General features: G+C 72.4%; 100 protein-coding genes and 4 pseudogenes (1 of these 104 cut by a window edge). 49 read left to right on the forward strand and 55 right to left on the reverse strand.

Annotation, left to right across the window (positions count from 1 at the left end):
* Positions 1–419: 419 nt before the first annotated feature.
* From ABD901_RS17015 to ABD901_RS17030, 4 genes are all read right to left on the reverse strand, one after another.
* Positions 420–2789, reverse strand: coding sequence for an ABC transporter permease (locus ABD901_RS17015; protein WP_345127856.1), 2370 nt, complete (start codon positions 2787–2789; stop codon positions 420–422).
* Positions 2786–3463: an ABC transporter ATP-binding protein gene (locus ABD901_RS17020; protein WP_345127857.1), complete on the reverse strand. Its 678-nt coding sequence runs from the start codon at positions 3461–3463 to the stop codon at positions 2786–2788. The genes ABD901_RS17015 and ABD901_RS17020 overlap by 4 nt, the downstream gene beginning before the upstream one ends.
* Positions 3460–3984, reverse strand: coding sequence for a PadR family transcriptional regulator (locus ABD901_RS17025; protein WP_345127858.1), 525 nt, complete (start codon positions 3982–3984; stop codon positions 3460–3462). The genes ABD901_RS17020 and ABD901_RS17025 overlap by 4 nt, the downstream gene beginning before the upstream one ends.
* A gap of 65 nt (positions 3985–4049) precedes the next feature.
* On the reverse strand, positions 4050–4568 hold the full coding sequence (locus ABD901_RS17030) for an SRPBCC family protein (RefSeq protein ID WP_345127860.1): 519 nt from the start codon (positions 4566–4568) through the stop codon (positions 4050–4052).
* Positions 4569–4900: 332 nt separating this feature from the next.
* On the opposite strand from ABD901_RS17030, the gene ABD901_RS17035 reads away from it, so the two are divergent.
* Complete coding sequence (locus tag ABD901_RS17035; protein WP_345127861.1) at positions 4901–6691, forward strand: glycoside hydrolase family 9 protein; 1791 nt, start codon at positions 4901–4903, stop codon at positions 6689–6691.
* 7 nt (positions 6692–6698) lie between these two features.
* Here the strand turns inward: ABD901_RS17035 and ABD901_RS17040 are convergent, their stop codons facing one another.
* The 4 genes and pseudogenes from ABD901_RS17040 to ABD901_RS59025 form a co-directional block, all read right to left on the reverse strand.
* The gene (locus ABD901_RS17040) at positions 6699–7634 is read right to left on the reverse strand and encodes a small ribosomal subunit Rsm22 family protein (protein WP_345127862.1); all 936 of its coding nucleotides are present in this window, start codon (positions 7632–7634) and stop codon (positions 6699–6701) included.
* Positions 7627–8544, reverse strand: coding sequence for a DUF389 domain-containing protein (locus ABD901_RS17045; RefSeq protein WP_345127863.1), 918 nt, complete (start codon positions 8542–8544; stop codon positions 7627–7629). Before ABD901_RS17045 ends, ABD901_RS17040 begins: the two co-directional genes overlap by 8 nt.
* Positions 8545–8551: 7 nt before the next feature.
* On the reverse strand, positions 8552–9409 hold the full coding sequence (locus tag ABD901_RS59020; protein ID WP_425556700.1) for a hypothetical protein: 858 nt from the start codon (positions 9407–9409) through the stop codon (positions 8552–8554).
* A 243-nt stretch (positions 9410–9652) separates the two neighbouring features.
* Positions 9653–10297: pseudogene (locus ABD901_RS59025) on the reverse strand (GTP-binding protein); the annotation flags it as partial.
* A gap of 171 nt (positions 10298–10468) precedes the next feature.
* Between ABD901_RS59025 and ABD901_RS17055 the strand changes: the two are divergent.
* Together ABD901_RS17055 and ABD901_RS17060 are read left to right on the forward strand one after the other, a co-directional pair.
* The gene (locus ABD901_RS17055; RefSeq protein ID WP_345127866.1) at positions 10469–11890 is read left to right on the forward strand and encodes a WGR domain-containing protein; all 1422 of its coding nucleotides are present in this window, start codon (positions 10469–10471) and stop codon (positions 11888–11890) included.
* Between the two features lie 616 nt (positions 11891–12506).
* Positions 12507–12770, forward strand: coding sequence for a hypothetical protein (locus tag ABD901_RS17060; RefSeq protein ID WP_345127867.1), 264 nt, complete (start codon positions 12507–12509; stop codon positions 12768–12770).
* On the opposite strand, the gene ABD901_RS17065 is transcribed toward ABD901_RS17060, so the two are convergent.
* Together ABD901_RS17065 and ABD901_RS17070 are read right to left on the reverse strand one after the other, a co-directional pair.
* Positions 12759–13925: an aromatic ring-hydroxylating oxygenase subunit alpha gene (locus ABD901_RS17065; RefSeq protein ID WP_345127868.1), complete on the reverse strand. Its 1167-nt coding sequence runs from the start codon at positions 13923–13925 to the stop codon at positions 12759–12761. The two genes, ABD901_RS17060 and ABD901_RS17065, sit on opposite strands and share 12 nt — an antisense overlap.
* Positions 13926–13988: 63 nt before the next feature.
* Positions 13989–16142, reverse strand: a complete 2154-nt coding sequence (locus ABD901_RS17070; RefSeq protein ID WP_345127870.1) for an MMPL family transporter — start codon at positions 16140–16142, stop codon at positions 13989–13991.
* A 98-nt stretch (positions 16143–16240) separates the two neighbouring features.
* Between ABD901_RS17070 and ABD901_RS17075 the strand changes: the two genes are divergently transcribed.
* Positions 16241–16876: a TetR/AcrR family transcriptional regulator gene (locus tag ABD901_RS17075; RefSeq protein WP_345127871.1), complete on the forward strand. Its 636-nt coding sequence runs from the start codon at positions 16241–16243 to the stop codon at positions 16874–16876.
* A gap of 139 nt (positions 16877–17015) precedes the next feature.
* Positions 17016–17348: a hypothetical protein gene (locus ABD901_RS17080; RefSeq protein ID WP_345127872.1), complete on the forward strand. Its 333-nt coding sequence runs from the start codon at positions 17016–17018 to the stop codon at positions 17346–17348.
* On the opposite strand, the gene ABD901_RS17085 is transcribed toward ABD901_RS17080, so the two are convergent.
* Positions 17345–17710: a DUF2203 domain-containing protein gene (locus ABD901_RS17085; protein WP_345127873.1), complete on the reverse strand. Its 366-nt coding sequence runs from the start codon at positions 17708–17710 to the stop codon at positions 17345–17347. The genes ABD901_RS17080 and ABD901_RS17085 overlap by 4 nt on opposite strands.
* A 194-nt stretch (positions 17711–17904) precedes the next feature.
* On the opposite strand from ABD901_RS17085, the gene ABD901_RS17090 reads away from it, so the two are divergent.
* Together ABD901_RS17090 and ABD901_RS17095 are read left to right on the forward strand one after the other, a co-directional pair.
* Positions 17905–18231, forward strand: a complete 327-nt coding sequence (locus ABD901_RS17090) for an STAS domain-containing protein (RefSeq protein ID WP_345127874.1) — start codon at positions 17905–17907, stop codon at positions 18229–18231.
* The gene (locus tag ABD901_RS17095; protein ID WP_345127875.1) at positions 18224–18616 is read left to right on the forward strand and encodes an ATP-binding protein; all 393 of its coding nucleotides are present in this window, start codon (positions 18224–18226) and stop codon (positions 18614–18616) included. Before ABD901_RS17090 ends, ABD901_RS17095 begins: the two co-directional genes overlap by 8 nt.
* Before the next feature lie 7 nt (positions 18617–18623).
* Here the strand turns inward: ABD901_RS17095 and ABD901_RS17100 are convergent, their stop codons facing one another.
* The 6 genes from ABD901_RS17100 to ABD901_RS17125 form a co-directional block, all read right to left on the reverse strand.
* The gene (locus ABD901_RS17100) at positions 18624–20132 is read right to left on the reverse strand and encodes a PP2C family protein-serine/threonine phosphatase (protein ID WP_345127876.1); all 1509 of its coding nucleotides are present in this window, start codon (positions 20130–20132) and stop codon (positions 18624–18626) included.
* 49 nt (positions 20133–20181) lie between these two features.
* Positions 20182–21462 (reverse strand): extracellular catalytic domain type 1 short-chain-length polyhydroxyalkanoate depolymerase, encoded by a 1281-nt coding sequence (locus ABD901_RS17105; protein ID WP_345127877.1) that lies wholly within the window; start codon positions 21460–21462, stop codon positions 20182–20184.
* Between the two features lies 1 nt (position 21463).
* Complete coding sequence (locus tag ABD901_RS17110; RefSeq protein ID WP_345127878.1) at positions 21464–22825, reverse strand: glycoside hydrolase family 10 protein; 1362 nt, start codon at positions 22823–22825, stop codon at positions 21464–21466.
* 164 nt (positions 22826–22989) lie between these two features.
* Positions 22990–23826, reverse strand: coding sequence for a carbohydrate ABC transporter permease (locus tag ABD901_RS17115; protein ID WP_345127879.1), 837 nt, complete (start codon positions 23824–23826; stop codon positions 22990–22992).
* A 5-nt stretch (positions 23827–23831) separates the two neighbouring features.
* Positions 23832–24812, reverse strand: a complete 981-nt coding sequence (locus ABD901_RS17120) for a carbohydrate ABC transporter permease (RefSeq protein ID WP_345127881.1) — start codon at positions 24810–24812, stop codon at positions 23832–23834.
* 19 nt (positions 24813–24831) lie between these two features.
* Positions 24832–26148: an ABC transporter substrate-binding protein gene (locus ABD901_RS17125; protein ID WP_345127883.1), complete on the reverse strand. Its 1317-nt coding sequence runs from the start codon at positions 26146–26148 to the stop codon at positions 24832–24834.
* A 120-nt stretch (positions 26149–26268) separates the two neighbouring features.
* Here ABD901_RS17125 and ABD901_RS17130 point away from each other — a divergent pair, with 120 nt between their 5' ends.
* On the forward strand, positions 26269–27285 hold the full coding sequence (locus ABD901_RS17130) for a LacI family DNA-binding transcriptional regulator (protein ID WP_345127884.1): 1017 nt from the start codon (positions 26269–26271) through the stop codon (positions 27283–27285).
* Between the two features lie 595 nt (positions 27286–27880).
* Positions 27881–30205, forward strand: coding sequence for a beta-glucosidase (locus ABD901_RS17135; RefSeq protein ID WP_345127885.1), 2325 nt, complete (start codon positions 27881–27883; stop codon positions 30203–30205).
* A gap of 560 nt (positions 30206–30765) precedes the next feature.
* Here ABD901_RS17135 and ABD901_RS17140 read toward each other — a convergent pair.
* Complete coding sequence (locus tag ABD901_RS17140; RefSeq protein ID WP_345127886.1) at positions 30766–31884, reverse strand: carboxylate-amine ligase; 1119 nt, start codon at positions 31882–31884, stop codon at positions 30766–30768.
* Between the two features lie 984 nt (positions 31885–32868).
* On the opposite strand from ABD901_RS17140, the gene ABD901_RS17145 reads away from it, so the two are divergent.
* Positions 32869–33630 carry a class II glutamine amidotransferase gene (locus ABD901_RS17145; RefSeq protein WP_345127887.1) on the forward strand — a complete coding sequence of 254 codons (762 nt, stop codon included), beginning with the start codon at positions 32869–32871 and terminating at the stop codon, positions 33628–33630.
* Between the two features lie 399 nt (positions 33631–34029).
* Here ABD901_RS17145 and ABD901_RS17150 read toward each other — a convergent pair whose 3' ends face one another.
* Together ABD901_RS17150 and ABD901_RS59030 are read right to left on the reverse strand one after the other, a co-directional pair.
* Positions 34030–34635, reverse strand: coding sequence for a hypothetical protein (locus ABD901_RS17150; protein WP_345127888.1), 606 nt, complete (start codon positions 34633–34635; stop codon positions 34030–34032).
* Between the two features lie 317 nt (positions 34636–34952).
* Positions 34953–35003 (reverse strand): annotated as a pseudogene (locus ABD901_RS59030) (twin-arginine translocation signal domain-containing protein); the annotation flags it as partial.
* Positions 35004–35370: 367 nt separating this feature from the next.
* Here ABD901_RS59030 and ABD901_RS17155 point away from each other — a divergent pair.
* The 6 genes from ABD901_RS17155 (at position 35371) to ABD901_RS17180 (ending at position 42677) form a co-directional block, all read left to right on the forward strand.
* Complete coding sequence (locus tag ABD901_RS17155; RefSeq protein ID WP_345127889.1) at positions 35371–36375, forward strand: LacI family DNA-binding transcriptional regulator; 1005 nt, start codon at positions 35371–35373, stop codon at positions 36373–36375.
* 419 nt (positions 36376–36794) lie between these two features.
* Positions 36795–38378, forward strand: coding sequence for an FAD-dependent oxidoreductase (locus ABD901_RS17160; RefSeq protein ID WP_345127890.1), 1584 nt, complete (start codon positions 36795–36797; stop codon positions 38376–38378).
* 272 nt (positions 38379–38650) lie between these two features.
* Positions 38651–39934 (forward strand): ABC transporter substrate-binding protein, encoded by a 1284-nt coding sequence (locus tag ABD901_RS17165; RefSeq protein ID WP_345127891.1) that lies wholly within the window; start codon positions 38651–38653, stop codon positions 39932–39934.
* 60 nt (positions 39935–39994) lie between these two features.
* Positions 39995–40882 (forward strand): carbohydrate ABC transporter permease, encoded by an 888-nt coding sequence (locus ABD901_RS17170; RefSeq protein WP_345127892.1) that lies wholly within the window; start codon positions 39995–39997, stop codon positions 40880–40882.
* Positions 40872–41702 (forward strand): carbohydrate ABC transporter permease, encoded by an 831-nt coding sequence (locus tag ABD901_RS17175; RefSeq protein ID WP_345127893.1) that lies wholly within the window; start codon positions 40872–40874, stop codon positions 41700–41702. Before ABD901_RS17170 ends, ABD901_RS17175 begins: the two co-directional genes overlap by 11 nt.
* Before the next feature lie 6 nt (positions 41703–41708).
* The gene (locus tag ABD901_RS17180) at positions 41709–42677 is read left to right on the forward strand and encodes an acetylxylan esterase (RefSeq protein ID WP_345127894.1); all 969 of its coding nucleotides are present in this window, start codon (positions 41709–41711) and stop codon (positions 42675–42677) included.
* Between the two features lie 146 nt (positions 42678–42823).
* Here ABD901_RS17180 and ABD901_RS17185 read toward each other — a convergent pair whose 3' ends face one another.
* The 4 genes from ABD901_RS17185 to ABD901_RS17200 form a co-directional block, all read right to left on the reverse strand.
* Positions 42824–43270: a hypothetical protein gene (locus tag ABD901_RS17185; protein WP_345127895.1), complete on the reverse strand. Its 447-nt coding sequence runs from the start codon at positions 43268–43270 to the stop codon at positions 42824–42826.
* On the reverse strand, positions 43267–44694 hold the full coding sequence (locus ABD901_RS17190; RefSeq protein WP_345127897.1) for an O-antigen ligase family protein: 1428 nt from the start codon (positions 44692–44694) through the stop codon (positions 43267–43269). The genes ABD901_RS17185 and ABD901_RS17190 overlap by 4 nt, the downstream gene beginning before the upstream one ends.
* 91 nt (positions 44695–44785) lie before the next feature.
* Positions 44786–45682: a hypothetical protein gene (locus ABD901_RS17195; protein ID WP_345127898.1), complete on the reverse strand. Its 897-nt coding sequence runs from the start codon at positions 45680–45682 to the stop codon at positions 44786–44788.
* Positions 45683–45713: 31 nt separating this feature from the next.
* Positions 45714–46601, reverse strand: coding sequence for a hypothetical protein (locus tag ABD901_RS17200; RefSeq protein ID WP_345127899.1), 888 nt, complete (start codon positions 46599–46601; stop codon positions 45714–45716).
* A gap of 166 nt (positions 46602–46767) precedes the next feature.
* Here ABD901_RS17200 and ABD901_RS17205 point away from each other — a divergent pair.
* A pseudogene (locus tag ABD901_RS17205) lies at positions 46768–48396 on the forward strand (beta-1,3-glucanase family protein).
* Between the two features lie 1067 nt (positions 48397–49463).
* Here the strand turns inward: ABD901_RS17205 and ABD901_RS17210 are convergent.
* From ABD901_RS17210 to ABD901_RS17225, 4 genes are read right to left on the reverse strand one after another with little or no spacing between them, the layout of a single operon-like run.
* Entirely contained in the window at positions 49464–50489 is a 1026-nt protein-coding gene (locus ABD901_RS17210) for a LacI family DNA-binding transcriptional regulator (protein ID WP_345127900.1), read from the reverse strand.
* 20 nt (positions 50490–50509) lie between these two features.
* Positions 50510–51349, reverse strand: a complete 840-nt coding sequence (locus ABD901_RS17215) for a carbohydrate ABC transporter permease (RefSeq protein ID WP_345127901.1) — start codon at positions 51347–51349, stop codon at positions 50510–50512.
* A complete protein-coding gene (locus ABD901_RS17220; protein ID WP_345127902.1) occupies positions 51346–52263 on the reverse strand; it encodes a carbohydrate ABC transporter permease in 918 nt (305 codons plus the stop codon). The genes ABD901_RS17215 and ABD901_RS17220 overlap by 4 nt, the downstream gene beginning before the upstream one ends.
* Positions 52260–53564 carry an ABC transporter substrate-binding protein gene (locus ABD901_RS17225; RefSeq protein ID WP_345127903.1) on the reverse strand — a complete coding sequence of 435 codons (1305 nt, stop codon included), beginning with the start codon at positions 53562–53564 and terminating at the stop codon, positions 52260–52262. The genes ABD901_RS17220 and ABD901_RS17225 overlap by 4 nt, the downstream gene beginning before the upstream one ends.
* Before the next feature lie 166 nt (positions 53565–53730).
* Here ABD901_RS17225 and ABD901_RS17230 point away from each other — a divergent pair, with 166 nt between their 5' ends.
* On the forward strand, positions 53731–55671 hold the full coding sequence (locus tag ABD901_RS17230) for a beta-galactosidase (protein WP_345127904.1): 1941 nt from the start codon (positions 53731–53733) through the stop codon (positions 55669–55671).
* On the forward strand, positions 55672–56238 hold the full coding sequence (locus ABD901_RS17235) for a DeoR family transcriptional regulator (RefSeq protein WP_345127905.1): 567 nt from the start codon (positions 55672–55674) through the stop codon (positions 56236–56238). It begins immediately after the preceding gene.
* Between the two features lie 170 nt (positions 56239–56408).
* Here the strand turns inward: ABD901_RS17235 and ABD901_RS17240 are convergent, their stop codons facing one another.
* The gene (locus tag ABD901_RS17240; RefSeq protein ID WP_345128198.1) at positions 56409–57497 is read right to left on the reverse strand and encodes a glycoside hydrolase family 53 protein; all 1089 of its coding nucleotides are present in this window, start codon (positions 57495–57497) and stop codon (positions 56409–56411) included.
* Between the two features lie 284 nt (positions 57498–57781).
* On the reverse strand, positions 57782–58696 hold the full coding sequence (locus ABD901_RS17245) for a tetratricopeptide repeat protein (protein ID WP_345127906.1): 915 nt from the start codon (positions 58694–58696) through the stop codon (positions 57782–57784).
* A gap of 47 nt (positions 58697–58743) precedes the next feature.
* On the opposite strand from ABD901_RS17245, the gene ligA reads away from it, so the two are divergent.
* On the forward strand, positions 58744–60801 hold the full coding sequence (ligA, locus tag ABD901_RS17250; protein ID WP_345127907.1) for an NAD-dependent DNA ligase LigA: 2058 nt from the start codon (positions 58744–58746) through the stop codon (positions 60799–60801).
* Between the two features lie 333 nt (positions 60802–61134).
* Positions 61135–61524: a VOC family protein gene (locus tag ABD901_RS17255; protein WP_345127908.1), complete on the forward strand. Its 390-nt coding sequence runs from the start codon at positions 61135–61137 to the stop codon at positions 61522–61524.
* Positions 61525–61811: 287 nt separating this feature from the next.
* Here ABD901_RS17255 and ABD901_RS17260 read toward each other — a convergent pair whose 3' ends face one another.
* Positions 61812–63734 (reverse strand): DUF6311 domain-containing protein, encoded by a 1923-nt coding sequence (locus ABD901_RS17260; RefSeq protein ID WP_345127909.1) that lies wholly within the window; start codon positions 63732–63734, stop codon positions 61812–61814.
* Between the two features lie 182 nt (positions 63735–63916).
* Here ABD901_RS17260 and ABD901_RS17265 point away from each other — a divergent pair, with 182 nt between their 5' ends.
* The gene (locus ABD901_RS17265) at positions 63917–64576 is read left to right on the forward strand and encodes a class I SAM-dependent methyltransferase (RefSeq protein WP_345128199.1); all 660 of its coding nucleotides are present in this window, start codon (positions 63917–63919) and stop codon (positions 64574–64576) included.
* 365 nt (positions 64577–64941) lie between these two features.
* On the opposite strand, the gene ABD901_RS17270 is transcribed toward ABD901_RS17265, so the two are convergent.
* Entirely contained in the window at positions 64942–66123 is a 1182-nt protein-coding gene (locus ABD901_RS17270) for an SDR family NAD(P)-dependent oxidoreductase (RefSeq protein ID WP_345127910.1), read from the reverse strand.
* Positions 66120–67472 (reverse strand): SDR family NAD(P)-dependent oxidoreductase, encoded by a 1353-nt coding sequence (locus tag ABD901_RS17275; protein ID WP_345127911.1) that lies wholly within the window; start codon positions 67470–67472, stop codon positions 66120–66122. The genes ABD901_RS17270 and ABD901_RS17275 overlap by 4 nt, the downstream gene beginning before the upstream one ends.
* Here ABD901_RS17275 and ABD901_RS17280 point away from each other — a divergent pair.
* Positions 67362–67898: a PadR family transcriptional regulator gene (locus tag ABD901_RS17280; protein ID WP_345127912.1), complete on the forward strand. Its 537-nt coding sequence runs from the start codon at positions 67362–67364 to the stop codon at positions 67896–67898. The genes ABD901_RS17275 and ABD901_RS17280 overlap by 111 nt on opposite strands.
* A gap of 114 nt (positions 67899–68012) precedes the next feature.
* Here ABD901_RS17280 and ABD901_RS17285 read toward each other — a convergent pair whose 3' ends face one another.
* Both ABD901_RS17285 and ABD901_RS17290 read right to left on the reverse strand, forming a co-directional pair.
* Positions 68013–68912 (reverse strand): GNAT family N-acetyltransferase, encoded by a 900-nt coding sequence (locus ABD901_RS17285; protein WP_345127913.1) that lies wholly within the window; start codon positions 68910–68912, stop codon positions 68013–68015.
* Between the two features lie 34 nt (positions 68913–68946).
* Positions 68947–69441 (reverse strand): SRPBCC family protein, encoded by a 495-nt coding sequence (locus ABD901_RS17290; RefSeq protein ID WP_345127914.1) that lies wholly within the window; start codon positions 69439–69441, stop codon positions 68947–68949.
* A 61-nt stretch (positions 69442–69502) separates the two neighbouring features.
* On the opposite strand from ABD901_RS17290, the gene ABD901_RS17295 reads away from it, so the two are divergent.
* Complete coding sequence (locus tag ABD901_RS17295; protein WP_345127915.1) at positions 69503–70036, forward strand: TetR/AcrR family transcriptional regulator; 534 nt, start codon at positions 69503–69505, stop codon at positions 70034–70036.
* On the opposite strand, the gene ABD901_RS17300 is transcribed toward ABD901_RS17295, so the two are convergent.
* A complete protein-coding gene (locus tag ABD901_RS17300) occupies positions 70026–70907 on the reverse strand; it encodes a diacylglycerol/lipid kinase family protein (protein ID WP_345127916.1) in 882 nt (293 codons plus the stop codon). The genes ABD901_RS17295 and ABD901_RS17300 overlap by 11 nt on opposite strands.
* Before the next feature lie 24 nt (positions 70908–70931).
* The gene (locus ABD901_RS17305) at positions 70932–71957 is read right to left on the reverse strand and encodes an LLM class flavin-dependent oxidoreductase (RefSeq protein WP_345127917.1); all 1026 of its coding nucleotides are present in this window, start codon (positions 71955–71957) and stop codon (positions 70932–70934) included.
* Positions 71958–72047: 90 nt separating this feature from the next.
* Here ABD901_RS17305 and ABD901_RS17310 point away from each other — a divergent pair, with 90 nt between their 5' ends.
* On the forward strand, positions 72048–72194 hold the full coding sequence (locus ABD901_RS17310) for a hypothetical protein (protein ID WP_345127918.1): 147 nt from the start codon (positions 72048–72050) through the stop codon (positions 72192–72194).
* A gap of 13 nt (positions 72195–72207) precedes the next feature.
* Here ABD901_RS17310 and ABD901_RS17315 read toward each other — a convergent pair whose 3' ends face one another.
* A complete protein-coding gene (locus ABD901_RS17315; protein ID WP_345127919.1) occupies positions 72208–72582 on the reverse strand; it encodes a winged helix-turn-helix transcriptional regulator in 375 nt (124 codons plus the stop codon).
* An 81-nt stretch (positions 72583–72663) separates the two neighbouring features.
* Between ABD901_RS17315 and ABD901_RS17320 the strand changes: the two genes are divergently transcribed.
* The gene (locus ABD901_RS17320; RefSeq protein WP_345127920.1) at positions 72664–73503 is read left to right on the forward strand and encodes an SDR family oxidoreductase; all 840 of its coding nucleotides are present in this window, start codon (positions 72664–72666) and stop codon (positions 73501–73503) included.
* A gap of 21 nt (positions 73504–73524) precedes the next feature.
* On the opposite strand, the gene ABD901_RS17325 is transcribed toward ABD901_RS17320, so the two are convergent.
* From ABD901_RS17325 to ABD901_RS17335, 3 genes are all read right to left on the reverse strand, one after another.
* Entirely contained in the window at positions 73525–75126 is a 1602-nt protein-coding gene (locus tag ABD901_RS17325; protein WP_345127921.1) for a glycoside hydrolase family 10-like protein, read from the reverse strand.
* A 166-nt stretch (positions 75127–75292) separates the two neighbouring features.
* The gene (locus tag ABD901_RS17330) at positions 75293–76687 is read right to left on the reverse strand and encodes a hypothetical protein (RefSeq protein ID WP_345127922.1); all 1395 of its coding nucleotides are present in this window, start codon (positions 76685–76687) and stop codon (positions 75293–75295) included.
* Position 76688: 1 nt separating this feature from the next.
* Positions 76689–77351, reverse strand: coding sequence for a zinc ribbon domain-containing protein (locus ABD901_RS17335; RefSeq protein WP_345127923.1), 663 nt, complete (start codon positions 77349–77351; stop codon positions 76689–76691).
* A gap of 192 nt (positions 77352–77543) precedes the next feature.
* Between ABD901_RS17335 and ABD901_RS17340 the strand changes: the two genes are divergently transcribed.
* Genes ABD901_RS17340 through ABD901_RS17350 form a run of 3 tightly spaced genes read left to right on the forward strand, consistent with a single transcriptional unit; the run spans position 77544 to position 80036 of the window.
* A complete protein-coding gene (locus ABD901_RS17340; protein ID WP_345127924.1) occupies positions 77544–77891 on the forward strand; it encodes a PadR family transcriptional regulator in 348 nt (115 codons plus the stop codon).
* A complete protein-coding gene (locus tag ABD901_RS17345; RefSeq protein ID WP_345127925.1) occupies positions 77888–78910 on the forward strand; it encodes a hypothetical protein in 1023 nt (340 codons plus the stop codon). Before ABD901_RS17340 ends, ABD901_RS17345 begins: the two co-directional genes overlap by 4 nt.
* 25 nt (positions 78911–78935) lie before the next feature.
* The gene (locus tag ABD901_RS17350; protein WP_345127926.1) at positions 78936–80036 is read left to right on the forward strand and encodes a hypothetical protein; all 1101 of its coding nucleotides are present in this window, start codon (positions 78936–78938) and stop codon (positions 80034–80036) included.
* On the opposite strand, the gene ABD901_RS17355 is transcribed toward ABD901_RS17350, so the two are convergent.
* Positions 80033–81415, reverse strand: a complete 1383-nt coding sequence (locus tag ABD901_RS17355; protein WP_345127927.1) for an MFS transporter — start codon at positions 81413–81415, stop codon at positions 80033–80035. The genes ABD901_RS17350 and ABD901_RS17355 overlap by 4 nt on opposite strands.
* 103 nt (positions 81416–81518) lie before the next feature.
* Between ABD901_RS17355 and ABD901_RS17360 the strand changes: the two genes are divergently transcribed.
* Complete coding sequence (locus ABD901_RS17360; RefSeq protein WP_345127928.1) at positions 81519–82403, forward strand: helix-turn-helix domain-containing protein; 885 nt, start codon at positions 81519–81521, stop codon at positions 82401–82403.
* Positions 82404–82449: 46 nt separating this feature from the next.
* Here ABD901_RS17360 and ABD901_RS17365 read toward each other — a convergent pair whose 3' ends face one another.
* Positions 82450–82908, reverse strand: coding sequence for a hypothetical protein (locus tag ABD901_RS17365; RefSeq protein ID WP_345127930.1), 459 nt, complete (start codon positions 82906–82908; stop codon positions 82450–82452).
* A gap of 38 nt (positions 82909–82946) precedes the next feature.
* Between ABD901_RS17365 and ABD901_RS17370 the strand changes: the two genes are divergently transcribed.
* Positions 82947–84227, forward strand: a complete 1281-nt coding sequence (locus tag ABD901_RS17370) for an alpha-hydroxy-acid oxidizing protein (RefSeq protein ID WP_345127931.1) — start codon at positions 82947–82949, stop codon at positions 84225–84227.
* Between the two features lie 121 nt (positions 84228–84348).
* Here the strand turns inward: ABD901_RS17370 and ABD901_RS17375 are convergent, their stop codons facing one another.
* The gene (locus ABD901_RS17375) at positions 84349–85185 is read right to left on the reverse strand and encodes an SDR family oxidoreductase (RefSeq protein WP_345127933.1); all 837 of its coding nucleotides are present in this window, start codon (positions 85183–85185) and stop codon (positions 84349–84351) included.
* Positions 85186–85269: 84 nt separating this feature from the next.
* Between ABD901_RS17375 and ABD901_RS17380 the strand changes: the two genes are divergently transcribed.
* From ABD901_RS17380 to ABD901_RS17390, 3 genes are read left to right on the forward strand one after another with little or no spacing between them, the layout of a single operon-like run.
* A complete protein-coding gene (locus ABD901_RS17380) occupies positions 85270–85863 on the forward strand; it encodes a DUF4232 domain-containing protein (RefSeq protein WP_345128200.1) in 594 nt (197 codons plus the stop codon).
* Positions 85864–85874: 11 nt separating this feature from the next.
* Complete coding sequence (locus ABD901_RS17385) at positions 85875–86063, forward strand: hypothetical protein (protein ID WP_345127934.1); 189 nt, start codon at positions 85875–85877, stop codon at positions 86061–86063.
* Positions 86012–86221 (forward strand): hypothetical protein, encoded by a 210-nt coding sequence (locus ABD901_RS17390; protein WP_345127935.1) that lies wholly within the window; start codon positions 86012–86014, stop codon positions 86219–86221. The genes ABD901_RS17385 and ABD901_RS17390 overlap by 52 nt, the downstream gene beginning before the upstream one ends.
* 60 nt (positions 86222–86281) lie before the next feature.
* Here the strand turns inward: ABD901_RS17390 and ABD901_RS17395 are convergent, their stop codons facing one another.
* On the reverse strand, positions 86282–86869 hold the full coding sequence (locus ABD901_RS17395) for a TetR/AcrR family transcriptional regulator (RefSeq protein WP_345127937.1): 588 nt from the start codon (positions 86867–86869) through the stop codon (positions 86282–86284).
* A 107-nt stretch (positions 86870–86976) separates the two neighbouring features.
* Here ABD901_RS17395 and ABD901_RS17400 point away from each other — a divergent pair, with 107 nt between their 5' ends.
* Both ABD901_RS17400 and ABD901_RS17405 read left to right on the forward strand, forming a co-directional pair.
* Complete coding sequence (locus ABD901_RS17400; protein WP_345127938.1) at positions 86977–87966, forward strand: alpha/beta fold hydrolase; 990 nt, start codon at positions 86977–86979, stop codon at positions 87964–87966.
* Positions 87967–87978: 12 nt separating this feature from the next.
* Positions 87979–89292, forward strand: coding sequence for a YbfB/YjiJ family MFS transporter (locus ABD901_RS17405; RefSeq protein ID WP_345127939.1), 1314 nt, complete (start codon positions 87979–87981; stop codon positions 89290–89292).
* A gap of 185 nt (positions 89293–89477) precedes the next feature.
* On the opposite strand, the gene ABD901_RS17410 is transcribed toward ABD901_RS17405, so the two are convergent.
* The gene (locus ABD901_RS17410; protein ID WP_345127940.1) at positions 89478–91394 is read right to left on the reverse strand and encodes a discoidin domain-containing protein; all 1917 of its coding nucleotides are present in this window, start codon (positions 91392–91394) and stop codon (positions 89478–89480) included.
* Between the two features lie 221 nt (positions 91395–91615).
* On the opposite strand from ABD901_RS17410, the gene ABD901_RS17415 reads away from it, so the two are divergent.
* Entirely contained in the window at positions 91616–92392 is a 777-nt protein-coding gene (locus ABD901_RS17415) for an FHA domain-containing protein (RefSeq protein WP_345127942.1), read from the forward strand.
* Here ABD901_RS17415 and ABD901_RS17420 read toward each other — a convergent pair.
* From ABD901_RS17420 to ABD901_RS17430, 3 genes and pseudogenes are all read right to left on the reverse strand, one after another.
* Positions 92356–92775 (reverse strand): hypothetical protein, encoded by a 420-nt coding sequence (locus tag ABD901_RS17420; protein WP_345127943.1) that lies wholly within the window; start codon positions 92773–92775, stop codon positions 92356–92358. The two genes, ABD901_RS17415 and ABD901_RS17420, sit on opposite strands and share 37 nt — an antisense overlap.
* A gap of 124 nt (positions 92776–92899) precedes the next feature.
* Positions 92900–93070 (reverse strand): annotated as a pseudogene (locus tag ABD901_RS17425) (protein kinase domain-containing protein); the annotation flags it as partial.
* 150 nt (positions 93071–93220) lie between these two features.
* Positions 93221–93343 carry a hypothetical protein gene (locus ABD901_RS17430; RefSeq protein WP_345127944.1) on the reverse strand — a complete coding sequence of 41 codons (123 nt, stop codon included), beginning with the start codon at positions 93341–93343 and terminating at the stop codon, positions 93221–93223.
* Here ABD901_RS17430 and ABD901_RS17435 point away from each other — a divergent pair.
* From ABD901_RS17435 to ABD901_RS17465, 7 genes are all read left to right on the forward strand, one after another.
* Positions 93342–94010: a maleylpyruvate isomerase N-terminal domain-containing protein gene (locus tag ABD901_RS17435; protein WP_345127945.1), complete on the forward strand. Its 669-nt coding sequence runs from the start codon at positions 93342–93344 to the stop codon at positions 94008–94010. The two genes, ABD901_RS17430 and ABD901_RS17435, sit on opposite strands and share 2 nt — an antisense overlap.
* 20 nt (positions 94011–94030) lie before the next feature.
* The gene (locus ABD901_RS17440) at positions 94031–94276 is read left to right on the forward strand and encodes an SCO4848 family membrane protein (protein WP_345128201.1); all 246 of its coding nucleotides are present in this window, start codon (positions 94031–94033) and stop codon (positions 94274–94276) included.
* Positions 94276–95007 carry a class I SAM-dependent methyltransferase gene (locus ABD901_RS17445; RefSeq protein ID WP_345127946.1) on the forward strand — a complete coding sequence of 244 codons (732 nt, stop codon included), beginning with the start codon at positions 94276–94278 and terminating at the stop codon, positions 95005–95007. The genes ABD901_RS17440 and ABD901_RS17445 overlap by 1 nt, the downstream gene beginning before the upstream one ends.
* 151 nt (positions 95008–95158) lie before the next feature.
* Positions 95159–96562: a hypothetical protein gene (locus ABD901_RS17450; protein WP_345127947.1), complete on the forward strand. Its 1404-nt coding sequence runs from the start codon at positions 95159–95161 to the stop codon at positions 96560–96562.
* Positions 96559–97656: an ARPP-2 domain-containing protein gene (locus tag ABD901_RS17455; RefSeq protein WP_345127948.1), complete on the forward strand. Its 1098-nt coding sequence runs from the start codon at positions 96559–96561 to the stop codon at positions 97654–97656. The genes ABD901_RS17450 and ABD901_RS17455 overlap by 4 nt, the downstream gene beginning before the upstream one ends.
* 74 nt (positions 97657–97730) lie before the next feature.
* Complete coding sequence (locus ABD901_RS17460; RefSeq protein WP_345127949.1) at positions 97731–98009, forward strand: GlsB/YeaQ/YmgE family stress response membrane protein; 279 nt, start codon at positions 97731–97733, stop codon at positions 98007–98009.
* Positions 98010–98068: 59 nt separating this feature from the next.
* A complete protein-coding gene (locus ABD901_RS17465) occupies positions 98069–98623 on the forward strand; it encodes a GNAT family N-acetyltransferase (protein WP_345127951.1) in 555 nt (184 codons plus the stop codon).
* A gap of 71 nt (positions 98624–98694) precedes the next feature.
* Here the strand turns inward: ABD901_RS17465 and ABD901_RS17470 are convergent, their stop codons facing one another.
* From ABD901_RS17470 to ABD901_RS17485, 4 genes are all read right to left on the reverse strand, one after another.
* On the reverse strand, positions 98695–100845 hold the full coding sequence (locus ABD901_RS17470) for a DNA polymerase domain-containing protein (protein ID WP_345127953.1): 2151 nt from the start codon (positions 100843–100845) through the stop codon (positions 98695–98697).
* 72 nt (positions 100846–100917) lie between these two features.
* Positions 100918–101724, reverse strand: a complete 807-nt coding sequence (locus ABD901_RS17475; RefSeq protein WP_345127956.1) for a YunG family protein — start codon at positions 101722–101724, stop codon at positions 100918–100920.
* Between the two features lie 36 nt (positions 101725–101760).
* The gene (locus ABD901_RS17480; protein WP_345127957.1) at positions 101761–102063 is read right to left on the reverse strand and encodes a nucleoside triphosphate pyrophosphohydrolase family protein; all 303 of its coding nucleotides are present in this window, start codon (positions 102061–102063) and stop codon (positions 101761–101763) included.
* Between the two features lie 14 nt (positions 102064–102077).
* A complete protein-coding gene (locus tag ABD901_RS17485) occupies positions 102078–102290 on the reverse strand; it encodes a PspC domain-containing protein (RefSeq protein ID WP_345127959.1) in 213 nt (70 codons plus the stop codon).
* Positions 102291–102402: 112 nt separating this feature from the next.
* Between ABD901_RS17485 and ABD901_RS17490 the strand changes: the two genes are divergently transcribed.
* Together ABD901_RS17490 and ABD901_RS17495 are read left to right on the forward strand one after the other, a co-directional pair.
* Positions 102403–106722 carry an Hsp70 family protein gene (locus ABD901_RS17490; RefSeq protein ID WP_345127961.1) on the forward strand — a complete coding sequence of 1440 codons (4320 nt, stop codon included), beginning with the start codon at positions 102403–102405 and terminating at the stop codon, positions 106720–106722.
* Between the two features lie 121 nt (positions 106723–106843).
* Complete coding sequence (locus ABD901_RS17495; protein ID WP_345127962.1) at positions 106844–108178, forward strand: glutamate-cysteine ligase family protein; 1335 nt, start codon at positions 106844–106846, stop codon at positions 108176–108178.
* 12 nt (positions 108179–108190) lie between these two features.
* On the opposite strand, the gene ABD901_RS17500 is transcribed toward ABD901_RS17495, so the two are convergent.
* On the reverse strand, positions 108191–108316 hold the full coding sequence (locus ABD901_RS17500; protein ID WP_345127963.1) for a hypothetical protein: 126 nt from the start codon (positions 108314–108316) through the stop codon (positions 108191–108193).
* A gap of 17 nt (positions 108317–108333) precedes the next feature.
* Here ABD901_RS17500 and ABD901_RS17505 point away from each other — a divergent pair, with 17 nt between their 5' ends.
* Both ABD901_RS17505 and ABD901_RS17510 read left to right on the forward strand, forming a co-directional pair.
* Positions 108334–110235, forward strand: coding sequence for a SpoIIE family protein phosphatase (locus ABD901_RS17505; RefSeq protein WP_345127965.1), 1902 nt, complete (start codon positions 108334–108336; stop codon positions 110233–110235).
* Between the two features lie 15 nt (positions 110236–110250).
* A complete protein-coding gene (locus tag ABD901_RS17510; RefSeq protein ID WP_345127966.1) occupies positions 110251–111165 on the forward strand; it encodes an aminoglycoside phosphotransferase family protein in 915 nt (304 codons plus the stop codon).
* A 105-nt stretch (positions 111166–111270) separates the two neighbouring features.
* Here ABD901_RS17510 and ABD901_RS17515 read toward each other — a convergent pair whose 3' ends face one another.
* Entirely contained in the window at positions 111271–112302 is a 1032-nt protein-coding gene (locus ABD901_RS17515) for an NADP-dependent oxidoreductase (RefSeq protein WP_345127967.1), read from the reverse strand.
* A 445-nt stretch (positions 112303–112747) separates the two neighbouring features.
* On the opposite strand from ABD901_RS17515, the gene ABD901_RS17520 reads away from it, so the two are divergent.
* A protein-coding gene (locus tag ABD901_RS17520; protein ID WP_345127968.1) for an AraC family transcriptional regulator crosses the window boundary here: on the forward strand, positions 112748–112792 show its beginning. 852 nt of this gene lie beyond the right edge of the window; the window shows 45 of its 897 coding nt (coding positions 1–45); it begins with the start codon at positions 112748–112750; its stop codon lies off the right edge, out of view.

Raw genomic sequence — 112792 nt, forward strand, 5'->3', positions numbered from 1 at the left:
GCATGGCGCCCCGCCTCGCATGGCGCCCCGCCTCGCATGGCGCCCCGCCTCGCATGGCGCCCCGCCTCGCATGGCGCCCCGCCTCGCATGGCGCCCCGCCTCGCATGGCGCCCCGCCTCGCATGGCGCCCCGCCTCGCATGGCGGCCCGCCTCGCATGGCGCCCCGGCCCGCTCGGCGGCCCGGCCAGCCGGGCTGCCTGGCCGGGACGAAACGGGGCGGCGCCCGACGCGATGACCAAGTGGGCTACTCGAAGCGGCGGCCCGCCCCGCACGGCGGCCCGCCCCGCACGGCGGCCCGCCCTGCGGTGTGGCCCGCACGGCGGCATGGCCCGCACGGCGGCATGGCCCCGCCCCGCCCCGTGGCCCGGCTGGCCGGGACGAACGGGGCGGGGCGGGGCGCGCCGCGATGACCGAGCGGGCTACTCGAAGCGGAGGCCCTCCGGCCGCATCAAGCGGAACAACGGCGGCAGGCTTGCCAGCGTCACCAGCAGGACGACGCCGGCCGCGATGGCGCTGACCATGCCGACCCCGGGCCAGTCCAGCCGGACCCCGACGGCGACGATGCGCAGCAGGGAGACGCCCAGGATCAGGCCGAGAGCGGCCGCGATGAGCAGGCCCAGCGCGACGGGGAGGGCGGTCTGCCACAGGATCGACAGGGCCATCGTGCTGCGGCGGGTGCCGAACGCGACCAGGGCGGCCAGAGTGCGGCGGCGCTCGCGGAGTTGTTCCATGGTGCCGACCAGCAGGCTCAGGCCGACCAGGACCAGGACGACCGTGGCGCCGGCGTAGAGGCCTCGGCGGATGCTGGCGAAGGTCTGGTCGACGTCGTGCCTGCGCAGGATGCTCACGTCCGCCGTCAGGCCCATGCGCATCGCGGCGTTGCGGAGTTGCTCGTCGGCGTCCGGCGTTGTGGCGTCCAGGCCTACGAAGGCGTAGATGCGCTGCTGGTCGCGGATCTCGGGCGCCGCGGCGCCGGGGGTCAGCAGCAGGCCGTCATGGTCCATGCCGTAGGGGTCGCGGCGCTCGCGGGCGGTCTTCAGCTGCTTCGGGACCGTCCAGCGGACCGCCGCGTCGTCGCCGAGGCCGACGGTTTGGCCGGCCATGTTCGTGGCGTTCTCGTTGGACATCTGCGGGTTGGCGAACGAGGACGGGTCGACCGCGAAGGCGTCGCCGTCGGCGCAGCTGGGGAGGTCGGCCATGAGGCGCAGGGTGTCGCAGTCGGCGATCGCGACCTCGAACACCCGGTCGTCCTGGTCGGTGGCCGCGACGTGGGCGTAGTCCTGGCGATAGGAGTGCACGCTCGTCACGCCGGGTGTGGCGCGCAGCGTGGCCTCGACGTCGGCGGGGGTGCGCGTCCTGATCATCGGCGAGAGTTCCACGTCCGTGACCGCCTGCGCCCGGCTGACGTCCTGCCGGGTGGCCACCGTGTTCTCCGCCTCGGCGGCGGCGAACACCATCTGCAGCGCGATCGTGCCGGCCGCGGCGACGGCGATCGCGCTGACGGCCCGAAGCGCGGCATCGCTGTTGAGCTGCAGGCGGCGCACGGCGATCTGCCAGGACACCCCGCCGGTCGAGCCGAGGCGCGCGACGAGCCGGTCGAACATCCACGGCAGCAGCGCCGCGGCGCCGAGCAGCAGCAGCACCATGCCGGCGGCCGCCTGCCACACGTTGAAGCGCTCGGCCTTGTCGGCGAAGAGCGGCACGAGCAGGCCGAGGCCCGCCGCGGGTAGCAAGGCACGCCACCAGATGCGGCGCCGGGTGCGCGCGGTGGCCTTGCGCACGACGCCGAGCGGCTCGACGACGACCCGGCGCAGGGCCAGCAGCGTCATGGCGAGGGCGGCCAGCGGCACCGCGACCACGATCAGCGCGGCGAGGGCCGGCGCCGGGCGGATGTCGGAGGCGAACACGCTGAGGCTCGCCAGCTCGAAGCGCTCGGCGAACTGCCGCCCGGCCAGGAAGAACGCGCCGCCGATGAGCACGCCGAGCGCGGCGCTCACGACCGCCTCGCCGGCGGCGACCCGGCGGGTCATCCAGGTGTCGGCGCCGACGAGGCGCACCGCGGCCAGCCTTCGGTCGCGCTGCTCGCTGCCGAAGCGGGTGGCCGCGGCCACGAACATGGCGACCGGCATCAGCAGCGCCACGAAGATGATGATGACGAGCAGCAGCAGCACCGGCGAGAGCGGGTCGTTGGTGCTGGTCGAGCCGTAGGCGGCCAGGCGCATCACGCCGGGCTGCTCGATCTTGAGGTCGCCGCGGGTGCCGTAGAAATACAGCTCGTTGGGGCCCGACAGGCCCTCCTTGGCGATGATGCCGGCAATCGGCTGCGGGAAGCGCTCGCGCAGCAGCGCGCCCTCTGGCTTGCCGAACAGGTCGCGCAGCGCAGGTGAGACCACGATCGAGCCGTCCGGCGGCAGCGCGGACACGCCCGGCGGCAGCACGGGGTGTGCGCCCTCGGCGCGGATGAACCGGCCGGTGACCGAGCGGCTGTGATACGCGCTCATGATCGGCAGCGACAGCACGGTGCTGTCGCTGCTCGGCGGCGGTTTGCCGAAGCGCAGGTCGTCGCGGGCGTCGATGCGCGCGTGCCGGCCGTCGAGGATGCCCGGCACGGACACGGAGAGCAGGAGCACGGCGACGCCGAGGCCGACGCCGAGCGTGGTCAGGGCGGTGCGCACCACGCCCTCGCGGCCGCCGCTGAGGGCCAGCCGGGCCCCTAGGCCGATCTCGCCGAGCCACCGGCGCAGCCGGCCGGCCCGCCCGTGCGACCGGTGGGCTGTGGTTGCGCTCATCGGGCCCGCTCCAGGTCGAGGGCCTTGCCGTCGCGCACGACGATCTCTCGGTCGGAATACGCGGCGACGCGCGCCTCGTGCGTCACCAGCACGACTGCGGCGCCACTCTCGCGGGCGGCCGCGGTGAACAGGCGCATGACCCGCTCGCCGTTGAGCGAGTCGAGCGCGCCGGTGGGCTCGTCGGCGAAGACCACCCGGGCGCCGGTGACGAGCGCGCGGGCGACCGCGACGCGCTGGCCCTGGCCGCCGGAAACCTCGCCGGGGCGTTTGCCGGCCACGTCGTCGATCTCGAGACGGTCGAGCCACTCGGCCGCGCGCCGCGCGGCGTCCTTGCGGCGCACGCCGTCCAGGCGCAGCGGCAGGGCGACGTTCTCCAGGCAGGTCAGCTCGGGCACCAGCTGCCCGAACTGGAAGACGAACCCGAACTCGCCGCGGCGCAGCGCACTGCGGCGCGAGTCGGACATCGCGGAGAGCTCCTGGTCGCGATATGACACCTTGCCCGCGTCCGGCCGGATGATCCCGGCCAGGCAGTGCAGCATCGTGGACTTGCCGGAGCCCGAGGGCCCCATGATGGCCACGATCTCGCCGGCGGCGACGGACATCGAGGCACCGTCGAGCGCGGCGGTGGGCCCGAACGACTTGTGCAGGTCTTCGGCAACGAGCAGCCCGCTCATGAGCGCACCAGCCCGGCGAGGTCGTCGAGGCGCGCGGCGGTGAGCTCCAGCCAGCGCAGGTCGGCCTCGAGGTGGAACAGCGCGTGGTCGCAGATGAGCTGGTCGGACAGGTCGCCGGCGCCCTTGCGCCGGGTCAGCTCGCGCATCATGCGCAGGTGCTCGGCGCGCTGGGTGTCCAGCACGTCGGTGGCCGGGCGGCCGGTGGACAGGGCGAGCACGACCTTCATGTAGAGGGTGCTCTGCAGGTAGGGCTCGGGCTTCTCGGGCTGGTTGAGCCAGCGCTCGACGTCGGCGACGCCCGCGTCGGTGATCGCGTAGCGCTTGCGGTCGGGTCCCTCGGCCGACTCCTCGTTGTCGACGCTGACGAAGCCGTGCTTGAGCAGGCGGGACAGGGTCGCGTAGACCTGCCCGTAGGCGAGCGGGCGATCGGCGCCGAACCGCTCGTCGTAGGCCCGCTTCAGGTCGTAACCGTGGCGGGGCCGGGCCTCAAGCAGCCCGAGAAACGCTTGACCGATGGACATGCGGAGGACTCTACACGACAGGTATACCTGGTGTGTATACCTGTCGTGTAGAGCACATTGAGCAGCTAGATCTCGAGCGTCTTGCGGTACATCGCCTCGAGGTCGGCCCAGCCGTAGTGCATCGCGTCCTGCCCGCGCACCGGCGGGTGCGGTGTGCCGTCGAGGTCGAGCTCCATGACCCGCACGCACTGGTGCCAGCCCGCCGCGATCTTCGGGACGAAGTCGCGGTCCGCGGTGGTGTGCCACAGCGTCAGGCGCGTCGCCGCGCCGTCGGGCTCGAGCTCCCACCGCAGCCGATCTTCTCCCCAGGTGTACTCCAGGCAGCGCGGCCTCTCGGCCAGCAGCACCTCGGCCTCCATCGGCATCCCGGTCGAGCCGTCGATCATCGTGAGCGTCGCCGGCCCGGTCCGGTCCAGCCCGCGATCGGTGGTGAAGGGCGCCCAGCGCGCCAGGGCATCGGGCTCGGTGAGCATCCGCCAGACGCGCTCCGGCGGGTGGCGCAGGTCGCGCACGAAACGCAGGGTCCAGCCCCCGCCCTCGGCGGCCGCGTACTCGACATCCGCGGCCGGTCCGGGATCGAACATGTCTCCTCCAAAGCCTGATCGGCGGTCCTGACCCCACTGTATGCCTCTACAGGTATATACGCTCATCCGCCGTACCAAACGAACTCCTGCACTTGTAGGAGCGTTTGTGCCAAACGGCGCCCTCGCGTGTGGCCCAGGTCACAGTCGGCCCCCTTTGTCCCGTTTGTGCGTTTGGCGGCCCGGTAGGTTCGCCGGGACGCGCCGTAATCACCCGGTAATCACCCGATTTGGCGCGTACACCCCACCCCTATCCCCGACCGACGAGGAGTGCTGTGCGCCTGCCTGCTTTTTCGCTTTCACGCAAAGCCCGCCTTGCCGCTGTCGCCGCGATCGTGGCGGTCCCCGCGGTAGCCCTGCCGATCGTCTTCTCCGGACACGAGGGCGGCCTGCCCGCCGTCGCCGGCGGAGCTGACAGCGCCTACGCGTTCCCGGCCACCCCGGATCACATCCCGGACACCCCAGTCCGCGTGAACCAGGTCGGCTACCTGCCCGACGGCCCGAAGCGCGCCACCGTGATCTCGGACTCGGCGCAGCCGCTGCCCTGGCAGCTCAAGGATGACGCGGGCAAGGTCGTGGCCTCGGGCGAGTCGGAGCCGAAGGGCATGGACGCCAGCTCCGGGCAGAACACGCACGTCGTGGACTTCAGCTCGTACAAGGGCACCGGGCACACGTACACGCTCGAGGTGGACGGCAAGGCCAGCCTCCCGTTCGACCTCGACCCGAAGGCGTACAAGCAGCTCGGCATCGACGCGCTGTCCTTCTACTACCCGCAGCGCAGCGGCATCGCCATCGACGACAAGATCGCGCCGGGCTACGGCCGCGCGGCCGGTCACACCGCCGACACCAAGGGCGGCGGCGACACCAAGGTCCCGTGCCAGCCGGGCGCGTGCAACTACACCCTGGACGTCACCGGCGGTTGGTACGACGCCGGCGACCAGGGCAAGTACGTCGTCAACGGCGGCATCTCCGTCGCGCAGCTCATGAGCTCCTACGAGCGCTCGCCGAAGGCTGCCGAGGCGCGGGCGCTGCGCCTGCCCGAGAGCGGCAACAAGACCCCCGACGTGCTCGACGAGGCGCGCTGGGAGCTGGACTTCCTGACCAAGATGCAGGTCCCGGCCGGCCAGGAGCTGGCCGGCATGGCGCACCACAAGATCCACGACGCCGCCTGGACCGGTCTGCCGATGGACCCGGCGGCCGACGACCAGCAGCGCCAGCTGCACGCCCCGTCGACCGCGGCCACGCTGAACCTGGCCGCCGCGGCCGCGCAGGGCGCCCGGGTCTTCGAGCCGTACGACAAGAAGTACTCCGAGCACCTGCTGGAGGTCGCCAGGACCGCGTACAAGGCTGCGCAGGCCCACCCGAAGATGTACGCGCCGGACTCCGACTCCTTTGGCGGCGGCGCCTACGGCGACAGCGACGTGTCCGACGAGTTCTACTGGGCCGCGGCCGAGCTGTACATCACCACGGGCGACAAGCAGTACTCGGCCGACGTGCTCGCCTCGCCCCAGCACAAGGCCGACGTGTTCTCCCGCGCCTTCGACTGGCAGAACACCGCGGCGCTCGGCCGCCTGGACCTCGCCACCGTGAAGAACAAGCTGTCCGACCGTGACCGGGTCCGCCAGACCGTGATCGACGGCGCCGACCGCTTCCTCAAGACGATGGACGGCCAGGCCTACGGCCAGGCGTACGCCCCCAACGGCGGCTACGACTGGGCCTCCAACAGCCAGATGCTGAACAACCTCGCCGTCGTCGGCACCGCGTTCGACATCAGCGGCAAGGCGAAGTACCGCGACGGCGTGCTGTCCGGCATGGACTACATCCTGGGCCGCAACGCGCTGAACCAGTCCTACGTCACCGGCTACGGCGAGAAGGCCTCGAAGAACCAGCACAGCCGCTGGTACGCCCACGAGCTCGACCCGAAGCTGCCGAACCCGCCGCGCGGCACCCTCGCCGGTGGCCCGAACTCGCAGCTGCAGGACGAGGTCGCGGGCGCGGCCCTGCGCGGTTGCAAGCCGCAGCTGTGCTACATGGACGACATCAAGTCGTGGTCGACGAACGAGCTGACCATCAACTGGAACGCGTCCCTGTCGTGGGTCTCGACCTTCGTGGCGGACAACGCGTAACGAACACCTAGTCGGAGTGGGGCGGCCATCGGTCGCCCCATTCCGCGTCTCTGGCCGCCTTGTACAGCGGCCCCTCCCGCTTGGACACCAGTGCCGGGCCGACCGTGCCGTCGGCCCGGCACAGCTGCAGCGTGACGAGTCCCTTGCGAAACGCTGGGTGCCGCACGACGCGCCCCGGCACGTCGACGGGCTCGCGGGTGGCGGCGACGAACGAGTACTTCTCGTCCTCGTAGCCCAGGCTCGCGTCCTTGAGCCGCCGGTGCAGGGCGGAGCGGTTCACGCGCGCGGCGAAGTGGCACCAGTCGCGCCCCTGCATCCCGCACGTGAGCTGGTGCGGGCAGGGCGCGGCGACGTGCCAGCCGTCGGCCATGAGCCGGTCGCGGGCGGCGAGGATCCTGCGGTACCCCGGCGGCGTCCCGGGCTCGACGAGCACCACCGCCTTGGCGGCCGCCGCGCTCGCCTGCGCGACGAGGTCCGCCTGCGCGTCCTCGTCGAGCTCGGTGAGCACGTACGACACGGTCACCAGGTCGGCGCCCGGCACCGGCTCGCCGAGGCGCCACTCCTGCCAGGCGAAGCCCTCGCCCTTCGCGATGCGCTCGCCGAGCTTGAGCGCCTCCGGCACCTGGTCGAGCACGGTGACCGGGATGCGGCCGAAGACGTCGCGGGCCGCCCACGCCGCCGCGCCGGTGCCGCCGCCGAGGTCGGTCAGGCTCGCGGGCGCCAGGCCCTCGGGCAGCTGCTCGAGGGCCGCCGTGACCGCCGCGTGGGTGGCGGGCATCCGGTAGGCGGCGTATGCGGTGGCGTCGACCATGTTGCGCAGCAACGGCTCGGTGGCCGGCGCGCCGCTGCGGTAGTCGCCGATGAGCCTGTGCACCGAGTCGGCCAGGCGGGCCGGTGCCACGTCCTGCAGTACCACATCCAGGGCTTGTCGAAGATCAGGCACGGCGCCACAACCGTCGCAGGACGAGCAGGGTCACCACGCCGGCGGTGACGATCGCGGCCAGGTTCACCAGCAGCTGCAGCGCGGAGCCGCCGGCCTCGTGCGGCACGCCGTAGGCGAGGGCGACCGCGATGTTCGCCGCGGCCGGGACCGTCGTCACCGAGATGAGCACGCCGATGAGCGGGCCCGCCTTCGACGACGTCAGCGACAGCATGCCGGCGACGCCGGCGAAGAAGCCGACCACCCACGACAGCGCGTCGGGCCGCCAGATGAAGTCGGTCAGCGGCCGCGGCCGCAGCAGCATGCCCTTGTCCACCAGGCCGAGCAGGTCCAGACCCCACGTGGTCAGGATCGTCACCAGGATGCCGAGCGGGAAGCCGACGCCGAGCGCGATCAGGGCCCGGCCGATCGCTCGCCGCCGGCCGCGCACGATGCCCACGCACAGCGACGCCAGCGGGCCGAACTCGGGACCGACGACCATCGCGCCGACGATCAGGATCGGCTGGTCGAGCAGCACGCCGATGCCCGCGATGATCGTGGCGATCGCCATCATGGCCAGGAACGTGCCCGACAGCTCGGTCTCCGCCCCGGTCTTCTGCTCGATCTCGTCCCACACGACGGCGTCGCCGGCCAGCCCGGGCGCGGCCTGTGCGGCGCGTTCCGCGGTGCGCGACAGCGCCACGTCGACGTTCTCGACGGCGATCGAGCCGTGCTCGGGGATGCCCAGCTTGCGCAGCGCGGACAGCACCGGGCTGCCGGCCTCGCGCACGACGTCGCACAGGATCAGGTCGCCGGCGGGCTCGCGGGCCGCGCCGGCGAGCACGACGAGGTTGGTGGCCCCGGCCTCGCGCGTGAGCAGCCCGGCGACGCGCTCGGTGTCGGCGGGCGGGCTGATGACCCTCAGATGCAGCACCGCCCTATCATCGCTGGTGGGTGCGCGCGGCCACCGGGCGGTAGCCGTCGTACCCCGTCTCCACCGTGCCTTCGCCGTGCGTGAGGCCGGGCAGCGCCCGCTCCAGCGCCGTGATCCGCGCGGCCGGGATCAGGCCGCCGACGGTGAACCGCGCGCCGTCGAGCACCGGCGGCTCCGGGACGGCGGCGAAGCGCGGCAGGGCGCCGAGCGTGGCCGTCAGCGCGCCGGCCGGGCCCTCGATCGCGAAGCGGTGCACCGGCTCGCACACCACCGTGCCGGCCTCGGCCAGCGCGCGGGTGAGCAGCTCGGGCACGAGCCGCCTGAAGTCCCCGGCCGAGCTTTCGGGGGAGGTGTACCCGCACTTCGTGACCGTCACGCGCGCGCCGACGACGTCCCAGCCGTGCGGCCCGCCGCGGGCGAAGGCGTCGCGCACGTAGCGGCGCATGGCCTCCTGGAACGCGGCCGCGGTCTTGTAGACGTACATCGGGATGTGCTCCACCGGCACGGCGACGCGCACCTCGTCCTCGCCGGGTTCGACCAGGAGCTCCAGGGTGGCCATGTGCGGGTTGCCGTCGCGGCCGATGATCGCGCCCGCGCGGGCGGGGCCGGCCGGGCGTTCCCGGTGGATCGTGACGGTTTCACCGAAGCTGACTTCGATGTGGTACTCCCCGAGCAGCGTGTCGCGGATGACCTCCTTCTGGACCTCGCCGTACAGCGACACCGACAGCTCGCCGCTCTCCTCGTCCAGGCGCAGGTTGATGAGCGGGTCCTGCGCGGCGAGCTCGCTCAGCGCGGCGTGCAGGTCGTGTCGCCGGCTCGCGTCCTTCGGCTCGACGGTGGTCTCCATGGTGGGCGGCGCGAACACTGCTGGTGTTCTTGCGGCCTCGCCGATGGTGTCTCCGATCCGCAGCGTTCGCGGCCCGCGGATCCGCCCGATCTCGCCGGCCTCGATCTGTGTGCGCTTGCCGTCGTCGATGGCGGTGATCTTTTCGTCGTTGATGCGCTCGTGCGCGCGCAGCGTGCCGGTGAAGATTCGGACGAATGCCGATCTATCGCTGATTTTGAATATGGTACCGCTGAGTCGGGCTTTGGGATCGCCCGACGCTCTCGGCAGGTTCGCCGCGATGGCCGCGGTCAGTTCGGCGATGCCCTCGCCGGTGATGGCGGATCCCTTGTACGCCGGGCGGATCCGCGCCTGCGCCGTGAGCCGCGGCAGCACGTCCGGCGGGATCGGCGTCCCGGCGACGTAGGCGGCCAGGGCGTCGTCGTCGCGCTCGGCGAGCGCCTCGGCGGCGTCGCGCCACATCGGCACGGCGTGCGCGATTTGCCGGATCACGCGGTCGGGATCGGCGCCCATCCGGTCGGTCTTGTTGACGAAGACGAGCGCCGGCACGCGCAGGCGGTCGAGGGTGCGCAGCAGCACGCGCGTCTGCGCCTGCACGCCCTCGACGGCCGAGACGACCAGGACCGCGCCGTCGAGCACGCGAAGGGCGCGCTCGACCTCGGCGATGAAGTCCGGGTGGCCCGGCGTGTCGATGAGGTTGACGGTGAGCGCGCCGATGCCGAACGTGGCGACGGCGGTCTTGATGGTGATGCCGCGGCGGCGCTCCAGCTCGAGCGTGTCGGTCTGGGTGCTGCCGGCGTCGACGCTGCCGAGGCGGTCGATGACGCCGGCGTCGAACAGGAGGCGCTCGGTGAGGCTGGTCTTACCGGCGTCGACGTGCGCGACGATGCCGAGGTTGAGGATGTTCAAGGCGTGTCGGGTCCTTCGCGGGCGAGGTGAACAGCGGCCGGGACGTGACACGACGGCGCATGACTGCTCCTCTTCTCGCGATGGACAGGGGTGGATCGTACCCCGGGATTTTTTGTCGTACCCCCTTATTACGCTGTCCGCGACCCCCTCAACGGAGAAAGGTTCGGGCCGATGCCGCAGACGACGTATCTGGAGCTGTCCGAGGACACCGGGAGCGCGCACAAGTTCTACGAGGTCACCGTCGACGGCAACCAGATGACGGTCCGCTACGGGCGCATCGGCGACTCCGGGCAGTCGAAGACGACGACCTACGCCGATGCGGCGAAGGCGCAGGCGGACGCCGCGAAGAAGATCGGCGAGAAGGTCCGCAAGGGCTATGCGCCCGCGGTCATCGGCCAGCGCGCGCCGCGCTCGGTGACCCGCCGCCAGATCGTCAGCCAGCGCTCGACGGCGAAGACGGCGCCGGTGCTGTGGAAGTACCGCTCGGGCGCCCCCGCCTTCGGCATCTTCATCGACAAAGACGTGTGCATGGTCGGCAACGAGTCGGGCACCATCTCGGTGCTGCGCCACGACGCCACCGTCGAGCGGCAGTTCCAGCTCCCCGACGGCGTCAAGTGCATCGTCGCCGACGACGCCTGGATCTACGCCGGCTGCGACGACGGCAACGTCTACGACCTATCGGGCAAGGTGCCGCGGCTGGCCTATGCCATCGCGCCCGACATCGACATCTACTGGCTGGACATCCACGACGGCATCCTCGGCGTCTCCGACGCCAAGGGCGGCGTGTGCAGCATCGACCACGAGGACGAGTTCCTGTGGCGCCAGCAGGGCCGCGGCGCCTCCGGCTGGATGGTGCGCTGCGACTCCACCGCCGTGCACCACGGCCACAGCCGCGGCGTGACCAGCTACGACTGGCGCACCGGCGACGAGCTGTGGCACCAGCAGACCACCGGAGCCGTGCTCTTCGGCTGGCAGGAGTCCGACGCGCTCTACGCCGGCATGTCGTCCAACTCCGTCCTGCAGTTCAGCAAGGCGGGCCGCCCCGGCGTGACGTACCGCTGCGACGACACCGTCTTCTCCTGTGCCACCGCCCCCGACGGCCGCTACGTCTTCGCCGGCGACCACCGCTCGTCGGTGTACTGCTTCGCCGCCGACGGCCAGCGCCTGTGGAAGCTCGGCACCGGCTGCGGCAGCGCCTACTCGATGCAGTATCACGACGAGAAGCTCTACATCGTCACCACCGACGGCTCCCTCGCCTGCATCGACGCGAGCGAGACCGCCGTGCGCGCGGCCGAGCAGGGCGTCGTGCCGGACTTCGTCGACGTGAAGGCCCCGTCGCAGATGGCCCGCGTGGCGCCGTCGACGACGGTCGAGGTCGCGACCGACCCGTCCGAGGGGGTCGTGGTCGAGTGTGTGGCCGACGGGGCGCGCCTGCGGATCCGGGTGGTCAGCCCGGGGTATCACAGCGACTGGCAGGTTCAGTTCCCGAAGGGGATTCGGGAGGCTGGGGCTCGGTATCTCGTGTCGGAGGTTCGGGAGGCGGCGCGTGGGGGGTTCTATCGGGCGCTGGGGGATGTGAAGCGGCTGGTGTAGTTCGCGGGTGATGCTGCGCGGGCGTTGAGGGGCTGGGGGCCGGGGGGCCGCGTGTGCTCCCCAGCCCCTTGTTTTGGCAGTGGCTTGGGTGCGTCGGCTGGCTTGCGCAATTCTCGGGGTAGTGGTCGGTGGCCGTGCCGTTGGTTTTGGCGCGGTGTTTGGGCAGTGGTTGCTCTGTTGTCGTGCCGCTCGCCCTTGTCCTTCGCTTACTGCTGGCTGCGGTGTTTGGGCAGTGGTTGCGGTTGTCGGGGCGCTCGTCCTCGTCGTTCGCGAACTGCTGGTTGTCGTGGTGCTGTTTGGCTGGGCGGGTGTTCTCGGCTTGGGCTGGTTTTTACGACAAGTCGGGCGCTTCGCGCCGCGACTTGTCGGATTTATACCCTGACGGGCGGCGAAACGGACAAAAATGCCGCGTGGCGACGAGGTGAGGTTGCGTGGACTCGTCGTGCTCGGCCGCCAACCGAACGAACAAGTTTCCCGCCGGCTCGTTCATGGCGACGACCATGCGGGCGGCGATCGCGTCGTGTAACCGCCCGCGCTAGTCCGGCGCCGGCGGTCGGCCCAGTGCGGGAGAGGGCTAGCGGGGGAGTGGGGCGGCGCCGAGGGCCTGGATCGCCGCGTGCAGGGTGTTGTCGTCACGCCCGTCGGCGACCGCGCCCGCGTTGAGCTGCCCCCTTACGCTGGCGGCATGACATGGGTCCGGCCGGTCGCGATCTTCTTCCTTGTGCTTGCGGTGCTTGCCGGCATCGCCGTGCGGGTCGAAATCGGGCGAGAGCACAGCTCGTGGCTGCTCGCGGCCGTCTACGTCGTGCTGGGCGTCGTCGCGGCGCTGGTCAGTGCGGGGCTGTACGTGATTGTCCGGCGCGTCGAGTCACGACGCTAGGACGGAGCGCGTCAGCGCGCCGACCGGGTCGAGGTAGGCGCCCGCGACGAGTGAGATCCACTGGTACACCGCGTCCTCGTTGTCCGCGAGGGGGCCCGGCACGTAGTGGGGCGACGACAGGCCGCGCTGGACCGACTCGCAGGCCGCCCAGTCCTGCCGGTTGGTGAGGTCCCAGAAGTCGACCGCGTACGCGGTGTCGATGTCGGCGTGCGGGAAGTACCAGCTGCATTCGATGTCGGTGCGATCGGGTGCCACGGGGGTCAGCCGGTGCGTCATCACGTAGTCCGGGTGCGCCGAGACGAGCAGGTTGGGAAACAGCGCGACGTAGAGGATGGTCCGCCGCGGAGCCCCGTCGATGAACGTGCCCGGGCCGGTGCCGTCGAACGACATCGTCTCGGCGTGCTCGCGCAGGTCCATGGTGCCGCCGACCCATGCGCCCGGCAGCACCCAGTTGTCGCCCGAGGTCGGCGGGGAGACGCGGCACAGCTCGGGGTGGATGAGCGGGCAGTGGTAGCACTCCTGGTAGTTCTCGACGATCACCTTCCAGTTCGCCCGCACCTGATAGTCGTGGCGCGCACCGAGCCGCAGTGTTTCGATGTGGTACGGCCTGAGCAGCCCGTCCAGCGCCCCCGTATACGCCGCGATGTGCGGGGCCGCGTGCCCGGCGTTGACCAGCAGCCAGCCGTGCCACGTCGCCAGGGGCAGCTCGACGAGGCCCAGCGCGCCCGGGTCGAAGGCCTCGGTGCCGGCCATGTGCGGGGCGGTGGCGAGGGAGCCGTCGAGGCGGTAGGCCCAGCCGTGGTACGGGCAGACGGCCGAGGGCCGGTCCACCGCCTCGCCGTCGGCGAGCAGCTCGTGGCCGCGGTGCCGGCAGACGTTGGCGAACGCCCGCACGCCGCCGCCCTGCTCGGTGCCCTGGAACGTCAGTAGCACGCCCACGTCGCCGGCGGTGACCGCACGATGGGTGCAGCCCTCGGCGAGCTCGTCGAGGCGCCCGAGGCACGTCCACGCGCCGGCGAACAGGTGGCGGCGCTCCCAGGCGAGCACGGCGGGGTCGAGGTACGCGGCCGCGGGGAGCGTGTGCGACGCCCCGAACGGCCGCAGCGCCGGCTCGACCCCGGCCGGGTCGAGCGGCGCCGCGGGAATGTCCGTCATGCCTTACGAGGATGCCCGCCCGTCCGGCACAACGCCACCGTTGTATTGCGCCTGCTACGCCTCTTACGCCTCGCGTAGCCCCACGGTGGCGTACAGGCGGCGCAGCGGGCCGGGTGAGTACCAGTTGGCGCGGCCCAGCGCCCGCAGGATCGCCGGGACGAGCACGCCGCGGATGAGGGTGGCGTCGAGGATGATGGCCAGGCCGCTGCCGATGCCGAACATCTGCAGGAAGCTCACCGTGCTGGTGCCGAAGGCGAAGAAGCTCACCGCCAGCAGTGCGGCGGCCGCGGAGACGGTGCGGCCGGTGCGGGCGAGGCCCGCGACGACCGCCTCGTGCGTCGGCATGCCGCGCTGGTGCAGCTCGGCGATGCGGCCGATGAGGAACACCTCGTAGTCCATCGACAGGCCGAAGACGATGCAGAACATGAGCACCGTCATCGCGGTGTCCATCGGGCGCGGGCTGATGTGCAGCCACGAGGCCAGGTGGCCGTCCTGGAAGATCCAGGTGAGCACGCCCATCGTGGCGGACAGGCCGATGATGTTGAGCACCAGGGCCCGCAGCGGCTGCACGATGCTGCCGGTGAACAGGAACAGCAGCAGGAACGTGGCCAGGGCGACGATCGCGATGCCCAGCGGCAGCCGGGCGGCGATCGCGTCGGTGGTGTCGATGAACTGCGCGTCGGTGCCGCCCGCGTAGGCGTTCGCCGGGGCCGGCGTCGCGCGCACCGACCTGACCAGGCGCTGCGCCTCGTCGGACTTCGCGGCGAGCCGGCTGGTGAGCGTGAGGCGCTCGCCGTCGGCGCGGCCCAGGGCCGGGTTGCCCTCGCCCGTGCGGTCGCCGTGGCTGTACGTCCCGGCGCTGCTCGTCACCGCCGCCGCGTCGTCCAGTGTGGACAGCCGGCGGGCGTAGTCGGCCAGTTGTGCCTTGTCGACGTGGCCGGCGAGCACGACGTCGACGGCGGCCTGCTGGTTGCTCGGGAAGCCGGTCGCGACGCGGTCGGCGACCTGCCGGCCGGCGCTGCCGGGGCGCAGCACGCCCTCGTCCATCGTGCCGAACGAGACGCCCGCGAGGGGGCTGGCCGCGACGAGCAGGCCGAGCACGACCGGCAGCGCGGCGAGCGCCGGGCGGCGCATGACGGCGCCGGCGACGCGGCCCCAGAACGGCGACTCGGCGGCGGGACCGCCCCGGCGGGCCCAGGGCAGGCGCCCGGCCTCCACGCGCGGGCCGAGCACCGCGAGCAGCGCGGGCGCCACGACGAGCGCGCCGACCGCGGCGATGACGACGACGCCGATGCCCGCGTAGGCGAAGGAGCGCAGGAAGTACAACGGGAACACCAGCAAGGCGGTGAGTGCGGTGGCGACCGTCGCCGCCGCGAACAGGATGGTCCGCCCGGCCGTGGCGACCGTGGTGGCCACGGCCTCGTCGGGCGCCATGCCGGCGCCGAGCTGTTCGCGGAAGCGGCTCACCATGAGCAGCGCGTAGTCGATGCCCAGGCCGAGCCCGAGCGCGGTGGTGAGGTTGATGGCGAACACGGACACGTCGGTGACCGAGCCCAGCAGCGACAGCTCGGCGAACGTGCCCATGATCGCGACGCCGCCGACGGCCAGTGGCAGCAGGGCGGACACGACGCTGCCGAAGACGAGGATCAGCAGCAGGAGCGTCAGCGGTACCGCAATGGCTTCCGCAATCGCGAGGCTCCGGGCGACCTGGGCGTTCACGTCGACGTTGACCGCGGCGAGGCCCCCGGCCCGCACGCTGAGCGCCGCCCCGTCGGTGGCGTAGCGGTCGATGAGCGCCCCGGCCCGCTCGCGCCGCTGCGTGTCGTCGCCGTCGATGTGCGCGATGACCAGCGCGTCGGCGCCGTCGCCGGAGCGCAGCTCGGGCGCCTTGGTCGCCCAGTAGGACACGACGTCGCGCACGCCGGCCTCGCGGGCGAGCGCGTCGGCGAGCTCGCGCCCCGCGGTCGCGGCCTCGGGCGCGTCGACCGACCCGCCGGCGGCGTGCGCGAGCAGGACCAGGTTGGGCGTGCCGCCGAAGCGCTCGTCGATGAGGCGCTGCGCGGTCGAGGACTCCGACGCCGGGTCGTCGAACCCGCCGCTCTGCAGCCGCCCGAACACGCCGGCCCCGGCCACCCCGGCGCCGATGAGCAGCACGAACGCGACGACGAGCACGAGCCGGGCGTTGCGATGGATGAATGAGCCGTACCGGTACAACATCGGGACCTGTCCCCCCTGCGGGATGTTGACGGTGTGAACTTAACGGTGTCAACATTGCATGAGATGTCAACGCTGTCAACATCCGGAAAGATGGGGTAGTGCCTTCCAGCAAGATCAGCCGCCACTCGTACCACCACGGCGACCTCGCGAACGCCCTGACCGGCGCCGCGCTCGAGCTCGCCCGCGCCGGCGGCCCCGACGCTGTGGTGCTGCGCGAGGCGGCCCGCCAGATCGGCGTCTCGGCGACCGCGGCGTACCGCCACTTCAGCTCCCGCGAGGACCTCATGCACGCGGTCAAGGACTGCGCGCTGAGCGAGCTGGCCGAGCGCATGCAGGAGGAGATCGAGCGCGTACCGGCGGACGCCGACCGCGCCGCCCAGCTCCGCCTGCGCCTGCGCGCCCTGGGTGCGGGCTACATCGGCTTCGCGCTGGAGAAGCCGGGCCTGTTCCGCACCGCGTTCGCGCACATGGAGCCCATGACGGGCCGCCAGGGCATCGACCCGATGGAGACCCCGCCGTTCCGCATGCTCATCGCAACGCTGGACGGCCTGGTCGAGTCCGGCGTGATCGACGTGTCCCGGCGCCCGTTCCTCGAGGTCGCCGCGTGGGCGACGGTGCACGGCATGGCCGAGCTCCTGCTGGACGGCCCGATGCGCCACCTACCGCCGGAACTGCAACAGGCCGCGGTGGACCGCGCCCTGGACATGGTCACCGACGGCATCATGGCCCGCTGAGCGCCGGGCCGGCGATCCCGACAAGTCGGGCGCTCCGCGCCGCGACTTGTCGGATTTATACCCCGACAGGCGATACATGAGGCAGGACCGTGGTACAACCGGAGGAGGACCACCAAGCACGCAAAGGTGGTGAACCGCCATGGCCGGTTCGCATACGGGACTCTTCCTGTCCGCCTGGTGCTCGCCGCCCGACGAAGACGCGTTCGCCGAGGTCGCGAGCCATGACGAGGACATCGACCGCGCCGAGTTCGAGCACCTGACCGGTGCGGACCGGCCCGGCTCCTACCTCCTCGCCCCCGCTGCGGCCCCGCACGAAGCGCCCGCCGCGACGCCGCACGAAGCACACGCCGCGGCCCCGCGCGAAGCGTCCGCTGCGGCCCCGCGCGAAGTGCCCGGTGCGGCGTCGCACGAAGCACCCGCCGCGGCGCGGAGTGCGCAGACGAGGCCGGGCGGGGTGCGCAACGAGGGCTAGGACGGCAGGGGGCGGCGCCCGGCGAAGCCGAGGTCGAGCCGGTGGTACCAGCCGATGCCCTCGTCACCCTCCAGCCAGCACAGCAGCACGTCCTGGCCCTCCAGCGACGCCGGGAAGTCCAGCAGCAGCGGGGCGAGGCCCTTCAGCTGGGCGCCGGTGTCCTGCACGGACGAGATGAGCTCGTCCAGCAGGGCCTCGGCGGCCTTCAGCTCCGGCATGCCGCCCAGCGGCGTCGGGGTGCCGCCCGGGCCCAGGGACGCGGCCAGCTCGGCGGCGTCGGCGCGCACGGCGACGAGGCGGTCGAGCGTCGGGCGGAGCCGGGCCAGCTCCGCGCGGGCCTCGGCGACGGTGAACAGCGGCATGCCGAAAGCGTGCCACCGGCCGTCGGCGGGCCGGTCAGCGGGTACCACCGCGCTCATCGGATTTTATCGACACAATTCGGGCTCGGTAGCGCTCCGTAAGGGCGGTTGCGTCGTACGATGGCGGCCAACGACGCCCACGGATGCCATGATGTGTGGGGTGGGCGGCAACCGGGCGAGAGAGGGGCCGCGGTCGGATGGCGCGGTTCGAGGCGGCGACGTCGGTCGAAGGGCAGCGGGCGGACGTCGCGTTGTCCGGCGAGTGTGACCTTGCGGCCCGCGAGCACTGCACGGAGGCGCTCATGACCGCGGTCGGGTCCGCGCGGACCGTCGTGGTCGACCTCGCCGAGCTGCGGTTCATCGACTCGAGCGGCGTGCACGCCCTGGTCACCGCGCACCGCGCCGCCGTCGAGCGCGGCGGGCGGCTCAACGTCGTCAACGCGTACGGCATGGTCGCGCACGTCCTGGACATCACCGGGGTCGGCGGGCTGCTGTCCCCGCGGGACGGTGCGCGCGATGGGTGAGCACGCGGGCGGGCGCGCCGAGTCGATGGTGTACACGCTGGTTTCCGATCTGGCGGCGGTACGCGCCTTCGTCACCGACCGCGCCATCGCGCTCGGCCTGTCGCCGGCCCGGGCCGACCTGCTGACCCTGGCGGTCAACGAGCTGGCGACCAACACGCTGCAGTACACCCGCCAGGGCGGCCAGGTCAGGCTGTGGGCCGAGTCCGGCCAGATCGTCTGCGACGTCGAGGACCAGGGGCCGATGCGCACGTTCGGGGCGGGCATGCCGCCGGCCGAGGCGATGCGCGGGCGCGGGCTGGCGATCGTCGAGATGGTGTGCGACCACGTCGCCGCGTTCGCCAGCGGCCGCAACACGGTGGTGCGCATGCGGCTCGGGATGGCGTAGCCGAAACCTACGCCGCGACCTGGACCGCGAGGGTGCAGGTGTCGTCGTCCGGGCTCGGGCGGTGCAGCCGGGCGCGCAGGTGCTCGAGCGAGTCCGCCGCGGCCAGCGCTTCCTTGACCGAGTGCAGCAGCTTCATCGCGTCGTCGGTGTTGCGGCGCTCCACCAGGCCGTCGGTGTAGAAGAGCACGACGTCGCCGAGCGACAGCGCCGCCGTCGCCACCGGGTAGGCCGCGTCGCCGTCGGCGCCGAGCAGCAGGCCCGGCGGGGCCGGCAGCTCGGCGACCGAGCGATCCCGCGCCACGGTGAGCAACGGCGCCGGGTGCCCGGCCCGGGCCCAGGACAGCGTGCGCGCCGACGGGTCGTAGACGCCGACGACGGCGGTGCCGGTCAGGCCGAGCTGGACGCAGAGGCGGTTCATGTGGCCGAGCAGCACGCCCGGATCGCGCAGGCCGATCGACAGCCAGGCGACGAGGGCGAAGCGCAGGTGCGCCATGCCGTTCGCGGCGTCCAGGCCGTGCCCGGCCACGTCACCGACGGCGAGCGCGACGAGCCCCTCGGGCAGGTCGCGCGCGTGGTACCAGTCGCCGCCGACCCGCAGGGCGCTCTCCGCCGGCAGGTAGCCGACCGCGGCGCGCAGTCCGGCGAGCGGGAACGGCTCCCGCGGTACCGGCTGGATCATCTGCTGCAGCTGAGCGGCCAGGCGATGCTCGGCCAGCGCGGTCAGCTCGCGCGTGTGCAGCCGGTCGCTGAGCCGCTCGATGAGCCCGCGGGTGTCCTCGCGGGCGGTGACGTCCTGCACGACGGCGTAGATCTTCAGCGGCGCGCCGGCCGCGTCGCGCGCGATGTCGGACAGGATGCGCAGGTGCTTGACGCCGCCGGCGATGCGGAAGCGGACCGTGACGTCCGAGGTGGCGCCGGTGTCGAGGACCTGCCAGGACATCTCGGCCACCGCCCGGTCCTCGGCCAGGACCGCCGCCGCCTGCTCCGCGCGGCTCAGCGGGCCCAGAGCCGGGTCCCGCTCGAATATCCGGTACATCCCGGGCGACCACTCGCTGCGCCCGCTCACGAGGTCGTGCTCGACCCAGCCGAGGCTGCCCAGCAGCTCGGTGCGGTCCAGCCGGCGGCGGGCCTCGTCGACCCGCGCCCACCAGACCAGCAGCCCGCCGAGGACGCGGTGCACGGCGACCTCGAAGCGGGAGTCGGCGACGACACCGGCCCGGTGCTGCGAGTAGCGGAAGTCCTCCAGGGTGGCGGGCGCGCCGGTGTCGAGGACCCGCCGGTAGAGCTCCCACAGCGGATCGTCGACGAGGGTGGGGTACAACTGCGACAACAGGGCGCCGACGCGCTGGACGCCGCGGCCGTAGATGTCGGCGCCGTAGCCGCTGGTGGCCTCGACCCGGAAGTCGGCGACCCGCCCTTCGGCGTCGCGGACCGGGCGCAGCCAGGTGCAGCCGGCGGGCACCGCCGCAAGGATCTCCCGCACGACCGCCGCGGTCGCGTCGGCGCCGTCTGCCATGCCCGCAGCCTATCGGCACCGGGCGATCGCGACGGTCGTGCGGTTGGGTTCAGCTCGCCGAGCAGGAGGGCGTCAGGCTACCGGCGGTGCCGGTGCCCTGGAACCCGAACTCGGTGTACTGCCCGGCGTTCACGTGCCCGTTGTAGGACACGTTGCTCCAGGTGTTGCCGGAGCGGGACACGTTCCAGGAGTTGGTGACGCTGACCCCGGCGGGCAGGGCGAGCGACACGCTCCAGGCGTTGATGGCGGCGGAGCCGGCCGTGACGCGCACGGTCGTGACGAAGCCGCCCTGCCACTGGTTCACCGACACCGTGGCGGTGCACCCGCCGCCGCCCGGGTTGCCCGGGTTGGACGGCGAGGTCGACGCCGACGGCGACGTGGAGACCGGCGGCGTGGACGACTGGGTCGGGCCGCTGCCGTTGAGGCCGAAGAACGCGATCGCCATCGCGGCCTGGCCGGACAGCGGCAGCGAGTGCCCGACGCCGCTGATGCTGATCGCCTCGACGGGCGCCTGGGTGGAGGCGTTGCCGTAGCGGGTGCGGGTCCAGCCCGACTGCGGGGTGTCCGTGAGCACCGGCGTCTGGCTGACGCCGAGCACGTTCGTCCACTGCTTGATCTCCTCGCCGAAGTTCGGGTAGGCGAGGGTCGTGTCGGTGGTGCCGTGCCAGACCTGCATCCGCGGCCGCGCGCCGGTGTAGCCCGGGTAGGCGGCCCGGACCATGTCACCCCACTGTTGCGGGGTGTAGATGCGCTGGCCCGAGGAGCACTGGCTGTTCCACGACGAGCCGTCCGTGGTCGCGAAGCAACCGAACGGCACGCCCATGAACGCGGCGCCGGCCTTGAACACGTCCGGGTAGTCGCCGAGCAGGACGTTCGTCATCATGCCGCCCGAGGAGGCGCCGGTGACGTACACCCGGTTCGGGTCGCCGTTGTAGTGCTGCTCGGCGTACGTGACCATCGACATGATGCCGACCGGGTCGCTGCCCCCGTTGTGCTTGAGCGCCTGCGGCGACGACACGTCGAAGCAGGAGCCGCTGCGGGTCGCCGACGGGTACACCACGATGAACCCGTACCGGTCGGCGAGCGAGGCGAACTCGGTGCCCGAGTAGAACGCCGGCCCGGAACCGGTGCAGTAGTGCACGGCGACGAGGATCGCCGGGCGCGCCTGCACGGTGTTGGGCACGTACACGTACATGCGCAGGTTGCTGGGGTTGTTGCCGAAGCCGGTGACCTCGGCCAGCGTCGCGGCCGAGGCCGGCTGGGCGAGGACGAGGACACCGGTGAGCGCCGCGGCCAGGGCGGCCGCTACTGCGAGCAGGCGGCGGCGCATGTCAACTCCCCGAGCAGCTGGGCGTGAGGGTGCCGGCGGTGCCGTTGGCCTGGAACCCGAACTCCGTGTACTGCCCGGCGTTCACGTGGCCGTTGTACGACACGTTGCTCCAGGTGTTGCCGGAGCGCGCGACGTTCCACGAGTTGGTGACGGTGGCGCCCGACGGCAGCGCCAGCGTCACGCTCCAGGCGTTGAGCGCGGACGAGCCGGCCGTGACGCGCACGGTGGCCACGAAGCCGCCCTGCCACTGGTTGACCGACACGGTCGCGGTGCAGCCGCTGCCGCCCGGGTTGCCGGGGTTGGACGGCGAGGCCGACGCCGACGGCGACGTGTTCGGCGTGGTCGGCGGAGGCGAGGACGGGCTGCCGTTGATCGCGTCCAGCGCGGCGGTGTACGCCGGCTTCTTGTTGCCGTTGTTGTCGAACAGCAGCGGGGTGTCACCGCTGCGCCACGAGTCGCTGTCGCGGATGCCCCACACCGTGATGCCGGTGCAGCGCGACACGGCCAGGCACGCCTTGACCACGCTCGCGTACGAGTTGGCCTGCGCGGTGCCGGAGCCGGCGATGTCGAGCTCGGTGATCTGCACGTCGACGCCGAGGTTGGCGAAGCGCTGCAGGTTGGCCTGGTAGTCCGACGGCAGCGGGGAGCCGGAGTTGATGTGCGACTGGAAGCCGACGCAGTCGATCGGCACGCCGCGGGACTTGAAGTCCTGCACCATCGCGTACACCGCGTTGCTCTTCGCGTTGACGCCGTCGGTGTTGTAGTCGTTGTAGCAGAGCTTCGCGCCCGGGTCGGCGGCCCGCGCGGTGCGGAACGCGACCTCGATCCAGTCGTTGCCGGTGCGCTGCAGGTTCGAGTCGCGCCGGCCGCCGCCACCGCCGTCGGCGAAGGCCTCGTTCACCACGTCCCAGGCGTAGATCTTGCCCTTGTAGTGCGTGGCGACGTTGGTGATGTGGTTGACCATCGCGTTGCGCAGCGCCGTGCCCGACATGTTCTGCGCCCACGACGGCTGCTGCGAGTGCCACGCCAGGGCGTGCCCACGCATCCGCTGCCCGTGCGCGGTGGCGTGGGACACGATCTGGTCCGCACTGGAGTAGCTGAACTGCCCCTGCGTGGGCTCGGTGGCGTCCCACTTCATCTCGTTCTCGGGCGTGATCATGTTGAACTCGCGGTCGAGAATGCCGCTGTAGGTGGCGTCGCTGAGCTTGTAGGCGGCGACGGCGGTACCGAAGTACCGCCCCTTCTCCGCCGCCGACGCCCCCAGTGTGGTGGCGGCGTCGGCGCTGCTCGCGAGGCCCACGATGGTGGCGATCGCGGCCGCACCGGCCAGTGCGATCGCCCCTCGGGTCCTTGCTCTGTTCATGGCGCAAGACCTCCGAACGTTTCGAAATCCGCTGATTAGCGGACCGCCTCCAGCATTCCGGAAAATGCACGGAGTAGAAACGTCACGGCGGGTCTCACCAGGTCGAAGGCGTTATCGATATTACAATTCGCGAAACTTACAGTCTTTCGAAAGACGACAATGTTTCAGCCCTTTACTGAACCGGTTAGGCCGCCCACGATGCGCCGCTCCGCGAAGACGAAGAAGCCGATCGCCGGGATCATCGACGCCGCGGTGTACGCCAGGATGCGGGCGGTGTCCTGGGAGTACTGCGTCTGGAACGCCGCGACCCCCAGCGGCAGGGTGAAGTCCGTCGGGTCGGACAGCACCAGCAGCGGCAGCAGGTACGCGTTCCAGCTCGTCACGAACGCCAGGATGGCGACCGTGGTGAGCGCCGGGCGGCTCAGCGGCAGCAGGATCCGCCAGAAGAAGCCCAGCTTGCCGGCCCCGTCCATCGCCGCCGCATCCTCGAGTTCGCCGGGGATCGCGTGCATGAACGGTCGCAGGATCACGATCGTGATCGGCAGCGAGAACGCCGCCTCCGGTAGGGCCACGCCGAGCGCGTGCTCGAGCAGCCCGAGCTGGCGCAGCAGCAGGTACAGCGGCAGCGCCGCCGCCGTCACCGGGAACAGCAGGCCGATCGTGAAGAGCGTGTAGAGCCCCTCGCGGCCCTTGAAGGTGTACCGCGACAGGGCGAACGCCGCCATCGCCCCGACCGCGACCGCGAGTGCGGTGGCGACCACGGCGATGAAGGCGCTGTTGCCCATCGCGCGCCAGAACACCGACGACGTAAGCACCTCGGCGTAGTTGGCGAACACCCACGGCTTCGGCCAGCCGGCCGGTGCGTTGTTGATCTGTGCGTTGGTGCGGAACCCCCCGAGCACGGTGAACAGCAGCGGCACCACCGTGACCCCGACGACGAGCAGGGCCGCCAGGTAGGTGAACGGAGTGCCCACCGTCATGGCGGACCGGCGCTTGGTCATGGGTGTCACTCCACGATCCGGGTCAGTGCGCCCTCGGTGTCGCGGCGCAGGGCGAAGCGCTGGTAGATCAGCGCGAAGATGAAGCACACGACGAACAGCACGACGGCGACGGCGCTGCCGTAGCCGAACTCGTAGCGGCTGAAGCCGTGATCGAGCAGGTAGGTTGCCATGGTGCTGGAGGCGCTCGCGGGGCCGCCCAGCGTCATGATCCAGACCAGGTCGAACAGCTGCAGCGAGCCGATGATGGACAGGAAGATCCAGATCCGGATCGTCGGGCCCAGCAGCGGCAGGATGATGCTGCGCGTGGTCTGCCACGCCGTCGCGCCGTCGGTCGACGCGGCCTCGCGCAGCTCGGCGGGGATGCTCTGCAGCCCGGCCAGCAGCAGGATGACGCCGAAGCCCAGGTACTTCCACGTGATCACGACGAAGAGCGTGTACAGCACCAGGTCGCCGTTGGCGAGCCACTCCTGGATCGCGCCGCCGAGTCCGACGCTCTTGAGCGCCTGGTCGACGAACCCGTCGGGCTGCAGCATCAGCAGCCACACCACGGCGGTGATCGCTTCGGACAGCACGTACGGCGCGAACACCACCAGCCGCAGCGCCGCCCGGCCCCGGATCTTCCGGTTGAGCAGCAGCGCGATCGCGATCGACAGTGGCAGCTGGATGGCCACCGACAGCACCGCGATAATGATGTTGTGCAGCAGTGAGTGCAGGAAGACCTCGTCCTCGAACACCCGCGAGTAGTTGCCCAGCCCGAACCACGTGCGCGGGCTGAATCCGGTCCACTTGTAGAAGCTGTAGTAGATCGCCGCCCCGATCGGCAGCAGGACGAAGCCGATGAACAGCACCAGCGCGGGGGTCAGCAGCAGCGTCAGCTCCAGCCGTTTGGCCCGGCGCCCGCCCGGCCGACGGGCCGGTCGCGACGCCGCGCGACCGGCCCGGGCCGATGGTGCCGCCGCCACGGCGATACCATCCGTTTGCGTCATGCCGTATTACCTTCTCGGATCACTTGTTCGCTACGGCCTTGGTGAACGCGTCCACGATGCCCTGCGGGGAGCCTTTACCGGCGAAGAAGTCCGCGATGGCGTCGTTGAGCGCCGACCCGATGCTGGTCGGCAGCGCCTGGTCGAAGTACACCTGGATGTACGGCGCGCTGTTCAGCGCCTCCTGAACCGTCTTGAGGGACGCGTCCTGGATCGCCGAGATCGCCTGCGGGTTGGCCGGCAGCGTCGCGGTGTTGCTCTGCACCAGCTTCGTCTGCACGTCGGTGCTGGCCACGTACTTCAGGAAGTCGGCGCAGGCCGGGCCCGCCTTGACGCTGCAGGAGAAGCCGTCGCCGCCGCCCAGCGCGGTGCCTGGCGTGCCCTTCCCGCCCTCGACGCTCGGGAACGCGAACCAGCTGAGCTTCGACGCGAACTGCTTGTCCTCGGTCAGCGGGATCATCGTCGGCAGCTCCCAGTCGCCCTGCAGCTCCATCGCGGCCTTGCCGTTGGCGACGAGGCCGGCCGAGCTGCCGGCGCCCTGCTGGGCCGGGGTGCCCAGGAAGGCGTTCTGGAACGGGTTGGTGGCCAGGAACGCCTTGAGGTCCTCGCCGGCCTTCACCCAGCACGGGTCGTCCATCTTGAGGTTCTTCACCGTGCTCTGCACGGTGTCGAGGGAGCACTCGCGGATCGCGAAGTACGACCACCAGAACGCGTCCGGCCACTTGTCCTTGCTACCGACCGAGATCGGCGTGATGCCCTTCGCCTTGAGCTTCGACACGGCATCGTTGAGCTCGGCCATCGTCTTCGGCGGCGCCGAGATGCCGGCCTGCTCGAAGAGGTCCTTGCGGTACCAGAACCCGACGACGTGCAGGTCGTAGGGGATGCCGTACTGCTTGCCTTCGACCTGCCAGCCCTTGGCCGCCGCACCGAGCTGGCTGATCCAGCTCGACGTCTGCGGCGTGATGTCCAGGATCTTGCCCGACTCAACCTGGGTGGCCAGGGATCCGCCGCCCCACTGCTGGAAGATGCTGGGCGGGTTGGGGGACTGCAGCGCCACCGAGATCTTGGTCTTCAGTGCTTCGTTCTGCGCGGGCTCGACCTTGAACGTGACGTTCGGGTGGTCCTTGTGGTACTGGTCGGCGATCGACTGCCAGACCCCCAGCGCTGGGTCCTGGTTGCCGTTGTGCCACCAGGTCAGCGTGACCGGCGCGTTGGCATCGGTTGGTGCGTTACTGCTGTCGTTTCCGCAAGCGGTCAGGGAGGGGACTGCCATCGACAGTGCGATGGCGATCGCGGCCAGCCTCCGTGGGGTGCTCAGGCGGACGTTCAAAGTGATCATCTCCTGACGGGGGCGTGGGCGAGCTCAGGGGCTCGGCCCTCGATGACCGCAGAGTCTCGTCCTTAGTTACGAGGATTGTCAATCGTTGTCGATAACGTTATCGGACGTTATTGTGCCCTCGTGAAGCCCACCTCCCGAATCACGATCCGTGACGTGGCCGCAACGGCCGGCGTGTCGGTCGCGACGGTGTCCAAGGTCCTCAACGCCCGCTACGGCGTGTCCGCGGCCACGAGCGCGCACGTCCAGGCCGTGATCCGCGAGTTGGGCTACGAGGCGAGCCTGGTCGCGCAGAGCCTGCGCAACCACAAGACCAACGTGATCGGCATCCTGGTCGCCGACCTGGAGCCGTTCTCGACGGAGCTGCTCAAGGGCGCGGCCAAGGCGATCAAGGGCACCGGGTACGAGCTGGTCGTGTACTCGGCCGGCGGGCGCACGTCCGACCACGCGGGCTGGGAGCAGCGCTACCTCTCGCGGCTGTCCGGCACGCTCGTGGACGGCGCGGTGCTGGTCACCCCGACGGTCGTGGAGGTCGACTTCGGCCAGGCCGTGGTCGCGGTCGACCCGCACACCGGCCCGACCGGCCTGCCGACGGTCGACTCGGACAACCTGGCGGGCGCCCGCACCGGCGTGCGGCACCTGCTGGACCTGGGCCATCGGCGTATCGCCCTGATCGGCGGCCGTCCCGACCTCGAGTCGGCCAAGCTGCGCGAGCAGGGCTACTGCGAGGAGCTGCGCGCGGCCGGGATCCCGGTCGATCCGCTGCTCATCCAGCCCGGTAACTACGACGCCGACGACTCGACCGCGGCGGCCCGCCGCCTGCTCGAGTCGCCGGACCGCCCGACCGCGCTGTTCGCCGCGAACGACATCTCGGCGATCGCGGCCATCGAGGTCGCGGTCGCCATGGGCCTGCGGGTGCCGGAGGACCTGTCGGTCGTGGGCTTCGACAACGTGCCCGAGGCGGCGCTGGCCCGGCCGCCGCTGACCACGGTCGAGCAGCCCATCCATGAGATGGGTCATCGGGCGATCGACCTGCTCATCCAGCTGATGCACGGCGAGCAGACGCACGATACGCACATCCGGTTGTCGACCCGTCTCGTCGTGCGCCAGTCCACGGCGCCCGTTGGGCGGGGGACATGATCCGCGCATCGGGCCGCTTCTGCGGCCGGTCGCGCGGCGGTTTCCGGCGGCTGGTTCGCCGGGCCGGGGCCGAGGTCCGGCTCCGGACATGACCTGCACTTCAGGGCTGCGATGCGGTGATCCTGCGGCGCTCGGTCATCGCAGTCGGTCGCCGGGCGTGATCCTCACCCGGCGCCTCGGCGGGTGGGCGCGGTTCGTTACCTGCTCGTCTCGGCGGGTGGGCGCGGCTCGTTACCTGCTCGTTTCGGCGGGTGGGCGTGGCTCGCTATCTGCTCGTTTCGGCGGGTGGGCGCGGTTCGTTACCTGCTCGTCTCGGCGAGTGGGCGCGGCTCACTACCTGCCCGTCTCGGCGGGTAGGCGCGGCTCGCGAACCGCCCGCCCCGGCGGGTCGGCGCGGCTCGCGACCCGCGGTTCCTGATTTACATGATTTATCGGGCATTTCGATATTTGGTACAAGCCGGCTTCTGTGAAGATCGCCAGCCTTCGTTACACCGCCAGTTTTGTGGCACAGCCAGTTTTTGCGGGCACGGCCAGTTTTGTGACATGCCAGTTCTTGTGAATATTGCTCGTTTTGTTGTGAACGGAGCGAACCAGCGTGACAGACAGCGGCGCCGCCGTACCGTGGCGGGACTCCAACCTGCCCGTCGGCGAACGGGTGGCGGACCTCATGGCCCGCATGTCGCTGCGCGAGAAGGTGGCGCAGATGTACGGCGCGTGGCTCAACGTCGACGATACCGCCGGCGAGGTCGCCCCGCACCAGAACGACCAGGCCCCCGACCCGATCGACTGGCCTGAACTCATCCGCCACGGACTGGGCCAGGTGACCCGGGTCTACGGCTCGGCCCCCATCGAACCGTCCGCCGGCGCGCGCCGCGTGGCCGACCTGCAACGGCAGGTGGTCAACGCCGGCCGCTTCGGCATCCCGGCGATCGTGCACGAGGAGTGCCTGACCGGCCTCGCGGCGTGGAAGATGCCCATCTTCCCGGCGCCGCTGTCGTGGGGCGCGAGCTTCGACCCGCGCCTGGTGGAGCGCATGGCTGCGCACATCGGCGACACGATGCGCCGCCTCGGCATCCACCAGGGCCTCGCGCCGGTGCTCGACGTGACCCGCGACCTGCGCTGGGGCCGCGTCGAGGAGACCATCGGCGAGGACCCGTACCTGGTCGGCACGATCGGCGAGGCGTACGTGCGCGGCCTGCAGTCCGCGGGCGTCGTCGCCACCCTCAAGCATTTCGTGGGGTACTCCGCCTCGCGCGCCGGCCGCAACCTCGCCCCGGTGTCCATCGGCCCGCGCGAGATCGCCGACGTATTGCTGCCCCCGTTCGAGATGGCGCTGCGGGCCGGCGCACGCTCGGTGATGAACAACTACACCGACATCGACGGCGTCCCGGTGGCCGCGGACGCCTCCCTGCTCACGGAGCTCCTCCGCGATCGTCTGGGCTTCGACGGCACCGTCGTGTCGGACTACTTCGCGATCGCGTTCCTCGAGTCGCTGCATGGCGTAGCCGCCGACCGCGCCGAGGCCGCCGCCACCGCGTTGCGCGCCGGCGTCGACATCGAGCTACCAGGCGTAAACTGCTTCGGCGGCCCCCTGCTCAAGGCCCTCGAGGCCGGCGACGTCGACGAGTCGCTGATCGACCGCGCCGTCGAGCGCATCCTGCGCCAGAAGTGCGAGCTCGGCCTGCTCGACCCGTCGTGGCGCCCGGACCCGGAGTACCTGCGCGCCGCCGGCCCGTTCGCCGCACTCGACGACGCCGAGGCCCGCTCCCTCGCCCGCGCACTGGCCGAGCGCTCGGTGGTCCTGCTGCGCAACGACGCCGGCGCTCTCCCGCTGGCGCCCGGCACCCGCCTGGCGGTCGTCGGCCCCGGCGCCGGCACCCCCGACTCGCTCTTCGGCTGCTACTCCTTCCCGCGCCACGTCGGCATCCACCACCCCGGCCTGGAGCTGGGCGTGGTGGCACCGTCCATCGTGGACGCTCTCGGCGCCGGCTTCGAGGTCGTGTACGAGCAGGGCGTCCCCGTTCTCGGCGGCGACGACGAGGGCATCGCCGCCGCCGCGCGCGCCGCCGCGGACGCCGACGTCTGCGTGGCGGTCCTCGGCGACCTGGCCGGCCTCTTCGGCGCCGGCACGTCGGGCGAGGGCTGCGACGCCGTCGACCTGCGCCTGCCCGGCCGCCAGGAGGAGTTGCTGGAGGCTTTGCTGGCCACCGGCACCCCGGTCGTCCTGGTCGTGCTGGCCGGCCGCCCGTACGAGCTGTCCCGCCAGATCGACCGCCTGTCCGCCGCCGTCTGCGCCTTCTTCCCCGGCGAGGAGGGCGCAGCGGCAATCGCCGGCGTGCTGTCGGGCCAGGTCAACCCGTCGGGCCGCCTCCCGGTCGGCTTCCCGGCCGCCGGCACGTCACAGCCGTCGACGTACCTGTCTGCATCCCTGGGCCGCAAGAGCGAGGTGTCCACAGTGGACCCGACGCAGCTCTTCCCCTTCGGCCACGGCCTTTCCTACGCCGCCGCCACCTGGGGCGAGGTCGCGCTGCACTCCACGGACGGCTGGGCCACGGACGGCGAGCTCGAATTGTCGGTACCACTCACCAACAATTCGGAGCGCGACGTCAGCACGGTGGTCCAGGTGTACGCCCACGACCCCGTCGCCTCGGTAGCCCGCCCGGTACGCCAGCTCATCGCCGCCCCGCGCGTCGACCTGTCCCCGGGCGAGTCCCGGACGTTGGTCATCACGTTGCACGCGGACCTGCTGTCATACACCGGCCGCGACGGCCGCCGCGTCGTCGAACCCGGCGACGTGGAGCTGTTCGTCGGCCACTCCAGCGGCGACACGCACACCGCACTGCACGTCCCGATGGTAGGCGCGGCCCGGGTCGTCGGCCCGTCCCGCCGCCTGCACCCAACGTTCGCGCTGCTCCCGTAACACGAGCCGATGTCGCCGCCGCGGCGACATCGGCCGCATCCTCGACGACACAACCCGACCAGCATTCCTCTCGCCCAGCCCAGCCCGGTTCGGCTCGTCGCTCGGTCCGGTCCGGCTGCCGCCCGGTCCTGCTCTTCGCTCGGTCCGATCCAAGCTCGGTTCGGTTTGGTTGTCGCCCGGTTCGGCTCGTCGCTCGGTCGGGTTCAGCTCTTCGCTCGGTCCGATCCAAGCTCGGTCCGGGTCAGGTCTTCGGCGTCCTGACCCGGACCGTCTTTGTATCCAGTCGGAGGACGGCAACGTGGCGGCGGCGAGACCGACGGCGTCGCGGGCGTCGTTTTGCTCGCCGCGGAGTTTGAGTCGGGTCGCCCGGACCCCGCGCCGTGTAACTTCCACCGCGAGCTCGGTAGCTGCTACCGCAGAGCTCCGCTGCGCCGGTGCGATGATCTTGCTGGCTGCGGCCCCGGTCGGGCCTCGAATTACCGATTACTGAATTGCCGATATTCGGTAATCGGTAATCCAGCAATTTGACGATCTTGGTCGCTAGTGCGGGTTGTGCCTGCTCAGGCGGCCCATGCTAGCTTGCGAGCGGTGGTCGGGCGGGGCGCAGTGTGATCGGCGAGCGCCGACACGAACGCCTCGGGCCGCGGGTCGTGCAGCAGCAGCGAGCGCTGCCGCTCCGCGCCGGTACCGTGCCGGCACAGCCAGCCGAGCCGGCTGTGCACCGCGACCGCGTCGCCGGTCTCGCCCAGGGCCGGCGTGATCTTGCGCAGCAGCACACGCAGCTGGTCGGCGATCGTGACCGGCGGTTTCCCGGGCGGCTGCGGCCCCCGCACCACGAGCCCGTGCCGCGCCGCCGCGGAGAGGCCCTCCTCGATCTCGGCCGCTGTGTGCCGCTCGACGGGATGCTCGCGCCGTACGTCCTCGATCAGCGTAGCCACCAGCGCCCGCACGATCCCGGCGAACACCACGGTGTCCGTCACGCTCAGGCACGTGTCCGCGATGCGGATCTCGATCGTCGGGTACCGCCCGGACAGCCGCGCCAGCAGGTGCACCCCGCCGATGTCGAGGGCGGTGCCGTCGGAGATGAGCGCCTCGATCGCCCGGTCGTAGTCTTCCGCGTCGGCCCAGACCTCCGGCGCGCGAAACGTCGGCCATTGCCGGCGCGCTTCGTAACGAACGCTGCCGTACCCGCTGTCGGCCCCGTCCGCGCACGGCGAGTTGGCGGTCAGCGCGAGCAGCGGAGCGAGCCACGGTCGCAGCCGCCCGAGCACGCCGACGGCCAGGTCGCGGTCGGCCACCCCGACGTGGACGTGGCACCCACAGGTCCCCGCGGCCGCCATGGTGGCATTGGGAAAGCGGTCGGCCAGCTGCCGGTACCGCGGATCGTCCGTCAGCGCATCCAACGGCCCGCGCCGAAACGGCGGCGCCCCGGCCGCGACGAGCCGGGCACCCGCGAGCCCTGCCGCATGCGACGCGATCCAGCGCAGCTCGGCGAGCTCATCGTGCAGCTGGTCAAGCCGCGTATGCACGCCGCTGACGGTCTCGAGCTGATACGCCGTGTACTCGTGGTGCACTCGCTCGTCCCCGTCGGTCACCCCGAGCACTCCGGCCGACACCGGCGCCACGGCGCCATCGGGCTCGAGCAACAGGAACTCCTCTTCCACCCCTACGGTGAGCATCGCCGCCTCCCCTCCACACAACTTCGTCGACGGGTGAAGCGTCACCCCACGCCACGTCACCGCACGTCATCCAGCCCGGGTGACCGGAACCACCGCGGGTAGGCCCACCACTGCATCCGGTTACCGTCCGCCACCCGAAAGGGATGACGCCCCGCGCCACCTCACCCACACCCGACGCGTCACGGTGTGTGCCCACAAGGGGTTTCGCCTTTCCCGCGTGCAGCCAGCGTCAGCGGCACCACGGACGGTGTGGAGACATCCGGCATCGGGCGAAGGCAGTCAGACGCCTGCTGTCGTCCACGATGTAGCCGTCCGGGCGCAGGCCGTCGCCGGTGGCTTCCAGCGCGGCACGGCACAGGTCCCCGCGCGACCGTTTCGCGAGGCGGTGCGCTCCGGGTGTTGCGATCGGATTCCGTTCTGGCGCGGCGCTGGGTCATTGCCCGGTCGTGCCTGCCCTGGCTCGCGCGAAGCAGTGCCGCGACCTCGCGCCGCAAAGCAGTGCCGCGACCTCGCGCGAAGCAGTGCCGCGACCTCGCGCCGCAAAGCAGTGCCGCGACCTCGCGCGGAGCAGTGCCGCGACCTCGCGCGGAGCAGTGCCGCGACCTCGCGCGGAGCAGTGCCGCGACCTCGCGCGAAGCACTGCCGCGACCTCGCGCGGAGCAGTGCCGCGACCTCGCGCGGAGCAGTGCCGCGACCTCGCGCGAAGCACTGCCGCGACCTCGCGCGAAGCACTGCCGCGACGGATCTGGCCCCGGTCGGGCGGGGTGTCGAGCACTTGCTGGACGAACCAATTCTCGATTGCTGGGAGACCGCCGGAGCGAAGCTGGCGGACGTCATCCCGACCGGGTGAGTGGCGGTGGGCGACGGGTGTTGACCATCGGGTGAGGGAGGTGCGTGATGTGCCGATGGCTCGCTTATTCGGGGTCGCCGATTCTGCTCGAGGAGCTTCTGTACAAGCCCGAGCACTCACTGATCGATCAAAGCATGCACGCGCGGCTCGGGGTGGGGACTACCAACGGTGACGGGTTCGGCGTCGGGTGGTACACGCCGGGTGGGTCGCCGGAGCCGACGCTCTTCCGGGGGACCGGGCCGGCCTGGGGGGACGAGAACCTCCGGGAGCTGGCGCACTCGGTGCGGTCGGGCATGTTCCTGGCGCACATCAGGGCCAGCACCGGTACGCCGGTGCAGCAGACGAACTGCCATCCGTTCCGCCACGGACGGTGGCTGTGGCTGCACAACGGGCGAATCCGCGGCTACCCGAAGCTCAAGCGCACGCTCACGTTGTCTGTCGACCCCGAGCTGTTTCCGTGCATCGGCGGATCCACCGACTCCGAGATCATGTTCTACCTGGCGCTCACGTTCGGACTCGAGACCGACCCCATCGGGTCCGTCGAGCGCATGGTCGGCTGCGTCGAGGAGGCCGGGCGGCAGCACGACATCGACAATCCGGTGCAGATGACGATCGCGCTCACGGAGGGTGAGCGGCTGTGGGCGTTCCGGTACTCGAGCGAACGCAACAGCCGGTCGCTGTACTGCAGCACGGCGGTCGACACGCTGCGCACCATGTACCCGGACAATCCCGCGCTGCAGGGCGTGTCCGACGAGACGCGGATCGTGGTCTCCGAGCCGCTCGGCGGGCTGGTCGGAGCCTGGCAGCCGGTCGCCGAGTCCAGCTACGAGCTGGTGAAGCCCGGCATCGACGTGGTCGGCCCGTTCGAGCCGGCGCTGGTCGGCGCTGGCCGATGATCGGCCGCGCCTGACCCGCCCGGGTCGTGCCGCGAGAGAGGGGGCACGGCCCGGGCAGGGTTGGCTGCTGGGAACGGTCGACGAGGAACGGACCGGAGACAGTCCAACGAGCAGATGAGCCCTTGTGGACGTCCGAAGGCGGGTAACGGACGGCCGGAAGAGCGGACCGAGACGGTGAGTGGTCTCGGGGAAGCGTTCGGTGCACCTCCGGGGAGAAGCGCCGGTGGGGATGTGGATTAACCGAGGGCGACGTCGTCGCCGCGATCACGACGTGCGCGCCGCGCATCGGGAGGACCTGCGTCAGATGGCGTCCGCGGATCGCGAGGACCTGCGTCAGATGGCGGCCGCCGATCGTGAGGAGCTGTGTCGGCTGGCGGCCGCGGATCGGGACGACCTGCGTCAGATGGCGCGGGCCACGGCGATCGTTGCGGACAGGCGCGGGCCGGCCTCGTAGAACATGTACTCGACGCCGCCGTCGGTGCCGAACGACGGGGCGGCGCTGCGCCCGCTGTCCGGGGCGCCGCTCAGCGCCGTGTGGAAGACGCCCAGGTGGACCTCGCGGTCGAAGTTGTTGCCGACCTCGGTGAGGTACATGTCGCCGCCGTTGCCGTGGTAGACGACGTAGCTCGTACCGTTGCGGGTCAGCAGGTGAGGGCCCGAGATGTCGGTCTGGGCGTCCGGCGTCGGCGTCACCAGCGGGGTCGGGTCGAACTGCCACGACTTGGCGTCCGACGACCAGCCCCAGAAGATCTTCCGGGTGCCGGAGGTCACGCCCATGAAGAGCATGACGTACTTGCTGCCCAGGGCGGGGATGGCGTGCTCGAAGACGCGGGCGTACGAGGTCTCCGTCGTGCCGGGGACCATCGCGGTCGACAGGACCACGCCGAAGTACGTGAAGTGCACGCCGTCCGTTGACCAGGCCATGCGCGTGGTGCCGTTCTCGCCGTGGAAGTACAGGTAGAACTTTTGGTTACTGGCGCTCCACAGAACGTGCGGGGACGACACGTGGCTGACGGAGTAGTGCGGCGACCACACGTTGGAGAGATCGGGTTCGCTGCGTACTCGGTGAAGGGGCCGGCCAGCGAGTTGCCGTATGCCAGGCAGATGCCGCCGGGGGCGTTGTGCGGCGCGTAGTACAGGTAGTAGCGGGCCAGGCCGCCCGAGATCTTGTCGTACACGCCGCGGATGCACGGGAAGATGAGCTCGTTGGTGGGGTTGTAGCGCAGTGCCGACTTGGTGAACGGCACGCCGAGGTACTGGTACGTGGGGAAGCCGGCCGGCGCGGCGGACGCCGGAGACGGTAGCGGGAGGGCGCCGAGGGCGGTTGCGCCCGCGGTCGCGGCCACGCCCCGAAGAAGCTGGCGGCGATTCATGGATGGGAGTGTGTTACCGGCCCGACGCGCCGGTCAAGGTGCTAATACGAATTATCAGCGGGAACCGGGGGCTTGACGAATCGGGCCGCGGCGGTCCAGGATGCTCAACCACCGAGTGGTAATGCGCATTAGCAGCGCTGAAGCCGCCGGCGCCGCGAGGTTGGGCGCCGGCAGCGAAGGCGCGAAACCAGTGCGCCGGCCCGGTTTCCGCATTTTTGCGGCGGCCCGGGCAGGCGCAAGAGTGAGTGCGCCGGCCCGGTTTCCGCACTTCGTGGGAGTCCGGGTGGGCGCGATGTAGTTGCGCCAGAACGGTTTCCGCGCTCGCGGGGATCGGGACGGCGCGGCCGATGAAGGGACGGACGGACGCGTGCCGGGAACACCTCGCCGCCTGACACAGCGGGACATCGCCCGCATGACGGGCGTCAGCCAGGCGACCGTGTCGCTCGTGCTCAACGGGCGTTCGGACGCTGACGTGCGGATCGCGCCCGAGACCCGCGAGCGGGTGCTGCAGGCGATCCGCGACAGCGGGTACGTCGCCGACCCGATCGCCCGGCGGCTCGCCGCGCGGGACAACCGCATCATCGGCGTCTTCACCTACGAGCCGGTTTTTCCGGCCGGTAACAGCGACTTCTACCATCCGTTCCTGGTCGGCATCGAGGAGCAGGCCGAGGCGCTCGGTAGCGATCTGTTACTGCTCACCAGCGCCCCGGTGATCGACGGTCGGCGGCGCATCTTCCACGAAGGCAACCGGCTGCGCCTCGCCGACGGGTGCATCCTGCTCGGTCGCTCGCTCGACCGTGAAGAGCTCACCCGGCTGGTCGCCGACGGGTTTCCGTTCGTGTCGGTCGGCCGCCGTGCCGATGCCGGTGGGCCGGTGCCCTACGTGGGCGCGGACTACGCCGGTGCGACCGCGGCGCTGGTCGAGCGGGCCGTCGCGCTCGGACACACCCGGCTGGCCTACCTGGGTCAGGGGGAGGGTCCGGAGTCGCACGCGGACCGCAGGGACGGCTTCGACCGCGGCGTGGCCGCGACCGGCGCGAACGGCCTGCACCTCACGGTGGGAGATCCCCACAAAACCGCAGATATGGTACACCGTAAGCAGATCACCGCCGTATTCGCCGAAGAACACAGTGACGGCGTGGCCCTGGCTCGGGTCGCGGAGGGGCTCGACATCGTCACGTTGGGTCAGCCGACCCGGCACGTCGCGGACCCGATCGACACGCAGTTCAGCGGCTTCGCCATCCCGCGGCGCGAAATGGGGGCCCAGGCCCTCGAGGTGCTCACGGCGCTGATCGACGGCGCCGAGACCGAGCGCCAGCGCCTTCTCCCGTGTGCCCTGGTGGAAGGCACGACCCTGCGGGAAAGGCGATGAACGAGTGCACGCGCTATGGCCATAAATCCGGGAAAAAATCGATAAATCGGGCACGGCCATCCGAACGCATCGGGCAGTTGGGCGACCACGCGTCACCGACGTCGAGGCGACCAGGTGGGCGAGCAGGCGTAGCCCGAGCCGGGGTGAGCTGGTCGGCGGGCGTCGCATCGACGTCGAGGCGACCAGATGGGCGAGCGCGCGACGCCCGAGCCGAGGCGAACTGGTCGGCCGGCGTCGCATCGACGTCGAGGCGAACAGGTGGGCGAACACGCGTCGCCGGAGCCGAGGCGAACTCGTCGGCCGGCGCCGCAACGAGGCAGGGACGCGCAGGTCACCGTGGACGTGCGTGAAGTGGTCAAAGACAATCAGACCTCGAAGTGAAAGACGATAAATCGCAAATGGTAGATATTTCAACCGACGTGCTGGTTGTTGGCGGTGGGCTCGGTGGCGTCGCCGCGGCGCTCGCTGCGCTGCGTGGCGGTAGGCGCGTCGTGCTCACCGAGGAGTTCGACTGGCTGGGTGGGCAGCTCACCAGCCAGGCCGTGCCCCCGGACGAGCACTCTTGGGTCGAGCGGTTCGGCGTGACCGCGTCCTACCGGGCGCTGCGCGACGGCATCCGCGACTACTACCGCCGTCACTATCCGCTCACGGCCGCCGCCCGAACGTGGCGCGACCTCAACCCGGGGGCCGGGCATGTGAGCCGGCTCTGTCACGAGCCGCGCGTCGCGGTCGCGGTGCTGGAGGGGATGCTCTCGCCGTACCGATCGAACGGGCGCCTGCGGGTGCTGCAACCGTTCGTGCCCGCGGCGGCCGACACCGACGGTGACCGGGTGACCTCGGTGACGTTGCGGCACCGGGACACCGGCGAGCTCGCGCACGTCGCCGCACCCTACGTGCTCGACGCCACCGAGACCGGTGAGCTGCTGCGGCTCAGCGGGACCGAGTACGTCACCGGGTTCGAGTCGCAGGCCGAGACCGGCGAGCCGAGCGCGCCGCCCGTCGCGCAGCCGGGCAACATGCAGGCGGTCTCGGTGTGCTTCGCGGTCGACCACGTCGACGGGGACCACACGATCGACCGGCCCGAGCGGTACGCCTTCTGGCGCGACTACACCCCGCCGTTCTGGGGTGGCCCGCTGTTGTCGTTCCGGGCGCCGAGCCCGCGCACGCTGCTGCCTACGGAGCGTATCTTCGACCCCAACCCGGACGACGACCCGCTGCTCGTCGACGCCGACCAGCGCCGCAACCCCGGCGATCACAACCTGTGGACGTTCCGGCGCATCGCCGCGCGCCGGCTGTTCGAGCCCGGGGCCTACGACAGCGACATCTGCCTCGTGAACTGGCCGATGCTCGACTACTTCGAGCAGCCGGTCATCGACGTGCCCGACGCGGCGGCCAACCTCGCGGCGGCCCGCGAGCAGGCGTATTCGGTCCTGTACTGGCTGCAGACCGAGGCGCCGCGGCCTGACGGCGGCACCGGCTTCCCCGGGCTGCGGCTGCGGGGAGACGTGACCGGCTCGGCCGACGGGCTGGCCCAGGCGCCGTACATCCGCGAGTCCCGGCGGATCCTCGCCGAGTACACCGTCGTCGAGCAGGACCTGGCGCTCGCCGTGCGTGGCGACAAGGGCGCCGTGAGCTACCACGACAGCGTCGGCGTCGGCATGTACCGCATCGACCTGCACCCCTCCACGGGCGGTGACCACTACATCGACGTCGGGTGCTGCCCGTTCCAGATTCCGCTGGGCTCGCTCATCCCGCGGCGTGTGGACAACCTGCTGCCCGCCGGCAAGAACATCGGCACCACGCACATCACTAACGGCGCCTACCGCCTGCACCCCGTCGAGTGGAACGCCGGCGAGGCGGCCGGTGCGCTCGCCGCGTTCTGTCTCGACCGCGGTTGCACGCCGCGTGAGGTCCGCAACACCCCTGGTCTGCTCGCCGAGTTCCAGTCCCGGCTCGACCGGGAGGGCGTCGAGCGCCACTGGCCGGATGTCGTCGGCTACTGAGCGAAACGAACACGAACACGAACAAAGACCGCTACCGGCAGAGCCGAACGAGCACGAATCGGAGCCGAGCCGGACGAGGAACCACGAATCGGAGCCGAGCCCGACCCTAACCACGAACCGAGCCGAGCCGGACGAGGGACCACGAATCCGACCCGAGCCCTACGAGAGACCACGAATCCGACCCGAGCCCGACGAGAAACCACGAATCCGAGCCGAGCCGGACGAGTAACTCCGAAACACCAACACACCCCCGAAACAGCAGGAGCATCGAGATGAAGTTCCGCGCCGCGATAGCCGCCCTCGCAGTAACCGCACTGACCGCACTCGCCGGTTGTGGAGACGGTGGCGGTACGCCCGTCGCCGAGGACACCGGGCCGATCGAGCTGCGCATGACGATCTGGTCGGCGAACGAAGCACACCTCAAGCTGTTCAACGACATCGCCGCCGAGTACAAGACCGCGCACCCCAACGTGAGCGTGCGCTTCGACCCGCTGCCGTTCGACTCGTACACCACGACGCTCACCACGCAGATCGCCGGCGGTAACGGGCCGGATCTGGCGTGGGTCCTGGAGGACTCGGCGCCGGACTTCGTCGGGTCGGGTGCGCTGGTGCCGCTGGACGACACGCTGAAGAAGACGGACGGCTACAACGCCGAGGACATCGCGCCCGCGGCCACGAAGCTGTGGCAGACCGGCGGCAAGCTGTACGCGTACCCGTTCTCCACCTCGCCCTTCGGCATGTTCGTCAACACCGACCTGCTCAAGCAGGCGGGGCAGGACAACCCGGCTGACCTCGTCGCCGCGGGCACGTGGACGTGGGAGAAGGCGTTCGCCGAGGGCGCCGCGGTGAACGCGAAGACCGGCACCGCCGGCATCGTGGTGCGCGACTTCGACTACAAGACGTGGAGCAACCTCTCCACGGTGTGGACCGGCTGGGGCGCGCAGGCGTGGAGCGCCGACGGCAAGACGTGTGGGTTCAACGCGCCGGAGATGGTCGACGCGATGACCGCCCTGCACAAGGCCGTCTTCACCGACAAGGCGATGCCCGGCCCGGGCGTGGCCGCGGACTTCTTCACCGGGCAGTCGGCGATGACCGTCACCCAGATCTCGCGGGCGTCGCTGCTCAAGGACGCCAAGTTCGGCTGGGACCTGGTGCCGCTGCCCTCCGGGCCGAAGGGCAAGTACTCCGTCGTCGGCCAGGCCGGCCTCGGTGTGCTCAAGAAGAGCAAGCACGCGCAGGCGGCGACCGACTTCCTCGCGTTCTTCACGGCGCCGGCGAACTCGGCGAAGCTCGCGCAGTACTTCCCGCCGGCCCGCAAGAGCCAGCTCAACGCCGACACCCTGGCCAAGACCAACCCGCTGCTCAAGCCCACCCAGCTGCAGTCGGTCGTCATCGACGGCATCTCCAGCGGCGTGGTCAAGCCCAGCCACACCGGCTCGGCCGAGATCGCGCAGAACGTCCGAGCCTCCCTGGACCCGCTGTGGAAGCCCGACGCCAACGTCAAGAGCGTGCTCGACACCGTCTGCACCGGCCTGAAGCCCCTGCTGAGCAAGTAAATCCGAAAAGGGCAGACATCCCCCAACAAGCAGACATCCCCCAACAAGAGGCAACGTGACATGAGGTTCTGGACCGCGCGCCGGCGCGACCAACTGGCCGGCTACCTGTTCATCGCGCCGCAGCTGGCGGGCACCGTGGTCTTCGTGCTCGTACCGCTGGTGCTGGTCGCGTGGTACAGCCTGCACGAATGGAACGTCCTCGCCGACGAGTTCAACTTCGTCGGCGGGGACAACTACCGGCAGCTCGCCGACGACCCGAACCTGCCGAAGGTGCTCGCCGCCACCGGCCTGTTCTCCGCCGGGCTGCTGGTGCTCAACCTGAGCCTGGCGCTGCTGCTGGCCGTGCTGCTCAACCAGAAGCTGCGCGGCACGGTGGTGTTCCGCACGCTGTTCTTCTCGCCGGTCGTGGTGTCGATGATCGCGTGGACGATCGTGTGGGGCTTCCTGCTGCAGGACAACGGCGGCGTCAACGGCCTGCTCGACGCGGTCGGCGTGCACGGGCCGAACTGGCTGCGCGGCGACGCGACGGCGATGGTGTCGGTGATCGTCGTGCAGGTGGTGAAGAACGTCGGGCTCAACATGGTGCTGTTCCTCGCCGCGCTGCAGGGCGTGCCGGCCGGGCTCTACGAGGCCGCGCGCCTCGACGGGGCGAGCGCCTGGCGGTCGTTCCGCAGCATCACGGTACCGATGATCAGCCCGACGATCCTGCTCACGTCCATCATCACGGTGGTCGGCTCGTTGCAGGTCTTCGCGCAGATCGCCGTCCTGACGCAGGGCGGCCCGGGCACCTCGACCACGGTGCTCGTCTACTACCTGTACCAGCAGGCCTTCCAGTTCCACCACTTCGGCTACGGCGCCACCTTGTCCCTGGTGCTGTTCGCCATCGTGCTGGTCCTCACCACAGTGCAGTGGCAGATGCGCAAGCGATGGGTGTTCCATGAGTCGTAAGACAAAGACCGTCATGTATGGACTGCTGTGCGTCCTGGCGATCCCGTTCGTGTTCCCGACCTGGTGGATGGTGACCTCGTCGGTGAAGCCGGTGAGCGAGGTGTTCCGCTTCCCGCCGTCGCTCATCCCGACGCACGTGGACGTCTCCGCGTACCGGCAGGTCTTCGAGGCGCAGCCGTTCGCGCAGCAGTACCTCAACAGCATGTACATCGCGATCGTGTGCACCATCGGCACGCTCGCGGTGTCGTCGCTGGCCGGCTACGCGTTCGCCCGCATCCGCTTCCGCGGCCAGAACGCGCTGTTCCTGCTGGTCCTCACCGGCCTGCTGGTGCCCAGCGAGGTGACGATCGTGCCCTTGTTCCAGATGTTCCAGCGCTGGCACATGATCGACACGCACTGGCCGCTGATCCTCGTGCCGATCTTCGGCGCGCCGAGCGTGCTGGCCACGTTCATCATGCGGCAATTCTTCATCGCGTTGCCGGCGGAGCTGGAGGAGGCCGGGCGCATCGACGGGCTCGGCCGGCTGGGCCTGTACTGGAAGGTCGCCCTGCCGCTGTCGCGCCCCGCCCTCGGCGCGGTGTCGATCTTCACGTTCCTGCACAGCTGGAACCTGTATCTTGAACCGATCGTGTTCCTGTCCACCCCCTCGAAGTTCACGCTGCCGCAGGCGCTCACGCAGTTCGTCGACGCCTACGGCGGGCCCGCGTGGAACGTGCAGCTGTCGGCGGCGACGCTCACCGCGATCCCCGTCCTCGCCGTGTTCGTCGTGGCCCAGCGCCAGTTCATCGAGGGCCTTGCCCACACGGGCCTGAAAGGCTGAACCGCCGTGCCGCTGTCCGACCTCACCTTCGAAGAGCTCGCCGCCTACCGCAGCGGCGCCGCCGAACCCGCCGGCTTCGACGCGTTCTGGGCGGAGGTGCTGTCCGGCCCGCCCGGCGCCGCACCGGTCTTCGAGCCGATTTCGACAAGCCTCAGGACGCTCCAGGTGTACGACGTGAGCCTGGCCGGCCACGAAGGCCAGACGGTGAAGGCGTGGTTCGTCGTGCCGGCCGGCGCGCAGGCTCCGTTGCCGTGCGTGGTGGAGTTCCCGGGGTACAACGGCGGCCGGGGCCTGCCCGAGGACTGCCTGCTCTACGCCTCGGCCGGCTACGCGCACCTGTTCGTCGACGTGCGCGGCCAGGGCAGCGGCTGGCGGCGCGGCGACACCGAGGACTTCGCGCCGCAGGGCAGCGGTCCGCAGCACGCCGGTTTCATGACCCGGGGCATCCTCGACCCGGCCAAGCACTTCTACCGCCGCGTCATCACCGACGCCGTGCGCGCGGTCGAGGCGGCCCGCAGCCACCCGCTCGTCGACCCCGCGCGCGTCGCGGTGACGGGCATCAGCCAGGGCGGCGGCCTGACCTTGGCCGTCGCCGGCCTGGTGCCGGGCCTGGCCGCGGTCGCACCGGACGTCCCGTTCCTGTGCGACATGCGCCGCGGCGCCGAGCGCGCCGCAACGGGCCCGTACCTGGAGATCTCCGGCTACCTGAAGGTCCACCGCGACCGCGTGGCCCAGGTCTTCGACACCCTGGGCCACTTCGACGGCGTGCACTTCGCCCGCCGCGGAACGGCTCCCGCGTTGTTCAGCGCGGCAATGATGGACACCACGTGCCCCCCGTCGACGGTGTACGGCGCCTACCACAACTACGCCGCCCCGAAGACCATCGAGGTGTACCACTTCAACGGCCACGAGGGCGGCGAGACGGTCCAGTCGGCGGCCCGCCTGCGCTTCCTGGCAGAGCACCTGAACCCGTAGCGCCGCGCGCCGCGAAACACCGCAGGTCCGACATGTCGGGCGCTGGCGCGCCACGACATGTCAGACTTATACCCCGACGGGGTATATGCAGCTTTCAAACTGATCCCGGGCTGGCGTCGTGCTGAGACCGGCCCAGGGCCGGATGCTCAGCTCTCGACGTTGACGATCTCGCGGCCGGTGTTGAGGCTGGTGTAGCTCCACGGGCTGCTCACGTCCAGGCGGCCGACCGCGTAGGCGACGCCCGGCTTGAACGGCGCGCCGCCGGCCGTGACGGGAACCTTCACCTTGTCGGTAACGCCCGAGCAGTCCTGGTTGGACACGTACCCGCTGCCGTGCGTGGTGGTGTTCGGGTTGATCGTCTGCACGACGTCGACCGTCACCTGGTAGTGCGAGCCGATCGGGCAGGTGACGTTCACCGTGACGACCGTGGCCGCGCCCTGCGCCTTGAGCTTGGCCTGCTTGACGATCTTGATCGCCGAGTTCCCGCTGGACTCGGACTGCAGGTTGACCGCCGCGCCGGCCGGCACGGCGAACGCGAGCACCGCGCCGAGCGATAGCGCACCCGCGCCGAGGTGGGACTTCCTGAGCTTCATTGCGCTTCCCCGTTCTGTGATGGTGGTGTGTTCTCTTCGCCGTGGGGCGGGCCCGCCATGCCGGCGAGCACGCCGACGATCAGCGGTACGACCGCCAGCTCCCACAGGAAGTCAAAGGCGCTGTGCACGGCGACGGCGGCGATGGCGGCCACCGCACCGGTCCACAGCGGGTTCTCGGTGCGGCCGCGGCGCACCAGCATGACGAGGGCCACGACGAGGCCGAGCAGCGCGGCCAGGCCGACGGCGCCGAGGTCGACGAGCCACTGCAGGTACTCGTTGTGCACCCACCGGCTCACGACCAGCTTGCCCTCGAAGTCGAACCAGAAGTACCGCGCCTGCCCCGGCCCGCTACCGAGCAGCGGGTGCTCGCCGGCCTGGTCGAGCGCGGAGCGCAACGCTCCCGCCCGCCCCTGGGAGGCGACGGTGAAGCGTCGCCGCAGTACCGTGTCCAATGTGGACGGCGAAAGCGCGAGGGCCGCCGCACCGCCGCCCGCGGCCAGCGCCACGCCGAAGAGCGGCCGCACGAGCGCGATGAGCCCGCCGGCGATGAGCCCGCCGACGGCCAGCAGCGGCTCGGGGGCGGCGTTGGCCGGGAACGACGGCACGAGCGCGGCGGTGGCAACCGCGGCGCCGAGCGCCGCCGGCACGAGGTGGCGCAGCACCCGGCGCTGACGAGCGAGCCGTGCACGGTTCCCCTGCGCGCCGCTCGCGTCCGGTTCGCGACCGGCGAGCCGGTGCGGCGCGAACACCATGAAGACCAGGGCGCCGGCGCCGAAGGCGAGCAGCCCGGCCCGGCTCAGCGCCGCACCCAGCCCGGCCAGGATGAGGTACAGCGCGAGCGCCCGCACCCACGAACCCGGCTCGGCGAGCAGTAGCGCGAGCGCGAGCAGCCCGGCCACGGCGAGGATCGCGGCGGCGGCGTTCGGGTATGTCAGCGTCGACGCGCCCCGCCACAGCGTCGACTCCACCAGCACCGCCCAGCGCCCGATGCGCCATGCGACGCCCGCCCAGGCGGTGAGCGCGACGAGCACGCCGAGGCCGGTGAGCCCCAGGGCCAGGTCCGCGGGCCGGGCGCGCCGGGCGGCCGTGATGCCGGCGAGCAGCGTCATCAGGGCGAGGCAGATGCCGGCCGCGTCGGCCAGCCCGCCCGCCGTCGCCGCGCGCAGCAGCGCCCACGCCGCGATGGCGGCCGCGGCGATCCCGACGCCGCGCAGGTCGCGGTCGAAGGGCCGCCGCCACGGTACGGCGAGAGCGAACGCGAGCAGCGCCAGCGCGCTCACGAGGATGCGGCCCGGTGTGTAGAACCCGCCCTGCGCCACCACGCCGGCGATGGCCGCGGCGAGCAGCGTCAGGGCGGGCGCCGACGACCCGCCGGTCGTGTCCGGACGCGCCGGAATCGCTTGCAGTGCAGGCAGATCCGCCACAGCCAGCCTCCCCCGTTCGACCGTCGAGCCGCGACGTCTATAACGACGGCCGACAATGCGCGAAGGGTTGGAGGCTGCTTCAGTAAAGAATCTAACAGCTCACGTCTATGTCCAGGACCGCCACTTCGTGCTCGCCGGCGAGCACGACGACGCCGACCTCCGGCTCCTCGTCCTGCTGGTCCCAGTCGACCGGCAGGAAGCCGGTGCCGTGCAGCTCGACCGGCCGGACCCGCTCCAGCAGGACGTCGAGGAGGTCGTGGCTCAGCAGCGCCGCGATGTGGTCGTCGGGCAGTGCCGGGTAGTCGCCGTCGCCGTCCCAGTCGGCGCCGAGGTCGTTGAGCCCGCCCCGGGCCACGTTCAGCAGCGCCGCCCGCACGTCGCCGGCGGCGATCGGGGCGAACCGCGGCTCGTCGCCGTCCTCGGGCGGGTCCTCGCGCGTGCGCGCCCACCAGGACACGGCGCCGGTGGCCTCCTCGCGCTCGCCGGTGTGCACGCGGAACGTCACCGGGTTGTTGTTGTTCACCCACAGCAGGTCGCTGAGCAGCGTCATGAGGCACGGCAGGCGGCTGCCCTCGGGCGGCGGCTCGACGGACGCCGCCGCCTGCAGGGTCAGCCGCGTGGTGCGGTCCCGCCAGTCGCGCATCAGCAGCGTGAGGTCGGCGGGCACCCTGCGCACGTGGACGTACTGGCTGTTGAGCTCGCTCGTGAGGTACCGCTGGAGGGTCTGGCTCTGCACATCGGTGAACGAGAACCGCTCGGCCAGCAGTGGCCCCGCGTCCGTGACGGGCTCGGCGGCGTCCCACTGCGCGGGGGCGTCGAGCTGGATGCCGGCGCGCCAGCCGGGCGTCGCGGCGGGCGCCCACGCGGCGAGGAGCCACAGCGCCGAGACGACCATGGCCTGCGGGTCGGTCGGCGGCGGGCCACCGGCGAGCGGCCCGGGCAGCGGCTGGCGGTTCCATGAGTCGGTGTAACTGGTCAGGCGTTCCACGCCCGCGATCGAATCACAGTCGCCGCGGCGGTCACTCGCTGGTGCGGAAGTCGATGTCGAGGATGGCGGTGTGCTGCGGGCCCACGAGGCGGATCGAGCAGATCGTGGCCTCCTCTTCCTCCTCGTCCTCGTCGCCCAGGACGATCGGCCAGTAGCCGCCGGTCAGGATCTCGGTGGGGTGCGTGCGCTCGACGAGCGTGTCCAGCAGGTCGCGGCAGAGGTGCTCGGCGAGGTGGCCGGGCGGCAGCGGCGGCCAGGCGTCGTCCGGCGAGCCGATCCACTCGTCGGACAGCTCGTCCAGGCTCATCCGGGCGGTGTTCTCCAGCGCCTCCCATGCCTCCTGCTCGGTGATCGGGCGCCACTGCAGCTCGGGGTCCGGCGGGCGCACGACGGGGGCGGGCCGCACGGCCGCGGCGAACGTCACCGGGTTGCTGCTGTCGACCCACAGCATGTCGCTGAGCAGCGTCATGACGCACGCGAGCCGGGTGCTGCCGGGATCGTCGCCGGCCGGCGGCGGCTCGACGGCAGTCGCGGTGGCGATGGTGATCCGCAGCGCGCCGCCGGCGTCGTCGCGGAACAGCAGGATGAGGTCGTCGCCGGGGAGGCGGCGCAGCTCGGTGTACGAGCCGGTGAGCCGTTGGGCGAGGTAGTCGCGCAGCCGTTCGCCGCGCTCGTCGCCGACCGGGATGTGCTCGGCCAGCAGCCGCGCCACGTCGGGCACGATCTCGGCTTCGTCCCATTCGGCGTCGTCGTCCAGCGTCAGCGTGGTTCTCCAGCCCGGCACGCCGTGGGGCGCCCAGGCGGCCAGCAGCCAGACGGCCGCGACCACCGGCCACTGCATCACGGTGGCGTCGGCGAACCCGTCGACCGGCGCCGCCTGCGGGTTCCACGGATCGGTGTAGCTCGTCGTCTGCTCCACGCCCGAATGAAACCACAGCCGGGCTAATGATAAGGATTGTTAACCGTCCATTGACATGCACGCGCGTCGATCAGTAACGTGAGAGCGCTCTCGCACTCCCTGCCCGCCCTCAGTACCTGAGTGTGGAGAGCGCTCTCACGTTTCCCTGTTTGGAGGACACCTCGTCATGTTCCTCAGACGCATGCTGCTCGCGCTCGCCACGACGGCCGCCGCCACGACCGTCGCCGCCACGGCGGTCGCACCCGCCGCGCACGCCGTCGGCCCGTCGCTGCTGCCCGTCACCGTCACCAACAGCACCGGCCGCGGCGACGCCGTGTACCTGTACGTCCTCGGCGTCAACCTCTCCACCGGCCGGCTCGGCTACGTCAACTCGGCCGGCACGTTCACGGCCTGGAGCGGCGGCGCCATCCCGCCCTCGCCGGCCCCGGATGTCTCGATCGGCGGCCCCGGCAACGGCGGCTCCACCACGCTGCGCTTCCCGCGCGGATTTTCCGGCCGGGTGTACTTCTCGTTCGGCGAAAAACTGAAGTTCTTCCTCACGCCCGATGGCCTCGTGTAGCGCGCTCCCTGGGCGGCCAGCGACCCCAACCAGAACATCCTGTTCGACTGGAGCGAGTTCACGTACAACGACGCCGGCCTGTGGATCAACAGCAGCCAGGTCGACATGTTCGCCGTGCCGCACGCGGTCTCCGTCACCGGCGCGAGCGGCGCGACGGCCCGCACCGGCGACCCGGTCAACGACGGCCGCAACAACGTCATCAACCAGATCCGCGCGCAGTCCGGGTGGGCCGGCACGGTGTACACCAGGAGCGACGGCACCGTCCTGCGCGTGCTCTCGCCCGGCAAGGCCGCGGGCGCCGGCCTGCTCAGCGCGACGTACCTCGACTCCTACATCACCAGCGCCTGGAACGCCTACACCGGCAAGACCCTCACGGTCGTCCCGTTCGCCGACCAGCCCAACACGAAGTACTTCGGCCACACCAGCGGCAACGTCATGACCTTCACCAACACCTCGGGCGCGGTCGTGGCCACCTTCAACAAGCCCAGCTCCGCCGACGTCTGGGGCTGCGCCGGCAACCTTCCCGCACCCAACGACCAGGTCGTGGGCCCGATCTCGCGCACTTTGTGCGCCGCCCTGAACCGCGGCACGCTCGGCACGGTCGACACCCAGCCCGACCTGAACTCCGCGGGCTTCTACAAGAACAACCCGACGAACCAGTACGCGCGGATCATCCACGCGAACATGGCCGACGGCCGCGCCTACGCCTTCCCCTTCGACGACGTCGGCCACTTCGAGTCCCTCGTCACCGACTCGGACCCGCGCTCGGCCGCGATCACCCTGAGCCCCTTCGGCGCCGGCGGCGGAGGCACCCCGTCGACGTGGTCGAGCCTCGTCAACAAGAACAGCGGCAAGTGCTTGGACGCCCGCTCGTCCGCCACCGCGAACGGGACGGCGATCCAGCAGTACACCTGCAACAACACGTACGCCCAGCAGTTCCAGCAGCAGTCCACCAGCAGCGGTTACGTCCGCATCAACAACCGCAACAACGCCGCCCAGGTCCTGGACGTCAACGGCGTGTCGACGGCGGACGGCGCAGTGGTCCAGCTGTGGGCGTACGGCGGCGGCAACAACCAGCAATGGCTCCCGGTCGCCGAGACAGGCGGTTACTACCACTTCGTGAGCCGCAACAGCGGCAAGTGCCTTGACGTCCCGGGTTCGTCGACAGCGGACAGCGTGCAGCTACAGCAATGGACCTGCAACGGCACAGCCGCCCAGTCCTTCCGCCTGGCCTGAAGCTCGCTCCGCTCGCGGCGGGGGAGCTTCGCTCCACCCACACCCCCTCAAGATCTGCGGCGGGGCGGGCGGGGGCGAGCAGGTTCTGGTCGGGCTGTTCCAGCCGGATGTTTCTCCGAGGGGGCGGTGTTCCCGCCCCCTCGTCCGGCATCTTCCTCCGCGATCGCGAAGAGCCCGCCTGCGGTGCACCTCGGCCCGAGGCTCGCTTGGAGTTCCTGACAATTGGGTCACTTCGGACCGCCGGCCCCGTCTGCCGTAGGCTGATCCGTCGTGTTCATCAGCCGGTGCACCCGGTCGAGGTCGGCCGGCGTTATGTCTCCACGATGATGCATTTTCCGGCCCGCGGGAGGGTCGAAACGCATGATCGCGGAAAGCAAATGCCGCCGACGGCGTGGAGCGCGCCGTGTAAGTGCGCCGCACTCCGTAGATGAGCAAGTAGAACCGAACCGGTGACCGCAGGGACTGGACCACCGACACCACGCCCATTGTCGGCACTCTTCGGCGGAGAGTGAGTTGATATTGCTCTCGGTGATCGGCCCCAAGGTCAATTTCCATGACTTTGGTACGGTAGGGACATCGGAACGCCCGCCGCCGAGGTCCGCGGCCGCGAGTCGACGAAGGCCTCAGCGAGACAACTGACGACGCACGTCCTGCCCGCTCTCGGGTGCCGCAACGCCTTGCCCGCGCGCACGTGCGCGCGTAACCGTCGCAGCACTCGGAAACCAGCCTCACGACGCCGGTCCGCCGCTTTGGCCGCGGCTCGGGTTTCGGCCCGGGTTACACCTTTCGGCGCCTCGGCCGAGGTGCGGTCGGTCGGCCCAAGTACTCGAGCCGGGGCCGCCGCGGCCGCTGCACCGACGGTTCGCACCGCGAGTCGCGCGCGGCGACGCGGGCGCGGAGAGGCGGCGGGTCAGGCGCCGCGTGGCAGGCGCTGCCCGCAGGTGCGGCCCGGCGGGCGTGGCGACGGGTGAGGCGCCGCGTGGCAGGCGCTGCCTGCAGGTGCGGCCCGGCGGGTGAGGCGCGCCGCGTGGCAGGCGCGGCGGCGCGGGCGCAGGCGCGGCGGTGGGTCAGGCTGACTCGCGGGCGATCAGCTCCGTGGGGATGATGACCGCGGCCGGGCTCTCGCCCTCGATCGAGCTCAGCAACAACCGCACCATCTCGGCGCCGATGCGAGGGTACGGCTGGCGCACCGTGGTCAACGGCGGAGAAGTGTTGGTGGCGATCTGGCTGTCGTCGAAGCCGCCGACCGCGACGTCCGTCGGCACGCGGCGGCCGGCCCGGTTCAGAGCCGTCAGGGCGCCGGCGGCCATCAGGTCCGACGCGACGAAGACCGCGTCCAGGTCGGGGGCGCGCTCCAGGAGCTGCGTCATCGCGGCCTCGCCGCTCGCGCGGGTGTAGTCGCCGTGTGCCACGAGCTCGGGGGCGGAGTCGGCCAGGGCCTCGCGGTAGCCGGCCAGGCGCTCCACGCCGCCCGACGTGTCCAGCGGGCCGGTGATCGTGGCGATTCGGCGGCGGCCCGTTGAGCGCAGGTAGGTCACCATCTGGCGGGCGCCGTCGCGGTCGTCGGCGGCGACGTACGCGACCTGGCGTTCGAAGCCCAGAGGCTTGCCGCAGGCCACTACCGGGAGGCCGCGGGCCAGGAGCTCGGGGATGAGGGGGTTGCCGCTGTGTGTCGAGACGAGCAGGGCGCCGTCCACGTGGCCGCCGGTCAGGTAGCGGCCCAGGCGCTTGCGGTCCTCCAGGCTGCTGGCCAAGGTGAGCAGCAGCGTGATGTCCTGCTTCGCCAGGGCCTGCGTGCAGCTGTGCAGCAGGACGTTGAAGTTCGGGTCCTCGAAGAGGCGTTCCTGCGGCTCGGAGAGGATGAAGGCCACCGACTGCGAGCGTTGCGTGACCAGGCTGCGGGCGTGCTGGTTGACCACGTAGCCGGTCTTGCGCATGGCGCGCTCCACGGCCTCCTGGGCGGAGTCGCTGACGTCGTGGCCGCCGTTGAGGACGCGGGAGACCGTGCCCCGCGACACCCCGGCCGCCGCCGCCACGTCGTTGATCGTGGGGCGGCGGGCGGGGCGTCGGCGGGTGTCGCGTGGTTCTGGCACGTCGACATTCTGCACCAGCGTCAGCCCTTGACGGCGCCGGAGAGCAGGTCGACCCGCCAATAGCGCTGCAGGGTCAGGAAGAGCAGCACGAGCGGCGCGATCGACAGCAGGGCGCCGGTGACGACCAAGGTGTACAGCACCGGGGTCGTGTTGCCCTGCTTCAGCATCGTGTACAGGCCGACGGTCACGGGGAACTTGTCGTCCGAAGTGAGCATGATGTACGGGAGCAGGAAGTTGTTCCAGATGGCCACGAACTGGAAGAGGAAGACCGTCACCAGGCCGGGCAGCATGGATGGGACGGCGACGCTGCGGAAGATGCGCAGGTCGCCGGCGCCGTCGGTGCGGGCCGCCTCGACCAGGGAGTCGGGGACGGCGGCGGCCGCGTAGATGCGGGCCAGGTAGATGCCGTACGGGCTCAGGATGCTCGGGAGCAGGACCGACCAGTAGGTGTCGGTGAGGTGCAGGCCGGCCAGCAGCAGGTACTGCGGGATCGCCAGCACCACGGCCGGCACCAGGACGCCGGCCAGCAGGACGTTGAAGACCACGCCGCGGCCCGGGAAGCGGTACTTCGCCAGCGTGTAGCCGGAGATCCCGGACACCGCCGTCGACAGCAGGGCGCCGGCACCGGCATAGAGCGCGGTGTTGAGGATCCACTGCCAATAGATGCCGCTCTGGTACTGCGAAAGGTCCGCCAGGTTGTCGAACAGCGCGGTGCCGGGGGCGAGCGTGAACGTGCGGAACAGCTCGCCGTTGGTCTTCGTCGCCGCCGTCACCACCCACACGATCGGCAGCAGGCAGTAGAGGGCGCCGGCCAGGAGGGCGACGGTCGGCAGGAACGCTGCCCGGCGGGCGGCGGTCATGACTCGGCACCGAAGGCCCGGCGCTGTACCAGGCGCAGGAAGCCGAACGACAGCACCAGCGTGGCCGCGGCCAGCACCACCGAGGCGGCCGCCGCCGAGTGGATGTCGTCGCGGGCGAACGCGTCCTGGTAGATCTTCATCAGCGGGGTCCAGTTCGACGGGAGCGAGTTGGTCAGCGGGCGCAGCGTGGTCGGCTCGCTGAACACCTGCAGGGTCGCGATGAGCGAGAAGACGAACGTCATGATCAGCGCCGGCGTCAGCATCGGGATCTTGATGCGCCAGGCGATCTGCCACTCGGTGGCGCCGTCGATGCGTGCCGCCTCGTAGAGCTCGCTCGGGACTGCGCGCAGCGCCGTGAACAGCACGACCATGTTGAAGCCGGTGCCGCCCCACAGCGCGATGTTGGCGACCGAGAAGTAGACGCTGGTCGGGCCGAGCAGGTCGATCGGGCGGTGGCCGGCCGCGGTCAGCAGGTACTGGCCGGGGCCGACCGACGGCAGGTACATGAAGCCCCACATGAGGCTCGCGATGACCGCGGGCACGGCGTACGGCATGAAGATCGCCACCCGCGAGAACCGCCGTGCGCGGGCCCGGGGGAGGTCCAGCAGCAGCGCGAACAGCAGGGCCAGCCCCAGCATCGCCGGGACGAGCAGGCAGCCGTAGATCAGCACCCGCAGCGCGCTGTGCCAGAACTCGCCGTCGGCGAAGACCTGGCGGTAGTTGGCGAAGCCGGCCCAGTACTCGATCCGCGCCGCCGCGCCCAGGCCCAGGCCGTTGACCTTCACCCGGCGCAGCGACAGGTACACGGTGTAGCCGATCGGCACCACCATGAACAGCGCGAACAGCACGATGGCGGGGGAGAGGAAGGCGTACGGCACCGAGCTCGGCGCCGTACGCCGCGACCGTTGCCTCATCCGGAGACCTTGAACCCGTTCTTCTTCAGGTCGTCCACGGTGGAATGCTGCATCTGCGTGACCGCGCCGGTGAACGGCGTCTTGTCGGTGATCGCCTTGGCGAACGCGTCCTTGTACGTGGCGTAGGTGACGTTCACGTTCGGGCCCCAGGTGACCCCGGCGGCGGTACCGGCGATGGTCTGCGCCAGCGTGTAGAACTCGGGCTGGTTGCTGAAGAAGGCCGGCGCCTTGGACAGGGCGCCGCCGGTCTGCGCGGCGGTCGCGGCCGGGTAGATGCCGCCCTCGTTGATCAGGCCGGTCACCGCGGCGGAGTCGGTGTTGAGCCAGATCGCGAACTCGGTGGCCTCCTTCGCGTGCTTGGACTTGGCCGCGACCGCGGTCGACGAGCCGCCCCAGCTGCCCGTCTTGTGCTCACCGGCGCTCCACTGCGGCAGCTCGGCGATGGCCCACTTGCCCGCCGTGTCCGGGGCGTTGCCCGACAGCACGCCCGGGCCCCAGACGGCGCTGGGCCAGGCGATGAGGGTGCCGTCGTTGAGGGCCTTGTTCCATTCCGGGGTGTACATCGGCTGCTTGTCGATGTCGCCGGAGGCCACGAGGCCGCCCCAGAAGTCGGCGACCTTCTTCGTCGCGTCGTCGTCGACCTTGACGCTCCACGTGTCGCCGGACACGCCGAACCACTTGGCCCCGGCCTGCTGCGCGAGCCCGGCGAACCAGCCCGGGTCGCCGGCCGAGAACGTGGTCAGGTAGCGCTTCGGGTCCTTCTGGCGCACCTGCTTGGCGGTCTGCGCGAACTCGTCCCAGGTCGTCGGGACCTTCAGCCCGAGCTGTGTGAACACGTCCTGGCGGTAGTAGAGCATCATCGGGCCCGAGTCCTGCGGGATGGCGTACACCGCGTCGGTGCCCAGCGTGATCGTGCTCCACACGCCGGCCGCGAACTTCGACTTGGCATCGCCGGTGTACTTCGAGATGTCGCCGGCCGCGCCGTTGCTCACCAGGGTCGGCAGCGCCTGGTACTCGGCCTGGAAGAGGTCCGGCGGGTTGCCGGCCTTGTTGGCGGTGAGGACCTTGGTGACCTCCTCGTCGCCCTGCGCCTGCTTGCTGACCGTGACGTGCACGTCGGGGTGCGCGGCGTTCCACTGGGCCACGACCTTGTCGATGCCGGGCACCCAGGACCAGAAGGTCAGCTCGACCTTGCCACCGGATGAGGATGAGGCGTCGTCGTCGCCGGACGAACAGGCCGCGCTGAGCAGCAGCGAGCCGGTCGTCGCGGCGACCAGGAGGGCGCGCATGGTGCGCTTCATGGGGATCTCCAACACGTAGTCGCCGTTCAAACGGGGGGTGTTACGACCGTGAGCGCTCACAGTTTTGGCCCAGTCATGCACGGTGTCAACCCGTGACTTTCGCCGGTGGTAGTGCGCTACAGTGCCGAGCGAGTGTCTGGGAGCGTTCACGGTCAGGAGCACAGTGATGGGGGAAGCGCAGCTCGGCGGTCTCGCCGGCATCGCCTACGGCGGGGACTACACCCCCGAGCAATGGCCCGAGGAGGTGTGGGGCCGCGACGTCGAGCTCATGCGCGACGCGGGCGTCAACCTGGTGAGCCTCGGGATGTTCAACTGGGCGCTGCTGGAGCCGGCGCCCGGGGTGTACACCTTCGAATGGCTCGACCGCGTCCTCGAGCTGCTGCACGGCGCCGGCATCCGGGTGGACCTCGGCACGCCCAGCGCCGCGCCGCCGCCGTGGTTCGCCCGCCACCACCCCGGCGCCCGGCTCGTCGACCGCGCCGGGCACACGCTCGGCCAGGGCGGACGGCAGAGCTTCTGCCCCAGCTCGCCCGAGTACGCCGCGGCCGCCGCGAACATCGCCGACCGGCTCGGGCGCCGCTACGGCGACCACCCGGCGCTCGCGCTGTGGCACGTGCACAACGAGTTCGCCGGGGTCAACGCCCACTGCTACTGCGGCACGTGCGGCGCGGCGTTCCGCGCCTGGCTGCGCGCCCGCCACGGCGACCTGGCCACGCTCAACGCTGCCTGGGGCACCGCCTTCTGGGGCCAGCGCTACGGCGACTGGGAGGAGATCGAGCCGCCGCGGGTGGCCCCGACCGCGGTCAACCCGGCGCAGCAGCTGGACTACCTGCGCTTCTGCTCCGACACGCACCTGGCCAACTACCGCCGCGAGCGCGACGTGCTGCGCGGGCACTCGCCGGGCGTGCCGATCACGACCAACTTCATGATCGCCAACTGCAAGTGGCTGGACTACTGGAAGTGGGCCGGCGAGGTCGACATCGTGGCCAACGACCACTACCTGGCCTCCGAGCGCACCGACCGGCACGTTGAGCTCGCGATGTGCGCCGACCTCACGCGCAGCCTCGCCGGCGGCGCGCCCTGGCTGCTCATGGAGCACTCGACCAGCGCCGTGAACTGGCAGCCGCGCAACATCGCCAAGCGCCCCGGTGAGCTGGCCCGCAACAGCATGGCGCACGTCGCCCGCGGCGCGGACGGCGTCATGTTCTTCCAGTGGCGGGCCTCGCGCTTCGGCGCCGAGAAGTTCCACTCGGCGATGCTGCCGCAGGCCGGCACCGGGACCCGGATCTGGCGCGAGGTCACCGACCTCGGCGCCCGCCTGGCCGGCCTCGGCGAGCTGCGCGGCACCCGCGTCGCCGCCGACGTCGCCGTCGTGTGGGACTGGGAGGCGTGGTGGGCCCTGGAGCTGGAGTGGCGCCCGTCCGTGGACGTGACGTTCCGCGAGCGCGTCGAGGCGTACTACGCGCGGCTGTGGGAGGCGCACCTGACCGTCGACTTCGTCCACCCGGAGGCGGCGCTGGGCCGCTACCCGCTCGTCGTCGTGCCGTCGCTGTACCTGACCACGGCCGCCGCGGCCAAGAACCTCGACGCCTACGTGTCCGGCGGCGGGACGCTCGTGGTGTCGTACTTCTCCGGTGTCGTCGACGCCAACGACGCCGTGCCCGACGGCGCCTACCCGGGCGCGCTGCGCGACCTGCTCGGCATCACCGTCGAGGAGTTCCTGCCCCTGCGCGACGGCGAGCGCGTGAGCCTGTCCGACGGGTCCTCGGCCGATGTCTGGGCCGAGGATGTACACCTGGCCGGCGCTTCGGCAGTGGTGTCCTACGTGGACGGTCCGGCGCCCGGCTCGCCGGCCGTCACGCGCCACGAACGCGGCCGCGGCGCCGCCTGGTACGTCTCGACGCGCCTGTCCGACACCGACCTGGGCCGCCTGCTCGCGCGCGTCTGCGCCGACGCGGGACTGGCCGCCGCCGACCTTCCGGCCGCGGTGGAGCTCGTGCGCCGGCCGCCGTTCGCGGTGGCCATCAACCACGGCACCGAGCCGGCCGAGGTGCGTGGGACGACCGTCCCCGCCGGGGAGATCCTGGTGTACCGCGAGGAGGCCTGAATGATCATCGAGGTGCGCCGCGCCGAGATCCTGGCCGCCGCCCGGCAGCGCGGCGGCGTGGGGCTGCAGGAGCTCAGCCGGCGCTTCCACGTGTCGATCCCGACGATCCGCCGCGACCTGTCGGCCCTGGCCGAGCGGGGCCTGCTGCGCCGGGTGCACGGCGGCGCGGTCCCGCTCGCGCCGGCACCGCCGCCGGCGCCCCCGCCCGGCGCGCTCGACGACGTGGAGGCCGCCGCGGCGCTGGTCGAGCCCGGCATGGCCATCGGCGTGTCGGGCCGGCGCCGGGGTGCTCGCCTGGCTGCCATGGTCGCGGACGTGCCCGGTTTGACGCTGGTGACCCCGATGCTGGCGGTGGCGCGGGCGGTGCGCAACGACCTCACGACGGTCCTGCTCGTCGGCGGCGTGCGCACCCCGTCCGGCAGCCACGCCGGCCCGCTCGCCGAGCAGGCGCTGCAGGGCCTGCACCTGGACATCGCCTTCGTCGAGCCCGGCCAGCCCGGCGACGCCCTGGCCGCGGCCACCGACGACGCCATGCTGCGCCGGGCGTCGCGGCGGGTGTTGCTGTAGCGAAGCCCTGACCGCGGCGGGGGCGTGCCGGTAGGCCTACCGGGACTGTGCGCGGACATGGCGTGGCCCGGGAGTCACGGGCCCGGACCACGGCGGGCGTCGCGGTAGCTCGGATCTGCTGCAGCGGCGGACCGGCGGCTGAACGGCCGGCCCGCCGCGAAACGGGAGTCCTACGGTTTCCAGGACACGTTCGGGTTGATGTGGCCGGTCCAGTCGAACAGCGTCATGTTGTCCCACTGGTTGCCGGTGCCGTTGATGTTCGCCGGGTCCCAGCCGTTGCCGTTGATGGCGTACCAGGTCGGCTCCCAGTAGAAGACGCCGACCGCGCCGGCGGAGCGGGCCGTGTTCTGGACCGCGGTGAACTCGCTCGCCTGGCCCGACCACGTCGCCGGGTAGCCCGAGCACGGTGCGGAGCCGCTCACCGAGTTCGCCTCGCTGTCGGCGTTCGCGGCCGTGAACGGGTAGGCGGTCTCGGCGAGGATGACCGGCTTGCCGTAGCGGGTGCGCACGTCGGTGATGACCGAGGAGAGGTTCGACAGCGTGCCGTGCCACATGCAGTAGTACGACAGGCCGGTGATGTCCCAGGTCACGCCCTTGGCCTTGATGCCGTCGTAGAACCAGCGGGCGTTGGCGTCGCTGTCGGCGTCCGCGGTGTGGATGATGACCTGGGTGGCGCTGTTGCAGGCCTTCGTCGCGTTGTAGCCGGACTTCAGCAGCAGGCTCAGGTTGGTGAAGTCGTTGTTGACGACCTTGCCGTCGTTCCACAGCATGCCGACGTTGATCTCGTTGCCGATCTGCACGCTCTCCGGCGTGGTGCCCTGGGCCTTGAGCGCGTTGCACACCGACAGCGTGTAGTTGTAGACGTCGGTCTGCAGCGCGGAGATGTTGTGCGACGCCCACGCGGCCGGCTTGTACTGCTTGCCGGGGTCGGCCCACGTGTCGGAGAAGTGGAAGTCGATCATCAGCGACAGGCCCTTGGCCTTCGCCGCCTTGGCCTGGAGCAGGACCTTGGTGAGGTTGTTGTAGCCGCTCGCCGGGTTGTTCCAGATCCGCAGCCGCACGTAGTTGACGCCGATGCCCTTGAGGATGTCGAGCGGGTCGGCGGCGGTTCCGGCTGCGTTGTAGTACTTGGCGCCGAGGTCGAGGCTGCGCTGCAGGGACGAGACGTCGGCGCCGCGCATGGTGATCGTGGTGGCCGCGGCGGCGGGTGCGGCGTTCGCTACGGCGATGGCGGCGCCGAGTGCGATCGCTCCCGCCATGGCGGCGACGGGTCGGATTCGGAGCACGGGCACTCCTCCTGGGGTGTGGGACTGGTCCGTGAACGCTCCCAGTGTTCTCCCAGGCCGGTGGTCTCCGTCAAGGCGCTGACAGATGTTGATTGAAAGTGGGACCGTTCACGGTCGAGGAACAGCCGGCTCAGCTGGTACACCCTGGTGGATCGGTAGTCGCGCTCGTCCATGCCCGCAACGCTATTGGCGCGCGGCGGTGCGGCCATCCGTGGAAGTACGCAATCGGCGGTACGCAAAATCGCGCGGCCGCCGGGTCAGGGGCGCTGCAGGCCGAGCTGCGCCAGCCAGTCGTCGACCGGGTGGCCGAGCTCGTCGGCGAGGTCGAGCCAGTGCTCGGCGCGGTCGCGGTCCTCGTCGACGCCGCCGCCGGTGAGGTACATGACGCCCAGCGTCGCCGCGGCCCGCGGGTTACCGGAGCGGGCGGCGCGCTCGTAGTAGGAGACGGCCCGGTCCATGTCCAGCGGCGCACCGGTGCCGGTCGCGTGCGCGGCGCCCATGTTGTACAGGGCGCGCGGCTGGCCGAGGTCCGCGGCGCGTTCCAGCCACTCCCGCGCCTCGTCGGCGTCGCGCTCGACGCCGCTGCCGGTGGAGAACAGCACGTACAGCTCGAACGCGGCATCGGCGTCGCCCTGCCCGGCGGCGCGGAGGTGGTGCTCGACCGCCGCGGCGGGCCGGTCGAGCCATTGTTCGAGCAGTCCCATCTGGTACCCCGCCGCGGCGTCGGTCTGCGCGTGCGGCAGCAGCAGCTCGCGCGCCGCCGCGCGGGCCGGCGCCGGCGCCTCCCGGCTGGCCCGGGCGAACAGCATCGCGCCGTCGCGGTCGCCCAGCTGGGCCGCCGCGGCGAAGCAGCGCAGCGCGCACCCGTCGGGATCGGCGGTCTCATCGGCGGCGTACGGCGCGGGCGGCCAGTTCGCGGGCGGCAGCCGGTCGCCGTCGGGGCCCAGGTAGCACACGCCCAGCTCGCGCCACGCCCGCGCGCTGCCGGACCGGCCCGCCGCCGACAGGCCCGCCACCACGACGCCGGTGGCCGTCAGCGGCAGGATGCCGATCATCATGTCGCCGCGGTTGATCCGGCCGGCCAGCGCCACGCACGCGTCCTCGCGCACGCCCGGGTCGCCGTCCTCGGCCAGGGCCAGCAGCCCGTCGTCGGTGATCTCGTCGAGTCCCACGGCGGCACGGTAACTTTTTGTCGTACCCCATGACTAGGCTCCCGTTCATGACCCAGCCGTTCCCCACCGTTGCCGACTACCGCGCCGCCGTCACACAGGTCCGCGACGCCGCCGCCGCGTATTACGCCGGCCCCGACCTCGCGATGGACGACGCGGTGTATGACGCCCTCATGCAGCGGGTGGCGGCGACCGAGGACGCGCACCCCGACTGGAAGGTCGAGGACTCCCCGACCGAGGTCGTCGCGGCCGGCGGAGGGGTCGTCGGCGACGTCGTGCACAGCGAGCCCATGCTCAGCCTCGACAACGTCTTCAACGAGGACACGCTGCGCAAGTGGGCCCTGCGGCTGGAGAAGCTCATCGGGCGCCCCGTCGCCGGCTTCACCGTCGAGCCGAAGATCGACGGGCTGGCCATCGCCGCCCGCTACGAGGACGGCCGCCTGGTGCAGGTCGCCACCCGCGGCGACGGCCGCGCCGGCGAGGACGTCACCGGGCAGGCGCGCCGCGCCGCCGGCCTGCCCGAGCGCCTCGCCGAGCCGCTCACGATCGAGGTCCGCGGCGAGGTCTTCATGACCGACGCCGACTTCGACGTCGCCAACGGCATGCGCACCGCCACCGGCGAGCCGCCGTTCGCGCACCCGCGCAGCGCCGCCGCCGGCACGCTGCTCGCGCAGGACCGCACCTACGACGCGCCGCTGTCGTTCGTCGCCTACGGTGCGCGCGGACTCGGCGACGGCCCGCACTCCGCCGCGATGGCCGAGCTCGCCCGCCTCGGCGTCTCCTCCACCGCCGGCATGCCGGTCAGCACGAGCATCGACGACCTGCTCGCCGCCGTCGAGGCGCTCAACACGGGCCGCGGCACCCTCGGCTACGGCATCGACGGCGCCGTCATCAAGGCCGACCAGCCCGCCGACCGGGAGCTCGCCGGCTCCTCGAGCCGGGCGCCGCGCTGGGGCATCGCCTACAAGTTCCCGGCCGACACGCGCACCACCCGGCTCAAGGCCATCGAGGTCCAGGTCGGGCGCACCGGCGTGATCACCCCGGTCGCCGTGCTCGAGCCCGTCCAGATCAGCGGCGTCATCGTCACCTCCGCCACCCTGCACAACTTCGACGACCTCGTCCGGCGCAACGTCCGCCCCGGCGACACCGTCTTCGTGCGCCGGGCCGGAGACGTCATCCCGGAGATCACCGGCGCCAAGCTCGACGAGCGCCCGGCCGACTCCGTGCCGTTCGAGCCGCCCGTGCGCTGCCCCCGCTGCGACGGGGAGATCGACCGCACCCAGAAGCGCTGGCGCTGCACCCGCGGCCGGGCCTGCGGCGCCCGCGAGGCGCTGTCCTACTACGCGGCCCGCGACTCGATGGACATCGAGGGCCTCGGCGGCAAGCTCATCGACATGGTCACCGCCGCCGGCCTCGTCACCGACCCGGCCGACCTCTACGACCTGAAGGTCGAGACGCTGGCCGCGTTCGACCGCATGGGCGAGGTCTCCGCCACCAAGCTCGTCACCGCCATCCAGTCCTCCAAGACCCAGCCCATGTCCCGCGTCCTCACCGGCCTGGGCGTGCGCATGACCGGCCGCTCGATGTCGCGCCGCCTGGCCACGCACTTCGGCACCATGGAGGCCCTGCTGGCCGCGTCGGTCGCCGACCTGCAGGAGGTCGAGGGCGTCGGCCCGGAGCGCGCGGTGACGATCGCCGCGGAGCTGGTCGAGCTCCAGCCGGTCATCGCCCGCCTGACGGCCCGCGGCGTCAACATGACCGAGCCGACGTATCGCCCCCGCCCGCCCGCCGCGTCCCCCGCCGCCGACGCCTCCGATCCCGACGCCGCCGACGCCACCCCTGCCGCCTTGCTGCCGCTGCAGAAGGAGGACGGCACGCCGATGACCGTCGTCGTGACCGGGTCGGTGCCCGGCCTGACCCGCAACGAGGGCAACGAGGCTGTCGAGCGGCTGGGCGGTCGCTCGTCGGGCTCGGTCTCGAAGAAGACGGACCTGGTCGTGGTCGGCGAGGGCGCCGGCTCGAAGGCCGCGAAGGCCGAGGAACTGGGCGTCCGCATCATGCCGGCCGAGGAGTTCGCGGAGCTGCTCCGCACCACGACCATGGCCTGAGGCTCTCTGCCCGCCCGGGCCGCGCCTCCGCCGTCCGGGCCCCGCTTGCGTGTCCGGGCCCTGCCCACCGTCCGGGGCCGGGCACTCGCCGCGTGTCCGGGCCGCGCCTACCCTCTGGGCCGCGCTTGGCCGTGTGTCCGGGCTGCGGTCGCCTCTGGGCTGCGACCGCCGTCCGGGCTGCGATCGGCGCCCTCCTGTCAGGGCGACTGACCGGTCGTCTCGCGGCTCGCTGGGCCGGTTTCTGCCGTTGCCGTTGTTTCGTGATTTGTCGGTTTGTCGCGGGAGGTTTTTCGGCATACGGTGTATAGAGTTTCCGATCTGGGGGAGGTCACCTTGCGGGTCACTTCGTCGGCAGTGTCGTTCAACGTGGACGACGCGGCCGCGTCGAGCCGGTTCCTGCAGGAGCAGTTCGGGTTTCGGGAGGAGATGGCGGCCGACGGCTTCGCCTCGCTGGCGCGCGACGACGTCGGTCACAACGTGATTTTCCTGCGGCGGGGCCTGCCCACGCTGCCGGACGACCAGCGCGACGTACACGCCGCCGGCGTCATCCTCGCCCTCGTCGTCGACGACCTCGAGGGGGAGTTGTCCCGGCTCGAGCGCGCCGGCGTACCGATCACCATGCCGCTCACGGTCGAGGACTGGGGCGAGCGCGCCTTCCAGGTCCGCGACCCCAACGGCGTCATCGTCCAACTCGTCGACTGGAACGGCCTCAAGCCCGCCTGACACCAAGCGCCACGCCCTGATGGCCGACCGCGCGTCCCGGCGCGTGGCCGGCCGCGCGTCCGGGGTGCGTGCCCGACCGTGTGTCCGGGCCGCGGCGCATTCGGGGCGCGCGCCCGAGCGTGCGTCCGGGCCGTACCGTCCGGGGTGCCCGCCCGACCGTGCGTCCGGGCCGCGCGTTTGGGTGCGCGCTCGACCGTGCGCCCGGCCCGGCGTGCGTCCGGGCCGTGCCGTCCGGGCGGGGTGCGCGCCCGGCCGTGTGGCCGGGCGCGGTGGCCGTCAGGGCGGGGTCAGACCTTCCAGACCCAGACGTCCAGCACGTGCTGGCCGGGGCCGAAGAGCTGCTCGGCGGTCTGACGGATGGCTTCGCTGTTGCCGTGGAGGTCGGGGAGTACCAGGAAATCGGCCTTCCAATAGGCCAGGTCGACCTTGGCCTGGGCCTGCTGGTCGGGGGTGACCTGCGGCACGGCGCCGTCGCCGGCGACGGCGTTCAGGATGTCCATCGTCGGGCGCCCGGCGGGGCCGAACGCCGCGGCGCCCTTCGGGTCGTTCGGGTCGGGGGCCAGGAAGTAGCCGCCGGCGATGCGGAAGTCGAGGTTGGCCTCGGTGGACCAGCGCATCGCGTCGAGGCCCTCGTACCAGCCCAGCGGCAGCGGCACGACCGTCGAGTCGACCGGGATCGTCTGGCGCCAGGCGCCGCTGGCGAAGAACGTCGGCAGCGCGGAGCGAGGGTCGGCCGGCTGCGGGGTCGGGATGAGCGGGATCAGGGCGGTGAGGACCGCGGCCGCCCACAGCCAGCGGGCGGCCGGCGTCGTCTCCTCCTCGGCCGGACGGATGTCCGTCTTCACGCTCGCGACGGCTTCAGAACTTTCCGATATTGCCGACGAGTCCGGCGAGTCCGTGGAAATTACAAGGCTGCCGGCGCGGGCGGCGCCGGTCGGGACGAGGTCCCCGGGAGATTTTTCCGCGTTCGGTACGTCACCAGCGCCCTCGGCGGCGTCCGGCGCCGGGTGAGCCGGGGCCATGACGTACCGGTCGACGAGCAGCGCCAGCATGATGCCGATCAGCGGGGCGAGGACCAGGGCCAGGCGCGTCGGCACCACCGAGTCGAACAGCGGCAGGCGGTGCACCCACTTCCACGGGCCGTCGTACGAGGTCTCCGTGCCGCGCCACTTGACCATCGTGCCGAGCGACAGCAGCGCGAAGACCACCGCGGTGATCAGAAGGGCGCGGGCCGCGCGGAGGTGGAACAGGGCGACCGACATGGCCGCGATCAGGCTGATCAGGGGCCAGCCGAAGAACGTGTTCTCCTCGGTCGGGCCACCCATCTTGTCAATCTTGGCGACGTCCGGGGCGAAGATGGAGCGGCGGCTGAATTCGGTGAACGAGGCGCCGTCGCTGCTGTATCCGTGCACGTACTCGGGCAGGCCGTGGTACGCCTGCGGGCCGAAGAACTGGTGGTACAAGGGATAGGCCAGGAACACGCCCGCGAACAGGGCGCCGACGCCGATCGCCGGCAGCGCCTTGCGGACCGTCGGCAGGTACTCGCGGGGGCGCAGGTAGGCCAGCAGGAACACCAGCAGCGCAACGGCGGTGAGGAAGAGGATCTCCTCGTTGATGAAGAACTGGTACAGCACCACGGCGCCCAGCACCAGGCCGCGCCGCAGCGTGGGGCCGGGCTCGCGCAGGCGCAGGACGTTCCAGACGATGAAGGGGATCAGGAACTGCCCGGCGATGTTCGGGTGCCCGGTGCTCTGCGAGATCATCGACGGGGCGAAGCCGCAGAACAGCGCTCCGATGTACGCGGCGACCCGCGATGTGACAACATGCCGAGAAAGAATGAAATACCAGGCGGCCGCGGTTCCGGCGAGGGCGATGGTGTCGATGAGCACCAACGTGACGCCGGCGCCGAACAGCAACGTGATCGGGGCCAACGGTATGGCGAGTCCGAGAACGGATGTGTTCGCCATGAGATTGATGCCCAGCGGTGCATTCAGTTGATCGGTGAAGAACGGGTTGTCACCGTGAGTGAACAGGCGTGCCGCATGCGTCAGCACCCACTCGAAGAAGACATGGTCCTGGCCGTTGTCGGCAAACATCCGTCCTTGCGGGTCTGCCCACAGGTGCTGCAGCACGGTCACGGCGGCGGCCACGTAACTCAGCAGCACGACCGCTGTGGTGCGGCCCTCGGCGGCCTTGTCCCCGAAATTCACTGTGACACCATAGTGGCTGTTCGAAGTCCGGCGCAGGGGGTGGCGGGAGCATCAGCACCGATACACTACGCCAGTTCGGCCAGACATGATCAGTATTCACGTAGGGGTGCAGCGTGCCGAATCCGGATGAGGCAATCCTCGGCGACCAGGCCATCCAGTCGGAGGTGCTCGAAGGCCTGGCGATGGCCAAGAACCACCGCAAGTGGTTCGTGGCGTTCGCGACGCCCTACCTCGGTGACCACCCGATCGAGGTCAGCGCCGGTCTCGGCGACTACGCGGCGGAGTGGCTCGAGCACACCGAGAAGATGACGCTCACCGAGGCCGACTCGAGCCGTATTGTCGCGCTCAAGGAGCGGTTCTCCGACCACCCCGGCGTCAGTGTCCGCGAGCTGCTGCTGCCCGGCGAGGTCAACGGCGACCACAGCGCCTCGATCTCCTACAACGTCCTCGAGCACATCGACGACGACATCGGCGGCCTGCGCACCATGCGTTCGCTCGTTCGCCCCGGCGGCCACGTCATCGTCGTCGTCCCGGCGTTCCCGTTCGCGATGGGCCCCGCCGACATCGCCACCGGCCACGTGCGCCGCTACACGAAGAAGACGATGCGCGCGGCCCTCAAGTCAGCCGACCTCGAGATCATGAAGCTGCACTACGCCAACTCGCTCGGCCTCATCGGCTACTACGTGTCGACGTGCCTGCTCAAGCAGATGCCCGGCCCCGGCCCGATGGTCAAGTTCTACGACTCGACGGTCGCCCCGCTGACCCGCTTCATCGAGCGTGGCTTCCGCCCGCCCTTCGGTCAGTCGGTCATCGCGATCGCCCGCCGCCCGCTCGAGTCCTGAGCTCCACGCGCGGCCCGGGGTCTCCTCCCCGGGCCGCGTGTTCTTTATCCCCGCGAACGCAGCAGGTTCGCGGGGATCGCCGTCTTAGGCGCCGGTGCGGGACAGACGCGCATTGGGCCGCCTCGCACACCGGCATGCGTTACCTCGCCGCCATGCGCCATGCGCCATGCGCTGTGCAGCACGCAACGACGGACGACGGCAGAACGCCGCCGCGCGGTAGCACCACCACCGCGCGGCGGATTTTTGTTCTCCGGCTCTACGGGGCCCGCGCCCGCCCACATGTGCGCCGTCGGCACCTACATGAAGACCCGTTATCTCGCCGATACTGTGCGCAGGATTTGTTCCCAGAGGTGCTCGGTCCTCGGTTAGCCGCTAAGGGCTTCGGTGAGTTGCCAGAGGTGCGACGCGGCGTTGCGGTCGTACGAGGGCGGGGACGAGCGGACCGGCGTCGACCGGTCGTAGTAGGCGCCCTGCGTGCCGACCGGGCCGATCGCCAGCGACGCCACGGGTCCCGCCGCCCGCGCCGGCGACAGGGCGAACACCTGCATCGCCGCCACCTGCAGCCGCGGCCACTGCCGGCCCAGGTCGGTGCGCACGACGCCCGGGTGCAACGCGTTCACGACGAGCTCCGTGCCGTGACGGCGTGCGAGCTCGTACGTGAAGAGCAGGTTCGCGAGCTTGCTGCGACTGTACGCGAGGAACGGATCGTATCCGCGCCGCGACTGCAGGTCGTCGAAGTCCAGGGTCGGGTTGTGGTGGCCGCCCAGGCTCGTCTGGTGGCCGGCGCTGTTGACGTTAACGACCCGGGCCGCGGGGAACCGGCGCAGCAGTGGCAGGAGCGCGCTCGTGAGGACGAAGGGCGCGAGGTGGTGCACCGCGAAGTTGAGCTCCAGCCCGTCCGCCGTCTCCACCCGCCGCGGCGACATGACCCCGGCGTTGTTGATCAGCGCCGCAACGTGATCGGTCTGCGCGGCGACGAACTCGGCGAAGGAACGACAGCCCGCCGCGGTCGAAAGGTCACCCACTGCGGCTATCGCGACGTTGTGCGGACCCGCGGTGCCCCGCTGGATGCGGAGCGCCTCGACCCGGGTCGGATCTCGCCCGACGGTGATCACCCGGTACCCGTCGCCGGCCAGACGCCGCACCACCTCACGGCCGAGCCCGCTCGTCCCGCCGGTGACCACCACCGTCGCCCCGGCGGGCAACGCGATCCCGGCCCCGGCGAGCAGTGCTGTCGCGGCCCCGGCTGGCAGAGCCGGCGTGGCCTCGGTGGGCAGTGCTGTCGCGGCCGCGGTGGGCAGTGCCGGCGTGGCCGCTGTGGGCAGTGCTGTCGCGGCCCCGGCCGGCAGTGATGCCGCGGCCTCGGCGGGCAATGCGATCCCGGCTCCGGCTGGCAGTGCCGGCGCGGCCTCGGTGGGTGATGTGGTGCCGAGGGGTGCGAACGTTGCCGGCTGTGGCGGCGTCGTCTCGCTGTGTCGTTCGGCTGCCGCGCCGTCGCGGGAGCCGTGGCCGTTGCTGTCCGGGGTCCAGCCGTTGCGGAGGGTCATCGGGGGAGGCCCAGCGTGCGGGCGAGGAGGCGGTCGCGAGTGCCGCGCGGGAGGCGGGCCAAGGTCGCGAACAGGCGGGCGTTGCCGGCCAGGTAGTGCGTGCGCGGGCGGCGGTCGAGCACCGCGGCGACGATCGCGTCCGTCGCCTTCGACACCGGGTCCAGAGGTTGCTTCGCCGTTGACGCTGCGACCGCCTCCAGTGACGGACGGTAGAGCGCGACGACGCTCGGGTCGGCGCCGGCAAGAGATGCACGCTCCGCTGTTGCGGCCTTCGTGAAGATCTCCGTCCGGGTGCCGCCGGGCTCGACCTGAATCACCGGTATGCCGAACGGGGACAGCTCCAGGCGGAGGGCCTCCGACAGCCAGGCCAGGGCGGCCTTGCTTGCCGAGATCGGCGCGGCGAACGGGACCGCGACGCGGGCCGTCGGGGCCGTGACGTTGATCAGGCGGCCCCTGGCCTGGCGCAGGAGGGGGAGGAACTCGCGGATCACGCGTACCGGGCCGTAGACGTTGACGTCGAACTGGCGGTGGAGCTCCTCGTCGGGGACGAGCTCGAGGGCGCCCTGGACGATGATGCCCGCGTTGTTCACCACCGCGTGCAGGCCCCGGCCGGACTCCAGTGCCGAGATCTCCCGGGCTGCTGCCGCGACGCTTGCCGGGTCCGTCACGTCCAGGTGGATCGGGATGGCGCCAGCGAGGTCCGGGCCGAAGTCACCCTGCGCATCGAAACCGTTACGGACCCGGACGGAGTCGCGGGAGCTCGCGCCGCCGCGGGTGCCGAGGCCGTCGTGTGACTCAGTGTCACGCGCCGACCCGCCATCGCGAGGTAGCCCGGCCTCGCGAGGAGGCAACGCGTCGCGAGGTGACGAGGCCACGCGTGGGGACGGGGCGTCGTGACGGGACGAGGTCGCGCGAGGAGGCAACGCGTCGCGAGGAGGCAACGCGTCGTTCGGGAGTCCGGGGCCACCGGGAAGGGGTGCGAGGAGATGCGAAGGCGTGGCGTCGCGGGGAAGGGGGAGAGGCGCTGTGGCTGCGGATGGCGGCAGGGAGTGGATGCCGGCGTAGACGGTCAGGCCGCGATCTAGCAGGGCGCGGACCGTGGCGCGGCCAATACCGCCCGTAGCGCCGGTGATCAGTACCGCTGGCATGAGGTGGTCCTCTCGACATGTACTGTAGGACATGTCCAGTAGTACAGCTGATAATGAGGAGGCGTCAAGACATGTGAGACGGAGGCGACGATGTCGTTGCGGCACGGGCTGCTCGGGCTGCTCGCCGAAGGGCCGGCCAGCGGGTACGACCTCGCAGGGCGCTTCAACGAAGTGCTCGGGGCGCTCTGGCCGGCGCAGCATCCGAAGATCTACGCGGAGCTCGCGAAGATGACGGCCGATGGGCTGATCGGGATCGACAGCCGCGGGCCGCGAGGGCGCAAGGCGTACCGGATCACCGACGCGGGGCTGGTCGAGGTGCGGCGATGGCTCAGCAGCGCCGAGGTCGACCACACGGTGCGGCTCGAGCCGTTGCTGCGCTCGTGCTTCTTCTGGCTGATGGAGCCCGACGACCTGGCCCGGCACCTCGAGCGGGAGGCGCAGTTCTACACCGAGCGGGCGGCCGCCTACCGGGAGTACGCGCGCCGCAAGGACGCGGGGGAGTTCGGGGACTCGCCGCAGACGCAGTCGCTGCGCATCACCATCGAGGGAGGCGTCCGGGTGTATGAGGCGCTCGCCGGGTGGGCCGAGTGGGCGAGCACCTACCGGCTGCCGTCCGGCACGGAGTAGGGAGGCGCGGCGCCTCCGGCCGCGGCGGGGATGTCGGGCGTTGACCCGGCCGTTCGACGACCCGCACCGGCCGAGCCCTCGGCGACCCGACGCGGCGCGCGGGCTGGCAGCTGCTCAGGATGAGCTGAGGTCCTTCGCGAACCAGTGGTCGGCGTAGTGCTCGTCGTTGTACGGCGCCGTCTCGCGGTAGCCGGCCGAGCGGTACATCGCGATCGCCTCGGTGAGGCTGCGGTTGGTGTCGAGGCGGGCCTCGCGCCAGCCGCGTGCGGCGGCGTAGTCCTCCACCGCGCACAGCAGCCGGCGGCCGAGCCCGAGCCCCCGCACGTCTGATGACACCCACACCCGCACGATCTCCGCCACCCCGCCCGGGTGCAGCTTCACGGCGCCGCAGCCGACCGGCTCGTCGTTGAGCGTGGCCAGCAGCAGCACCCCGGCGGGCGGCATGAGCTCCTCGTCGCGCACCGGCACGCTGAGCGCCGGGTCGAACCCGCCGGGGAACCGGGCGGCGAGGTCGCGGGCGAAGGCGCGCACGCACGCGCGGGCCCGCGGGTCGCCCGGCGGGCACGGCTCGACGTGCACCATCGAGGCCAGCAGCAGCCGTTCGACCTCGGCCATCGCGGCCACGAGCCGGTCGCGCCGGTCCCGGGCGAGCGGCTCGAGGATGGAGCGGGCGAGGTCGTCGGAGCGCTGGTCGAGTTCGGCCCACTCGGCCCGGCCGGCGCCGGTCAGCGCGGCGACCCGCACCCGCGCGTCGCCGCCCTCGATGCCGGCGGGGCCGACGGTCACCAGGCCGTCCGCCTCGAGGGTGCGCAGGAGCCGGCTGAGGTACCCGGAGTCGAGCCCGAGCCGCGCCCGCAGCGCCGCGACCTCGGCGCCGTCCGGCCCGATCTCCCACAGCACCCGCGCCTGGCCGAGGGGCCGTCCGCGCGCCATGTACTGGTCGTCGAGCGCGCCGACGCGCTGGGTGACCGTCCGGTTGAACCGCCGCACGGCGGCGACGAGCGTGGAGTCCATATACCTGACTTTAGTCAGGCAATGATGCCGCGGTCTAGCCCGCCGCAGCGATGAGCCCGTCGACGGCGCCCTGGAACATGCGGTTCCAGCGCGGTCCGAGGACCGGCCGCGCAAGGCCGATCGAGGTGCCGTTGAAGAGCTCCACGTTGTACACCCGGGTGCCCCCGCCCGGCGCGGCCTCGAACCGCCACACGTGGCAGCTGCGCACGCCGTTCTTGTCGCCCGACCACGAGGCGCGCACGGCCGGCTCGAGCTCGTCGAACGTGGCCCGCTCGCGCTGCACGCCGACCGGGAAGCCCAGGTCGAGCTCCTGGTCGAACGAGCCGCCGGCGGTCAGCTCGCCGCCGCCGACCGGCGCGACCGAGCGGTGGATCGGCGACCAGGAGGGCCAGCGCGGCAGGTCCTGCCACACCGCCCAGAGCCGGTCGGGTGCCAGCCGCGTCTCGCCGTGGCCGGATACGACGAGGGTCTTCCAGTCCACCCTGGGCCGGCCGATCTTGCGCAGGCAGTACGCCACGATGTCGTCCATGCGATCCCTCTCCCTAACGGTGTTCGGCTGCTAACCTAACACAGTTAGGAGGTGTGGGCGCATGGGGTCTGCGACCCTTGATCGGCTCACCCCGCGGGCGCGCGAGATCGTCCGGACCGCCGCCGAGCTGCTCGAGCGCGAGGGCCCGGAGGCGCTGTCGATGCGGCGGCTCGGCGCAGCCCTGGGCATCCGGGCCTCGTCGCTCTACGAGCACGTGCGCGACAAGCAGGCCCTCGAGGCGGCGCTGATCTCGCTGGGCTTCGAGGAGCAGGCCGAGGTGCTCGCCGCGGCCGCCGACGGGGCCGCCGAGCCGATCGCGGCGCTCTTCACGGCGTACCGCGACTTCGCCCGCCGCCGCCCCAACCTCTACCGCCTGATGACCGAGCGCCCGCTCCCGCGCGAGCAGCTCGCGCCGGGCGTGGAGGCCGCGGCCGCAATGCCGCTGGTGCGCGCGACTGCCGGCGACCAGGAGCGGGCCCGGGCGATCTGGTCGTTCGCGCACGGCATGGTCATCCTCGAGCTCAACGGCCGCTTCCCGCCCGGCGCCGACCTCGACGCGACGTGGCGCAAGGGCCTCGCGGCGTTCACGGGCTGACGAACCGCCACGCGCCCGGCTCGACCCGCCACGAGCAGGCGGTGAACGGCCCGGTCAGCTCGCCGTCGGCGTTGACGTGGAAGGGTTCGCCGCTGATGCGGACTTCGCGGGCCCGCAGGTGTACCACATCCGCTCGTTCCGGATGCGCGCCGCGGCGCAGCGCCAGGGCATAGCCGGCCCGGGCGAGCGGCCCGACCGCGAACGACACCGTCAGGTCGGCCATCCCGTCGGCCGGGTCAGCGTCCGGCCCGAGCCGCCCGGTGCCGCCGGCGATCGTCGGCGCGTTGGACAGGCCGGCCATGAGCACCCGCCGCCGCCCGCGGGCCACGACCCGCCCGTCGGCGCTCACCCGCAGCCGCCACCCCTTCGCCGCGAACCCGGCCAGCACCGCCCCGATCGGGAACGCGGCGATGCGCAGCCGCCGCTTGAGCGGCAGCGCCCGCCGGGCCGCGTCGGCGCCGGCCCCGACGTGCACCGCGTTGACCACGACCCCGTTCCCGCCGGACACGATGAGGTCCATCGCCCGGGCCGCGCCGTCGCGGGCGATGCGGGCCGCCGCGCCCAGGTCATCGACCGGGATGCCCGTGCCACGGGCGAAGTCGTTGCCGGTCCCGAGCGGCACGACCGCCACCTCGCATGCGCTCGCCTCGCCCCGCCGCCAGAGTGCCGCGAGGACGTTGTGCAGCGACCCGTCGCCCCCGACGACCACGAGCCGTCGCCCGCCGCGCGCGTCGAGCGCTCCGTCGAGCTCGGCCGCGCTATGGCACGCGGCCACCTCGGCCTCGGCCCCGCCCGCACGCAGCACCCGGAGCACCGCATCGACGTTCTCCGCCTCGGTACGCCCCGCAAGCTCGTTGGTCAGCACCAGCACGCGCCAACCATAAGGCGAACGGGTTCAGCTCGCCGGTCGCCAGCCCAGCGCCGGCCCGAGCCGCTCCGCGATGTCGGTCAGGATCTGCACGTAGTCGTCGTGCTCGAACGTGAACGGCAGCGCGAACGCCACCTCGTCGATCTCCCGGAACGCCGCGTGCCCGTACAGCCGCTCGGCGATCTCCTCGGCCGTCCCGACGAGGTCGGGTGCGAACAGCAGCCGCCCCGGCCCCTGCGGCTCGGCCGTGCGCGGCAGCCGCTTGGCCGCGTATTCGGCGTACTTCTCCCGCTGCTTGGCCGATGCCGAGTCCGTCGGAATGACCACGAGCCCCTGCGACACCCGGGCACGCTCGCCGTCCGGATGCGCGGCACGGAACGCCCGCACGTGGCCCAGCTGGATCGCCGCGAAGTCCGGCGCCGCGTCGCCCTCGGCCTTCACGACGCTGCTGGTGAGCAGGTTCATGCGGTGCTCGCCGGCCCACTGCGCGGACCGGAGGCTCCCCCCGCCATACCACATCCGCTGTTGCAGCCCGGGCGAGTGCGGCTCGACGCGGTGCGAGAACACCTCGAACCCTTCGACCCCCGCGAAGTCGCTGGCCGGTTCCCCGCGCACGAAGCTCAGCAGCCGCTCGACCCGTGCGTAGCTGAAGTCCTCGGCATCGCCGGTGTCCGGATACAACGCCTCCCGGACGCGCTCGTACTGCATCGGCGGCCCGACACTGACTCCCGGATTGAGCCGCCCGCCCGACAGCAGGTCCACGGTCGCGAGGTCCTCGGCCAGCCGCAGCGGATTCTCCCACCCCAGCGGCATCACGGCCGTCCCCAGCTCGATCCGCGTGGTCCGCTGCGAGGCGGCCGCGAGCACGGTCAGCGGCGAGGAGATCCCGTACTGCAGATGCCGATGCCGCACCCAGGCACTGTCGAACCCGAGCCGCTCCCCGAGCCCGATCACGTCGAGCGTGGTGGCATGCCCGGCGGCGGGCTCGTCGGGATCGAACAACCCGATGGTCAGGAACCCAAGCTTCCGCAGCGGTACATCAGGTGCTGGCATCGATTCTCCATGTGCGCGTTCGAGTGTTTCATGTGGACGGTGAGGGGGCACTCTCTTGCGCAGTCCGGATCCCCCCACTCGGAGGCTGCCATGTCGGCACAGGCCGTGCTCTACATCCTCGCCGTGATCCTGCTCGTGCTCGCGGCCCTTCCCGTCCCGTTCCGCGCCGTCAACCTGGCCCTCCTCGGCGCCGCCTGCGCTCTGCTCGCCTTCGCCTGGCCGGTCGTCACCGCCTGACGGCCGTCGCGGCTCAGGGCCGGGGCCGGCCGGATGCGTCGTACTCGGTCCGGGCCGCGTCGACGGCCGGCAGGTGCGCGCCCGCCCAGTCCGACAGCGACGCGAACAGCGGCCCGAGGCTCTGCCCGACCTCGCTGATCTCGTACTCCACGCGGGGCGGGATCTCCGGCGTGTAGGTGCGCAGCACGAGCCCGTCGCGCTCGAGCTGGCGCAGCCGCTGGGTCAGGACCTTCGCGGTGATGGTGCCGATGCGCCGCTCGAGCTCGCTGAAGCGCATCCGGCCGTGCTGGTGCAGGGTCCACAGGATCGGTGTGGTCCACCGGCTGAACACGATGTCGACGACCGGCGCGATGGGGCACGCCAGCTCCGGGATGGTGTCCTCGCGCATAGCCACTTTCCTCTAGGTACCTACTGTCTCCTCGATGTTAGCTTTCCTCTCGATAGCGAACAACCCCACTGAGGAGCGGTCATGATCGTGGTGAGCGGCGCGACGGGCAACGTCGGACGGACGCTGGTGTCGGCGCTGGCGGACGCGGGCGCGGAGGTTACGGGGTTCTCCCGAAGTGCGCCGGATGTGGTACCGCATGAGGCGCGTCACGTGCGCGCGGACCTGGCCGACCCGGCGAGCCTGGCGCCGGTCCTGGCCGGGGCCGAGGCCTTTTATCTGCTCGTGTCGGGTGCGGGCGCGCACCTGGACGGCCGGGCGATCATTGCCGCGGCGCGGGACGCGGGGGTGCGCCGGATCGTGCTGCAGTCCTCGCAGGCCGCCGGCACCCGCCCGGACGCGTTCTCGCACGCCCCATTGCGGGCGCTCGAGGACCTGGTGCGGGAGTCGGGCCTGGCGTGGACGGTGCTGCGCCCGGGCGGCTTCGCCACCAACGCCTACGCCTGGGCGGAGTCCATCCGCACGGCCGGGGTGGCCTACGCGCCGTACGCCGGCGTCGCCCTGCCCATCGTCGACCCGGACGACATCGCGGCGGTCGCGGCGGCGGCGCTGCTGGACGAGCGGCACGCCGGCCGGACGTACACGCTGACCGGGCCCGAGGCGAGCACCCCGCCGGAGCGGGCGGCGGCCATCGCCGAGGCGATCGGCCGGCCGGTGCGGTTCGTGGAGCAGACGCCGCAGGAGGCCCGCGCGCAGATGCTCGCCTTCATGCCGGAGCCGGTCGCCGACGGCACCCTGGAGATCCTCGGCCGCCCGCTGCCGCAGGAGTCGGCGGTCAGCCCCGACGTCGAGGCCGTGCTCGGCCGCAAGCCGGGCTCGTTCGCCGAGTGGGCCCGCCGGCACGCCTTCGCCTTCGGGGGCTGAGGCGGCCGGCGGGCCCGGCGCTCACGACCAGCGGGGCGGGCTCGGCGGGCTCTCGTGCCAGCGCCGGTCCAGGGCCGTCACCACGTACGTGTAGTGGCGGCCCGGCTCGGCGGTCGCGTCCGTCCACTCGGTACCGCGGACGGTGGCCACGAGGTGGGACGCGTCCGCGAGGGCGCACGCGCCGGGCGCGGTCACCCCGTCCAGCCGGTACACGCCGTAGGACGCGACCTCGCCGAACGGCCCGGCGCCGCTCGCCGTCGGCCGCCAGCGCAGGCTCGTGCCCGCGCCGGTGTGCCGGACGGCGGTGATGACCGGGAACATCAGCGGCTCGGCCGGCCCCCACGCCGGCGGGAAGGCCGGCCGGCTGCGGTGCTCGGCGGCGAGGATCGTCTCGGAGCCCAGCCGGTCGGCGCGCACCTGGACGGCGCTGAAGTGCACGTCGCCCTGCACCTGCGGGTACTGCCGGTTGAACGTCAGGTGCTTCGACAGCTCGTCCGGGTCGAACCAGGCCGCGGGCTGCCCGGCCGCGGCGACCTTGTAGTCGGCCTGGCCGATGTAGAGCTGCACGTCGGTGCCCGCGACGACGTCGGCCCACCACGGCACGAGCTTCGCGTAGTCCGCGACGGCGAAGCCGATGTTCCAGTACACCTGCGGCACGATGTAGTCGATCCAGCCCTCCTTCACCCACTTGCGCGTGTCGGCGAAGTTGGCGTCGTAGGACTGCGTGCCGTTGGTGTCGGAGCCGAGCGGGTCGGCGGCCTTGTTGCGCCAGATGCCGAACGGGCTCACCCCGAAGCGCACCCACGGCTTGGCGGCGTGGATGCGCTGATCCATCTCCCGGACCAGCTGGTCGATGTTGTCGCGCCGCCAGTCGCCCTTGGTGGCGAAGCCGGCGCCGTACTGCGCGAAGGTGGCGTCGTCGCCGAAGTCCTGCCCGGCGGCCGGGTACGGGTAGAAGTAGTCGTCGAAGTGGACGCCGTCGATGTCGTACCGCGTGACGGCGTCCATGATGGCGGTCTCGACGAACGCGCGGGCCTCGGGGATGCCGGGGTTGAAGTAGAGCCGGCCGGCCGCGTTGTTCACCGGGTAGGGCACGGCCCAGTCGGGGTGCACCCGCAGCGGGCTGTTCGCGGGCAGCTTGGCGAGGTCGGTTCCCGCCCCGCCGGGCGCGGGCATGCTGGCCCGGTACGGGTTGAACCACGCGTGGAACTCGAGGTTCTCCTCGTGTGCGCGCCGCACCAGGTACTCCAGCGGATCCCATCCCGGGTCCTGCCCCGCGACCCCGGTCAGGTACTGCGACCACGGCTCGTACGGCGAGGGCCAGAACGCGTCGGCGTGCGGGCGCACCTGCACGACGACGGCGTTGAAGTTGAGCGACTTGGCCAGCGCGAGCCAGCCGTCGTACTCGGCCTTGAGCTCGTCCGGGCTCTTGCCCGGCGCGCTGGGCCAGTCGATGTTGACGACGCTGGCGATCCACATCGCCCGCATCTGGTGCTTCGGCGTGGCCTGGTCCACCGCGCACGCCGGCGCCGCGGCGGCGGCGGACGGGCCGGTGAGGGGTACGGCGGTGAGCATGGCCAGGGCGGCGGCTGTGGCGAGCAGCCGGCGAGCGCGTACGGACATGGGCGCCACCTTCATCCGCGAAGTTCGATGACGAAATATTCCGCCCATTGAACCGTGAAGGTTGGCAAGTTTCAACAATCCACAATGCCTGGCATTTACCGCCTGTCGGGGTATAAATCCGACAAGTCGTGGCGCGCCAGCGCCCGACCTGTCGCAAAAGTCCACGTCAGCCGAGCAGCGCGTCCAGCTGCGAGGACCACGCCTCGGTGTGGATGGCGCGGCCCGTGAACCGCTCGCGCAGCACGCGCAAGGCGGGCAGGCGCTGCGCCGCCTTGCGGTACTGCGAACCCGCCGAGGACGCGTCCGCGGAGATGCCCTCGACACGGAACGACAGCAGGTCCAGGGCCCGGTTGAGCTGGGCGGCCTGGTCGGCGTCGCGGCAGGTGAACACGTACGTGGCGTGGTCGGGGGCGTTCAGCACCTCGTAGACCAGGTGACCGGACGGGGTCAGCACCAGCAGGAAGGCGAGCACGGCGGGCTCGAGCGCGTCGTAGTCGGTGTAGGCAGGTGTGACGCGCTCGTGCGGGAAGACCTGGCGCGGCAGGTGCGGGCCGCCGCCGTTCGGGGTCTGCAGGCCGGCGCCGAAGCCCAGCATGCCGTAGGCGAGGGTGGGGCCGTAGGCGTCGAACGGGCCGTCGAAGGACATCGCGGCGGCGGCGAACATGCCCGGCGCGCCGGAGGCGAAGTGGCCCGCGCGGCCGTCGTGGTCGAGGACCGGCGGGCGGGCCGAGTCGCGCCACGGGGAGGCGCCGGAGCCCTCCCGCTGTACCGAAACGGTCTGCTTGAAGCCGAGCCACGCCGTGCCGGACGTGAGGAGCTGCCGTGCGCCCGCGGCGCGGTCGGGCGCGCACGCGGCGTCGAGCAGCGCGGTGAACACGGTCGGCTCGACCGCCTCCAGGTCCGTGCGGGCGGCGGCCAGGCCGTCGCGCAGCAGGGCCGCGACCGAGCGCAGCGCGACCGGGCCGAGGCCCGGCAGGAGGGCGGCGAGGAAGTGCGCCGTGCGACCGGCCGCGGCGCCGGTGCGGGTCCGCAGCAGTTCCAGGAATTCGCCGGTACGCCGGGCCAGGCGCCCCACCGTCACCGGCGGGCGGCCGGGGACGTCCAGGAAGACGGTGTACCCGGTCGGGTCGGTCGTGACGCCACGGATGAACGCGTACGGGAACTTCTCGGCGAGGCCCCCGGTCGGCACGACGACGAGGGCGTCGTCGTAGAGGCGCAGCTCGGCCGGAGCGCCGTCGGCCGCGCCCGGAAACGTCTCGGGGGTGCCGACGCCGTCGAGCAGCAGGACGCGCTCGGTGTCGGCGACCCGCGCGTCGGCGAGCTCGGCGAGCAGCTGGGTGCGCATGTGGCCGAGGCGGGTGAGCTCGAGGCGGGCGCCGTCGGACAGGGCGAGGCGCACCGTGTACGGCTCCGGCTCGCTGATCTCGACGACGTCGGCCGGCGCGACCCGCAGGACCGCGCCGTTGTGCGGCGTCACGAGCAGCGCGCCGCCGGCCAGCTCGGCGGTGCCGTCGCCCTCGTCGAGCAGGGCACCGCCGTCGGCGATCAGCCGGAAGCGCACGTCAGGCCGTCGACTGGCCGCACTCGGCGCAGAACATCGCCCCGGGCGTGGTCGGTGTGCCGCAGTTGCCGCAGAACTTCTTCTGCTGCGCCGGCGCGGCGGCCAGCGGCGTGCCGCAGTGCTGGCAGAACTTGCCGCCGCCGGTCTCGTTCATGCACGACGGGCACCGGCCAACGGCCTGGTCGCGATAGTTGACGTCGCGCGTCCAGTCGACCTGCTGGATCTTGTCGTGCAGCTGGTTGACCTGGGCCGCCGCCTGCATGCCGGCGATCTCCTGGTCCAGGCGCGGCGCGCAGCTCGTGCACAGGCCGCGCTCGTTGTTCCAGCAGACCTGCTGGCAGACCCACTGACCACAGCGGTGGCACTGGGTGAAGTACACCTGCATCTCGTCGGCGGCCTTGGCGAGGGCCTTGTCGCGGGTCGAGCCGCGCACGCCGTCGCGCATCCACTCGGCGTCCCAGCCGACCTGCGCGGCCTTGGAGCCGATCTCGCCGCCGAGCAGGTCGCCGCCCATGCGCAGCAGGCGCCCGCCGAAGCCGGTGACCGAGTGCTGGAACGACGAGGAGTACCCGTTCCCGCACCGCATGCAGTTGAACTCGAACTGATACCCCTCGCGCGTGGAGTGGTCCGAGTAGTTGTTGGTGAACGGCACCATGCCAGCCATCGGCAGCCAACCCCAATCGAGAACAACCGGCCTTCCATCATTTTTGTACCTGTTGCCCGGCGTAGACATGATCGGCAAGTCGGCCATACGACATCCCCTGATCGGCCGCCTGACCAGGGCAAAACCATCACGTGCCACTGCATGGTTGGGAAGCGTTGCCACGATATCCTGCGCGCCGATATATTGGGTCGTATGGGAGCAACGGCGCTGACCGAGCCGGCGTTCTTCGTGCTCACCGCGCTCGCCGGCGGGCCGCGGCACGGATACGCCATCGTCGGCGAGGTCGCCGCGCTGTCCAAGGACCGTGTGAAGCTCAAGGTCGGCACCCTCTACGGGGTCCTCGACCGGCTCGTCGGCGACGGGCTGGCCGAGCCGGACCGCGACGAGGTCCACGAGGGCCGGCTGCGCCGCTACTACCGGCTCACCGATGCCGGCCACCACACGCTCGCCGAGGAGGCCGCCCGCCAGGCGTCCAACGCCCGCATCGCCAACGCCCGGCTGCGCGCGTGGCGGGCCCGCACGCACGGCGGTCCGGCATGAGCACCCGCAACCGTCTCGAGGAGCGCTACCGGCGGGTGCTGCGCCTGCTCCCGGCCGCATACCGGCGGGTCTGGGAGGAGGACATGGTCGCCGTGTTCCTCGCGACCATGCGCACCGACGACCCCGAGTACCAGGCCGACTACGGCCGCCCGCCCTGGCCGGAGGTCGCCAGCGTCGCGTGGCTCGCGGTCCGGCTGCGCATCGGCACGGCGGGCGCCCCGCCGCCGCGGTACGTTGCGTGGGGCGCCGCCCTGCGCCTGGCCGCCCTGTGCGTGCTCTTCTCCCATGCCGCGCTCGCCCTGGACCAGGCCGGTTTCCAGGCCTGGCTGAGCGGCCGGCTGCCGCTGCTGCCCGCGCCACCGGCCGAGTGGTCGCAGGGCCTGGCGACCGGTCCGTGGACCGTGGCGCTCAACGCGGCCGGGATCCTCTGGCTGCCCGCGTTCGCCACGCTCGTGGCCGGGCACTGGCGGGCGGCCCGCGTCCTCGCCGCGGTCGCCCTCGTCGTGCCGGCGATGAGCGCGGTGGCCTCGACCGGGATCGCGATCGCCGGCGGCCCCCAGCCGTTCCTCGCCATGCTCTGGGCCGGCGTCGCCCTCGACGTGCTGCTCGTGGTGGCGCTCGCGGCGTTCGAGGCCGACCCCGCGCCCCGGCGCCGGTCCTGGCTGCTCGCCCTGCCTGTCGCCGCCGCGGCGGCCGGGGCGGGCATGTTCGTCGCGCCCGTCGCCGATGCGGCGGTGCTGTTCGACTGGCCCGGCCTGTCCTGCGCGGCGGTGGTCGCCGGCGCCGCCGTGCACGCCCTGCGCGGACCGGGCCGCGACCCGGACTGGACGCACGCCCTCGCGGTGCTCGCCGGCACCGCGCTCGCGCTGCGCCTGGTCACGCTCGTCGATTACGCCACCCGGCCCGGCTGGGCCACCGGCGACACCGTCCTGCTGGGACTGGCCGAGTGCGCAGCGGTGTTCGCCGTGCTCCTTCCGTTGCGCCGCAGCACCCGCCGCCGCCTGCACGCCCTGTCCTGACCGCCGCACCCCACAGGGAGCCGCCTTGTCCAGCACGTCTGTCGCGCCGCCGGTGCTTCGCTCCGGACGGGTCGCGAGCTACGGGACCAACCTCGGCACCGCGCTGTTCGGCGCGTGGCTCACCGCCGGCGTCGCCCTCGACGCGTGGGCGCACAACACCCGCTCCGACCTCGAGTCGTTCTGGACGCCGTGGCACGCGGTGCTGTACTCGGGCTTCGTCGCCGTCGCCGCCTGGGTGCTGTGGCACGCCCGCGGCGCCTGGCGCACCCGGCCCCTCGACCTGCCGGCGATCCCGGCCGGATACACGCCGGCCGTCGCCGGGGTCGTGCTGTTCGCGCTGTGCGGCATGGGCGACGCGACCTGGCACACCATCTTCGGCATCGAGCAGAACATCAACATCCTGTTCAGCCCAACGCACCTCGGGCTCGGCGCGGCGATGGTGCTCATCCTCACCGCGCCGGTGCGCTCCGCCGCCGCCGACCCGGCCGTGCCCGCCGACCCGGGGCTGCGCCGGCTGCTGCCGGCGGTGCTGTCCGGCGCGTTCGCCACGATCGTGGTGCTGCTCCTGCTGCAGTACGCCAACGCCATGACCATGAGCAGCACCGACGTCGTGCTCGGCGTCTCCGAGGCCGGCGGGGGCGGGTTCGCCTCCCGCCTGGCGACGACCGTCGTCGTGACGGGGCTGCTGCTGACCGTGCCGCTGGTCGCGATCGCCCGGCGCTGGGCGCCGCCCTTCGGTACCGTCACCATCATCTACACCGCCGTCGCGGCGTTCTGCGCGGCGATCACCGGCCTCGAGGACCCCGCCATGGTGCTGTGGCTGCCGCCGGCGGGCCTGGTCCTCGACGCGCTCGCCCGGTGGGTGCTGCGCCCGGCGCCCGACCGCCCGGCCCGCGTGCTGGCCTTCGCGGGCGTCGCGCCGCTGGTGACCTGGGCGGCGTACCTGGCCGCCGCCTTCGCCGCCGCGCCCGACTTCATGCTCGCCCCGGCGATCGGCGGCGGCCGGCCGGAGCCGGTGGTCGAGGTGTACACCGGACTGCCGGTCGTCCAGGCGCTGCTCGGCATCCTCGTGGCTGCCGTCCTCGCCCCGCCGAAGCCCCGCCCCGCCGCTGAGGCCCTGCCCTAGGCGACGCGGCGCAGGCCGCGGTGGATGGCGTACGCACCGGCGAGGGTGATGGCCGCGTCGGTGAGCACCGCGGCGTGGATACCGCCGAGGACCGTCGGGCCCGCCGCGGCCACCGCGCTCATGAGCGGGATGCCGACCGTGAGCGCCACCTGCTGCGTCAGCGTCCTCAGGCCTGTGGCCAGGCCCTGCTCGGCGTCGGGCAGGCCGGAGGTGGCCGTCACCGTGTACGCCACGATGGCGGCCACGTGGCCGAAGAAGCCGACGGCCAGGGCCAGCAGCAGCGGCGCGTACATGGCGCGGGAGTCGCCGAGCAGCGCCAGGGTCGCGAACGCCAGCGCCTGCACGGACAGGCCGCCGACCAGCGTGACCCGTCGGCCGAACCGGCCGATGAGCCGCCCGCCGAGGACGCCGGCGAAGACCGCCGCCACGCCGGGGACGCCGAACGCGAGGCCGGTCGCCAGCGGCGTGTAGCCGAGCACGTCCTGCAGGTAGATGGTGCCGAGGAACACCACGGCCGAGCCCATCGCGAACACCAGCAGCCCGCCGAGGTTGCCCCAGCGCACCGTCGGGCGGCGCAGGATCGCCACCGGGGCGAGCGGGGCGGCGGCCCGCCGCTCGATGCGCCAGAACGCGGCCAGCAGCACCGCGGCGCCGGCGAGCGCGCCGAGCACGATCGGGCTCGCCCAGCCCAGGCGGGCGCCCTGGCTCAGGCCGTACACCAGGAGCAGCAGGCCGGCCGTGACCGTCACGGCGCCGGGAATGTCCAGGCGCGGGCGCTGGGCCGAGCGCCCCGGCCCGACCACGAACGGCGTGGCGACGAGGATCAGCAGGGCCACCGGCACGTTGAGCAGGAACGCGTAGCGCCAGCTCAGCGCGTCGGCGAGCACGCCGCCGAGCAGCGCGCCGGCGGTGAACCCGCCCGAGAGCAGGGCGCCGTTGAGGCCCAGGGCGCGCTCGCGCAGCGGTCCCTCCGGGAACTCGGTCGTGAGCAGGCTCAGCGCCGCCGGGGTGGCCAGCGCCGCGGCGAAGCCCTGCAGCACCCGCGCGGTCAGCAGCTGGGCCTGCGACTGCGCCAGCCCGCCGAGCAGCGATGCGAGTACCAGCAGCGCCAGGCCGGTCAGGAACAGCCGCCGGCGCCCGAACAGGTCGGCGACCCGCCCGGACAGCAGCGTGAAGCCCGCCGCCGGCAGCGCGAACGCGGTCGCCACCCACTGCAGGTCGGCCAGCGCGAAGTGCAGGCCGGCGCCGATCGCCGGCAGCGCGACGTTGAGGATCGAGAAGTCGACGGCGAGCATGAACTGGGCGCCCAGCAACAGCAGCAGCGTCACCCGCTGCCGGCCGGACAGCCGCGCGGAGGCGGCCTCGAGGAGTGCGGTCATGGCCGAAGCCTGCGGGCGGCGGCGATCTTCGAGGAAGCCCTTCGCCGTTGGTACCACTGGCAGTGGCAGGCTGTGTGCTCCCGCGCCTGGCAGACTCGGACCGGTGGAGGGTTTGGGGGAGTTCCTGCAGTCGCGCCGCGCCGGGCTACGGCCCGAGGACGTCGGCCTGGCGTCCTACGGCGAGCGGCGCCGGGTCGCCGGGCTGCGCCGCGAGGAGCTGGCGCAGCTGGCCGGCGTCAGCGTGTCGTACTACATCCGCCTCGAGCAGGGCCAGAGCCAGAACGCCTCCGACGAGGTCCTCGCCGCCCTCGCCCGGGCGCTGCGCCTCACCGAGCTCGAGCGCCGGCACCTGTTCACCCTGGCCCGGCCCGCCGCGCCGGCCGCGGCCCGCGCGCCCGAGGTGGAGCGGGCGCGGCCCGGCGTGCGACAGCTCATCGACGCGATGAGCGACGTGCCGGCGGTGCTCCTCGGCCGCTTCGGCGACGTGCTGGCCTGGAACCGGCTCGGGCACGCGTTCCTGGCCGGCCACGTGGACCCGTCCCTGGCCGGCCGGCCCGGCGAGCGGCCGAACAAGGTGCGGATGCTGTTCCTGGACGCCCACATGCGGGAGCTGTACGCCGACTGGCCCGGCAAGACCCGCGAGTCCGTCGCCTACCTGCGCATGCTCGCCGCCCGGCACGCCGACGACCCGGCGCTCGCCGCCCTCGTCGGCGACCTGTGCGTGCGCAGCCCGCGCTTCGCGCAGCTGTGGGCCGACCACGCGATCGACGAGTGCATGGCGCACGTGCGCGAGTACCGCCACCCCGTCGTCGGGCGTATGACCCTGGTCCAGGAGGTGATGCGCCCCGACGCCTCCGACCAGCTGTTCCTGACCTGGACCGCCGAGCCGGGCTCGCCGTCGCACGCCGCGCTGCAGCTGCTGGCCGCCGCCGTCCGGGACGGATCGCCGTTGCCGCGCTTCAGCGACTCCGCGCCAGCTCGTTCGTGAGCACGCGGCCTTTCGCGGCCCGGCCCGGCTGCGCCGCTGCCGCGCTTCAGCGGCTCCGCGCCAGCTCGTTCGTGAGCACGCGCCGCAGCGCGGCGACCACCTCGCCGTCGTCGAAGCGCGCCGCCGCGGCCGTCTCCGCGCGGCCCAGCGCCGCGCCCAGGGCGGCCGGCGGCGCCGCGCGCACCACGGCGATCAGCCACGCCTCCAGCAGCGTCGGGTCGTCCGGCAGCTCGAGGTCGGCCGGTTGCACCGCCGGTGCCGGCTCGTCCCCGTCCGGCAGCGGCACCCGCCGGGACGCGTACGCCGCCGGCGGCACGCCCACGCGGTAGGGGTGCACGCACGTCGGGGTGCCGGTCGCGGCGTGCACACGGTAGCCGCGCCCCGAGTCGTAGGGGTGCTGCGGCCCGGGCCGCTCCGCGACGTCGAACGCGCCGAGCGCGAGGGCCTGCGCCGGGCACGCGACGCACGTCGCGTCCCGGATCTCCTCGGCGCTCGGCAGGCCCATCGCCCGTACGGTACCCGGCGCGGGTACGGTGTGCGGCCATGACCGCGCGCATCGGCCCCGGCCGCCTCCGTCAGGGCATCGTGTACCGCGAGGGCACCCTCGGCAGCCGCCCGTCCGTGCCCACCGACGCCGCCGAGCTCGAGCGGCGGGCCAGGCGGCGCATGTCGCGGGCGGCGTGGGCGTACGTGGCCGGCGGCGCCGGGGAGGGCGCCACCATGCGCCACAACCGGGAGGCCTTCGACCGCTGGCGCATCGTCCCGCGCATGGCGCACGGCATCGTCGAGCGCGACCTGTCCACCGAGGTCGCCGGCACACCCCTGCGCGCACCGCTGCTGCTGGCCCCCGTGGGCGCCGGCGCCCTGGTCCGCCGCGACAGCGACGTGCACATCGCGCAAGGCGCCGCGGCCGCCGGCGTCCCGTACGTCCTGTCGAACCAAGGCTGCAGCCCGATGGAGCGCACCGCCGCCGCCATGGCCGGCACCCCGTTCTGGTTCCAGCTCTACTGGTCCACGGATGAGCCCCTCGTCGACTCCCTGGTCGGCCGCGCCGAGGCCTGCGGCGCCCGCGCCATCGTCGTCACCCTGGACACGACGCTGCTCGGCTGGCGCCCGCAGGACCTCAACCTCGGCTCGCTGCCCTTCGCGCGGGGCCAGGGCATCGCGCAGTACACGTCCGACCCGCGCTTCATGCAGCTCGCCCGCGAGCGCGCCGCCACACCGCGCACCGCACCCACTCGCGTCACCCTGGGCGCCATCCGCACCCTGCTGTCGATGTCCCGCGAGCACCCCGGCGGCTTCTGGCGCAACCTGCGCTCGCCGGAGCCGCGCGCGGCGGTCGAGACGTTCCTCGACATCTACTCCAACCCCGGCCTGGACTGGTCCCGCCTGTCCACGCTGCGCGCCCGCACCGCCCTGCCCATCCTGGTCAAAGGCGTCCTGCACCCCGACGACGCGCGCCGCGCCCTGGAGGCCGGCGTGGACGGCATCATCGTGTCGAACCACGGCGGCCGCCAGGTCGACAACGCCATAGCCTCCCTGGACGCTCTGGTGTCGATCCGCGCCGCACTCGGCCCTTCCCCGACGCTGCTGCTCGACAGCGGCATCCGCACCGGCGCCGACGTGTTCGTGGCCCTTGCCCTCGGCGCGAACGCCTGCCTGCTCGGGCGGCCGCACATCTACGGGCTGGCCCTGGCCGGCGCCGACGGGGTGCGGCAGGTGGTGGAGAACGTGGTGGCGGAGCTGGACCTGACGATGGCCCTGACCGGCACCGCGTCGCTGTCGTCCCTGTCCCCGTCGCTGCTGACCCCTGCTCCGCACTGATCGGCCGGCTCCTTCTCTTTCGGCCTTCGGCGGGTGGGCTTTCCCGACAAGTCGGGCGCTGGCGCGCCACGACTTGTCGGATTTATACCCTGACAGGAGATAAACGCGGGCGAAAGTGTGCTCAGTTGCTCGAGAAGGCCGGTAGGTTCGCGCGGACCCATTCGGCGTACGGGCGGGCGGGGTGGCCGGTCAGATCCTCCACAGTGGACGTCAACGGGGCCGGCTCCCGCTCGGCCCGCCCCAGCAGGCCGAGCAGCGCGCCGGCGAAGTCGCGGTCCATGAACATCGACAGCTGATCCAGCACCGCCGCCGGGTCGGCCGCCTCGGTGCGCAGCGGGCGGGCGAGGGCTTCGGCGAGTACCGAAACCTGGTCCTCCTGGGTCAGCGCGGCGGGCCCGGTCAGCGTGTAGACGCGCCCGGCATGCCCGTCGCCGGTCAGCACCGCGGCCGCCGCCTCCGCCACGTCGAGCTCGTGCACCGCGGTGCTGCTCGCACCCGGGTACGGCACCCGCACCACGTCGCCGTGCGCCATCTGGTGGCCGAACGACAGCGTGTTGATCGCCGGGAACAGGATCCGAAGCGCCGTCCACTGTGGAGTGACCTCGGCGACGGCCCGCTCGAGATCGTGGTGGTACGCGGCGATGACGTCGGGCTGGCCCGCCTCGTCGTCCTCGATCGCCCCGGACGACAACACGACGATCTTCCGCCCGCGGGCCCGTTCCAGCAGCGCACCGGCATCCATACCGAACGGCAGCACGAGCAGCACCGCCGTCACCCCCTCCAGCGCCGGGTCGAGGGACTCGGGCTCGGTCAGGTCGGCCTTGACGACGTCGACGCCGGCGGGCAGCCCCGCGGCGTCCGGGTTGCGGGTGAGCGCGCGCACGGCCACGCCACGCGCGGCCAGGGTCTCGACGGCCTGCCGGCCAAAGAATGCGGTGGCACCGACTACGAGAATCATGCCAATGACGCTAACGACAGATGCGGACAGCTTCGGGCCGCATTTTTCCTCCGTCGGTACCTCATGCAAGATCGACCCGTGAACATGCGCAGATTGCTCGCTTTGCCGCCGTTCTTCCACATGCGCGGATCGCTCGCTTTGCCGGCGTCTGCGTGGGTGCGCGGGCTGCCGGTCGTGCTGCTTGCCGCGGGACTTGCCGCTTGCGCCCGACCCGGGCAGGAGCCGTCCAACGTCCGCCCCACGGCGCAGGCGTCGGCTTCTCCCGAGGACGTCGCCTGCCCGGCGCCGGGCGTGCGGATCGAGGCCGAGCGCGGCGACGCCGCGTCCGGGTACCGCGAGATGCCCCTGCGGATGACCAACTGCGGCGATCGCCCGTTCGAGGCATCCGGCCGCCCCGAGATCGTGGTGCTCGGCAAGGACCACGAGCCCCTCGAGGTCGCAGTGGTCCCCAGCGCGCACTACACCCAGTCCGCGCACCCGGTGACCCTGGAACCGGGACAGAGCGTCACCGCGATCATGTCGTGGCGCAACACCGTCACCGACTCGACCGTGGTCGCGGTGAGCGGCGTGTACCTCTCGATAGCCCCCGTGCCCGGCGCGCCGGCCCAGGTCGTGCGCCCGCCGGCCCCTCTCGACCTCGGCAACACGGGCCGCCTGGAGGTGAGCGTGTGGCTATAGAGTGACGGATTGTGCTGATGTCGTACACGCACTACGAGTTCGTCGACGACGTGATGAAACTGACGTTGGCCGAGGGCCCCGGCGAGGCGGGTACGGTCCTGCACTTCACGCGCGCAACCTGGGACGACGACGGCGAGACCCACGTGCTGTGCAACGAAAGCGTGAGTGCGTCGAGTCCGCCGTGCGCGGCTGGCGGATGACCGGCGGCCGCCTGGAGCTCGACCTGCACGAGGTCCCCGCGGCCAGGCTGGGCATCGGCCCCCGCCTCGACCTGACGGTGGACGCCCCGCCACAGCGCGTGGCCAGGGTCTATCGAGCCTTGGCCGACATCCTGCTGGACGTGCCCGAGCAACGCTGAGTGACGGCTCCGAACTCGCAGTCAATCCCGACGCGGCTGCTCTACCCTGCCGCGGCTGCTCTAGCCTGCCGCGGCGGCGCGCAGGATCGTGTGCGCCGCCCCGCGGGCCGCCTCGGCCGCGGTTGGATCGCCCCGGTGGTCGGCCAACGTGGTTGCGCCGGCCACGAGCATGAGCAGCTGGCGGCCCGTCTCGGCCGGGTCGGCGGCGCCGGCGGCCTGCGCGATGCCGGTCAGCAGCTCGAGCCGCCGGTCGAGGTGGCGCACCGCGACCGTGCGGGCCGGGTCCTCGTGGCGCTGGGCCGCCGCGTTGAGGATGGCGCAGCCGCGGAAGCCGGGCTCCGCGTACCAGGTGCCGAGGGCCGCGAAGACGGCGTCCAGGCGAGCGAACGGATCGTCGCCGGCATCTTCGGCCGCGGAGCGTAGCCAGTTGGTCACGCGATCGCTGCGGCGCTCCAGCACCGCCTGGACCAGCCCGTCCTTCGAGCCGAAGTGCCGGTACAGCGTCTCCTTCGACGATCCGACCGCCGCGCACAGGTCGGCGATGCCGATGCCGTCCAGGCCACGCTCGTAGAACAGGCGGGTCGCGGCATCCAGCAGGGCCGTGCGCGTCTGCGCCGGGTCCAGCGCCGCACCCTTCGCAACTGGCATGCGGTTGATGGTACCGATCGGTTCGATCGACTGCTACCGTCTCCACATGACATCGAACCGATCGGTTCGATGTGACGTGGGTCGGCGTCGAGGGGATCGAGGGCGTCATGGACTTGCTGTTTGCCGATCGACCGGTGACCGATGGGCCACGGGCCGCGATGAGCACGCCGGTGTTCGACAGCGACGGGGTTCGGTTGCCGAGCGTGTTGCTGACGCCGGCGGGCGACGGCCCGCATCCGCTCGTGGTGATGCTCAACGGGTTTCCGGGCAACGAGCGCAACGCCGACGTTGCGCAGGCGTTGCGGCGGGTTGGGTTTGCGGTGCTGACGTTTCACTACCGTGGGTCGTGGGGGACCGGCGGGGAGTGGTCGTGGGGGAACGTCCTCGCCGACGTGCGCAACGTGCTCGCCTCCGTGCGCGAGGGAGCACTGTCCGAAGCCGACGCGGGGCGGCTTTCGGCGGATGCGGGACAGATCTCTGTGGATGCGGGACGGCCCTTGGTGGATGCGGGACGGCTCTCGGTGGATGCGGGACGGCTCTCGGTGGATGCGGGACGGCCCTTGGTGGATGCGGGACGGCCTTTGGTGGATGCGCGACAGATCTCGGTGGATACGGGACAGATCTCGCTCGTCGGGCACAGCCTCGGCGGGTTCGCGGCGCTCATGACCGCCGCCGGTGATCCGCACATCCGCGCGGTTGCCGCGATCGCCGCGTTCGACCTCGGCGCCGCGGGACAACTGGCCGCCGTCGACCCGGCGCGGAGGGTGGCGTACGAGGCGGCGTTCGGCGAGGAGCTCCTGCCGCTCACCGGGACGAGTGGCCCCGCCCTCGTGGCGGAGATGCGCCAGGCGGGTGCGGCCTGGGGTCTGGCGGCGCTCGCCGAGCGGCTGGGGGACCGGCCGGTGCTGCTCGTCGGCGCCGACCGCGACACCGTTGCGGAGCCGGACGTGCACTTTCGGCCGCTCGTCGACGCGTACGCACACCTCCCGGGGTTCCGTCACGCCCGGTTCGACACCGATCACGCACTGTCGGACTCGCGGGTGGGGCTCACGACGACCCTGGCCTCGTTCCTGACCGCGCCGCGCTCGACGACCTGACCGAGGGCGATCGTGGGGAACTCGCGGATCGCGCGGATCGCGCTCGGCAGTGCGTGCGCGATCGGCCTCGGCCGGTTCGCGTACGGGCTGGTGCTGCCGGCCATGACCGCCGACCTGCACTGGTCGCTGGGCACGGCCGCCACGCTGTCGACGGCCAACGGCGCCGGGTACCTCGTCGGGGCGTTGATGACGCCGCCCGTGACAGCGCGTTGGGGGACGGTGACCACATTCCGTTTGGGGCTCGCGATCTGCGCGGCGTCCATCGGCGCGACGGCCGCCGCCGGAGCGTTGCCGGCCGGTGGCGCCGCGTACGCGGTGCTGCTGCTGACCCGCGCGGTCACCGGGCTTGCGGGAGCGCTGGTGTTCGTCACCGGTGCCGTGCTCGCCCCCGGCGGCACGTTCTTTGCGGGCACCGGGGTCGGGATCGCGATCAGCGGCGCGGTGCTGCCGCCGCTGCTCGCACCGGACGCGGGTCGCTGGCCGCTCGCCTGGCTGTTCCTCGCCGTGGCCGCCGCCGGGTGCACCGCCGCCGCCTGGACCGCCGCCGCCCCGACCGCCACCGCCGCGACGGACCGGCCGGACCTCATGGAGCCGGCCCGCCGACCGGATCAAACGAAGGAACCAGATCGGCCGAGCTCGCCAGATCAGCCGAAGTCGCTGGGCCAGCCGAGCTCGCCGGGCCAACTGGGCACGGCGAATCGAACGGACTCCGCGAATCGAACGAGCTCGTCGGACGTTGCGATGCGAACCGTGCTACGCGCGGTGGGTGAGTCGGCACGCCCGGTTGCGAGGGGAGCGCGGCTCTGGCGCGTTGCTGTCGCCTACGCGTTGTTCGCGGCTGGGTACCTGGCGTATCTGACGTTTCTGTCGTCGTATCTGCAGAGTCGAACAGCGAGCGCGGGGCTGGTGGCGGGCGTGTGGGCGCTGCTGGGGCTCGCCGTCCTGGCGACGCCGGCGGTCCAGCGGCCGGCCGTGCCCCTCGCCGTGCTGGCGATCGCCGCCATTGTCGCCTGGCTCTGGCCGCAGCCGGTGGTTGTCGCCGCATCGGCGCTCGCCTTCGGGTCCAGCTTCATGGCCGTGCCGGCCGCCGTCACCGGGATCGCGCGAGGCAAGGCCGCGCACGGGCGGGTGACGACCGTCGTCGCCCGGCTGACGGTCGTGTTCGCCGCCGGTCAGATGGCCGGGCCGTGGCTGGCGGGCCTGGTCGCCGACCGAACGACCCCGGCCGCCGCGCTCGTCTGGACCGCGGCCCTGTGCGCCGCGGCCGCCGTGGTCGCGGCCCGAGGTGCGGGCGCGCCGGCCGGCGAGGTCCGGCAACCAGCGTGACCCGGCCACGAGGTCTGCGGTGTCTAAGGTTCGTCCTGGTTGATGAACCATCCACCGCAGACCTCGCCGTTCACCGCGCAACGACGCGCCGCGAACCTGTTCGTCCGGGCGCGTCGCTGCCGGGGTTGAGGGGGTTCGGGTGGAGCGGAGCTCCCCCGGGCGAGCGCAGCGAGCTATGAAACAGCCTACGAATACAGACGGATGTCGGCGATGCTCCACCAGTTGCCGGCGGACGCGGTCGAAGTGATCCGCAGATACCGGGCACGAGTAGCGGCGACATCCACATTGGACAGTTGACCCGCCCCGGTGCCGGAGGCGATCACCCGCCAGGTGGTGCCGTCACTACTGGTGGAGAGCTGCCAGCCGCGCGCATAGTCGCCCACGCTGGCGCCCGAGTCGATCGCGACCCGGCGGAAGGTCCGCGCAGAGCCGAGGTCGACCTGCAGGTACTGCCCGGGCTCCTGCGCCGCGCCGCTGGACCAGCGGGTCGAGGCGTCCTCGTCGGCCGCGAGACCGGCGTCGGCACCGACCGACGAGGTCGCCGTGGCGCCGGCCAGCGACAGCAGGCGCAGGCCGTCGTCGAGGACCTTGCTGCGGGGCCAGGTGAACGTGGCGAGCGAGCCGCCGGGCAGGGTGTAGTCGAACGAGTGGCCGCCGACCGCGACGGTGAAGGTCCGCGGCGCGTCGTTCTCGTTGTGTGCCACCAGGACCGTCGAGCCGTCCGGGTTGCGGAAGGCGACGTCGGTGACCTCGCCGTTCCAGGCGGGGTTGCCGAAGCTGGAACTGGCGATGCGCACCGCGCCGGGCTTCACGAAGCGGGACAGGTGCCCGATCGTGTAGTACTCGGCGTTCGTGGTCCAGGAGCCGTCGGGCTGGACGGTGACGAGGCCGGTGCAGGTGCCGCAGCCGCCCAGGTGCGGGCCGCCGGTCGAGTCCAGCGCGATGTTCCACGTCACCGCGGACTTGGCCCAGTTGCGGGTCGTGCCGACGGTGATCGTGCGGGCGTGCCACTTGAGGGTGTCGGTGAAGTACTGCGCCGGGGTGTCGTTGGCGCCGTGCGACCCGGAGCACTCGGTGAACCAGATGCCCTTGTCCGGGAACGCATCGTGCAGCGCGGTCATCGCGCTCGGGTCGCCGTAGTAGCAGTGGTACGCCGTTCCGGCCAACCAGCGCGAGGCGGGCGTGGACAGCATCTTGTACGGGTAGTCGGCCTCCGGGTCCTGGCCGGGCGGGGTGTTCTTGATGTCGTTGGGGTGCGTCTGCCAGTTGTGGTCGTAGCCGAGGATCTTCGTGCGGGGGCTGAGGATGCGCAGCAGCGGCCCGAGGATCTCGATGACCTTCGACGCCTGCGTGGTGTTGAGGCCCATGACCGGCCCGCCGCCGGCGTCGCGGTTCTGCGGCTCGTTCTGGACGGTGAGGTAGTCGACCGGGACGCCGGCCGCGGTGTAGGCGAGTACGAAGCGGGTGAGGTAGACGGCGTAGGCGGCGTAGACCTTCGGGTCGTCCTTGAGTTCGCCGCTGGCGAGGGAGTCGCTGGTCTTCATCCACGCCGGCGGGCTCCACGGCGTCGCCATGACCTTCAGCTGCGGGTTGAGCCGCTTCGCCTCGCGCAGCAGCGGCAGCACCTGCGCCCGGTCGTGCTCGATGCTGAAGTGCGACAGCGTGTAGTCGGTCTGCCCGGGCGGCATGTCGTCGAACGTGTAGTGCACGGCCTCCGCCGTGAAGTCCGAGGCGCCGATCGGCTGGCGCAGGAACGAGACGCCCGCGCCGCGCTCGGGGTCGAACAGCGCCCGCATCGCCTCGGCGCGCTGCTGCGGCGAGAGCCGGTAGAGCACGCTGGCCGACGAGTCGGTGATCGACGCGCCGAAGCCGTCCATGCTCTGGTACGTCCGGCTGGGATCGACGGCGATCGTCACCCCGTTGCTCGCGTTCGTCGTGAACGGCACCGCGGCCCGCTCGTGCATGAGCTCGGCGCGGTCGATCGTGGTCACCCAGACACGGGCCGACGGCGCCGCGCTCGCCTGCGCCGAAGCCGGCAGCCCGGCCAGGCCCAGGCCCACGGCGGTGCCCACCGCGACCAGGCGTAACACCCTACGTTGCATCGGATCGCTCCCTGCGGGTTAGGAGTGTAACAAATGAAACGAAAATGTAACGGAGCGCTGCCCAGCACAGCATTGGTCACGAGCGATTGTCAAGAGCCGAAGATCGATCATTCAGTACACCGGGAAAGCCCGTCTGTTCCATCAGTTCCACGCCCCGACGCGAGGACCCCCTGCAAGGTTCCAGGAGCGCTCGGCGCTCGGCCGGGCCTTACCATCGACGCATGGACAGGGGCATCGTCGTGCAGAGCGCCGATGATCCGCCGGTCGTCATCGAGGTCGCGCCGGGCTCCGCCGTCCTCTTCGGCCGCGGCCACCCCGACGCGCCGGTCGACCTGGTCCTGCCCGACACGGCGGTGTCACGCCTCGCCGGGCGCATCACGGCGGTCGAGGACTACTGGCTGATGAGCAACCTGAGCGCCCGCAGCACGTACGTCATCGACAACCCGGAGGGCGGCGGCGAGTTCGTCAAGGTCGCACCGCGCCGGCTCGACATGCCGGTGCCGTTCGAGTTCGCCCGGGTCGTCGTGCCCAGCGCCGACCGCCCGGCGGTGTTCTACGTGTTCGCGCCGCAGCACCTGTACGCCGACCGGCACGCCCAGCCCGACGGCTCGGCGGACGCGACCCGGGTGGCCTTCCCGCTGGACGAGACCGCGAAGTACTTCAAGGTCCTCGTCGCGCTGTGCGAGCCGCGGCTGCGCGACCCGTCCTCGCCGGTGATCCGCACCGTGCCGGAGATCCTCGACCGGCTCGGCGGCCGCGCCGGGCTGTCCCGCTCGGCGGTGAACTTCCACATCGACTACCTGGCCCGCACCAAGCTGCGGGTCAAGGCCGCGGCTGACGACGAGCACGGCCGGGCCGACAAGGCCGACTGGCAGCGCGCCGCGCTCGTGTCGCTCGCCCTGCAGTTCGACCTGGTGCGCGAGGAGCACCTGGCGCTGCTGCCGGGCGACTGCCCGGCGCGTCAGGAGGCGCGCACCGCCGGAGCCAGGGGGCAGTAGGCGTCCAGGGCGGCCAGCAGGCGCGGCATATACTCGTGCAGGGCCGGCCGGTCCGGCACGCCGCCCGCCTCGATCACCTTGTCGGCCGAGGTGCGCCAGGCCGCGACCAGGTTGATCCGCGGGTCGCCGGGCACGTCGTGCAGCTGCGGCGCGAAGCGGCACAGGTAGTCGCCGATCGGCGGGATCGACATCTGCGGCGGGAACGGCGGCACCGGCACGGTGGCCCGCTGCGCCGGGGTCGACAGGTAGTACTGCAGCACCGCCGGCGTCCACCGTGCGATGCCGTACTCGTCGCGCGCCGGGTCGGCGAGGTCGGGGTCGAAGTCGCTCTCCGCCTTGAGGATCGCCGCGACGAGGGCCCAGATGTCGGCGGTCTGGCGCACCGCCACCCCGTCCGGGCGCAGCCCCTCGGCCCACCGCTCCGGCGGCAGGTAGTCGGCGGTGCCGCCCGGCGGCAGGTACGCGTGCGTGCGCCCGGCCCGGCTCGGCCCGCTCGGCCGAGCCGTCGAGCTCGGCGGCGAGGCCGAAGTCGGCGAGCCGGACCGAGCCGTCGGCCATGAGCAGGATGTTGCCGGGCTTGAGGTCGCCGTGCACCCAGCCGGCGGCGTGCAGGGCGGACAGGCCGGGCGTGGCCGCCGCGATGGTCGCCGGCGGGGCCGGCAGGAGCGCGGCGAGCATCGCCGCCGCGCTCACAAGCAATCGCGAGATTCACATGTATGAATCTTCGGATCGAGATGCCGCCGCGGAAATCTGCAAGGTTGCAGGTGCCGCCCGACCCGGGGGAGCAGGGCACCTGCGCCGGCTCGGCAAACGCCGGCGCGGCCGGGATCACGACCCGGTGACCGCCAGCGCGGCCGCCGCCACCAGTGATTTCCTCATGCCGTCGAGGGTCGGGCAGGCCGCGGGCCGGGCGGCAGCTGGAAGCTTGCAGGACGCTACCGTGGCGATCATGGAAGCACTGGACGCGTTCGCGGCCGAGACCGAGCGGCTGGCCGCCGAGATGCTCACCGTCGGCGACGGCGAGTGGGGCCGGGCGAGCCCCTGCCCGCCCTGGACCGCGGCGGAGCTGTTCGGCCACGTCGTCGTCGGGGTCGGGCGCGTGACCGGCATGCTGGACGCGCCGGCGCCGCCGCGGGCCGAGATCGACGCGGCCGGGTACTTCCGCGCGGACGAGCGCTTCTCCAGCGGTACCAACGCGGAAAGGATCGACCTGGGGCAGGCCAGGGCCGCCGAACTGGGCGGGCGGGGCCTCGCGGCCGAGCTCGTGCGCGTGCGCGCCGGCGCCGTGGACCGCTGCCGGCGGGAGGCGCCCGGCTGGGTCGTGCGCACCCGTCACGGCGACGCCATGACGCTCGAGGACTTCCTCGTCACCCGGGTGCTCGAGGCCGGCATCCACGGCCTCGACCTGGCCGCCGCGCTCGGGCGCGAGCCCTGGCTGACCCCGCCGGCCGCGGACCTGCTCACCGGGCTGTACCTGGCCGGCACCGGCGCCCGACTGGCCGACCTCGGCTGGGACGCGCTCACCTTCCTGCGCCTGGCCACCGGGCGCGAGCCGCTCGACGACGCCCGCCGGGCCCAGCTGGCCCGCCACGGCGTACGGCGGCTGAAACTGGGCTGAACCGGCATACTTCCCTTGTGATGTTGTCGCGGAAGTGGTCGGCGTTCCTGGTCGCGGTCGGCGTGTGGAACTGGGTCATCTGGCCCCGGTTCCTGCTGGCCATCTGGCGCGACGACCGCGCCTGGGCGCCCGGCGGCGCGCCGACCGGGTTCTTCTGGGTGCACGCGGTGCTCATCGCCGTATCGCTCGCCATCGGCACCGCCGTCGCCGTCCTCGGCGTGCGCGGCTGGCGGGCCGCGCGCACCACCCGGGACGGCGCGCGCTGATGGACCGGGTCGTGCGCGACGTCGAGGACCTGCTGAAGCTGCTCGACGGGCTGTTCGAGCCGGGTGCGGACCGCTGGAGCGCGGCCGCCGCCGACTGGTGGGACGACTTCTACGCCGACCGCGACCGGCCGGTGCCGTTCTTCGCCGACAAGCCCGACGAGAACCTCGCCGGCTGGCTCGACCTCGGCTGGATCCGCCCCGGCCGCGCCCTGGACATCGGCGGCGGGCCGGGCCGCAACGCCGTCTTCCTCGCCGGGTGTGGCTTCGAGGTCGACGCCGTCGACCTGTCGCCGGCGGCCGTCGCCTGGGGCCGCGACCGGGCCCGCGCCGCCGGGGCCGGCGTGCGGTTCCTGTGCGCGGACGTGTTCACCGCCGACCTCACCGGCCCGTACGACCTCGTCTACGACTCCGGCCTGTTCCACCACCTGCCGCCGCACCGGCGCATCAGCTACCGCGAGCTGCTGCGCCGGGTCCTCGCGCCCGGCGGGCACTTCGGGCTGACCTGCTTCGCCGCCGGCGCGATGGGCAGCACCACACCCGACGCGCAGCTGTACAAGCAGGGCCGGCTCGAGGGCGGCCTCGCCTTCGAGTCCGGGGAGCTGGTGCGCGCCTTCGCGGAGTACACCCTCGTCACGATGCGCCGCATGAACGCCGAGCCGCCCGAGTCCGACCGCTTCGGCGAGGAGTTCCTGTGGACGGCGCTGTTCCGCAACGGCGGCAAAACCGGCTGACGGCCCGAGCGCGCGCGGCGTACGCTGACCCGGCCGGTCGCGGGACTGCACGCGCGACTTCCGGAACCCGCCTCTGAAGCGATGCTTCGCAGCTCGCACGCCGAACTCCCCGACCGGCTTCTACCAAGGGCGGCAGCAGGAAGGGGCGGCGGTGGACCTGTCGGAGCTCGTGGCGTGCGAGGACGTCGTCATGTTCGTCAACGCCGCCGTCACCGCCACCGGGCAGCGCGAGTTCCACGAGGGCGCCGACGGGCAGCGGCTGTCGCTGGCGTTCCTGCACGACTACGTGCGCACCAACTACCGCGAGCTCTACGCCGCCACCCTCGCACTGGACATCAACGAGCACAACGCCGCCGCCGTCGCGCTCAACCTGCTGCGCACGTCGGGCGAGGTGCCCCTGGCGCAGCGCCGCCTCGAGGGGCGCCTCATCGCCGCGCGGCTGGCGACGATGGCGCCGCAGCGGGTGTACCGCCTGCTGCGCACCCTGCGCGCCGAGGGCGTCAACAACCGCCGGACCCGCGCGATCGTGCGGGACTGGGTCGCCGCCCGGCCCGACGTCGCCTTCGACGCCGTGAAGTACCGCCGGGGCCTCGCTGCCGCGGCCGCGCACGCGCACCTGCGCCTGCCGGACGAGGTCGGCACGGTGCTGTTCGTCTGGAAGCGCCCGAAGCGCTACGAGACCCCGATCCTGGAGTCGTGGCGGCGCGCGCACTACGAGAAGGACGCGCTGTTCGAGCTGCCGTACACCGTCGCCGAGGGCCTGGCCTCCACCCGCCGCCGCGACATCGGCCGCGCCGAGTTCCTGCGCAGCATCGCGCCGCGCCTGACCGAGCTGGAGCGGCTGCGCCTGCAGCGCGCCGGGGGCGGTAAGGTCGATGTCGCCCTCGACCGGCAGCCGCTGACCCGGCTCGCCCTGTTCGCGCTGTCGCTGCCCCGCCCGGAGCGGGCCCGCCGCCGCGAGGAGCTCACCGCCGCCCTGCGCGCCGCCGCCCGCCGCGCCGCGGGCCGCCGGGCCGGCACGTGGGGCGACGTCGTCGCCGTGCTGGACGACAGCTACTCCTCGTCGGGCTCGGCGGTGAAGCGCCGCCGGCCGCTCGCCGTCGCCCTCGCCACGCACTACCTGCTGGCCGAGCTCGGCGCGCGGTACCGTCCACTGTGGCTCAACCACGCGGGCGACCCGCTGCTGGTGCACCCGGCCGGGGCCACGCCGCTGGGCGAGCGGCTGCTCGACGCCCTGGAGCTGCGCCCCGAGCGCGTCGTCGTGGTCTCCGACGGCTGGGACAACGCACCGCCCGGCCAGGCCGCCGAGGTGCTGCGGGTGTGGCGGCAGCGGCTCGACCCCGACGGGCGCACCTCGGTGGTGCACCTCAACCCGGTGTACGACGGCGACGCCTTCGACGTGCGCCGGCTCTCGCCGATCGTGGCGAGCGTCGGCGTGCGCGACGCCGAGGACGCCGCCGCGCTGGTGGAGCTGGCCCGCTTCGCCACCGGCACGGCGACCTTCGCCGAGCTGCGCGCCCACCTGTCCGAGCGAGTGGAAGGCTTCCTGCGATGATCCCCGGCCTGCGGACGGGCCCGGCCCAGACCTGGGGCGCCGCCCGCCTGGTGCCGCTGCTGCGCGACGAGCCGATCGCGGACCTGCGCCTGCACGCCCGGCTGCACGACGACGAGCTGTCCATTGTGGAGCTGACGCCCCGCGAGGCCTACATCGCCTTCGTGCCGCACGCGTTCGTGGCCACCTGGACGTCCGACGGCACGCCCGCCGCCGCGTACGGCACCCAGCTGCTCGACCCGCGCGACGGCGGCCTGCCGCGCGTCGCCGGGCTGCGCTTCCGCCGCCGCATGGCCCGCCGCGAGGACCGCGGCCGGCTGCGGTTCCTGCCGTTGCACCTGGCGATGGAGGGCTTCCTCGACCTGCAGTTCGACGGCCCGCCGATCGCCTGGCAGGAGTGGACCCGCGAGGCCGTGACGCGCGGGCTGTCCCCGCGCGTCGAGGAGTCCTACCGCGGCGCGCAGGTCCAGGGCCTCGACGACGCGCTGCGCATCTTCGAGATCCATCCCGGGCAGTGCGGGCTGGCGCTCTACCTCGCCGACGCCCTCGCCAGTGTCTTCGTGGTCCCGCACCCCGACGACTACCGCGCCCTGCACCCGACGCTGCTGCGCGACTTCTACGGCGAACTGCTGTACCTGTACACCCAGCTCTACCCGGAGGTGCCCGGCTTCGCCCAGCCGCTGGACGCCGCCCGCGTGCACTCGTTCGCCGACCTGCGGGCCGAGGTCGAGCGGGTGCGCGGGGAGTGGGTGCGCTTCCACGACGACGTCATGCTCACGCTGCGGGCGATGCCGAGCCGTCCGGTGTACCGCATGGGCCGATTCACCCTCGGCCGGTTCCTGCCGCCGTTCGACCCCGCGCTGGACAACCACATCGGCGAGTCCATCGTCGATGAGTCGGGCACGGTCGCGTACCTCAAGACGTTCCGGCTCTCCGCCGCACAGGCCCGCCGCGGCCATCTGCTGTCGGTCCTGGCCGCGCACGAGTGGAACCTCGACGCGACGGCCGCCGCCCTCGGCACGGACCGCGCGGGCCTGGTCGTGCGCCTCGAGCGGGCCGGATTCGGCTACCTCCTGCGCGCCGCCGTCTCGCGGTGAGGTGTTTGGGTTTCCTCCGGCAGGGGCATCAATTCCTCGAACGGACAAGCAGCCCTTTCTGGAGGAGGAGTCAAGTGACCGTCACCGGAATCATCACGGCGCTCATCGTCGGTCTGATCGTCGGTGCGCTCGGTCGGCTGGTGGTTCCCGGCCGGCAGAGCATGTCGATCCTGGTCACCATGGTCGTCGGCGTCATCGCCGCACTGCTGGGCACGGTCCTGGCCAACGCGATCGGCATCTCCACCGACACCCCGGGTGTCGACTGGGGCGAGCTGCTGGTCCAGGTGCTGCTGGCGGCCGTCGGCGTGGCCCTGGTCGCCGGCCTGAGCGGCCGCGGCCGCCGCGCGTTGTAGCACTCGTCGCGAGTGGGGGTCCCCGGCCGGGGACCCCCGTTTTTCTGTACAGTTCGGGCGTGCCGGACGTGCCATCCATCCCCGCCCTGATCGACCTCGGCGACCTGGTGCTGCGCGCCCCCGACGAGACCGACCTGGACGCGGTGCGCGCCGCCTTCGCCGACCCGCAGCTGCGCCTGTGGAACCCGCCGCCGTCGTACGCCGACGACCCGCGGGACAACGCCCTGGCCTGGATCCGCGACCGCGCCGACTGGTCGACCGGCATCCGCCTGTCCTGGGCGGTCGCCGCGCCGAACGGCCCGCTGCTCGGCTCGGTCTCGATCCGCGTCGACGCCGCACAGGGCAACGGCATCGTCGGCTACTGGACGGTCCCCGCCGCCCGCGGCCGCGGCATCGCCGGCCGGGCGGTCCGCGCCGCCTCCCGCTTCGCCTTCGACGTGGCCGGCCTGCACCGCATCGAGCTCGCCCACGCGGTCGCGAACCCACCCTCCTGCCGGGTCGCTCAGGCGGCCGGTTTCGCTTTGGAAGGTGTACTGCGGGAGGCCTACACCTACGGCGACGGCACCCGCCAGGACGAGCACCTGCACGCGAAGCTGCGCACCGACCCCGACTGAGCCCTTACCGCAGCGGCGGCAGCCGCTGCGCATGGTGCAGCGCGTCGGTCGTTGTTCCAGCACGCTGGTTTCTATTGCAGCGGTGGCAGCCGCTGCGGGCGGTGCAGGACGTCGGCGAACAGGTCGCCCCGCTCGGCGAGCCGGGCGCCGATGGTGCGGATGGTGAACCCGTCCGGCCGCAGCGCCGGGTCGTCGAGCTCGTCCCAGTCGATCGGCGCCGAGACGGGCGCGCCGGGCGCCGGCCGGGGACTGTAGGGCGCGACGAGCGTGCGGTTGACCGCGTTCTGCGTGAAGTCCAGCCGGGCGAGCCCGCCGCGCTCGGCCCGCTCCCACGCCCAGCTGACCAGGTCGGGCACGACGGCGCCGACGGACCGCGACAGCTGCTGCACCCAAGCCCGGGTCTCGGCGAACGTGGGCCCGCCCGCGACCGGCACCCAGATCTGGATGCCGCGCCGCCCGGTCACCTTGGCCCGCGCGGTGACCCCGAGGTGCTCGAACGCGGTCCGGTGCAGCCGCGCGAGCACGAGCAGGTCCTCCCATCGCGTGTCGGCACCCGGGTCGAGGTCGACGAGCGCGTACGTGGGCCGGTCCGGCTGCTCGGTCCGCGACGTCCACGGGTGCCACTCCAGCCCGGCGAAGTTCACCGCCCAGACGAGCGCCGCCGCCTCCGACACGACGAGGTACTCGGTCCCCGACTCCGGCTCCCGCCACCGCGGCAACCATTCGGGCGCGTGCCCCGGCAACGCCTTCTGCCAGAACCCTTTCGCCTGCGTCCCGCTCGGGAACCGGTGCAGGTTGAGGGCCCGCCCGGCCAGATAGGGCAGCACGGTCGGCGCTATCTGCAGGGTGTACCGCAGAATCTCCCGCTTCGTGACGCCGGCCTCCCCGTCGCGTCCGGGGAACAGCTCCTTGTTCAGGTTGGTGACGCGCACGTGCCGCCCGAACACGTGCCACGTCCCCGCCTCGCCGAGCCCCTCCAGCCGCGCGACCTCGTCCCCGTCGACGGTGGCTTTGAGCGGCACGGCCGCGCGCTGCGCGGGAAGGTCGGAGCGCCACTCGTACTCCGGATCGTCGCGCACCTCATCGCTGGATCGCCCGCTGAGGACCGACAGCGGCAGAGTGCCGGCATCCCACCCGTCGACGGCATGCTCGTCCCGCTTGTGCATGAGCAGCCACTCGTCCCCGCGGGTGCGCACGATGACGAACTTCCCGCGCAGCTTCTCCCCGTGCAGCTCCATGTGCAGCTCGCCCTGCGCGACGGCCGCCGCAGGGTCCGGGTCCTTGTAGGGCACCCATCCTCCGGTGTCCCACACGATGACGTCCCCGCCCCCGTACGTCCCCGTGGGAATGACCCCTTCGAACGCGACGTACTCGAGCGGATGGTCCTCGACGTGGAACGCGGCCCGCCGAACCTTGGGATCGAGCGAGGGCCCTTTGGGCACGGCCCAGCTCACGAGCACCCCGTCGATCTCGACCCGGAAGTCGTAGTGCACCCGCCGCGCCCGGTGCAACTGCACGACAAACCGCCGTTGAGATTCGCCCACCTCTCCAGTCTCCCGCGCTTTTCCTCGGCTCGCTGCGCTCGCGGTGGGGGAGGTTCGCTCCACCCACACCCCCTCAACCCCTCGGCGGCTCACCCAACGACGAACAGGTTCTCGGTGCTCACCCAAACCGGCCGGGGTGCGTCCAGCGCCGCCCCGGCTTCGGCGCCGGACACCAGAGCGACGTCGTGACGACCTCAGCGGTGACGGGGCGGCATGACCTGACCGACGCGCGGCGGGCGTGATTGCACTCGCTCGCGTCAGCCACCTGCGGCAGCAACCACCCGCGGCGTGCACCACCACATGGGCGTGGAGAAGATGACGGCCACGGCAGCGGGCGTGAGGGCGGCCGCGGGCGTGGCCCGTCTGCCGCGGGGCTGAGCCGTGCGGGGCCGACGTCTGTCGCCGCGAGGCCGGTCCCCGGGCGTGGCCGGCTCCGCGCGTGGCCGGCGTGCCGTCGTCGTGTCGGGCGCACGCGAGCGCGGTCCCGGGCGTGGTCGGTCCCGCGCGTGTGGTCTTTCCCGCGCGTGGCTGGTCCCGGGCGTGGCCAGCCTGTCGTCGTCGTGTCGGGCGCACCCGCGAGCGCGGTGGCGGGCGTGGCCGGTCCCGCGCGTGGCCGGCGTGCCGTCGTCGTGTCGGGCGCACGCGAGCACGGTCCCGCGCGTGGCTGGTCCCGGGCATGGCCGGCCTACCGTCGTCGTGTCGGGCGCACGCGCGGGCGCGGTGGTGGGCGCGGGCGGAGCGTGGGTGCGGTCATGCCGGAGCCGACCGGCGGGACGTGGTCTCGGCGCGGACGGGGCTCTCGCGGCTGGTCCGGATCAGCCCCTGCAACGCCACCGCCGCAGTAGGGGCCAGGTCCGTGGCCGCCAGGTCGTCGGCGACGATGCCGGCGTCGCCGAGGTCGTAGCGGCCCGCCAGGATCGTGACCTCGACGCCGGACGCGCGGCCCGTCACGTCGGGCAGGGTGCCGTGCCAGTGCGGGTGCAGCCGGCCCGTGAACTCCACCGCGGCCTCCTCCGCCAGGGCGCGGCGTGCGGCCTCCTCGACCGGGGAGTCGCCGCAGATCTTCGCGGCGGGCAGGGCCCACTGCGAAGGCTCGAACGGCGCCACGGGGGAGCGGCGCCGCAGCAGGACCGCGCCGCCGGGGTCGACCAGCAGCGCCAGGGCCAGGCGCAGGGGCGGGCCGGAGGGAACCGGGAGGCGGCCGAGGGCGGTCAGGACGCGATGGCGCAGCAGGGCGTGCTGGCCGCGCAGGCGGCTGGGCGGGCCCTCGGGGACGTGGACGCGCACGCCGCCGACGACCAGCTCGCCGGGGCGGAACTGGTCGCGGGTCAGGTCGAGCTCGGAGCCGTCGGGGAGCCGGTTCCAGTAGTGGTGGCCCGCGGGCTCGCCGCCGGCGGTGACGCGGCCGTGGATCAGGTCGCCGCCGAGGACCTCGCGCACGACCAGCGCGGTCGTGCCGCACTGGCCGCGGGCGGGGTTGCCGGGGTGCCAGTCCGCCAGGTCGGTCGGATCGCAGGTGTCGGGGCCCCAGGAGCGCAGCAACAGGGGGAGCAGCATGCGCGCATCATGCCCCAGGGGTACGACAAAAACGGATCATCCCTGCTCATGCCAGTGCCGGAACAGCGCGAGCTTCTGGCGGGCCCGGGCGTCGACCTCGGCGCCCAGGCCGTTCGTCTCGGTGAAGAACGCGATGGCGGCGGTGAGGTCGCCGCACTCCTCGACCAGGCGCTCGCGCAGGTTGGTGCCGTCGTAGTAGCGGTCGCGGCCGGAGGCGCCGACGAGCTTGGCCAGGATCTGGATCAGCTCGCCGGCCTCCTCGGCGAGCTTGGCCAGGCCGGGCCAGAGGTCGGAGCCGATCTCGTAGGGGCCGGCCGGGCCGAACTGTTGATCTTCCACCCGGGCAAGGGTAGTCACACCTCGGACGGCATGACGATCCACAGGATCGGGTACACGAGGATCTGGCTGCCCGGGATCACCAGCAGCGCGAGCACGAACAGCAGCCGCGCGAGCCACGGGTCGAGGCCGAAGCGCTGGCCCAGGCCCGCGCAGACGCCGCCGAGGACCCGGCCGTGCACCGGCCGGACCAGACCCTGCCGGCGCATCGAGCCGTGCACGGAGTCCATCGTCTTTCTCCTTCTCTCGAGTGGTCCCTTCCAGCATCGGCGCCGGACCGCCCGAGCGGCATCAGGGAACGGCCCTGGCCCACCCCTGAGACCGGCCAATAACATCACCGGCATGGATTGGTTGCCCGGCGGGCAGCGTCGCCTGCGCAAGGCCGTCGATGCGCTGCCCTCCCTGTTCGCCAGGGACGACGATGAGCGGGCCGCCGCGGCCTACCGCGACGCCGTGCGCCTCGCCCTGCCCGCCGACCCGGCCCTCGCGCGCGGGCTCGTGCGCGACTACGACGCCCGGGTGCCCGCGCCGCGGTACCCGTTCCGCGCCCCCGACGAGCCCTGGCTGCTCGAGCACGCCGCCCGCGACGACGCCGACGCGCTCGAGGTCGTCTTCGCCGTCGCCGTCCGCGCCGGGCTGCCGGGGCCGCAGCGCGCCGCCCGCGACCGGCTCCTGCCGATCGTCGGCCCGGCCGGCGACGCCGACGCGCTGGTGACCTGGCTGCGCCGCTGGCGGGCAGCCGGGCTGCTGGACCGCGACGCCCTCGCCGCCGCGCTGCACGCGCACACCGCCCGCCGGCCGCTCGACGACCACGCCCACCTGTGGCGCGCCTTCCTGCGGGAGATCCCGGAGCCGCAGCTGCCGGAGCACTTCGAGGTGTACCGCATCCTCGGCCATGGCGCCGAAGCCGTCCGCCTCGCCGACTCCCCGGACCGGCGCGCCCGCGCCATCGAGTGCTGCCTGGCCTCGTCCCGCCCCGCCGACGTGCGCGCCGGGCTGGAGCTGGCGGCGCAGGCGCGGCCGGATGCGGTACCACCGCTGCATCAACGCCTCGGCGAGCTGCTGCTCATCGCCCGCGACCACGAGGCCGCCCTCGCCGAGTTCCGCGCGGCCGGGCGCGACGACCTGGCCAGCGAGTGCCTCGAGGCGCTCGGCCGGCCCCTGGAGGCGCTGGCCGGCTGCCCCGCCGGGCGGCCCGACCGCCTCGCGCGGCTCGCCGGGCTGTGCCTGCCGGACGTCGACGCGCTCGTCGAGCAGGGCCGCCACGCCGACGCGATCCGCCTGGTGCGCACCGTCGAGGCGCACCTGGGCCGCGCCGACCCGGCCACCGACGCGGTCGCCGAGCGGCTGGCCGACGCCGGCACCCGCCGGGCCGCGGTCCTCGTCGACGGGCGCCGCCACCACCGCGCCGCCGGCGACCACGCCGCCTGGAGCCGCTTCGAGGAGGAGGCCGGCGAGCCTGGTGAGGCCGCGGTACAGGCTGAGCTTGGTGGCGACGTCTACCGCGCGCACCGGCTGTTCCGGCTCGCGGGCCGCTTCGGCGACGCCGACCGGGTGCTGCGCGACGACGGCAGCGCGGCCAGCGTCGAGGCCCGCGCCGAGGCCCGCGAGGCCGGCGGCGACCCGATCGGCGCCGCCCGCCTGTACCGCGGCGAGGGCCGCCCCGAACGCGCCGCCGAGCTGTTCGAGCGGGCCGGCGACCCCGCCTCCGCCGCGGCGTGCCTCATCGAGGCGCTCGGCGACGAGGCCCTCGCGGACCCGCGGCTGGGCGCCTGGCTGCGCCGGGCCGGCGCCGTCGACGAGTTGGCCCGGCTGTGCCTGCAGGCGCTCGAGCGCGGCGGCGAGGACGCCCGCGCGCGGGCGGCGGAGGAGCTGCGCCGGCTGCAGCACGACCCGGCGCTGGACGCCGGCCCGCGCGAGGAGGCCGCCGCCGCCCTGGACCGCCTCGGCGCCGGGCGCCGCCGCGCGTTCGAGCAGCGCGTCCAGGCGTGGGTGGCGCAGGCCCGCTTCGAGACCGACGCGCGCTTCGCTGGCATCTGGGCCCTCGACCTGGGCACCACCACCTGCGCGGCCGCGATCTACGACTCCGGGACCGGCAAGGCGGTCCTGTGCCCGTGGAAGGGCCGCCCGCAGTACCCCTCGACGCTCAGCCTCGACAAGGACGGCAACGAGCTCGTCGGGCTCACCGGCGAGGAGGTGTTCGCGGGCTGGCTCGCCGGGCACATCCAGGCGGCGAAGCGGCGCATGGGCACCGGCACCCGCTACCGGGTCCGCAGCCGCGAGTACCGCGCCGAGGAGATCGCCGCCCGGCTCATCGGGCACGGCCGCGGCCTCGTCGAGACCTACCTCGCCGAACGGGTCCGCGAGCGCGTCGCCGACCTGGCCCGCGCCGAGCTCGGCGACGTCGAGGACGACTGGCTGTCCTGGACCGAACGCCACCACGACCTGCGCATCGAACGGCCGCGGGTGCTGGTGACGATCCCGGCGTACTTCCTCAACAACGCCAAGCGCGCCACCCGCGACGCCTGCCGCATCGCCGGCCTCGACCTCGTCCGGCTCATCCATGAGCCGACCGCCGCGTGCATGACCGCGGCCCGGGAGCGCCGCCTCGCCGGGCGGATCGTCGTGGTCGACCTCGGCGCCGGCACGCTCGACGTGAGCTGCCTCGACGTCGACGAGGGCGTGTACGACGTCCAGCAGGTCGCGGGCGACACCGCCTACGGCGGCAAGGACTTCGACGCGGTCATCAGCCGGGCTCTTGCGGTACAACTGCGAAATCAGGGCATCGAGGTGCCCGAGACCGGCACGGCGCGCCGCCGCCTGGAGGTCGCCGCCGAGTACCTCAAGGTCGCCCTGTCCGCCCAGCGCGACGCCGAGTATGTCCTGCGCGACCTCGCCGGCGGCCGCGACGCCCGCCTCGAGCTCGGCGCCGCACGCCTCGCCGAGCTGCTCGCCGAGCCCCTCGCCGCGCTGCGGCGCACGTGCGAGGAGTTCCGCCGCGCGCTGCCCGGCGCACCCGACCATCTCGTCCTCGTCGGCGGGCCGATGCTCTCGCCGCTGGTGCGCGGCGTCGTGGAGGAGGCGTTCGGGCTGGCCCGCACCCCGGTGCCCGACCCGCGCACGGCGGTCGCGACCGGCGCGGCGCTGCAGGCGGCGGTGCTGTCGGGCAAGCTGTCCGAGGTACTGCTGCTGGACGTGACCCCGCTCGCGCTCGGCCTGCGCGTCGTGGACGACGCCGACAACCCGGTCTTCTCCGAGCTCATCCCCGCGAACGCGCGCATTCCCACGCAGGCCCGCGACACGTACACGACCCGCTCCGACGACCAGACCGCCGTCGACATCGAGATCTACAACGGCAGCCTGGACGCCGCCGCGAAGGTCGGCCAGTTCCGCCTCGGCGACATCCCGGCCGCGCCGCACGGCGTGCCGCAGATCGAGGTCACGTTCGCCATCGACGCCAGCTGCGTGCTCGAGGTGACCGCGCAGGATCTCGCCAGCGGCCGGTCCCGCTCGATCCGCATCACCGACAGCACCGTGCTCTCGCCCGGCGAGATCGACGACATGGCCCGCCGCCGCCGGCTGCAGCAGGACGTCCACGAGCTGCGCGAGGACCTCACCGGCCTGCTGGACGAGGCCGGCACCGCCGCCGAGGACGCCCGCGCGAGCTGGGGCGAGCTGCGCACCCGCATGGGCGTGCACCGCCCCGGCGCCGGCGCCGCCGATCCCGCCAGCGCGCGGGTGATCGAGGCCGCGTATGCCGACGCCGAGGACGTCGGCCGGCAGCTCACCGACGCCACCGCGCCTCTGGCCGACCTCGCCGCCAACACCCGCACCCACCTGGCCCGCGACCCCGGCGCCGATCCCGCCGCGGCGCTCGCCGAGGGCCGCCACCTCGCCCGCGAGCTGCGCGCCGGCCTGCAACGCCTGCGCGACCTGCTGGCCCGGGTCGCCGCCTGGAACGCGGCGTTCGTGCGCGCCGCCACCGCCGCGGCCGACAACACCGACCCCGCCGGCCCGCTGAGCGACCCCGACGACGCGCGCCGCCTCCTCGCCGGCCTCGCCGCCCGCCACGACGCCGAGGGCTACGCCGCGGCCTTGCGCGCCAACGCGTCCCTGCTCGGCATCACCGTGCCCGCCGAGGCAGAGCTTCCGGCATTGGTACACCGTGTGCTCACCGACGTCACCCGCACGCACCCAGACGGGACGCGGACCACCCGGCGCGGCTTCGCCGTGCAGGACCTCGGCGTCGTCACCAACCGCCAGTGGCTCGGCGACGCCGCCCCATCGGCCCTGACCGCGGCCGGCGCGCCCGTCGAGACGATCGAGCCCGCCGCCGGCGCCGCGGACGTGGTACTGCTGCGCGGCCCGGCCCTCGACGGCCTGCGGGTCGGCCAACCCGGCCTGGTCCGCGTCGGCGACCGCGTCTGGGCCGCCGACGCCGGCGGCACGGTCGTCAGCGGCGTCGTCGACGGCCTCGAGACCTTCGCCGAGCAGGACCTGCGGGTCCTGCGCACCGGCCTGCCGCTGGCCGCCGCGGCCTCCGGCGGCCCGCTCGTCAACGACCTCGGCGAGGTCGTCGGCGTGCTCACCATCGCCGCCGCGCACGACGGCGGCCCCGTCTATGCGGTCACCGCCGACGCCATTCCGGGTACCCGCCGCTGACCTTCCGGCCCGGTCCACTTCGCACCCTGCGACGATTACGCTCCGGGGATCGCTCGGCTACTATGGGCGTCTTCCGGCGGGCAGGCGGGGGCTAGAGGCCTGCCTATCGAGGGAGGCCCCGGTGGGCGAGACGACAACGCTGCGGCGCCCTGATCTGCGCCGCGTCTTTTCCGCGCCGCCGGGCCGCCTGGAGAAGGTCGGCCTCGAGGTCGAGGTCGGCCTGGTCTGCCGCAACAACCTGCGCAACGCCACCTACCAGCAGGCGCTCGCCCTGCTCGACGGCGTCGTGCGCGGCCACGGCGCGAGCCCCGTCCTCGACGGCGCGTTCACCATCGGCGCGGCCATGCCCGGCGGCGGGACGTTCACGCTGGAGACCGGGGGAGCCCTCGAGTACTCCTCGGCGACCTTCGCCACCGTCGCCGACGCCGTCGCCGACGTGCGCGACAACCTGCTCGCCGCGGCCGGCATCGGCGCCGCGCACGGCATCGCCCTCACCACCGGCGGCATCGTGCCCTTCGCCGCCGCCGACGGCATCGCCTGGAACCCCAAGCCCCGGGTGCGCGTCATGCGCGAGTACTTCCGCGACCTCGGCCCCGACGGCGGCCACGCCGACGAGGTGATGGGCCTGATCCTGTCGGCGCAGACGTCGCTGGACTACGTCTCGCCCGCCGACCTCATGGAGAAGCTGCGCCTGCTCGTGCGGGCCGCCCCCGTCGTCGCCGCCCTGTTCGTCAACTCGCCCGTCGCCGCCGGCGCGGACACGGGCGCCCTGTCGCGGCGGATGCAGTACTGGCGCCGCTTCGACCCGCGCCGCTGCGGCGTGCTCGGCGTCGCCCTCGACCCCGGCGCCGGCGTCGACGACCTCGTCGACTGGGCCGCCCGCCTGCCGATGATCTACCGCTGCGTCAACGGCTCGCACGTGGCCGCGCCGCGCATCCCGTTCCGCCGGGCCATCGAGGACGGCTTCGGCGACGGCACCTACCCGACCGAGGCCGACTGGGAGCTGCACCTGAGCCAGGTCTGGCCGCACGTCCGCGTACGGCACACCCTCGAGACCCGCCTGTCCGACGCGCCGCCGTGGCCGTGGTTCGGCGCCGGTGCCGCGTTATGGTCCGGCCTCGCCTACGACCCGGCCGCGCGCGCCGCCGCCGGCGCGCTGCTGGGCGACCTCACCGCCGCCGACCTCGACCGCGCCGCCGACGACGTCGCGGTGAAGGGCCTCAGCGCGTCCGTCGGCCCGCACCCGGCGCAGGAGCTCGCCCGGGAGCTGCTGCGCCTGGCCCGGCAGGGCCTGTCCGCCCGCGTCGCCGCCGGCCTCGAACGCCCCGAGGCGATAGCGCTGCTCGAGCCGCTCGAGGACGTCTGCGACACCATGCACACGTTCGCCGACCGCACCCTGCGCGCCTGGAGCCTGGGCCCGTCGGAGTTCCTGCGCTGCTTCAGCGTCCCGGCGTGACGGCGCTCGTGGTCAGTCCCGCAGCACGCGCAGCGTGATCGCGGCCAGCCCCAGCAGATGCCCGACCGGCACCGGCGGCATCGCGAACGGGTCGGGCGGCCCGCCGTCGTCGGCGGGCGGCCGGGGACGTCCGAACATGCACCCATGATGGCAGGATGAGGCTCGTGGACGCCGACCCGATCCGCTCAGCCATCGAGCAGGCGCCATACATCCTGATCGCCTGCGAGGGCCCGGACCTCGTCGTGACCGGCCTCAACGCCGCGTCCAGCGCCCTGTTCCCCGGCCGCGAGGTCCTCGGCCGCCCGCTCGGCGAGGCCCTGGCCGAGCTCGCCGGCCAGCAGTGGATCGACATGTACCGCCAGGTGTACGAGACCGCGGAGCCGCTGGCCGGCCAGCAGTGGCGCGCCCACCTCACCCTGCCCGACGGCTCGGTCCGCGAGCTCTACGCCGACTTCAGCATCACGCCGTGGCGTCACCCGGACGGGCGCATCCGCGGCGTCATCGGCGGCGGCACCGACGTCACCGAGATCGTCCAGGCCCGCCTGTCCGCCGAGCGCCACGCCGCCGACCTGCAGCAGCAGTACCGCCAGGCGCGAGACGTCGTCGACGCACTGCAGCAGGCACTGCTCCCGCGCGGCCTGCCGCTGCTGCCGGGCGTCCGCCTGGCCGCCAGCTACCTGCTCGCCGGCGCCGGCGCGGCCGCGGGCGGCGACTGGTTCGACGCGGTACCGCGCCCCGACGGCACCCTCGCCCTCGTCGTCGGCGACGTCGTGGGCCACGGCGTGGCCGCCGCCGGCGTCATGGGCCAGCTGCGCTCCGTCCTGCAGGACCGCCTCGACGGCGGCGACCCGCCCGCGCAGGCCCTCGCGGCCGCGGACCGCCTGGCCCGCCGGGTCCCCGGCGCCCGCGCCGCCACCGCCTGCGTCGCCGTCGTCGACCTGGCTTCGGGCGCCGTCGAGTACTGCACCGCCGGCCACCCGCCCCCGCTCGTCCTGTCCGCTGCGGGCGCGGGCCGCTTCCTGCCCGCCACCGGCGCCGCCCCGCTCGGCACCGGTGGCGCGTTCCCGTCCGCCACCGCCCGCCTGGACCCCGGCGACGTGCTGCTGCTGTACAGCGACGGCATCATCGAGCGGCCCGGCCGCACCGCCCCCGCCGCCGCGGAAGAACTCGCCCGGGTGGCCGCCGACGCCGTGGCTGGCCGGGCCCTGCACGCCCCCGACGTCTGCCCGCCGGAGCGCGCCTGCACCCAGACGGTGGAGCTGCTGGTCCGGGCCACGGGTTACAGCGACGACATCACCCTGCTGGCCGCCCAGCTCGTAGCGCCCCCCGAGGAGCTGCACGCCGAGGTGCCCGCCGACCTGGCCCTCCTCGGCGGCCTGCGCCGGACCTTCGGCGCCTGGCTGTCCACGATCGGCGCCGCCGACGAGGACGCGTTCGCCCTGCAGCACGCCGTGGGCGAGCTCGTCACCAACGCGATCGAGCACTCCGCCGGGCACGACACGGTGCGCCTGAGCGCCCGCCTGACTCCGACCGGCGCCGTCGAGGTCACCGTCACCGGTCGCGGCGCCTGGCGAGAGCCGCAGCGCGTCTCGGCGCGCGGCCGGGGCCTGGCCCTGACCAGCCAGCTCGTGGACGAGCTCAGCATGGATCGATCCGCCGCCGGTACCGTGGCGACGCTCCGCCACCGCCTCACCCGCCCCGCAGCGTTGCTCGACAGCGCCGCCCCAGCGCCGACCCCGCCCGTGCACCCGCCCCAGCCCGTCGAACCGGAGATCGCCGACGATCCGGCCCGCCCCGACACGGTCGTCGTCTCCGGCCCGGTGGACGCGGCCAGCGCGGAGCGGTTGCAGCACGAGCTCATGTACCGCTCGCGCGGCGGCACCGTGCCCCTGACCGTGGACCTGTCGGCCGTCACCCACCTGGCCAGCGCCGGCGTCGCGGTCCTGCACGCCGTGGCGGCGCGCCACCGCATCCAGGGCACCGAGCTGACCCTGCTGGCCCCGCCGTCCTGCCCGGCCCGCCATGTGCTGACACTGGTCGCCCTGCCGTACTCGTGATCCTGGGGGAGTCGCGTGCTGTTGCCCGCCGCAATGCGCCACAACGTCACCGCCGCCTGGGGCGAGCCCGGCGCCAGATGGCTGGACTCCCTGCCGTCCACATCGGCCGCGATCGCCCGCGACTGGGACCTGACCCTCGGCGCCCCCTTCGACCTGTCGTACCACTACGTAGCGTCCGCGACGTTGCCCGACGGCACCCCGGCGGTGCTCAAGCTCGGCGTCCCGTCGGCCGACTCCCTGTCGGAGGAGGCACCCGCCCTGGAGGCGTTCGCGGGCCGCGGCTGCGTCCGCCTCCTGCGCGCCGACCTCGCCCGCGGCGCCCTCCTGCTGGAGCGCGCCCTGCCCGGCCACCGCGCCCGCGACTTCCCCGACGAGGAGGCCATCGCGGCCGCGGCGGGCATCATGCGCCTCCTGCACGTCCCGTCCCCGCCGTTGCTGCCCGACGTGCTGGTGCAGGCCACTGCTTTCGATGAGTACCTGGCGCGCTTCCCCGACGGCACCGGCCCCCTCCCGCACGCACACGTCACGACGGCGTCCGGCCTGATGCGCGAGCTGTGCGCCTCGGCCCCGTCGCGCGTCCTGCTCCACGGCGACCTGCACCACGACAACGTCCTGCGGGCCACGCGCGCCCCATGGCTGGCGATCGACCCGCACGGCCTGACCGGCGACCCGTCGTACGAGGCCGGCTCCTGGCTCTTCAACCCCACCCCGGACAACCGCGACCCGTCCCTGACGGCGTTGGTACTCCCTCGCCTGGAACGGTTCGCCGCTCTCTTGGGCTACCCCATGGACCGCCTGACGGCGTGGGGTTTCGTGAAGTCGGTCCTCTCCGACGTGTGGACCGCGGAGTCGTGGACACCCGGCTCTTCCTGGTCCCCGACGAGCCGCGCCCACGACGTCGCGTCGTTGCTCCTGCCGCGCTTGTCGTAGCGCGGGTTTTTTCCGATAAGTCGGGCGCTCCGCGCCACGACTTATCGGATTTATACCCTGTCGGGGGATATCTCAGCTCGTTCAGTGCATCTCCGGGGCTGGTCCTTACGGTTCCCAGGTCGTCGTCGGCGGCTTGAGGATCGTCTTGCCGCGCAACTGCCCGGCCTCGGCGGCGCGATGGACCGCCGCCATCTCGGCGATGGATCGCTCGGCGGCGATGTCGAGCCGGACCACGCCTTCCTCGACCAGCCGCACGAGCGCCGCCAGGTCGCCGGCGTCGTCGCGGACCACGAAGTGCACGGCCCTGATCCCGGCCCCGTCCGGCACGACGACCTGGTTCGTCACCGAGACGATGACACCGCAGGCCTTCACCAGCGGTACGAGGTCGCCCGGCTCCTCGAGCGGCACCAGGTTGAAAACCACGTCGAACGTCCCGCCGGCGGCAGGATCAGCGCGGTGCGCCCCGAGGCCACGTCCGTCTGCGCCCGGTGCCCCCTGGAGGTAGTCGTGCACGACGTGCGCCCCATGCGTTGCGAGGTCACGTCCGTCTGCGCCCTGTCGCCCAGGTGCCCCCTGGAGGTAGCCGTGCACGACGTGCGCCCCGAGCGCCCGGACCGTATCCGCGCTGCGCTCGCTGGCGGTGGCGGTGACGTGCGCCCCGGCGTAGCGGGCCAACTGCACCACGTAGCCGCCGATCCCGCCCCCGGCTCCGTTGACGAACACGGTGGCGCCGTCGGCGATCCGCGCATGCTCGAACACGGCCTGCCACGCCGTGACTCCCGCAATGGGCAGCGCCGCCGCATGCGCTAGCGGCACGTTGCCCGGCGCCCGCACGAGCCCGCTCGCCTCCGCAACGACGAACTCGGCGGCCGCACCGCCGGACACCCGCCCCACGACCCGGTCCCCGTCCGCGAACCCGCCTCCCGCCCCGACGACGGTCCCCGCCAGGTCCCACCCGAGCGTGTACGGCAACCCGACCTCGACCACTCCCCGCAACCACCCGTTGCGCAGCCCGATCTCGGACGGATTGAACGAGGTCCCCGCCACGCGCACGAGCACCTGCCCGTCACCCGCAACCGGCACCTCGACATCGTCGAGCCGCAACACCGAGGCATCCCCGTACTCGTGCATTCGCATCGCTTTCACGACATCCGAAACTACGCAGCGCGACCGTTTCGCCCCATGCTCGGCCGTCCCGCGTTCATGCGCATCCGTCTCGCACTCGGCAGCCACGTCGTAGCCCGCCCGTTCTTGCCCGGCTCGCGTCGCGCGATCCGTTCGTTCCCGCCTTTGCGCCCTCGCCTAATGCGTCCCCGCCCTTTCGCGTCCCCGGCCCTTCCGTCCCCGCGCTTTTGCGTCCCCGCCCTTTTGCGTCCCGGTCCTTGTGTCTCCGCCGTGTGCGTCTTGCGCCCCGCACCTGATCCATCTCCCTGCGCCCACCGCCGTGTGCGTCCCGTGCCTGCTTCATCTCCCTGCGTAGCGCACCCGGTCGAGGCCGACGTGTCTCGCGGCGTGCATGCGTTCCGTACGCGGGCGATGGCAAGCTCGGCATCAGGGATCTCACGAAAGGCAGGACCGCGACGTGGACGTACTCAGCGATGCGGTCGCGGCAATGCGCACCGGCCGC

It is taken from the genome of Dactylosporangium darangshiense (assembly GCF_039537565.1).
GTDB classification, from domain to species: Bacteria; Actinomycetota; Actinomycetes; order Mycobacteriales; family Micromonosporaceae; genus Dactylosporangium; species Dactylosporangium darangshiense.

What these genes read in the sequence shown, in the direction of transcription:
- ABD901_RS17455 (WP_345127948.1), top strand. Translation starts at nt 96,559, where the DNA reads ATGATCCCCGGCCTGCGGACGGGCCCGGCCCAGACCTGGGGCGCCGCC.
- ABD901_RS17315 (WP_345127919.1), bottom strand. Translation starts at nt 72,582, where the DNA reads ATGCGCGAGGACACCATCCCGGAGCTGGCGTGCCCCATCGCGCCGGTC.
- ABD901_RS17225 (WP_345127903.1), bottom strand. Translation starts at nt 53,564, where the DNA reads ATGAAGCGCACCATGCGCGCCCTCCTGGTCGCCGCGACGACCGGCTCG.
- ABD901_RS17295 (WP_345127915.1), top strand. Translation starts at nt 69,503, where the DNA reads ATGGGGTCTGCGACCCTTGATCGGCTCACCCCGCGGGCGCGCGAGATC.
- ABD901_RS17120 (WP_345127881.1), bottom strand. Translation starts at nt 24,812, where the DNA reads ATGACGCAAACGGATGGTATCGCCGTGGCGGCGGCACCATCGGCCCGG.
- ABD901_RS17410 (WP_345127940.1), bottom strand. Translation starts at nt 91,394, where the DNA reads ATGCAACGTAGGGTGTTACGCCTGGTCGCGGTGGGCACCGCCGTGGGC.
- ABD901_RS17235 (WP_345127905.1), top strand. Translation starts at nt 55,672, where the DNA reads ATGATCATCGAGGTGCGCCGCGCCGAGATCCTGGCCGCCGCCCGGCAG.
- ABD901_RS17100 (WP_345127876.1), bottom strand. Translation starts at nt 20,132, where the DNA reads ATGGCAGACGGCGCCGACGCGACCGCGGCGGTCGTGCGGGAGATCCTT.
- ABD901_RS17165 (WP_345127891.1), top strand. Translation starts at nt 38,651, where the DNA reads ATGAAGTTCCGCGCCGCGATAGCCGCCCTCGCAGTAACCGCACTGACC.
- ABD901_RS17170 (WP_345127892.1), top strand. Translation starts at nt 39,995, where the DNA reads ATGAGGTTCTGGACCGCGCGCCGGCGCGACCAACTGGCCGGCTACCTG.
- ABD901_RS17270 (WP_345127910.1), bottom strand. Translation starts at nt 66,123, where the DNA reads ATGACCCTCCGCAACGGCTGGACCCCGGACAGCAACGGCCACGGCTCC.
- ABD901_RS17140 (WP_345127886.1), bottom strand. Translation starts at nt 31,884, where the DNA reads ATGCTCACCGTAGGGGTGGAAGAGGAGTTCCTGTTGCTCGAGCCCGAT.
- ABD901_RS17340 (WP_345127924.1), top strand. Translation starts at nt 77,544, where the DNA reads ATGGGAGCAACGGCGCTGACCGAGCCGGCGTTCTTCGTGCTCACCGCG.
- ABD901_RS17030 (WP_345127860.1), bottom strand. Translation starts at nt 4,568, where the DNA reads ATGTTCGATCCCGGACCGGCCGCGGATGTCGAGTACGCGGCCGCCGAG.
- ABD901_RS17175 (WP_345127893.1), top strand. Translation starts at nt 40,872, where the DNA reads ATGAGTCGTAAGACAAAGACCGTCATGTATGGACTGCTGTGCGTCCTG.
- ABD901_RS17020 (WP_345127857.1), bottom strand. Translation starts at nt 3,463, where the DNA reads ATGAGCGGGCTGCTCGTTGCCGAAGACCTGCACAAGTCGTTCGGGCCC.
- ABD901_RS17370 (WP_345127931.1), top strand. Translation starts at nt 82,947, where the DNA reads ATGACCGCGCGCATCGGCCCCGGCCGCCTCCGTCAGGGCATCGTGTAC.
- ABD901_RS17415 (WP_345127942.1), top strand. Translation starts at nt 91,616, where the DNA reads ATGGACAGGGGCATCGTCGTGCAGAGCGCCGATGATCCGCCGGTCGTC.
- ABD901_RS17025 (WP_345127858.1), bottom strand. Translation starts at nt 3,984, where the DNA reads ATGTCCATCGGTCAAGCGTTTCTCGGGCTGCTTGAGGCCCGGCCCCGC.
- ABD901_RS17090 (WP_345127874.1), top strand. Translation starts at nt 17,905, where the DNA reads ATGGCGCGGTTCGAGGCGGCGACGTCGGTCGAAGGGCAGCGGGCGGAC.
- ABD901_RS17240 (WP_345128198.1), bottom strand. Translation starts at nt 57,497, where the DNA reads ATGGCGGGAGCGATCGCACTCGGCGCCGCCATCGCCGTAGCGAACGCC.
- ABD901_RS17335 (WP_345127923.1), bottom strand. Translation starts at nt 77,351, where the DNA reads ATGGCTGGCATGGTGCCGTTCACCAACAACTACTCGGACCACTCCACG.
- ABD901_RS17355 (WP_345127927.1), bottom strand. Translation starts at nt 81,415, where the DNA reads ATGACCGCACTCCTCGAGGCCGCCTCCGCGCGGCTGTCCGGCCGGCAG.
- ABD901_RS17325 (WP_345127921.1), bottom strand. Translation starts at nt 75,126, where the DNA reads ATGTCCGTACGCGCTCGCCGGCTGCTCGCCACAGCCGCCGCCCTGGCC.
- ABD901_RS17290 (WP_345127914.1), bottom strand. Translation starts at nt 69,441, where the DNA reads ATGGACGACATCGTGGCGTACTGCCTGCGCAAGATCGGCCGGCCCAGG.
- ABD901_RS17365 (WP_345127930.1), bottom strand. Translation starts at nt 82,908, where the DNA reads ATGGGCCTGCCGAGCGCCGAGGAGATCCGGGACGCGACGTGCGTCGCG.
- ABD901_RS17395 (WP_345127937.1), bottom strand. Translation starts at nt 86,869, where the DNA reads ATGCCAGTTGCGAAGGGTGCGGCGCTGGACCCGGCGCAGACGCGCACG.
- ABD901_RS17215 (WP_345127901.1), bottom strand. Translation starts at nt 51,349, where the DNA reads ATGACCGCCGCCCGCCGGGCAGCGTTCCTGCCGACCGTCGCCCTCCTG.
- ABD901_RS17485 (WP_345127959.1), bottom strand. Translation starts at nt 102,290, where the DNA reads ATGGACTCCGTGCACGGCTCGATGCGCCGGCAGGGTCTGGTCCGGCCG.
- ABD901_RS17490 (WP_345127961.1), top strand. Translation starts at nt 102,403, where the DNA reads ATGGATTGGTTGCCCGGCGGGCAGCGTCGCCTGCGCAAGGCCGTCGAT.
- ABD901_RS17380 (WP_345128200.1), top strand. Translation starts at nt 85,270, where the DNA reads ATGCGCAGATTGCTCGCTTTGCCGCCGTTCTTCCACATGCGCGGATCG.
- ABD901_RS17305 (WP_345127917.1), bottom strand. Translation starts at nt 71,957, where the DNA reads ATGCCAGCACCTGATGTACCGCTGCGGAAGCTTGGGTTCCTGACCATC.
- ABD901_RS17345 (WP_345127925.1), top strand. Translation starts at nt 77,888, where the DNA reads ATGAGCACCCGCAACCGTCTCGAGGAGCGCTACCGGCGGGTGCTGCGC.
- ABD901_RS17065 (WP_345127868.1), bottom strand. Translation starts at nt 13,925, where the DNA reads ATGACGGACATTCCCGCGGCGCCGCTCGACCCGGCCGGGGTCGAGCCG.
- ABD901_RS17320 (WP_345127920.1), top strand. Translation starts at nt 72,664, where the DNA reads ATGATCGTGGTGAGCGGCGCGACGGGCAACGTCGGACGGACGCTGGTG.
- ABD901_RS17095 (WP_345127875.1), top strand. Translation starts at nt 18,224, where the DNA reads ATGGGTGAGCACGCGGGCGGGCGCGCCGAGTCGATGGTGTACACGCTG.
- ABD901_RS17145 (WP_345127887.1), top strand. Translation starts at nt 32,869, where the DNA reads ATGCACGCGCGGCTCGGGGTGGGGACTACCAACGGTGACGGGTTCGGC.
- ABD901_RS17400 (WP_345127938.1), top strand. Translation starts at nt 86,977, where the DNA reads ATGGACTTGCTGTTTGCCGATCGACCGGTGACCGATGGGCCACGGGCC.
- ABD901_RS17515 (WP_345127967.1), bottom strand. Translation starts at nt 112,302, where the DNA reads ATGCGAATGCACGAGTACGGGGATGCCTCGGTGTTGCGGCTCGACGAT.
- ABD901_RS17475 (WP_345127956.1), bottom strand. Translation starts at nt 101,724, where the DNA reads ATGCTGCTCCCCCTGTTGCTGCGCTCCTGGGGCCCCGACACCTGCGAT.
- ABD901_RS17435 (WP_345127945.1), top strand. Translation starts at nt 93,342, where the DNA reads ATGGAAGCACTGGACGCGTTCGCGGCCGAGACCGAGCGGCTGGCCGCC.
- ABD901_RS17015 (WP_345127856.1), bottom strand. Translation starts at nt 2,789, where the DNA reads ATGAGCGCAACCACAGCCCACCGGTCGCACGGGCGGGCCGGCCGGCTG.
- ABD901_RS17375 (WP_345127933.1), bottom strand. Translation starts at nt 85,185, where the DNA reads ATGATTCTCGTAGTCGGTGCCACCGCATTCTTTGGCCGGCAGGCCGTC.
- ABD901_RS17110 (WP_345127878.1), bottom strand. Translation starts at nt 22,825, where the DNA reads ATGAACAGAGCAAGGACCCGAGGGGCGATCGCACTGGCCGGTGCGGCC.
- ABD901_RS17085 (WP_345127873.1), bottom strand. Translation starts at nt 17,710, where the DNA reads ATGCCGCTGTTCACCGTCGCCGAGGCCCGCGCGGAGCTGGCCCGGCTC.
- ABD901_RS17440 (WP_345128201.1), top strand. Translation starts at nt 94,031, where the DNA reads ATGTTGTCGCGGAAGTGGTCGGCGTTCCTGGTCGCGGTCGGCGTGTGG.
- ABD901_RS17430 (WP_345127944.1), bottom strand. Translation starts at nt 93,343, where the DNA reads ATGATCGCCACGGTAGCGTCCTGCAAGCTTCCAGCTGCCGCCCGGCCC.
- ABD901_RS17115 (WP_345127879.1), bottom strand. Translation starts at nt 23,826, where the DNA reads ATGACCAAGCGCCGGTCCGCCATGACGGTGGGCACTCCGTTCACCTAC.
- ABD901_RS17070 (WP_345127870.1), bottom strand. Translation starts at nt 16,142, where the DNA reads ATGTTGTACCGGTACGGCTCATTCATCCATCGCAACGCCCGGCTCGTG.
- ABD901_RS17230 (WP_345127904.1), top strand. Translation starts at nt 53,731, where the DNA reads ATGGGGGAAGCGCAGCTCGGCGGTCTCGCCGGCATCGCCTACGGCGGG.
- ABD901_RS17310 (WP_345127918.1), top strand. Translation starts at nt 72,048, where the DNA reads ATGTCGGCACAGGCCGTGCTCTACATCCTCGCCGTGATCCTGCTCGTG.
- ABD901_RS17055 (WP_345127866.1), top strand. Translation starts at nt 10,469, where the DNA reads ATGCCGCAGACGACGTATCTGGAGCTGTCCGAGGACACCGGGAGCGCG.
- ligA (WP_345127907.1), top strand. Translation starts at nt 58,744, where the DNA reads ATGACCCAGCCGTTCCCCACCGTTGCCGACTACCGCGCCGCCGTCACA.
- ABD901_RS17125 (WP_345127883.1), bottom strand. Translation starts at nt 26,148, where the DNA reads ATGATCACTTTGAACGTCCGCCTGAGCACCCCACGGAGGCTGGCCGCG.
- ABD901_RS17220 (WP_345127902.1), bottom strand. Translation starts at nt 52,263, where the DNA reads ATGAGGCAACGGTCGCGGCGTACGGCGCCGAGCTCGGTGCCGTACGCC.
- ABD901_RS17265 (WP_345128199.1), top strand. Translation starts at nt 63,917, where the DNA reads ATGGCCAAGAACCACCGCAAGTGGTTCGTGGCGTTCGCGACGCCCTAC.
- ABD901_RS17185 (WP_345127895.1), bottom strand. Translation starts at nt 43,270, where the DNA reads ATGAAGCTCAGGAAGTCCCACCTCGGCGCGGGTGCGCTATCGCTCGGC.
- ABD901_RS17275 (WP_345127911.1), bottom strand. Translation starts at nt 67,472, where the DNA reads ATGCTGCGCCGGCCAGAGCGCCCCGAGCACTTCGTTGAAGCGCCCTGC.
- ABD901_RS17280 (WP_345127912.1), top strand. Translation starts at nt 67,362, where the DNA reads ATGTCGTTGCGGCACGGGCTGCTCGGGCTGCTCGCCGAAGGGCCGGCC.
- ABD901_RS17470 (WP_345127953.1), bottom strand. Translation starts at nt 100,845, where the DNA reads ATGCCCGGGACCAGCCACGCGCGGGACCGTGCTCGCGTGCGCCCGACA.
- ABD901_RS17080 (WP_345127872.1), top strand. Translation starts at nt 17,016, where the DNA reads ATGGCCGGTTCGCATACGGGACTCTTCCTGTCCGCCTGGTGCTCGCCG.
- ABD901_RS17285 (WP_345127913.1), bottom strand. Translation starts at nt 68,912, where the DNA reads ATGGACTCCACGCTCGTCGCCGCCGTGCGGCGGTTCAACCGGACGGTC.
- ABD901_RS17505 (WP_345127965.1), top strand. Translation starts at nt 108,334, where the DNA reads ATGAGGCTCGTGGACGCCGACCCGATCCGCTCAGCCATCGAGCAGGCG.
- ABD901_RS17500 (WP_345127963.1), bottom strand. Translation starts at nt 108,316, where the DNA reads ATGTTCGGACGTCCCCGGCCGCCCGCCGACGACGGCGGGCCGCCCGAC.
- ABD901_RS17105 (WP_345127877.1), bottom strand. Translation starts at nt 21,462, where the DNA reads ATGCGCCGCCGCCTGCTCGCAGTAGCGGCCGCCCTGGCCGCGGCGCTC.
- ABD901_RS17445 (WP_345127946.1), top strand. Translation starts at nt 94,276, where the DNA reads ATGGACCGGGTCGTGCGCGACGTCGAGGACCTGCTGAAGCTGCTCGAC.